The 114,710-nt window shown below is 59.3% G+C and carries 101 protein-coding genes and 2 pseudogenes (1 of these 103 running past the window's edge); 37 read left to right on the top strand and 66 right to left on the bottom strand.

The window, feature by feature from the left end; translation table 11 throughout:
- Window positions 1-845, top strand: the 3' portion of a protein-coding gene (locus tag CKW14_RS04075; protein ID WP_095124770.1) for a CsgG/HfaB family protein. It extends 16 nt beyond the left edge of the window; the window shows 845 of its 861 coding nt (coding positions 17-861); its start codon lies beyond the left edge, outside the window; it ends in the stop codon at window positions 843-845.
- A 1,119-nt stretch (window positions 846-1,964) separates the two neighbouring features.
- The gene (locus CKW14_RS04070; protein WP_095124769.1) at window positions 1,965-2,336 is read left to right on the top strand and encodes a DUF6124 family protein; all 372 of its coding nucleotides are present in this window, start codon (window positions 1,965-1,967) and stop codon (window positions 2,334-2,336) included.
- A gap of 173 nt (window positions 2,337-2,509) precedes the next feature.
- On the opposite strand, the gene CKW14_RS04065 is transcribed toward CKW14_RS04070, so the two are convergent.
- The 6 genes from CKW14_RS04065 to CKW14_RS04040 all read right to left on the bottom strand — a co-directional run bounded on the left by CKW14_RS04065 (window position 2,510) and on the right by CKW14_RS04040 (window position 8,893).
- Complete coding sequence (locus CKW14_RS04065) at window positions 2,510-2,794, bottom strand: type II toxin-antitoxin system RelE/ParE family toxin (RefSeq protein WP_016983362.1); 285 nt, start codon at window positions 2,792-2,794, stop codon at window positions 2,510-2,512.
- A complete protein-coding gene (locus CKW14_RS04060; protein ID WP_034152589.1) occupies window positions 2,784-2,990 on the bottom strand; it encodes a hypothetical protein in 207 nt (68 codons plus the stop codon). Before CKW14_RS04060 ends, CKW14_RS04065 begins: the two co-directional genes overlap by 11 nt.
- Window positions 2,991-3,266: 276 nt before the next feature.
- A complete protein-coding gene (locus tag CKW14_RS04055; RefSeq protein WP_095124768.1) occupies window positions 3,267-4,718 on the bottom strand; it encodes a curlin in 1,452 nt (483 codons plus the stop codon).
- Window positions 4,719-4,745: 27 nt separating this feature from the next.
- Window positions 4,746-5,210, bottom strand: a complete 465-nt coding sequence (locus CKW14_RS04050) for a curlin (RefSeq protein WP_095124767.1) — start codon at window positions 5,208-5,210, stop codon at window positions 4,746-4,748.
- A 72-nt stretch (window positions 5,211-5,282) separates the two neighbouring features.
- Complete coding sequence (locus CKW14_RS04045) at window positions 5,283-7,511, bottom strand: Ig-like domain-containing protein (RefSeq protein ID WP_095124766.1); 2,229 nt, start codon at window positions 7,509-7,511, stop codon at window positions 5,283-5,285.
- Window positions 7,512-7,546: 35 nt separating this feature from the next.
- Window positions 7,547-8,893, bottom strand: coding sequence for a hypothetical protein (locus CKW14_RS04040; protein WP_095124765.1), 1,347 nt, complete (start codon window positions 8,891-8,893; stop codon window positions 7,547-7,549).
- A gap of 549 nt (window positions 8,894-9,442) precedes the next feature.
- Here CKW14_RS04040 and CKW14_RS04035 point away from each other — a divergent pair.
- The 5 genes from CKW14_RS04035 to CKW14_RS04015 all read left to right on the top strand — a co-directional run bounded on the left by CKW14_RS04035 (window position 9,443) and on the right by CKW14_RS04015 (window position 18,073).
- Window positions 9,443-10,891, top strand: a complete 1,449-nt coding sequence (locus CKW14_RS04035) for a sensor histidine kinase (protein WP_095124764.1) — start codon at window positions 9,443-9,445, stop codon at window positions 10,889-10,891.
- 278 nt (window positions 10,892-11,169) lie between these two features.
- Window positions 11,170-13,977, top strand: coding sequence for a multicopper oxidase domain-containing protein (locus CKW14_RS04030; protein WP_095124763.1), 2,808 nt, complete (start codon window positions 11,170-11,172; stop codon window positions 13,975-13,977).
- Window positions 13,974-15,077 (top strand): SCO family protein, encoded by a 1,104-nt coding sequence (locus CKW14_RS04025; protein WP_095124762.1) that lies wholly within the window; start codon window positions 13,974-13,976, stop codon window positions 15,075-15,077. Before CKW14_RS04030 ends, CKW14_RS04025 begins: the two co-directional genes overlap by 4 nt.
- A 94-nt stretch (window positions 15,078-15,171) precedes the next feature.
- Entirely contained in the window at window positions 15,172-16,662 is a 1,491-nt protein-coding gene (locus tag CKW14_RS04020; protein WP_095124761.1) for a HAMP domain-containing sensor histidine kinase, read from the top strand.
- Complete coding sequence (locus tag CKW14_RS04015) at window positions 16,631-18,073, top strand: sigma-54 dependent transcriptional regulator (RefSeq protein ID WP_095124760.1); 1,443 nt, start codon at window positions 16,631-16,633, stop codon at window positions 18,071-18,073. The genes CKW14_RS04020 and CKW14_RS04015 overlap by 32 nt, the downstream gene beginning before the upstream one ends.
- 145 nt (window positions 18,074-18,218) lie before the next feature.
- Here CKW14_RS04015 and CKW14_RS04010 read toward each other — a convergent pair whose 3' ends face one another.
- Window positions 18,219-18,566 (bottom strand): hypothetical protein, encoded by a 348-nt coding sequence (locus CKW14_RS04010; protein WP_095124759.1) that lies wholly within the window; start codon window positions 18,564-18,566, stop codon window positions 18,219-18,221.
- A gap of 258 nt (window positions 18,567-18,824) precedes the next feature.
- On the opposite strand from CKW14_RS04010, the gene CKW14_RS04005 reads away from it, so the two are divergent.
- On the top strand, window positions 18,825-19,622 hold the full coding sequence (locus CKW14_RS04005) for a class I SAM-dependent methyltransferase (RefSeq protein WP_095124758.1): 798 nt from the start codon (window positions 18,825-18,827) through the stop codon (window positions 19,620-19,622).
- 125 nt (window positions 19,623-19,747) lie between these two features.
- Here CKW14_RS04005 and CKW14_RS04000 read toward each other — a convergent pair whose 3' ends face one another.
- The 16 genes from CKW14_RS04000 to CKW14_RS03925 form a co-directional block, all read right to left on the bottom strand.
- Window positions 19,748-20,440 carry an N-acetyltransferase gene (locus tag CKW14_RS04000; protein WP_095124757.1) on the bottom strand — a complete coding sequence of 231 codons (693 nt, stop codon included), beginning with the start codon at window positions 20,438-20,440 and terminating at the stop codon, window positions 19,748-19,750.
- A complete protein-coding gene (locus CKW14_RS03995) occupies window positions 20,437-21,627 on the bottom strand; it encodes a GNAT family N-acetyltransferase (protein ID WP_095124756.1) in 1,191 nt (396 codons plus the stop codon). Before CKW14_RS03995 ends, CKW14_RS04000 begins: the two co-directional genes overlap by 4 nt.
- Before the next feature lie 4 nt (window positions 21,628-21,631).
- Window positions 21,632-22,321, bottom strand: a complete 690-nt coding sequence (locus tag CKW14_RS03990; protein ID WP_095124755.1) for a GNAT family N-acetyltransferase — start codon at window positions 22,319-22,321, stop codon at window positions 21,632-21,634.
- Between the two features lie 68 nt (window positions 22,322-22,389).
- Window positions 22,390-24,309 (bottom strand): hypothetical protein, encoded by a 1,920-nt coding sequence (locus CKW14_RS03985; RefSeq protein WP_095124754.1) that lies wholly within the window; start codon window positions 24,307-24,309, stop codon window positions 22,390-22,392.
- The gene (locus CKW14_RS03980; RefSeq protein WP_095124753.1) at window positions 24,306-25,613 is read right to left on the bottom strand and encodes a lipopolysaccharide biosynthesis protein; all 1,308 of its coding nucleotides are present in this window, start codon (window positions 25,611-25,613) and stop codon (window positions 24,306-24,308) included. Before CKW14_RS03980 ends, CKW14_RS03985 begins: the two co-directional genes overlap by 4 nt.
- Complete coding sequence (locus tag CKW14_RS03975; protein WP_095047548.1) at window positions 25,610-26,611, bottom strand: polysaccharide deacetylase family protein; 1,002 nt, start codon at window positions 26,609-26,611, stop codon at window positions 25,610-25,612. The genes CKW14_RS03980 and CKW14_RS03975 overlap by 4 nt, the downstream gene beginning before the upstream one ends.
- A gap of 13 nt (window positions 26,612-26,624) precedes the next feature.
- Entirely contained in the window at window positions 26,625-27,761 is a 1,137-nt protein-coding gene (locus CKW14_RS03970; protein WP_064392926.1) for a glycosyltransferase, read from the bottom strand.
- On the bottom strand, window positions 27,754-28,722 hold the full coding sequence (locus CKW14_RS03965) for a glycosyltransferase (protein ID WP_095124752.1): 969 nt from the start codon (window positions 28,720-28,722) through the stop codon (window positions 27,754-27,756). The genes CKW14_RS03970 and CKW14_RS03965 overlap by 8 nt, the downstream gene beginning before the upstream one ends.
- Entirely contained in the window at window positions 28,719-30,086 is a 1,368-nt protein-coding gene (locus CKW14_RS03960) for an O-antigen ligase (RefSeq protein WP_095124751.1), read from the bottom strand. The genes CKW14_RS03965 and CKW14_RS03960 overlap by 4 nt, the downstream gene beginning before the upstream one ends.
- A complete protein-coding gene (locus tag CKW14_RS03955; RefSeq protein ID WP_095124750.1) occupies window positions 30,083-31,174 on the bottom strand; it encodes a glycosyltransferase family 4 protein in 1,092 nt (363 codons plus the stop codon). Before CKW14_RS03955 ends, CKW14_RS03960 begins: the two co-directional genes overlap by 4 nt.
- Window positions 31,171-32,760: a Wzz/FepE/Etk N-terminal domain-containing protein gene (locus CKW14_RS03950; protein ID WP_095047543.1), complete on the bottom strand. Its 1,590-nt coding sequence runs from the start codon at window positions 32,758-32,760 to the stop codon at window positions 31,171-31,173. The genes CKW14_RS03955 and CKW14_RS03950 overlap by 4 nt, the downstream gene beginning before the upstream one ends.
- A gap of 16 nt (window positions 32,761-32,776) precedes the next feature.
- Window positions 32,777-33,799, bottom strand: a complete 1,023-nt coding sequence (locus CKW14_RS03945; RefSeq protein ID WP_038369600.1) for a polysaccharide biosynthesis/export family protein — start codon at window positions 33,797-33,799, stop codon at window positions 32,777-32,779.
- A 21-nt stretch (window positions 33,800-33,820) separates the two neighbouring features.
- A complete protein-coding gene (locus CKW14_RS03940) occupies window positions 33,821-34,468 on the bottom strand; it encodes a CpsD/CapB family tyrosine-protein kinase (RefSeq protein WP_095124749.1) in 648 nt (215 codons plus the stop codon).
- The gene (locus tag CKW14_RS03935) at window positions 34,468-35,214 is read right to left on the bottom strand and encodes a sugar transferase (protein WP_095124748.1); all 747 of its coding nucleotides are present in this window, start codon (window positions 35,212-35,214) and stop codon (window positions 34,468-34,470) included. Before CKW14_RS03935 ends, CKW14_RS03940 begins: the two co-directional genes overlap by 1 nt.
- Window positions 35,215-35,232: 18 nt before the next feature.
- The gene (locus CKW14_RS03930; protein WP_095047541.1) at window positions 35,233-36,270 is read right to left on the bottom strand and encodes an NAD-dependent epimerase; all 1,038 of its coding nucleotides are present in this window, start codon (window positions 36,268-36,270) and stop codon (window positions 35,233-35,235) included.
- Window positions 36,267-37,619 carry a UDP-glucose/GDP-mannose dehydrogenase family protein gene (locus CKW14_RS03925; RefSeq protein ID WP_095124747.1) on the bottom strand — a complete coding sequence of 451 codons (1,353 nt, stop codon included), beginning with the start codon at window positions 37,617-37,619 and terminating at the stop codon, window positions 36,267-36,269. The genes CKW14_RS03930 and CKW14_RS03925 overlap by 4 nt, the downstream gene beginning before the upstream one ends.
- Before the next feature lie 387 nt (window positions 37,620-38,006).
- On the opposite strand from CKW14_RS03925, the gene CKW14_RS03920 reads away from it, so the two are divergent.
- The 7 genes from CKW14_RS03920 (at window position 38,007) to CKW14_RS03890 (ending at window position 45,354) form a co-directional block, all read left to right on the top strand.
- Complete coding sequence (locus tag CKW14_RS03920; RefSeq protein ID WP_095124746.1) at window positions 38,007-39,704, top strand: sulfatase-like hydrolase/transferase; 1,698 nt, start codon at window positions 38,007-38,009, stop codon at window positions 39,702-39,704.
- Window positions 39,705-39,903: 199 nt separating this feature from the next.
- Window positions 39,904-40,557, top strand: coding sequence for an ABC transporter ATP-binding protein (locus CKW14_RS03915; protein WP_095047538.1), 654 nt, complete (start codon window positions 39,904-39,906; stop codon window positions 40,555-40,557).
- Window positions 40,554-43,025 (top strand): FtsX-like permease family protein, encoded by a 2,472-nt coding sequence (locus CKW14_RS03910; protein ID WP_095124745.1) that lies wholly within the window; start codon window positions 40,554-40,556, stop codon window positions 43,023-43,025. The genes CKW14_RS03915 and CKW14_RS03910 overlap by 4 nt, the downstream gene beginning before the upstream one ends.
- On the top strand, window positions 43,015-44,082 hold the full coding sequence (locus CKW14_RS03905) for a lipocalin-like domain-containing protein (protein WP_095124744.1): 1,068 nt from the start codon (window positions 43,015-43,017) through the stop codon (window positions 44,080-44,082). The genes CKW14_RS03910 and CKW14_RS03905 overlap by 11 nt, the downstream gene beginning before the upstream one ends.
- A 166-nt stretch (window positions 44,083-44,248) precedes the next feature.
- Complete coding sequence (locus CKW14_RS03900; protein WP_095047535.1) at window positions 44,249-44,491, top strand: hypothetical protein; 243 nt, start codon at window positions 44,249-44,251, stop codon at window positions 44,489-44,491.
- 10 nt (window positions 44,492-44,501) lie between these two features.
- Window positions 44,502-44,684, top strand: a complete 183-nt coding sequence (locus CKW14_RS03895; RefSeq protein WP_034152556.1) for a hypothetical protein — start codon at window positions 44,502-44,504, stop codon at window positions 44,682-44,684.
- Between the two features lie 85 nt (window positions 44,685-44,769).
- On the top strand, window positions 44,770-45,354 hold the full coding sequence (locus tag CKW14_RS03890) for a hypothetical protein (RefSeq protein ID WP_095047534.1): 585 nt from the start codon (window positions 44,770-44,772) through the stop codon (window positions 45,352-45,354).
- Between the two features lie 340 nt (window positions 45,355-45,694).
- Here the strand turns inward: CKW14_RS03890 and CKW14_RS03885 are convergent, their stop codons facing one another.
- The gene (locus CKW14_RS03885; RefSeq protein WP_095124743.1) at window positions 45,695-46,498 is read right to left on the bottom strand and encodes a glycosyltransferase family 2 protein; all 804 of its coding nucleotides are present in this window, start codon (window positions 46,496-46,498) and stop codon (window positions 45,695-45,697) included.
- A 224-nt stretch (window positions 46,499-46,722) separates the two neighbouring features.
- Here CKW14_RS03885 and CKW14_RS03880 point away from each other — a divergent pair, with 224 nt between their 5' ends.
- Window positions 46,723-47,535 (top strand): VanW family protein, encoded by an 813-nt coding sequence (locus CKW14_RS03880; RefSeq protein ID WP_095124742.1) that lies wholly within the window; start codon window positions 46,723-46,725, stop codon window positions 47,533-47,535.
- Window positions 47,536-47,546: 11 nt separating this feature from the next.
- A complete protein-coding gene (locus CKW14_RS03875) occupies window positions 47,547-48,641 on the top strand; it encodes an SUMF1/EgtB/PvdO family nonheme iron enzyme (RefSeq protein ID WP_256587179.1) in 1,095 nt (364 codons plus the stop codon).
- Window positions 48,642-48,858: 217 nt separating this feature from the next.
- On the opposite strand, the gene CKW14_RS30370 is transcribed toward CKW14_RS03875, so the two are convergent.
- From CKW14_RS30370 to CKW14_RS03810, 14 genes are all read right to left on the bottom strand, one after another.
- A complete protein-coding gene (locus CKW14_RS30370; RefSeq protein ID WP_371857725.1) occupies window positions 48,859-49,410 on the bottom strand; it encodes a tetratricopeptide repeat protein in 552 nt (183 codons plus the stop codon).
- The gene (locus CKW14_RS30365; protein ID WP_371857724.1) at window positions 49,407-49,760 is read right to left on the bottom strand and encodes a hypothetical protein; all 354 of its coding nucleotides are present in this window, start codon (window positions 49,758-49,760) and stop codon (window positions 49,407-49,409) included. Before CKW14_RS30365 ends, CKW14_RS30370 begins: the two co-directional genes overlap by 4 nt.
- A 172-nt stretch (window positions 49,761-49,932) precedes the next feature.
- Window positions 49,933-50,910 carry a tetratricopeptide repeat protein gene (locus CKW14_RS03865; RefSeq protein WP_095124741.1) on the bottom strand — a complete coding sequence of 326 codons (978 nt, stop codon included), beginning with the start codon at window positions 50,908-50,910 and terminating at the stop codon, window positions 49,933-49,935.
- Window positions 50,911-50,927: 17 nt separating this feature from the next.
- Window positions 50,928-51,899 (bottom strand): tetratricopeptide repeat protein, encoded by a 972-nt coding sequence (locus tag CKW14_RS03860; RefSeq protein ID WP_095124740.1) that lies wholly within the window; start codon window positions 51,897-51,899, stop codon window positions 50,928-50,930.
- Window positions 51,892-54,900: a hypothetical protein gene (locus tag CKW14_RS03855; RefSeq protein ID WP_095124739.1), complete on the bottom strand. Its 3,009-nt coding sequence runs from the start codon at window positions 54,898-54,900 to the stop codon at window positions 51,892-51,894. The genes CKW14_RS03860 and CKW14_RS03855 overlap by 8 nt, the downstream gene beginning before the upstream one ends.
- A 1-nt stretch (window position 54,901) precedes the next feature.
- Window positions 54,902-55,735, bottom strand: coding sequence for a DUF4123 domain-containing protein (locus CKW14_RS03850; RefSeq protein ID WP_095124738.1), 834 nt, complete (start codon window positions 55,733-55,735; stop codon window positions 54,902-54,904).
- Window positions 55,720-57,798 (bottom strand): type VI secretion system tip protein TssI/VgrG, encoded by a 2,079-nt coding sequence (gene tssI / locus CKW14_RS03845; protein ID WP_371857723.1) that lies wholly within the window; start codon window positions 57,796-57,798, stop codon window positions 55,720-55,722. The genes CKW14_RS03850 and tssI overlap by 16 nt, the downstream gene beginning before the upstream one ends.
- A 130-nt stretch (window positions 57,799-57,928) precedes the next feature.
- Complete coding sequence (locus CKW14_RS03840) at window positions 57,929-58,444, bottom strand: Hcp family type VI secretion system effector (RefSeq protein ID WP_007919523.1); 516 nt, start codon at window positions 58,442-58,444, stop codon at window positions 57,929-57,931.
- Between the two features lie 431 nt (window positions 58,445-58,875).
- Complete coding sequence (locus CKW14_RS03835) at window positions 58,876-60,255, bottom strand: VOC family protein (protein WP_095124737.1); 1,380 nt, start codon at window positions 60,253-60,255, stop codon at window positions 58,876-58,878.
- Window positions 60,256-60,343: 88 nt separating this feature from the next.
- Window positions 60,344-61,564 carry a glycolate oxidase subunit GlcF gene (glcF, locus tag CKW14_RS03830; protein WP_095124736.1) on the bottom strand — a complete coding sequence of 407 codons (1,221 nt, stop codon included), beginning with the start codon at window positions 61,562-61,564 and terminating at the stop codon, window positions 60,344-60,346.
- Between the two features lie 2 nt (window positions 61,565-61,566).
- Window positions 61,567-62,616 (bottom strand): glycolate oxidase subunit GlcE, encoded by a 1,050-nt coding sequence (glcE, locus tag CKW14_RS03825; RefSeq protein WP_095047524.1) that lies wholly within the window; start codon window positions 62,614-62,616, stop codon window positions 61,567-61,569.
- Window positions 62,616-64,115 (bottom strand): glycolate oxidase subunit GlcD, encoded by a 1,500-nt coding sequence (gene glcD / locus CKW14_RS03820; RefSeq protein ID WP_095124735.1) that lies wholly within the window; start codon window positions 64,113-64,115, stop codon window positions 62,616-62,618. Before glcD ends, glcE begins: the two co-directional genes overlap by 1 nt.
- Before the next feature lie 136 nt (window positions 64,116-64,251).
- Window positions 64,252-65,178 carry an alpha/beta fold hydrolase gene (locus tag CKW14_RS03815; RefSeq protein ID WP_095047522.1) on the bottom strand — a complete coding sequence of 309 codons (927 nt, stop codon included), beginning with the start codon at window positions 65,176-65,178 and terminating at the stop codon, window positions 64,252-64,254.
- 21 nt (window positions 65,179-65,199) lie between these two features.
- On the bottom strand, window positions 65,200-66,654 hold the full coding sequence (locus CKW14_RS03810) for an NAD(P)/FAD-dependent oxidoreductase (RefSeq protein WP_095124734.1): 1,455 nt from the start codon (window positions 66,652-66,654) through the stop codon (window positions 65,200-65,202).
- 177 nt (window positions 66,655-66,831) lie between these two features.
- Here CKW14_RS03810 and CKW14_RS03805 point away from each other — a divergent pair, with 177 nt between their 5' ends.
- The 3 genes from CKW14_RS03805 to CKW14_RS03795 all read left to right on the top strand — a co-directional run bounded on the left by CKW14_RS03805 (window position 66,832) and on the right by CKW14_RS03795 (window position 69,965).
- Window positions 66,832-67,905 carry a diguanylate cyclase gene (locus CKW14_RS03805; protein ID WP_095124733.1) on the top strand — a complete coding sequence of 358 codons (1,074 nt, stop codon included), beginning with the start codon at window positions 66,832-66,834 and terminating at the stop codon, window positions 67,903-67,905.
- Window positions 67,906-68,112: 207 nt separating this feature from the next.
- Window positions 68,113-69,351, top strand: coding sequence for a M20/M25/M40 family metallo-hydrolase (locus CKW14_RS03800; protein ID WP_095124732.1), 1,239 nt, complete (start codon window positions 68,113-68,115; stop codon window positions 69,349-69,351).
- A 425-nt stretch (window positions 69,352-69,776) separates the two neighbouring features.
- On the top strand, window positions 69,777-69,965 hold the full coding sequence (locus CKW14_RS03795) for a hypothetical protein (protein ID WP_256587185.1): 189 nt from the start codon (window positions 69,777-69,779) through the stop codon (window positions 69,963-69,965).
- 132 nt (window positions 69,966-70,097) lie between these two features.
- On the opposite strand, the gene CKW14_RS03790 is transcribed toward CKW14_RS03795, so the two are convergent.
- The 8 genes from CKW14_RS03790 to CKW14_RS03755 form a co-directional block, all read right to left on the bottom strand.
- Window positions 70,098-70,967, bottom strand: a complete 870-nt coding sequence (locus CKW14_RS03790) for an oxaloacetate decarboxylase (protein WP_007919546.1) — start codon at window positions 70,965-70,967, stop codon at window positions 70,098-70,100.
- 167 nt (window positions 70,968-71,134) lie between these two features.
- Window positions 71,135-72,169: an arginine N-succinyltransferase gene (astA, locus tag CKW14_RS03785; protein ID WP_095047516.1), complete on the bottom strand. Its 1,035-nt coding sequence runs from the start codon at window positions 72,167-72,169 to the stop codon at window positions 71,135-71,137.
- A gap of 61 nt (window positions 72,170-72,230) precedes the next feature.
- On the bottom strand, window positions 72,231-73,247 hold the full coding sequence (locus CKW14_RS03780) for an arginine N-succinyltransferase (protein WP_095047515.1): 1,017 nt from the start codon (window positions 73,245-73,247) through the stop codon (window positions 72,231-72,233).
- A 118-nt stretch (window positions 73,248-73,365) separates the two neighbouring features.
- Window positions 73,366-74,715: an APC family permease gene (locus CKW14_RS03775; protein WP_077572161.1), complete on the bottom strand. Its 1,350-nt coding sequence runs from the start codon at window positions 74,713-74,715 to the stop codon at window positions 73,366-73,368.
- An 81-nt stretch (window positions 74,716-74,796) separates the two neighbouring features.
- Window positions 74,797-75,549 carry an N-formylglutamate amidohydrolase gene (locus CKW14_RS03770; protein WP_095124730.1) on the bottom strand — a complete coding sequence of 251 codons (753 nt, stop codon included), beginning with the start codon at window positions 75,547-75,549 and terminating at the stop codon, window positions 74,797-74,799.
- The gene (locus tag CKW14_RS03765) at window positions 75,533-76,864 is read right to left on the bottom strand and encodes a glutamine synthetase (protein WP_095124729.1); all 1,332 of its coding nucleotides are present in this window, start codon (window positions 76,862-76,864) and stop codon (window positions 75,533-75,535) included. The genes CKW14_RS03770 and CKW14_RS03765 overlap by 17 nt, the downstream gene beginning before the upstream one ends.
- Complete coding sequence (locus CKW14_RS03760; RefSeq protein WP_095047512.1) at window positions 76,861-77,505, bottom strand: isochorismatase family cysteine hydrolase; 645 nt, start codon at window positions 77,503-77,505, stop codon at window positions 76,861-76,863. The genes CKW14_RS03765 and CKW14_RS03760 overlap by 4 nt, the downstream gene beginning before the upstream one ends.
- Window positions 77,506-77,507: 2 nt before the next feature.
- Window positions 77,508-78,362: a MurR/RpiR family transcriptional regulator gene (locus CKW14_RS03755; RefSeq protein ID WP_093439023.1), complete on the bottom strand. Its 855-nt coding sequence runs from the start codon at window positions 78,360-78,362 to the stop codon at window positions 77,508-77,510.
- A gap of 331 nt (window positions 78,363-78,693) precedes the next feature.
- On the opposite strand from CKW14_RS03755, the gene CKW14_RS03750 reads away from it, so the two are divergent.
- Both CKW14_RS03750 and cobF read left to right on the top strand, forming a co-directional pair.
- Entirely contained in the window at window positions 78,694-79,248 is a 555-nt protein-coding gene (locus CKW14_RS03750) for a histidine phosphatase family protein (RefSeq protein WP_095124728.1), read from the top strand.
- The gene (gene cobF / locus CKW14_RS03745) at window positions 79,248-80,003 is read left to right on the top strand and encodes a precorrin-6A synthase (deacetylating) (protein ID WP_095124727.1); all 756 of its coding nucleotides are present in this window, start codon (window positions 79,248-79,250) and stop codon (window positions 80,001-80,003) included. Before CKW14_RS03750 ends, cobF begins: the two co-directional genes overlap by 1 nt.
- A gap of 232 nt (window positions 80,004-80,235) precedes the next feature.
- On the opposite strand, the gene CKW14_RS03740 is transcribed toward cobF, so the two are convergent.
- The 3 genes from CKW14_RS03740 to CKW14_RS03730 are packed head-to-tail and all read right to left on the bottom strand — an operon-like array spanning window position 80,236 to window position 82,817.
- Complete coding sequence (locus CKW14_RS03740) at window positions 80,236-81,417, bottom strand: acetyl-CoA C-acetyltransferase (RefSeq protein ID WP_095047509.1); 1,182 nt, start codon at window positions 81,415-81,417, stop codon at window positions 80,236-80,238.
- Between the two features lie 11 nt (window positions 81,418-81,428).
- Window positions 81,429-82,094 carry a CoA transferase subunit B gene (locus CKW14_RS03735; protein WP_093439005.1) on the bottom strand — a complete coding sequence of 222 codons (666 nt, stop codon included), beginning with the start codon at window positions 82,092-82,094 and terminating at the stop codon, window positions 81,429-81,431.
- 24 nt (window positions 82,095-82,118) lie between these two features.
- Window positions 82,119-82,817, bottom strand: a complete 699-nt coding sequence (locus CKW14_RS03730) for a CoA transferase subunit A (protein WP_016983257.1) — start codon at window positions 82,815-82,817, stop codon at window positions 82,119-82,121.
- Between the two features lie 292 nt (window positions 82,818-83,109).
- Here CKW14_RS03730 and CKW14_RS03725 point away from each other — a divergent pair, with 292 nt between their 5' ends.
- Complete coding sequence (locus CKW14_RS03725; protein ID WP_095124726.1) at window positions 83,110-83,997, top strand: LysR family transcriptional regulator; 888 nt, start codon at window positions 83,110-83,112, stop codon at window positions 83,995-83,997.
- Window positions 83,998-84,198: 201 nt separating this feature from the next.
- On the opposite strand, the gene CKW14_RS03720 is transcribed toward CKW14_RS03725, so the two are convergent.
- Complete coding sequence (locus CKW14_RS03720; RefSeq protein ID WP_095124725.1) at window positions 84,199-85,041, bottom strand: NAD-dependent protein deacetylase; 843 nt, start codon at window positions 85,039-85,041, stop codon at window positions 84,199-84,201.
- Between the two features lie 91 nt (window positions 85,042-85,132).
- Entirely contained in the window at window positions 85,133-86,179 is a 1,047-nt protein-coding gene (locus CKW14_RS03715) for a class I SAM-dependent methyltransferase (protein ID WP_095124983.1), read from the bottom strand.
- 413 nt (window positions 86,180-86,592) lie between these two features.
- On the opposite strand from CKW14_RS03715, the gene CKW14_RS03710 reads away from it, so the two are divergent.
- Together CKW14_RS03710 and CKW14_RS03705 are read left to right on the top strand one after the other, a co-directional pair.
- Window positions 86,593-87,432 carry a DUF692 domain-containing protein gene (locus CKW14_RS03710; RefSeq protein ID WP_095047506.1) on the top strand — a complete coding sequence of 280 codons (840 nt, stop codon included), beginning with the start codon at window positions 86,593-86,595 and terminating at the stop codon, window positions 87,430-87,432.
- Window positions 87,425-88,177 (top strand): DUF2063 domain-containing protein, encoded by a 753-nt coding sequence (locus CKW14_RS03705; RefSeq protein WP_095124724.1) that lies wholly within the window; start codon window positions 87,425-87,427, stop codon window positions 88,175-88,177. The genes CKW14_RS03710 and CKW14_RS03705 overlap by 8 nt, the downstream gene beginning before the upstream one ends.
- Before the next feature lies 1 nt (window position 88,178).
- Here CKW14_RS03705 and CKW14_RS03700 read toward each other — a convergent pair whose 3' ends face one another.
- From CKW14_RS03700 to CKW14_RS03685, 4 genes are all read right to left on the bottom strand, one after another.
- Window positions 88,179-89,207 carry an NAD(P)/FAD-dependent oxidoreductase gene (locus tag CKW14_RS03700; RefSeq protein ID WP_095124723.1) on the bottom strand — a complete coding sequence of 343 codons (1,029 nt, stop codon included), beginning with the start codon at window positions 89,205-89,207 and terminating at the stop codon, window positions 88,179-88,181.
- Window positions 89,194-91,374, bottom strand: a complete 2,181-nt coding sequence (locus tag CKW14_RS03695; protein WP_095124722.1) for a hypothetical protein — start codon at window positions 91,372-91,374, stop codon at window positions 89,194-89,196. The genes CKW14_RS03700 and CKW14_RS03695 overlap by 14 nt, the downstream gene beginning before the upstream one ends.
- A gap of 241 nt (window positions 91,375-91,615) precedes the next feature.
- A complete protein-coding gene (locus tag CKW14_RS03690) occupies window positions 91,616-92,923 on the bottom strand; it encodes a HAMP domain-containing sensor histidine kinase (protein WP_095047502.1) in 1,308 nt (435 codons plus the stop codon).
- Window positions 92,920-93,660, bottom strand: coding sequence for a response regulator (locus CKW14_RS03685; RefSeq protein WP_007919579.1), 741 nt, complete (start codon window positions 93,658-93,660; stop codon window positions 92,920-92,922). The genes CKW14_RS03690 and CKW14_RS03685 overlap by 4 nt, the downstream gene beginning before the upstream one ends.
- 296 nt (window positions 93,661-93,956) lie before the next feature.
- Between CKW14_RS03685 and CKW14_RS03680 the strand changes: the two genes are divergently transcribed.
- The 3 genes from CKW14_RS03680 to CKW14_RS03670 are packed head-to-tail and all read left to right on the top strand — an operon-like array spanning window position 93,957 to window position 95,770.
- On the top strand, window positions 93,957-94,220 hold the full coding sequence (locus CKW14_RS03680; protein WP_095047501.1) for a DUF2790 domain-containing protein: 264 nt from the start codon (window positions 93,957-93,959) through the stop codon (window positions 94,218-94,220).
- Between the two features lie 46 nt (window positions 94,221-94,266).
- A complete protein-coding gene (locus CKW14_RS03675; RefSeq protein WP_095124721.1) occupies window positions 94,267-94,521 on the top strand; it encodes a hypothetical protein in 255 nt (84 codons plus the stop codon).
- 37 nt (window positions 94,522-94,558) lie between these two features.
- Window positions 94,559-95,770 (top strand): cytochrome c biogenesis protein DipZ, encoded by a 1,212-nt coding sequence (locus CKW14_RS03670; RefSeq protein WP_095124720.1) that lies wholly within the window; start codon window positions 94,559-94,561, stop codon window positions 95,768-95,770.
- A gap of 16 nt (window positions 95,771-95,786) precedes the next feature.
- On the opposite strand, the gene CKW14_RS03665 is transcribed toward CKW14_RS03670, so the two are convergent.
- The gene (locus tag CKW14_RS03665) at window positions 95,787-96,248 is read right to left on the bottom strand and encodes a GNAT family N-acetyltransferase (protein WP_095047498.1); all 462 of its coding nucleotides are present in this window, start codon (window positions 96,246-96,248) and stop codon (window positions 95,787-95,789) included.
- A gap of 225 nt (window positions 96,249-96,473) precedes the next feature.
- Here CKW14_RS03665 and CKW14_RS03660 point away from each other — a divergent pair, with 225 nt between their 5' ends.
- Together CKW14_RS03660 and CKW14_RS03655 are read left to right on the top strand one after the other, a co-directional pair.
- Window positions 96,474-96,746: a DUF4242 domain-containing protein gene (locus CKW14_RS03660; protein WP_095047497.1), complete on the top strand. Its 273-nt coding sequence runs from the start codon at window positions 96,474-96,476 to the stop codon at window positions 96,744-96,746.
- 33 nt (window positions 96,747-96,779) lie between these two features.
- The gene (locus CKW14_RS03655) at window positions 96,780-97,592 is read left to right on the top strand and encodes a class I SAM-dependent methyltransferase (RefSeq protein WP_095047496.1); all 813 of its coding nucleotides are present in this window, start codon (window positions 96,780-96,782) and stop codon (window positions 97,590-97,592) included.
- A gap of 148 nt (window positions 97,593-97,740) precedes the next feature.
- On the opposite strand, the gene pcsA is transcribed toward CKW14_RS03655, so the two are convergent.
- Window positions 97,741-98,463: a phosphatidylcholine synthase gene (pcsA, locus tag CKW14_RS03650; protein WP_095124719.1), complete on the bottom strand. Its 723-nt coding sequence runs from the start codon at window positions 98,461-98,463 to the stop codon at window positions 97,741-97,743.
- A 259-nt stretch (window positions 98,464-98,722) separates the two neighbouring features.
- Here pcsA and CKW14_RS03645 point away from each other — a divergent pair, with 259 nt between their 5' ends.
- The 4 genes from CKW14_RS03645 to ligD all read left to right on the top strand — a co-directional run bounded on the left by CKW14_RS03645 (window position 98,723) and on the right by ligD (window position 104,606).
- A complete protein-coding gene (locus tag CKW14_RS03645) occupies window positions 98,723-99,493 on the top strand; it encodes a tellurite resistance TerB family protein (RefSeq protein WP_095124718.1) in 771 nt (256 codons plus the stop codon).
- 162 nt (window positions 99,494-99,655) lie between these two features.
- Window positions 99,656-101,032, top strand: a complete 1,377-nt coding sequence (locus CKW14_RS03640) for an iron-containing redox enzyme family protein (RefSeq protein ID WP_095124717.1) — start codon at window positions 99,656-99,658, stop codon at window positions 101,030-101,032.
- A gap of 11 nt (window positions 101,033-101,043) precedes the next feature.
- Entirely contained in the window at window positions 101,044-101,997 is a 954-nt protein-coding gene (locus tag CKW14_RS03635; protein ID WP_095047493.1) for a class I SAM-dependent methyltransferase, read from the top strand.
- A 17-nt stretch (window positions 101,998-102,014) separates the two neighbouring features.
- Window positions 102,015-104,606, top strand: a complete 2,592-nt coding sequence (gene ligD / locus CKW14_RS03630) for a DNA ligase D (protein WP_095124716.1) — start codon at window positions 102,015-102,017, stop codon at window positions 104,604-104,606.
- On the opposite strand, the gene CKW14_RS03625 is transcribed toward ligD, so the two are convergent.
- The 3 genes from CKW14_RS03625 to sodC form a co-directional block, all read right to left on the bottom strand.
- A complete protein-coding gene (locus CKW14_RS03625) occupies window positions 104,607-105,008 on the bottom strand; it encodes a hypothetical protein (RefSeq protein ID WP_176471250.1) in 402 nt (133 codons plus the stop codon).
- Window positions 105,009-105,088: 80 nt separating this feature from the next.
- Window positions 105,089-105,403 carry a DUF2388 domain-containing protein gene (locus tag CKW14_RS03620; protein WP_095047491.1) on the bottom strand — a complete coding sequence of 105 codons (315 nt, stop codon included), beginning with the start codon at window positions 105,401-105,403 and terminating at the stop codon, window positions 105,089-105,091.
- Between the two features lie 160 nt (window positions 105,404-105,563).
- Window positions 105,564-106,085, bottom strand: a complete 522-nt coding sequence (gene sodC / locus CKW14_RS03615) for a superoxide dismutase family protein (RefSeq protein ID WP_095124714.1) — start codon at window positions 106,083-106,085, stop codon at window positions 105,564-105,566.
- Between the two features lie 226 nt (window positions 106,086-106,311).
- Here sodC and CKW14_RS30360 point away from each other — a divergent pair.
- A pseudogene (locus tag CKW14_RS30360) lies at window positions 106,312-107,085 on the top strand (MCP four helix bundle domain-containing protein); the annotation flags it as partial.
- Complete coding sequence (locus tag CKW14_RS30355) at window positions 107,080-107,943, top strand: methyl-accepting chemotaxis protein (protein ID WP_371857731.1); 864 nt, start codon at window positions 107,080-107,082, stop codon at window positions 107,941-107,943. The pseudogene CKW14_RS30360 and the gene CKW14_RS30355, both read left to right, overlap by 6 nt.
- A gap of 60 nt (window positions 107,944-108,003) precedes the next feature.
- On the opposite strand, the gene CKW14_RS03605 is transcribed toward CKW14_RS30355, so the two are convergent.
- The 3 genes from CKW14_RS03605 to CKW14_RS03595 all read right to left on the bottom strand — a co-directional run bounded on the left by CKW14_RS03605 (window position 108,004) and on the right by CKW14_RS03595 (window position 110,324).
- On the bottom strand, window positions 108,004-108,501 hold the full coding sequence (locus CKW14_RS03605) for a hypothetical protein (RefSeq protein WP_095047488.1): 498 nt from the start codon (window positions 108,499-108,501) through the stop codon (window positions 108,004-108,006).
- Window positions 108,498-109,733, bottom strand: coding sequence for an AAA family ATPase (locus tag CKW14_RS03600; protein WP_095124713.1), 1,236 nt, complete (start codon window positions 109,731-109,733; stop codon window positions 108,498-108,500). The genes CKW14_RS03605 and CKW14_RS03600 overlap by 4 nt, the downstream gene beginning before the upstream one ends.
- Window positions 109,734-109,892: 159 nt before the next feature.
- Window positions 109,893-110,324, bottom strand: a complete 432-nt coding sequence (locus tag CKW14_RS03595; RefSeq protein WP_038369331.1) for a nuclear transport factor 2 family protein — start codon at window positions 110,322-110,324, stop codon at window positions 109,893-109,895.
- Between the two features lie 522 nt (window positions 110,325-110,846).
- Between CKW14_RS03595 and mqo the strand changes: the two genes are divergently transcribed.
- Entirely contained in the window at window positions 110,847-112,493 is a 1,647-nt protein-coding gene (gene mqo, locus CKW14_RS03590) for a malate dehydrogenase (quinone) (protein WP_095047486.1), read from the top strand.
- 164 nt (window positions 112,494-112,657) lie between these two features.
- Here the strand turns inward: mqo and CKW14_RS03585 are convergent, their stop codons facing one another.
- The 3 genes and pseudogenes from CKW14_RS03585 to CKW14_RS03570 form a co-directional block, all read right to left on the bottom strand.
- Window positions 112,658-113,089: a nuclear transport factor 2 family protein gene (locus CKW14_RS03585; protein ID WP_095047485.1), complete on the bottom strand. Its 432-nt coding sequence runs from the start codon at window positions 113,087-113,089 to the stop codon at window positions 112,658-112,660.
- A gap of 363 nt (window positions 113,090-113,452) precedes the next feature.
- Complete coding sequence (locus CKW14_RS03575) at window positions 113,453-114,031, bottom strand: DUF4123 domain-containing protein (protein ID WP_095047484.1); 579 nt, start codon at window positions 114,029-114,031, stop codon at window positions 113,453-113,455.
- Window positions 114,028-114,710 (bottom strand): annotated as a pseudogene (locus CKW14_RS03570) (hypothetical protein); the annotation flags it as partial. The pseudogene CKW14_RS03570 and the gene CKW14_RS03575, both read right to left, overlap by 4 nt.

Here is a 114,710-nt window from a genome sequence, read left to right as displayed (position 1 = left end):
CGTTAGGGCTGCTGTTGGCGACATTACAAGGGTGCAGTCTGCGTGAGCCGATGTCGGCCGAGCAGGACACCGAAACCCCGACCCTGACTCCAAGGGCTTCGACTTATTACGACTTGCTGAAGATGCCGCGACCCAAGGGGCGGTTGATGGCGGTGGTGTACGGCTTCCGTGACCAGACCGGGCAGTACAAGCCGACCCCGGCGAGTTCGTTTTCCACCAGCGTGACCCAGGGCGCGGCGTCGATGTTGATGGATGCGATGCAGGCCAGTGGCTGGTTTGTGGTGCTTGAGCGGGAAGGGCTGCAGAACCTGTTGACCGAGCGCAAGATTATTCGCGCGTCGCAGAAGAAGCCGAATACGCCGGTGAATATTCAGGGTGAGCTGCCGCCGTTGCAGGCGGCGAACATGATGCTCGAGGGCGGGATCATCGCTTATGACACCAATGTGCGTAGCGGTGGGGAAGGGGCGCGGTATCTGGGGATTGATTTGCAGCGTGAGTATCGGGTGGATCAGGTGACTGTGAATTTGCGGGCGGTGGATGTGCGCAGTGGGCAGGTGTTGGCGAATGTGATGACCAGCAAGACGATTTATTCGGTGGCGCGCAGTGCGGGGATTTTCAAGTTTATCGAGTTTAAAAAGTTGCTTGAGGCTGAGGTTGGGTATACGACGAATGAGCCGGCGCAGTTGTGTGTGTTGTCGGCGATTGAGGCGGCGGTGGGGCATATGGTGGCGCAGGGAATTGAGCGGCGGTTGTGGCAGGTGGCGGGGGACGCTTCTGTGCCTTCGCAGGATGATGTGTTGAATCGGTATTTGAGCCAGAACAAGGTGGATCCGGAGGCGGAGTGAACGTGGCGGCCTTCGGGCCGACCAGGTTCTTGCAGATGTACCCAGTTCCCACTGTGGGAGCGAGCCTGCTCGCGAAGGCTTTTTGTCAGGCGGCGGGGTTCTTTTTGACTGAGTACATATCCGTTTCTGCGGTAACGGCTGCTTAGGATTCCGCCCTTACGGCGGGTCACCTTTTCCAAACGCCGAAAAGGTAACCCAAAAGGCTTGCTCCTGCGTGCGGCCCGCTCGCTAAAGCTCGGGGTTCCTTCGCTCCGGGATCGATCCGGGCGCAGCGCCTACGGTTTGCTTCGCTGCACCTCCTCTCGCTGTGTTTGGCTGCGCCAAACGGTCGCTGCGCTCCCACGCCCGGATCAATCCCTCCACTCAGCCTTCCGACGTCGCCCGTGGATCAAGATCAAAAGCAGGCGAGCTGACACTCGGCCTATTGAGTGGTGAGGAGCACAGCGTGCTCGGCTTTTGATCTTCGTAGGCGCTGAGCATGCTCGCGAAGGCGGCCTTACAGCCGACCAATCTCTTGCTGACAGAGCGCGATTCAATTGTAGGAGTGAGCCTGCTCGCGATAGCTATCTCTCAGACTCAGTTGCCATTGCGGATGTACCCAAATCCTTGTGGGAGCTGGCTTGCCAGCGATGGCGATCTACGAGCCGACCAATTCCCGTCGGTTGCACACATTCACTGTAGGAGCTGCCGAAGGCTGCGATCTTTTGACTCTGATTTTTTAAGATGAATATCAAAATCAAGATCAAAAGATCGCAGCCTTCGGCAGCTCCTACACATGCGTATTTCAATTCGGGATGTTTAAAGGATGTTTCGATTTTGCGGAACCTTCCCACGAGGTTTTCAGGTTGTCCGTCGGACGTCCGGTCTCTAGCCTGTGTTCGTCGCTGCCAATTCAGCGACCGGGCATGGAAACCCGAAGACACGAGAGAGCAGATACGCCTTTCATAACGTATGCTTGCGCACTTTCATTGTGTGCACTCTGTTATGGCGGTTGTGCGCGGGAGACATTCGTGTCTGCCGGGTTGCTCTCTCCCGGATTTCCAGCCTGCGTACAGCTGCCACCCATTTTTCCTGGAAGTCGAATGGGCCAGCTGCAACTATCAATGAGAGAGAATCACCATGAAAAAACCAACACCCAACCCCCCAGAATCAGACACCAACACCACATCCCCCTACGCCTCAGTCGACAGCAAAAAACTCCACGAAGCCGCCGACCGCGCCCTCGATTTCTACCTCAACCCCACCGCCCACATCATGTCCAGCGCCAACGAGCCGGAACCCATGTACTTCGCCAACCCCAGGTACAACACCGAATCCCTGCTCGCCAACGCCAGCGAAACCCTCGGCTCGGCCAGCGAAATGCTGATCAACTTCGCCGCCTCCCTGGAAACCTCTCAGCGCAAAACCGCACTGGGCATCGCTCAAGTCGTCATGCTGGGCGAACTGGCGGTGAATCAAGCGCTGGATCACGTCGAGTTGAAGGATGGCTAATTAGATCGTTCCCACGCGCAGCAAAGGAATGCAGCCCTTGACGCTCTGCGTCAAATTCGCAATTTGGAACGCGGAGCGTCCCGAGAGGCATTCCCACGCAGAGCTTGGAACGATCAAAAAAACCGTACCTCCACGGGAAGCACGGTTTCTTGTGTTGAGACGAGGAAGCGATTTTAACCGGGGTCGCGTCGAGGGTACTCCTGACGCGCATGCAAGATGCTCACAATCTCAATTTGGTCCGCCACTTGATAAACGACGAGATAGTTCGGGCTTACCACAATCTCTCGAGTGCCGGGAGAGCGGCCTTTGCGATACAGGTGTGGATGCCAACAAAGCGCAGATGTAGTTTTTACGACGGACTTGTGAAGTGCAGTCGCCGCTACAAAATTTCGCTCGCCAATGTACTTCAGGATTTTCGAGAGTTCGACCCGAGCCTTGGGTCGCCACTTAATCTGCATCAGCGCTTTTGCGCATTGATTCCATCAAGGCGTTGATTTCCTCCATCACTTGCTCATGGGGAATACTCGGGCGCGGATCATCGAGAGAGGCCTGTACTTCGGCCCGAAACCAACGGTCATAACTTGCAGCCTGTTCCTCGGGATCAAGATCCGAAACAACCGGGCACAGTGGGTCGATCAAGGACGGGTCGATCATAGAACCTCCGGGTTTGGTGCCTCGAAGTCTATTCGTTAACGGTATCGCTGTCGTCGCTGTCTGGATGAATTGCATGTAGGCCAAGCTCCATGAGGATCAAGTTGTCCCGGCAAATCCTAGAGCCTGCACTTCCGACGGCCAACCGCCAGAACTTGTCAGAAAACTCTCCGAATTTCTAAAAACGTTCCGTTTTCCGTAGGACGCAACTCAAACGTCAGCGCAAAAAAAACCGCGACCCCCGTCACCAGAGAATCGCGGCCCATCAACACCCAACCCCTACTGCTGCAACACCGTCGCCTGGTTAGCCGAGCCGAACTGCTGAATATTCGCCGTCTGCGTAACCCCGCTCTGATCGACATTGGCAATGTTCCCCGTCCCGCCCTGGGTCACATACGCCACGTTCATCGTATCCGCTTGTTTCACGGTGATCATGTTGTCACTGCCATACAGCTGCGCGGTATACGCCTGGTTCCCTGACCCCGACTGATCGAAATCAGCGCTGTTGCCCGTGCCATTCGAAGAACCCTGCACCAGGTTGCCCGTGCCGCGTTGATCCGAGATCAAAATGTTGTCACTACCGTTCTGATCAAAATACAGCTCGTTATACGACTCAGCCTGACTGACCGTGGTCTTGTTGCCAGTCCCGGTCTGATGCGTGGTCATGACTTGCCCGACGCCATCCTGAGTGAAGCTGGCGATGTTGCCATTGCCCGCCTGAGTAACTGTCGCGCGTTGGCCGCTGCCGAACTGGCCGCCGGATTGCGGGCCTTTCCAGTTGCTGGCGTAGACCTTGTTGTCATTGCCCACGGAGGTGGCGTTGAGCACGTGGCTGTCGCCGTTCTGGTAGGTGAAGTGCACGTTGCCGTTACCCACCTGATACAGCGCCAGTGTCGAGTTGACCGATTCGAACTGGTCGGCGTAGATCGCGTTGCTGTTGCCGACCTGGGTGACGGCGGCGGTGTTATTTTCGCCGAAGCTTTGGTCGACCACGGTTTCGTTGCTGTCGCCGTACTGGTTGACGGTGGCTTGGCTGGCCAGTTGCGCGTCCTGCCAGATTTCAGTGCCGTTGAGGTTGCCGAACTGGTTGATGGTGATGTTGCCGCCAGTGCCGTTGCGCTGGTCGCCGTAGGCGTAGTTGCCTTCGCCGGCCTGGTTGATGCCGATCTGGCCGCCGTTGTGCAGCACTTGTTCGGCGGTGCCGTAGTTGGCGGTGCCGTATTGGGTAATCACCGAACTGTTGCCGGTGCCTTCATAGAGTTGTTCGATGTTGGCTTCGTTACTGTCGCCGAACTGGAAGGTTTTGCCTTCGCTGCCGTTCTGCGAGTCCTGATAGATGAACGAGAAGTTGCCGGTGCCTTGCTGCTGTTGCAGCGCGTTGTTCGGTGAGCCGAAGCCCAGCGACTGGCTGGCGTGGGCGGTGTTGAAGGCGCCGACTTGTTGCTGGGTGATGGTGGCGTTGTCTTCGTAAAGCTGTTCGGCGTAAGCGGCGTTGTAGTCGCCGATCGCGTCCTGGGTGATCACGCTGGTGGCGTGGTCTTGCACAGCGGCGGCGTCGTTGCCTTGGCCCAGTTGGGTCTGGGTGGTGGTGCTGAATGGGGCCTGGGTCTGTTTCACGTCGGCGATGTTGGCGGTACCGACCTGGCTTTGGTTGGACAGGCTGTCGTCGGCCATCGCCTGGGCACTGATCATGACCAGGAGGGCGGCGGTGAGGGGCGTCAGTTTGAACATGATGAACTCTCCGATGATTGGCAGTGCTTAGCGATATTGCTTGACCGAAACGCTCATGCCGTTGCCCGACTGGGTCACGGCGCTTTGCAGCCCCGCGCCGGCCTGCTCGATGCTGGCGTCGTTGTTGTTGCCGTTTTGCGAAATCTGCGCGCGGTTGTGGCTGCCGTTTTGCGTGATTGAGGCGGCATTGCCGGAACCGTTCTGGTTGATCAGCGCCATCAGGTCGCTGCCCTGTTGCAGGATGTACGCCTCCTGATTACTGCCCGATTGCACGATCTGCCCGAGCAGCGACTGACCGTTCTGTTGCAGCAGGGCGAAGTTGGCCTGGCCGAGCTGGTCGATCAGGGCTTGCTGACCCACCGGTGGGGGCAGTTCGCCGAGGTCGCTGCTGGTCGGGGCCAGGTCGTCGTTTTCCATCAGGTCGTCGGCACGCACGCCTGCACTGCTGCACAGCAGGAGCAGGCAAAGCAGGGCGGCGGTCGGCGTGTTCATGGCTCACATCCTGTCAGGCGTTAACCGATTTGAAGTCGGCCCCAGCCACCCGAAAGTGGCTGGGGTGTTGGCTTACAGCGTGGTCACCGAGACCGTGCGCACGGTGCCCTGGGACGAGCGGATCGTCGCGGTCGGGTTGGCCGATGGCACCACCGTCGTGTTGTTCAGCGTCAGCCGCCAGCGACCGGTGACCGGTACGGTGGTGGTGCCGAGGGTGACCAGGCCGGAAGGGGTGGTGACCTGCACGGTGATGGTGTTGCCGGTGGTCACTGACGAGGTGCCGGTGAAGTCCCAGTTGAAGCGCCCGCCGGAGCGTGCCTGCACCGTAGACGCGGTGACGGCGAACGTTTCTGCCGCTGGCCGTGGCGACACTTGCACCGTGACTGTGGCCGGCGTCGACAGGGCACCGAAGGCGTCCCGGGCGATGTAGGTGAAGGTCGTGGTGAACGCCGTGGTCACGGTGGCCGGTGGGGTGTAGGTGATCACCGTGCCGTTGCTGCTAACCGTGCCGCGTCCGGCGGCCGGTTGGGTCAGGCTGTTGACGGCCAGCGGCACGTTGCCTTCCGGATCGGTGTCGTTGGCCAGCACGTTGATCGGGATCGCTACGCCCAGAGTGGCGACGCTGTCGGCGACGGCAGTCGGTGCCTGGTTTGGCGCGACGGTAATTGTCACGGTTGCCGGGTTGGCCGACGCCAGGCCTTTGGCGTCCTGCGCTTTGTAGGTGAAGGTGGTGGTCAGTGGCGCGTTGACCACCGCTGGCGGGGTGTAGACCACTGAAGTGGTGCCGTTGAGCGCGACGGTGCCTTGGCCTGCGGCCGGTTGAGTCAACGCGGTGATGCCCAGTGGGTTGTTGCCATCGGGATCGCTGTCGTTGGTCAACAGACTGAGGGTGATCGGCACGCCGAAGCTGGTGCTGCCGCTGTCGGCGTTGGTGATCGGCGCCTGGTTTTCACCCGTGTCCGGCGCGCTGCCGACCACGACGACCGCTTCGGTGTCACCACCGCCAGCGGCAGATTTCACCGTCACGGTGGCCGGTGGCTGAGTCAGGTCGGCGACGGTGATGCGCTGCAGGGTGCCGGTCTTCGACAGACGTCCGTAGCCTTGGGCAACCATGTCGGGGATCGCCACTTCATCGCTCGAAGTAGCCTCGATCAGCAAGCTATGGTTGGCCCAGTTGTAACGGGCAGTCTGCACTTTCACCACGTCGGTGAGCTTGGCCGACACGGCCGTCGGACGCGTGGTGCCGGCGGGGTTGGTGGCGGTCACGACGACTACCGGAGGTACCGCGCCAGTGCCCAATCGGTGGCCGAAGAACAGACCATTGTTGTCACCCAACAGACTGGTCTGGCACGGCGTTGGCGGTGGGCCAGGCAGCAGCGCAACGGTTTCACGGAAGCACAGGGTCGAGCTGTTACTGGCCTTGGCAAACACTTCGGCACGCACGCCGGCGGCGGTGCGGCGATAAGTGGCGCGGTCGATTTCCACCTGCGTCTGCTGACGGTTGTCGAGCACTTTGCCGGACAGGCTGAACACGCTTGACTGGATCGTCCCGGCCGGCCCGGTGATGCGCAGGAAGTTGGTGTTGAACGGGCTGCCGGTCACCGCTTCGTTGAGGTTCGGGTCACCGACGAAAGTTTCCGTGGCGCCTGTATCGGGGTTCACTTCGGTGTACGGGCCGTTGACGCTGCGCAGGAACGGTCCGATGGCGCCATTGACGGCACCGGTGAAATTGCCCGGTGCGCCGATGCCGATGTCGCGGGTGATGTTGATCGCGCGGCGCCCGGGTGCGGTGACATTGACCGTCTCGACGCCATACGGGTGAGTGATGGTGTAGGTGCCGGCAACGGGTACGTTCACCCGGATGCGAATCCGCGCGAAGCTTTGTTGATCACCATCGGCCGGATTTTCCGAGGCGAATGCCGCTTCGATCCCGGCGACATAGGCGTCCACACCATAACCGGCAGCGTTGTCGGCAATCGTGGTTTCGGCCAGGAACCAGAAGGCTTCCGGCGGCCAGTTGTCCGGGAAGATCATCGGCTGGGCGTCGTCGTAGATACCCGGCTCGGCCAGCAGAATGCACATGTAGGCCGGCGGCGTGGTCGCGGCAACGCGCGAACTGGCAGCACGCGACTGGCACAGTTCCATCGACAGCAGATTGTTGTCCTGATACCACATCGGGAATTTCCCGGTGGCGAAGGTGTAGGGGCCGGGGTCGACGGCGGCGAGTTGCGCATAGGCACTGCCGGTCAGCGAGAGAGCGAGCCCGAGCGCGTTGAGCGCAAAGCGTGGCCACTTGTTCATGATGCCTCCTGATGCGGATCTGGGCATGTGAGCGTTCATTGCACGATGACCACTTCTTCGGTATCGCTGCCGCCGTTGGACGACGTCACCCGAACCTTGGCCGGTGGGATCGGCGAGATCCCGGTGGCCAGGGTTTTCACTGCGCCGTCGCCGCCCAGCGCACCGATGGCGGCGCCGCTGCCGGAGGTGGCGGTGAGCACCGGCGGCGAGGTTTCGTCACTGGTCGAGGCGACCACGGTCAGTTGTCCGGAGCTGAGGCTGTATTGCGCGCTCTGGATCACCACCAGATCGGTGAGGGTCATGGGCAGGGTGGTCGGCGTGCTGCTGGCGATGGCCAGGTGGTTGTCGGCGGTCACTTGCAAAGTGGTTGGCAAGGTCGGGTTGACCGAGGACTGCGCGTACCAGCTGCCGGTGCTGTTGGCTTCGGTCATGTTCAGCACCGGGGTGCTGCTGGTCACGGCGACAGTGCCCGGCGCGGGCGGCGCGAGAACGAACACGTCTTGTTGGGCGACCGGCGCGCTGGTTCCCGCTTTACGCGAGTAGGTGCTGCGCTGGGTGATCATTGGCGTTGGCCGGACCACCGTCGACAACTTGCCGGAGACGGCGAACACGTTCGTCCGCAGATCGAGGCCGTTAGGGCCTTCGATGCGCACGTAGTTGGTGTTGAACGGGCTGCCGGTGACAGCCTCGTTGAGGTTCGGGTCGCCGACGAATTGTTCGGCGGCACCGGTCAGCGGGTTGGTCTCGGTGTACGGGCCGTTGACACTGCGCAGGAACGGCCCGATGTCACCCTTGAGCGCGCCGTCGTAGGTTTTCGGCGTGCCGATACCGATGTCGCGGGTCATGTTTATTGCGCGCCGCCCGGGGGTGTCGATGTTGAACACATCGACGCCATACGGGTGGGTGATGACGTAGGTGCCGGCGGTGGGCACGTCGACGCGAATGCGGATCCGGGCGAAGCTGACTTGATCGCCCTCGACCGGCTCTTCAGCGGCGAATGCGGCTTCGATGGCGCTGACGTAGCCCAGATCAATCCCCCGTGCGGCGTCGACGAGGGCCGTTTCGCCGGTGAACCAGAACGCTTCGTCGGGAAAGTTTGTCGGGAAGACAATCGGTTGCGCGTCATCGAACACGCCGGGGGTCGGTAGCAGCGAGCACATGTACGACGGCGCGCCGGGGGCGCTGGGTACTCGGGAGCTGAGCGCTTTGGACAGGCACAGATCCAGGGTGCGACCGTGGGAGTCCTGATACCAACTGGCGAAACCGCCGTTGGCCGGCGTGTACGGGCCCGGATCAACAGCAAACAAAGCGGCCTGGGCAATGCCCTGGGCCAATGCGCTCACGACCAGGACAGTCGCGGTTTTGGACAGTAAAGGGTGCATGAGTTAATCCCTCTATCAAAGTACCTGCCCCTTGGGGATGGGTCAGTTGCACAGGGCCTGTACACCTTCCATGCCAAGGTGCGGTGAATGGGCGGCAGAGGGCCGGATTAGAGGGGTTTGCAGGTGTGAGGTTGGGGTTTTTGGCCAGCGGGGAAAGGGCGTCATTCCCCAGAATCGGGGACGGTGGGGATGACATTGAACGTCTGTCAGATGAAGAACCTGTGGGAGCGAGCCTGCTCGCGAATGCGGATGTCCTGTGACGAAAATGTCGACTGACCCACCGCCTTCGCGAGCAAGCTCGCTCCCACAAGTTTCTTCGGTGAACACAAAACCGGTGAGCGAACCAGGCCACTGTGGGAGCGAGCCTGCTCGCGAAAGCGGACTTCCTGTGACGAAAATGTCGACTGACCTGCCGCCTTCGCGAGCAGGCTCGCTCCCACAGGGATTTGTGGAGGTTTGGGCGGCCTTATCGGGGCGATATCCCCGCAACCGGGCAAACCCCCACCCGTGGGCTATAACCCTATAGGGACGTATAGAGAAGTCGCCGCCATGAACATGCAGTCGAAATCGCTTCCGGTCGAGGAGGGCAATCTGCGCTTGGGCTCGCGCAAGCAGTCGTTCAACCTGCTGCGCTGGTTTTCGCTGATCAGCATGGCGGTGATTGGTACCGTGGCCATCGCGCTTGGCGCGGTGTCGACGCGTTTTGTCATTGATGAAAGCGTGCAGCGCGATGCGTTGCTCACCGCCCAGTTCATACAGGCCATCGCCTCGGCCGAGGTACGTCACGTTTCCATTCCCAATATCCGCACGATGGGTGAATTGCTCGACCCGCGTCAGGACACGAACTTTCCCGACGTCAGTCCGCAAGCCCGGGCCGATGCTCGGGGCGAGTTTCTCGATCACATCGAACACTTGCCGGATGTGATTCTGGCCAATATTTATGCGCCCGACCGCCAGGTGATCTGGTCAACCAACCCGGTGCTGATCGGTACCAGCATTCATGCCGACGAGGACCTCGATCGTGCCTTCAACGAAAAGATTCCGGTATCCGCCAGCTACCACGACGTCGACAAGGCCCGCGAAGAACAGAAATTCATCACGCCACCGGACTACATCTTCATCGAGAACTACATTCCGCTGTTTGACGCCGAGGGCAAGAACGTCACAGCAATGGTCGAAATCTACAAGGAGCCCAAGGATCTGATCGCACGCATGGAGCGCGGATTGGTTCTGATCTGGCTGGCCACCGCACTGGGTGGCGGGCTGATTTATCTGGGCCTGTACTGGATCGTGCGGCGCGCGGCGATTCTGCTCGCGGCCCAGCAAAAACAACTGATCGCCAACGAAACCTTTGTCGCCCTGGGCGAGATGTCTTCCGCCGTGGCGCACAGTCTGCGCAATCCGCTGGCGACCATCCGTTCCAGCGCTGAACTGGCGCTGGAGTTCGACGCCGGCCCGGCGCAGAAGAACATCAACGACATCATCGGCCAGGTCGATCGCATGTCGAAATGGGTGCGCGAGCTGCTGCAATCGCTGCGACCGCTCAACGATGACCCGGAACCGGTGAATCTGGTGGCAGCGCTGCACGAAAGCCTTGTCGCGTTTGAACAGCAGATCGCCAGAGCCGGCGTGCAGGTGGTGTTTCATCCGCAGCACACACCCATGGTGCTCAGCCAGCCTGTGCAACTGACACAGATCCTCAACAGCCTGCTGGCCAATGCACTGGAGGCGATGGACAAGGGCGGCACGCTGACCGTCAGCCTGGAACCGAGCGAAGACCGTGGCGTGTGCGTGGTGCTCAGCGACACGGGTAAAGGCATGAATGAGGAACAACGCACCATGGCCTTCCGGCCGTTTTTCACCACCAAGTCTGGCGGCCTCGGAGTCGGTCTGGTCCTGGTCAAGCGCATCATGGAGCGCTTCGGCGGCGGCGTGACCCTCGACAGCCGCGAAGGCGAGGGCACCACCGTGCGGTTGGCCTTCCAACTCGTCCCCTGATTCACACATTCCCCCTGTAGGAGCTGCCGAAGGCTGCGATCTGTTGATCTTGATCTTAGAAACCAAGATCAAAAGATCGCAGCCTTCGGCAGCTCCTACATGAGGTTTGCATTACCTCAAAATATTTATGAACCTCCCCCATCAGTGGGTGTCAAGCCCCGGTCACCGGGGAGTGGGGAAACTCACAGCATCCTCAACTCCCTGTAACAACTGGAAATAATTTCTTGGCGCACTAGTTGCAAAACACCATCACCCCTTCCTTGATGAGGCGGCTGGTGATGGACAGAACAACGCGTGACGCAAGCAACACCTTTTTGCTGACGCCCTTGAGCGTCTTTCTGATGTTGACCCTCGGCAGCATGGCCGGCGTCCGCGCCAGCCCCATCGATGACGAGCGACAGCCAGAAGTCTCCGATCCCTCGGCGTACTACGACGAACCGGCCGACCGCGCCGGCGCGCTCAATAACATCCTGACCCTGCCCGAGGCCAACGAAGATTCCTTCGACTTGCCCGACGGCGTCAAAGGCAGCCGCGACTCGACCCGCACGGAAAACATTCTGCCGCCGACGGTGCAGACCAGTTTCAACTACCCCACCAACGGCAAGCCGAGCCCGCTCTATGGCGCGCAACCGTTCACCCAGCAGTTGACCTTGTTCGAAGAGTTCGGCCCGGAAAAACTCGACCCAACCACCCCGGCCGCGCCGCTGCCGTTTCCACCAGCGGCGATCGGCCCGGCACCGGCTCAGGACCCGAACAACGTCGCCCGCAGCGCGCCACCCGGCAATGCGCTTGATGCGTTCCTGCGCCAACCGGGGCTAACGCCGTTCCCCAGCCAGTTCGCCAACGTGGTCGACCGCAACCCGTGGCAGGCGCAGATCGAGGTGTACCTCAACCGGCACATCGGCTCGTCCGCCGAAGGTCGGCCACCCGGAAAAGGCTGGGCGCATCAGCGCTGGAACGAGTTCTACCCGCAAGTCGCCTACAAAACCGCGCAGACCGGTGCACGTCTCAATGGTGGCCTGCGTGACAGCGTGCAAATGCACCATTACGCCGTCGGTGAGTTCGGCCCCGGCGGCCTGTATCACAACGTCGCTGGCGTGCCGCTGACCGATGGCACCGCCAAGGGTGTCGACCCGCGTTTCCACCCGGCGATGCCGGCGCAAAACCACAACTCGGTGTGGACCTTCGACGGTACGTTGCCGCCAAAACTGTTGATGGTGCGCTACGGCCAACCGGTGATGATGCGCCACTACAACGGCTTGCCGATCGACCCGTCGGCCAACCGTGGATTCGGTTTGCATACGATCAGCACCCACGAGCACAACGGTCACGCGCCGGCAGAAAGCGACGGCTATGCCAACGCGTTCTTCTTCCCTGGGCAGTTCTATGACTATCGCTGGCCGATCCAGCTGGCCGGTTACGACAGCATCAACACCAAGGCCGAAGACCCGCGCGCGGCGTTCCCCTGCGCACCGGGCGAAACCCTGTGGGTCAACGATCTCGCACCGGCGAAGAAGACCTGCGACAACGGCACCATCAAGATCCGCGGCGATTGGCGCGAGACCATGAGCACCCACTGGTTCCACGATCACATGCTCGATTTCACCGCGCAGAATGTCTACAAGGGCAACGCGGCGATGATGAACTACTACAGCGCCCTAGATCGCGGCAACGAGTCAGTGAATGACGGCGTCAACCTGCGGCTGCCCAGCGGCAGCACCTTGCCATGGGGCAACCGTGACTACGACGTCAACCTGGTGTTTGCCGACAAGGCGTGGGATCAGGAAGGGCAGTTGTGGTTCAACCCGTTCAACACCGATGGCTTCCTCGGTGACCAGCTACTGGTCAACTGGCAGTGGAAACCGACCCTCGACGTGCGCGCACGCAGCTATCGCTTCCGCATTCTCAACGGCTCGGTGTCGCGCTACTTCAAACTGGCGCTGGTGCGGGAAATCAAAGGCACCAGCGGCGAGTTCCAAGGGCCGAAAAACTCCGGTGTGTCGTACAGCCGTGTGCCGTTCCACATGATCGCCAACGACGGCAACATCATGGAGCACAGCGTACCGTTCGACGGCAGCATGGATCTCGACGCCGATGGCGATAAACAAAACCACAACGCGATCCTGCCGACCCAAGGCATCGCCGAGCGCTTCGACATCATCGTCAACTTCTCGAAAAACGGCATCAAACCGGGGGACAAGCTGTTTTTCGTCAACCTGCAGGCCCACGACGACGGCAAGGGACCCAAAGATGTCATTCCATTGGGCGACATCCTGTCGGAGAAATACCTGGCGGTGATCAAGCAGACCAGCAAGGGCCCGCAATGGGACAAGGGCGATCCGGCGGTGGGCAAGGTCTTGCAGCTCAACGTCAAGGCTTACACCGGCCAGGATCTGGCGATGAACCCGGCAGCCTACGAACCGGCGAAACCGGGCAAGGCTGAAGGGCTGGTGATGATCCCGCTGAAGATCCACCGCGACAACGCGGCCGATAAAGCCGTGCTGGCCAAGGCCCGCCACCGCACTTTCACCTTCGGCCGCTCCGACGGCACCGATGAAGCGCCGTGGACGGTCAAGACTGACGGCGGCTTCGGCTTCCACATGGATCCACGCCGCCTGAACGCTTCGACCCAGTTGTCCAGCGGCCCGACCGATGCCGGTGTCACCGGCTTCGGCACCCTGGAAGTGTGGAACATCAAGGCTGGCGGCAAGGGCTGGAGCCATCCGGTGCATGTGCACTTCGAAGAGGGGATCATCCTCAGTCGCGGCGGCAAGGCCCCGCCAGAGTGGGAAAAATGGGCACGCAAAGACGTCTACCGCATCGGCTCCGAAGCCGATGGTCTGGACAGCGTCGAGATGGCGATCAACTTCCGCGAGTTTGCCGGGACGTATATGGAGCACTGTCACAACACCCAGCATGAAGACAACTCGATGCTGCTGCGTTGGGACCTGGAGAAACCCGGGCAACTGCAACTGATGCCAACCCCACTGCCAAGCTGGGACGGTGTGCGCTACGTCAACTCGGCCGCGCTGCCTACCTTCCGCAACGGTGACGGTATGGGCCCACAAGTGGTGGTCAAGCCATGAACCGCCGCCACGGCGACGGCCAACCGCTGCATACCCCGCGCTCCCGGGCGCTGGGTATGCACCTGGTGCTGATGCTGGTGGCCTGCGTGCTCGGCAGCCGTGTGCTGCTGGCACACCAGGCTAGCGTCGGCGACTCGCCGGCAGCGACTGAATCCGCCACCCCGTGGGGTGGCGACTACTTCCCCAACACCTTGCTGACCGATCAGGATGGTCGGCAGGTGCATTTTTTCGATGACCTGATCAAAGACAAAGTGGTGGTGATCAATTTCATCTTCACGTCCTGCAGCGACTCCTGCCCACTGGAAACCGCACGGTTGCGCCAAGTGCAGAAACTGCTGGGGGATCGGGTCGGGCAAGACATTTTCTTTTACTCGATCAGCATCGACCCGCTCAGCGATACGCCCGAAGTGCTCAAGGCTTATTCGCAACGCTTCAAGGTCGGCCCCGGCTGGAAGTTTCTCACCGGCGAATTCGAAGACGTCACCGACCTGCGCAAGAAACTCGGGCTGTTCATCGAAGGCGTCGACAACGGTCGCAGCAAGGATCACAACCTCAGCCTGATCGTCGGTAACCAGAGTACCGGGCGCTGGATGAAAGCCTCGCCGTTCGAAAACCCGTGGATCCTCGCCGATCAACTGGCCAACACCCTGCAGAACTGGAAACAGCCGAGCATTGAAGAAAGCTACGCCAACGCCCCGGACATTCGTCCGCCGAGCAATGGCGAAGAACTGTTCCGCACCCGTTGCGCCTCGTGCCACAGCCTCGGCCCGCAGGACGGTCAGGGCATCGGCATACGCAGCATCGGCCCGGATCTGATTGGGGTAGCGCGTAATCGAGATCCGAAATGGCTGAACCGCTGGATTCGCGAACCGGATCGCCTACTCGCGGAAAAAGACCCGATTGCCCTGCAACTGTACGAACAGTTCGAGCGAATTCCGATGCCCAACCTGCGCCTCGACGAGCCGTCCGCGCAGTCGATCATCGACTTTCTCAGCGATGAAACAGAGCGTCAGCAACCGTCCACTGCGGCCATGACCGACGGTGCTTTGACGCCAGTAAAACCGGGCGATCCAGCCGCGACGGTGAGTCAGATGCGGTAGCGGCGAAATAGCATCATTGAACCGTGTGTCGCGGTCAGAGCCACCTACACTGATGGCTGTAAGCAGCGCGATATAAAACTCCAGGGCCACTCCCATGCAGCGACTGGAAGCACAAAAAACCTCTGCACCGAACGCATCGGTCGCATGCAAGGGCTGGCGCGAGCAGTTCAATTTGCTGCGCTGGTTCTCGCTCGCGAGTTTTTTCATCATCGCCGCCGTGGCGTTGGGGCTGGGTTATATCTCCACACGCTTCGTGGTCACCGAAAGTGTCGAGCGCGATGCGCTGCTGACCGCGCAATTCGTTGAGGCCATTGGCGCGGCGGAAATGCGTCACGCCAAAATCAATCCGAACCGGACGATGGGCGAAATGCTCGACCCGCGCCAGGACAACCACTATCCCGATGTTGATCCGGCGTTACAGGCTTCGGCACGCACCGAGTTTCTCGATCACGTCGAACACTTGCCGGACATTTTGCTCGCAACCGTTTATGCGCTGGATCGCACGGTGATCTGGTCGACCAACGCTGAGCTTATCGGTGTGCACATCAAGGATGACGATGAGCTCGACGAATCATTCGAGATGAAAGTGCCGGTGTCTTCCAGCTACCACAAGATCGACGATGAGAAACCCGAGCAGCAAATGTTGCGCGAACCGAAATACCTGTTCATCGAGAACTACATCCCGATGTTCAACGCCGACAAAAGCAAAGTCGTCGCCATGGTTGAGGTCTACAAGGAGCCGGCGGATCTGGTCGATCGCATCGACCGTGGGTTCGCCTCGATCTGGGCGGCGACTTGCTTCGGCGGTGCGGCGATCTTTCTAGCCTTGTTCTGGATCGTCCGCCGTGCGGCGAAACTGCTGCAGAGCCAGCAGCAACAGTTGATCAGCAACGAAACCTTCGTCGCCCTCGGCGAGATGTCCTCGGCGGTGGCGCACAGCCTGCGCAATCCACTGGCGACCATTCGTTCCAGCGCCGAACTGGCCCAGGAAGTCGCCAGCCCCGGTGCGCAACGCAATATTGGCGACATCATCAGTCAGGTCGATCGCATGTCACGCTGGGTACGTGAGTTGCTGGTGTCGCTGCGGCCGATGAATGACGACGGCGAGGCGGTGGATCTGGTCATGGCGGTCGAAGACACCGTTGGCGCCTTCGAAGCATTGATCAAACGCTGCAATGTCGAAGTGCGATTCAGTCCGCAGAATTGCGCGCCGGTCGTCAGTCAAAAGGTGCTGCTCACGCAAATACTCAATAGCCTGTTTGCCAATGCCCTGGAAGCCATGCCCAAGGGCGGTGTGCTCAGCGTCGAGTTCGAATCGCCGCAGCCGGACAGCGTGCGCATGACCCTGAGCGACACCGGTAAGGGCATGAGCGCGCAGCAGCAACTGTTGGTGTTCAAACCGTTTTTTACCACCAAGCAGGGCGGCCTCGGGGTTGGCCTGGCGTTGGTCAAAAGAATCATGGAGCGTTTTCAGGGCTCGGTCGTTTTGACCAGCAAAGAGCAGGAGGGAACCCGCGTCAGTCTCAACTTCAAAGTGGCATCGGGAGGGGAATATGGAACACAGCATTCTGCTGGTCGAGGATGACGAACTGCTGGCCGAGAATATTCAGACCTACCTGGAGCGCAAGGACTTCGAGGTGACGGTCTGCCATTCGGCCGAAGACGCGCTGGGGCAACTGGAAACCTTCATGCCCGACATCGTACTGACCGACAACTCGCTGCCGGGCATGAGCGGCCACGACCTGATCCAGAAGCTGCGCATCAGCGCGCCGGATCTGAAAGTGATCATGATGACCGGCTACGGCAACGTCGAAGATGCCGTGGTGGCAATGAAGGAGGGCGCCTTTCATTACGTAACCAAACCGGTCGCGCTGACGGAGCTCAAACTGCTGCTCGACAAGGCCCTGGCCACCGAACGGATGGAGCGCACGCTGTCGTTCTATCAGGAGCGCGAGGCGCAGAAGTCTGGGGTGCAGGCGCTGATTGGCGACTCGGCGCCGATGCAGTATTTGAAGAACACCATCGGCCAGTTGCTCGATGCCGAGCGGCGCATGGCTAACACCGATCTGCCCCCGGTTTTGGTGGAGGGTGAGACCGGTACCGGCAAGGAATTGGTGGCGCGGGCGCTGCACTTCGACGGCCCGCGCAGCAAAGGTCCGTTTATTGAATTCAACTGTGCGTCGATTCCGTCGAACCTGGTGGAATCGGAACTGTTCGGCCATGAGAAAGGTGCGTTTACCGATGCCAAGGATCGCCGGGTCGGGCTGGTGGAAGCGGCGGATGGCGGCACGCTGTTTCTTGATGAGATTGGTGAGATGGACCTGCTTTTGCAGGCGAAGATTTTGAAGTTGCTGGAGGATCGCACTATTCGCCGGGTTGGCTCGGTGAAGGAGCGCAAGGTCAACCTGCGGGTGATCAGCGCGACCAATTGCAACCTTGAGCAGATGGTTCAACAGGGCAAATTCCGCCGTGATCTGTTCTTCCGTCTGCGGATCATTTCGATCAAGGTGCCGCGTCTGTATGCACGGGGCGATGACATTCTGTTGCTGGCGCGGCACTTCCTCGCCAGTCACGGCAAACGCTACGGCAAACCGAACCTGCATTTCAGCCAGCAGGCCGAGGAGTTGCTGCTCAGTTACACCTGGCCGGGCAATGTGCGCGAGTTGCGCAACATGCTCGAGCAGACCGTGTTGCTGGCGCCGAGCGACACAATTGCTGCGCATCAATTGAACGTGTGCATGAGCCTTTGTGACGAGTTGCCGCCGCAGCATCAGCATCAACACCACGAACCTGTGTCGCCTTACGAACCGCGCCCGGAGAGCAATATGGAGTCGATGAACCTGCCGGAAGTCGAGCGTGACATGGTGCGCAAGATGCTCGACAAGACCGACTGGAACGTCACCAAATCCGCGCGCCTGCTGGGCCTGAGCCGCGACATGCTGCGCTACCGCATCGAAAAACTCGGCCTCGCCCGGCCGGATAAACGGCAGTGGTAGCCCCACCGCAAATCCCCTGTAGGAGTGAGCCTGCTCGCGATAGCGGTGTGTCAGTCGACCTTTTTATTACTGACACACCGCTATCGCGAGCAGGCTCACTCCTACACGGGATCGGTGGTGCCGCAGATGTTGTGAGCAACCCGGATCAATGCTGCTGCCGACTCAAACACTCCAGCACACAACCCGGATCCAACACCTCGTCATTCACATAAATCCCACGCTCGGCATCGTACGTGCGGATAAACACCCGCACCGTCGCATCCGCCACGGTCGGCAACTGCGAATCGGAGAATTCATGGTCACCCGGAAGCACCACAAAATCCTGCGGCGCCGTATCGTCGTAAGGCTTGGGCGGTGTGGAACTCAGTGAATACGGAGCAGGGTGGGCGAAGGGCTGGTTGGGCCCGTAATAATTGAAATTGCTGTCCAGCGCTTGCGCCTGAGTGGCAGCAAGCAGACAGCCGGTCAACAACAGCCGAGCGAGCATATGCATGGCGGCACCTGCGAGTGCGGTTTTCCCCAAGGCTATTAACTATAGCTGCCCACGCCCCCAACGCTCGATCCACATCGGATCCCTGTAGGAGCTGCCGCAGGCTGCGATCTTTTGATCTTGACCTTTAAAAACAAGATCAAAAGATCGCAGCCTGCGGCAGCTCCTACACGGAGTGGCTTACAAGTTTGCAACAACCGCAATTGCCGGGCTGATCTAGACTCGGATCCGCTCAATCACGAGCATCGTCCGGAGTGCGCCATGGAAGTGCCCAACAATAAAACCGCCATCGAAAGCAATCGACAGGCGTGGAACGATTCCGCCCGCCATCATCAGGATTCGCCTGATTGGCAGGCCTTGCTCGGCGAGGTTGCGCAGGCGGATTTCTCTTGTCTTGATGAGACCTTGAGCGGGTTGCTGGAAGTCGACGGTAAAGATGTCATTCAACTGGGCTGCAACAACGGCCGTGAGAGTCTCTCCCTGTTTGCGCTCGGTGCCAGAAGCGTGGTCGGTGTCGATCAGTCGGCGGCGTTTCTCGATCAGGCGCGTGAGCTGAACAAGCGTTCACCGCACAACGCCGAGTTCATCGAAAGCGATATCCATCATTTGCCAGCGTCATTGCTGAATCGCTTCGACGTCGCGCTGATCACCATCGGCGTTCTCAACTGGATGCCGGACATTGGCGAGTTCTTCCGCCACGTCGCCTCGACCCTGAAACCGGGTGGCAAACTGGTGATCTACGAAACCCATCCGTTTCTGGAGATGGTCGATCCCGACGCAGAGGATCCGTATCGCCTCGCCAGTTCCTACTTCCGCGCCGAGCCGTTTGTGCAGGAAGAACCGATTGTCTATGTCGGCAAAGTCGAGCAGCAGTCGGCAAAGTCGTATTGGTTTGTGCATACGCTGGGGGCGATTTTCAGCGGTGCCATCGGAGCAGGGCTGAATATTGCGCACTTCAAGGAATACCCGCATTCGAATCGGGAAGAGGTGTATGACCAGTATCTGAATCGAGAGGCGCAGATGCCGATGTGCTTTACCCTCGTCGCCACCAAGGCCTGATTGATCGGTGCGGCTGCCGGCCTCATCGCGAGCAGGCTCGCTCCTACATTTGAAATGCATACCCGTGTAGGAGTGAGCCTGCTCGCGATGGCGGCATCAACGCCGCCACAAATATCCAGACTGAATCAAGCCTGCGCCGCCGCCGTCACTACCGGTCTTTCCGGCTTGCGCAGCGCCTCCAGTCTTGAATCGCTGTAGTTTGATTCGCGGAAGAAACGCCAGTGCCCGAACAGGTCGTAAACATGCGTGATATGCCCTTGCTCCTGATAGCCCAGGCGAATATGCATCTTCAGGGCCTGTACATTGGCGTTGTCGCAGATATCCACGACTTTTTTAAAGCCACGGGCAGACATGACTTGCCATAGTGCGGTCTGTGCATCGACGGTCAAGCTACTGCCGAAATACTGCCGGGTAATTTCGGCACCGAACTGAAAGTATTCACCGGGCTTGACCGGGAACGTGCAGCGGTAGAAGTGGCGGTCGTAATAGTCGCGAGTACTGGCCCAGACAAACCCGACGGTGTGACCGTCCTGGTCCAGGTGCATATGCCCCGTATGCCCTTCAGCGGCCAACTCGGCCATGGTCTCCACGCGGTCACCAAAGTACTTGCTGAATGCCTTGGCGTTGTCCTCGGTGATGTCGACTCTGCGCAAACCTTCACAGGGACGCAGTTTGTTCGGGGCAATCGGCGTGACCAGGTCGCGCTCCATCCACAGCAATTCACGGTGAGCGAACACGTAACGTTTCCACAGCGCGCCAAGGGTGCGGCGCAGGCCTTTTTGTTTGATGCGCAGAAGCAGATTTTCGATGACGCTCATGATGCCCTCCGAGGCGCTAGCCCAGGTGTGTTGGATGGTGTTGCCGGTTGAGTTTCGGATGTGTTCGCCGCCGTTGAGTTGCCGGCACGCTGGGCGCGCCATTTTTGCAGGGTCGGTTTGACGCGGTGCCAAAGGCGTAGCCCCAGGCCCAGCAGCAAACCGCTCGGGCGCCACGAGTAGAAACTCCAGCGCCAGTGTTCCAGTTGCCCGGTCATGCGTTCGTGCAGTTGATGGCTGGAGTTTTCCAGGCTGACCCGCGACGCATCGATCCAGCGCCAGTGCTCATCCAGCCCCCAGCGAATCCATTCCTCCAGCAACACCCGGCCGCTACCGAGGTCGGCGTATTGCGGCAAAAACGCCAGGTTGTAATCGTAGAGGCGGCCCTGTTCGAGCAGGCCGAGGCGATAGCTGATGCAGCGGCCGTTCAGCTCCAGCGTCACGACCCGCACCAGGCCTTGAGCGGCGAGGGCGGTGAAAGCGCTTTGCATCCACTGACGACTGCGTTCGGTGGCGAAAATCCCGACGCCCTCGTCACCTTTCCAACTGACCGACTCGACTTCCTGCAGCGCGTCTAAAATCCTAGGCATCGACAGCGCATCGGGGGTGAGTCGCCGCACTTGCGCACCGCATGCGGCAATCCGTTTGCGCGCCCGACGCAGCTTGTAGCGCGGGTCGCCGGAGATCTCCTGATGATCGGCTTCGTTGATCAGATGCACCGGCACTCGGCAACTCAGGCGTCGTTCAGCCGTGGAACTGCGCGCCATCCATTCGGTGAGCGCACTTTCTTCACCGGCAGGTTCCGACAGTTCGTTGAGTTGCAGCAGCGCGTGGGGCAAATGCTTACGGATCAGCACCAGTGCCTTGTGCATGTCTTCGCTGCCGAGCAACGACAGCAAGGCCAGGCGATCGGCCATTGGATAACCCAAGTGATGCAAAACGCGAAACGGTACGCCAGCGAAGCGTTCGCGGCTGGCCACCAGTGGCAGGCACAGCAGCAATTGCTCGGCTTCCCAGCCGAGCAGAATATGCAGGTGCTGATCCTCGCCCAAGGCCTGCTCTGTTGCGCACAACCAGCCAAGGTTGTTGAACGGCGTGTGGTCGGCCACGCGCAGGCGCAGTGCTTCGTAGGCCGTCGCCGGGAAGTCGGCAGCGCACAGGGACGTGCGCCATTCGAATCGCATCACCATGGGTTCAGGCCGCCGTTGCTGTGACAGGTGGACGGGAAGTTTTACCCAGCGCCGCCAGACGCGAGCCGCTGTAGCGGGTTTCGCGATAGAAGCGCCAGCGGCCGAACAGCGTGTAGATATTCATGATCCGCTGTTGTTCGGTATAGCCCATGCGCAGGTGCAGCTTGAGCGCCGGGACATTGCTCGAGTCACAGACATCGACCACTTTGCGGCAGCCTTGGGCGGCCATGGCTTTCCACAGACGCAGTTGCAGATCTACCGACAATTCGGTGCCCCAGTAGGCACGGGTCAGTTCGCCGCCGAACTCGAAAAACTCGCCGGGTTTAACCGGGAACCGGCAACGGTAGTAATGCCGATCGAAATAGTCGCGCGGCGTGCCCCAGATAAACGCCACGGCATCGCCTTTGTCGTCGACATGCATATGCCCGGTGTGACCGTCACTGGCCAGTTCGGCCATGACGCCGACGCGGTTGCCGAAGTGGCGGGCAAAGGCGCTGACGTTGTTTGCGGTGATCTTCAGCATGCGCAGTGGCGGGTAGGGTTTGAGGCTGTGCGGCGGCACGGGGCTGACCAGATCGCGCTCCATCCACAGCAGTTCCTGATGGGCAAAAATGTACATTCTGCGGATCTTCGCCAAGGTCGCTCGCAGGCCTTTACGACGGATATGTCCGCTGAGTCTTCGCAAAACATCCATGGTCTCTTCTCCTGTTGAGGATCCCACGCACAGCAAGAGGCTCGCGGGACAGAACATCGAAGGGCAGTTCATGAAGCGCTCCAGTTCAGGGTAAACAGGGTTTGACCCGGCAATTCAAAACGCACGCGCCCGTTTTCACAGACAAACGGTGCGTCGTGGCTGCGATTGTCAGCGCCGAAGAAACGCAGGGCGCTTTGGTTCAGCGGGCACCGGGCGCCGCTCAGATCAACCTGTTGCAGGCGCGTGCCTTTGTTCACCCCGAGCAGTGCGCGCTGCTTGTCGCCGGCCATCCCCAGAACATCCACCTCAAAAGCGTCGTTATCCAGTTGCAGGACTTGCGGCAGCCAATGCCGGGCGATGAATTGCTGGGCAAGGCCCACCGGTTTCAACTCGAAGCGACCATCGTCATGGATGCGCACCATGCCTTTGCCGTAGGGTGGTTCGTCGGCGGCCTGAAACCAGTTGAGCATGCTCAGCAGGCCGTCCTGAGAGGCGTTGATGACCACCGACGCCCACCACAGCGCGGTGTAATGGGTTTCCTGATCGTAGGGGCTCAGGGCTGAGCCACTGGACAGATTGGTCTGATCCAGCAGCAACGCTTTGCGTGGCTGACCTTTAGCGTCCAGCCCCACCACCTCTGCTGCGCGACGCACGCTGTCGCGGTAGACCCGGGTCGCCAGCAAGTCGCGAACCATCCATTCATGCCAGGCCAATGCATCGACTTGATCGGCGGATTCACTGAGTAGACGCCGCGCCCAATCGATGCCGCGCTTGTCCGCTGCGTTGCGGGTGAACGGCCCGTTGATAAAACGTGAGCTGGCGGGCATGGCGATGCGCACGCCGGCCTTGGCATTCGCCGGATCGCTGCGCACCTGGCGGGCCATACTGACAAAAATCGCTCGATAATCTTCGTAGCTCGAATAGTTCAGGTTCGGTTCGTCGGCGAAGCCGATGTAATGTGTACCTTGACCACCCAGCGCACGAGTGCCGGCGAGCCAGGCCTCAAGGCCGTTGTTGCTCTGCACGTCGGCACGCAGATCGGCCCGACGCCCGGTGCCAGCGAGCAGGGTGATGTCCTGGCGGATGCCGAAGCGAGTCTGATAGAGCTGACGAACCGGGTCTTCGAAACGGGCATTTTTCGCAGTAACGTCAACATAGCTGTAATAACTCGCTGCACTCGGTTTCAAGGCATCCAGTGCGGCATAACTGGCTGCGGGCGGCATGAGATTGGGCAGGGCAATGCCTAGATCCGGGGTGCGACCGAGGACCTTATCGTGCAGGGTCAGGCGTACCTGGCCCGGCTCTTCACGCAAGGGTTGAAGCTGCTGCGGATTTTGCGCAAACAGATTGGCCGTGCCATCGAGCCAGAATGCCGCTTTGCCGCTGCCCTGCAGGCGCAAGCGCCAGACCTGGGGTTGGTCGCTGACCGGCAAGGCCACTTGATCGAATTGCCAATAGGCGCGGTAAGGTTTGAGGGCCAACGACAGTTGTTGGCCATCGTCCATACGCTGGGCTTGCAGCGCGTTGACCCCGCCATGATATTTGCCGTTCAGCACCGCGTGTTCCCCCGGTGCTACTTTGAAAAACAGCTCATCGCCATTGCCGGTCTCGACACTGAAATGCACCTTGGCCGGACTGAACAGCGCCACTGTTTTATCGTCATGCTCGACGCGATAACTGCGGAAGCTGTAGCCGGGAATTTCCAGGCGATAACTGGCAGCCCCGGGCAGCAACGGCCAGCTCTGCGAACCGCGAGTTTCGCTGGCTTTGATCAGTCGTTCGCCCTGCAGCTTGCCCTGACCGTCGAGCAGATAAATATGCTCTTCATTGGCCTCGGCCTGCCACGCCGGAACCCAGCGCACGGTGACCGAGTCCGGTCGATCGGTTTGCAGGTACAAACTGCCGTCTCGCAGGTCACCCCACTGCATCGGCGCAGCGAAGGCATTCAGCGTCAGGCCGAGTCCGCACAGCAGGGCCAGGCGTTTCATGCGGTCTTCCGACGTTGCAGCATCAACCACATCGGGGTGATGTCGCTGGGCAGGATGATCAAGGTTTGCCAGAACGGCACGTTGCTCAAGTGGCAATAAAGCACCAGCATCGCCACCGTCACCGCCAGATAAGCGATTGATGAAGCCGCCGCTGCACCGACAATGCCGAAGGCAGGAATCAACAGCAGATTAAGTGCAAGGTTGAGCAGCGCGCCGATGCCCATCAGCAACGACACCGTGCCGGGGCGATCCTTGCCAATCAGATCCAGGCGCAGAATGCTTGCATAGCACAGGCCCAGCAGACCGGGCAGCAACGCGAGCAGCGCCGGATACGCCGGTTGATACGCCGCGCCGAACAGCGTGACGATCAACCATTCGCCGATCACTGCCATGGTCAGGCAGGCGCCGAGCATCACCGTGGCGGTCAGGCGCAGCGCCAGCGGCGTGACCTTGTCCATGCCTTTGTCCTGTTGCAGCAGTCGCTTCATCAGCGGTGTGGTGACCGCCTCCGGAACGATCAGCAACAATTCGGCGGCGGCGCTGGCCATGGCGTAGTGGCCGAGCGCGGTACTGCCCAGCAGGGCGCCGATAAACAAGTAGTCGGAGCGCAGAATGATCTGTTGAAAGAGCAGGTCCGGATGGCTGCGCGCACTGAATCGCAGCAGCTCGTTCTGGCTCGCACGGTCCCATTGCAGTTGCAGCGGTTGTGCGCGTTTGAGCCACATCCAGCCGACCAGCACCACCAGGCTGATGCCGGCCAGCCAACTGATCAGCGCGGCTTCGAGTGCTGCCTCCTTCCACATCCAGAACAGCGCAACAAACAACAGCAGCGGTGCCAGGGATTCGATCAGCCGCAGAACATTGAATGCAACCACGCCGCCCGATGCGTTGTGCAAGGTCAGCAAACCGCTTTTAAGTACGGTCAACGGCACCGCCAGCAGCAACAGCCACGCCAGCAGACCGAGCTGCATCGTCACATCGAGTTCGCTGCCGAACTCACGGGCCAGCGCGACCACCAGCAAGGTCAGCAGCCCGGCCAGAAGACAGCCGAACACCAACACCTGAGTGAGCAACAAGCCCATCGGCCGCTGATTGGCCGCTTGATAACCGACTGCCGAATTCAAGCCGCCACTGGTGGCCGCGCTGATCAGATCCGGCAGGGTGCTGAGCAGGGCGAACAAACCGCGTTCACTCGGGCCGAGAATCCGCGCCAGCAACACATTGCGCAGCAGGCGCAAGGCAATCATTGCCAGTTTGGTGCCCATGCTCAGCGCCAGATGCTTGAGGTAGCTACTGCGACTCATGGCCGTGCCCCGCGATAAATGCGCCACGACAACAACGCCGGATTGCACGCGATGCGCTGACTGACGCCGAAGCGCGGCAGGTTCAGCGGGTCGCCTTCGCCGCGATAAATGCCGGTGCCGGTGCCGAGGGCGAACGGATAGTCGTGATTGGCGATCTGCTCGCGCACGCGTTCATCGTTGTCGCCGTTGGGGTAGCAATACACCGGCAGTGGGCGGTTGCAGCCGTTGTACAAGGCATCACGGCTGCGCCTGATTTCTTCGTTCAGGCGCTGATCATCAAGGCCGGTGAGGATGGCGTGGCTGGCACCGTGCGGGCCAAAGCGCACCAGACCGGAAGCCTCCAGCGCGCGCACTTGATGCCAGTCCAGCGCTTGCGGCTGTGATTCGGCTGGGCACTCATCGGTGAGTTTTTCCAGTTCCTGCGGGTCAAGCGTCTTCAACCCTTGGAGGAAATGCAGCAGCGCCAGGCTGCGGCGGTCGATATCGATGTCATCGAGCATTACCGGCAATGGGTGATGCATGAACTGCAGGCACTCGATCAAGTGCATCCGCGCTTTTTCACCGTGGCTGCCCCACAGGGTTTCGCCAAGGCTTTCCCACCAGAAACGCTGACGGCTGCCGATGAAATCGGTGGAGAGGAAAATGCTCGCCGGTACCTGATGTTTCTGCAGCAGCGGGAAGGCGTTGACGGCGTTGTCGCGCCAGCCGTCATCAAAGGTCAGCGCCACCCGTGGGCGCTCGCTGCGCAGCGAATTGGGCTGGAGGATTTCCATCAGCGGCACGCAATCGAAATGCCGACGCAGCCACAGCAGTAAATACTCGAAGGCCTTGGGCCCGACGCACAGTTCATTGCGGTGCGGGAGGTTGGCGGCCCGGTCGTTGGCCAGTACCCGGTGCAGCATCAGAATGACCCCGGCACCGTGCAACTGGTTGCGGCCCACTGACGAGTTGAGATAAAGCCAGCCGCTGGTGCGTTTTAGCAGTTGTTTGATCGCCATGGCATGAGTCCTCTCAACGATTCTGGTCAGGATTCCACTGTGCGTAACGTTGCCCGCGCAGGAACTGCCACAGACCGACGCTCATGCCGGCCAGCGTCACCAGCAGGAACGCCGCGAGGCGGAACGGCTTCGGCAAACGGTGTTGCGAATCCAGCAGGCCGGCGATGGCCACCGCGTAACCGAGCAATTGCGCAACCAGGCTCAGGCGATAGAAACCGTGCTCGTTCCACAGCCAGAAATTGCTCAGCAGCAGCGGCAGCAAGAGAATCGGCGCGAGACGGCGGATCAGTTTGTGGCTGATCAAGGCAATGGAATAAAGACCGTACTTGAACGGGTTCAGCAGGGCGCTGCGTTGCGCCAGGCTTTGCAGGCCACCGACGGTAACGCGCTGGCGGCGGCGCCATTGCTTGCCCGCTTCGTCGACGCCCTGGTCGATCACTTGCGCCTGGGGTACGTAAACGATGCGTTTGTGCGCGACCGGCGCGCAGGTACTGATGAAGAAGTCGTCGTTGACCTCGGCCGGTACGTTCTGGAACAGCTCGCGGCGCAAGGCGAGCAGGGCGCCGTCGGCGGAGACCATGCAGCCGGTGCGATTCTCGACCCGGCGCAACCAGCCTTCGTAGTGCCGATAGAGGCTGTCGCCAATACTCAGGCCGCCACCGGTGACCGGGATCACCATGTGCCCGGCGCAGGCACCGACCTGCGGATCGCTCAACGGCGCGAGCAAATGGCCGAGGGTGTCGCGCGACCATTGGTTGTCGGCGTCGGTGAACACCAGAATGTCGCCACTGCTCACGGCGACGCCGGCATTCAGTGTGGCGGCTTTGCCCTGGCGCGGCAGGTCGAGGACGGTGATGCGCGGATCGATCACTTTGTGCGCGCAGGCCACGGTGTCATCGCTGGAACCGTCGCTGGCGAGAATGATCTGCAGCGTGGCGGGCTGATAATCCTGGGCCAGCAGGGTGCGCAACTTGTGCTCGATGTGCCGCGCCTCGTTGTGCGCGGCGATGACGATGCTGACGTTCAGCGGCGGTGCCGGCGCGTGCCGCCAGGCCGGGAACAGCGGCGCCAGCAAGGTCAGCAGCAGCGGATAGCCGATGTAGGCGTACGCCGGCAGCAGCAGGCACAGGCAAAAAATGAATTCAGCCACGGGCGGGCCTCCTGGCGTTCCAATGACACAGACCGAGAATCAATGCCGCGCTGGCCAGGTGCAGGCGCACCCAGTGCAGACCCCAGAGTTGCAAGGTCAGGTTGACGTTATGGTGGCGAATGCTTTGCCGCACGCTGAGCAACAGACTCGGCAGCAGGCCCAGCAACAACAGCATCAGTGCTGGCTGCGTGTAGCCAGTCAACAACGCCAGAATCGCCAGCGCATCGAGCAACCACACCAGCAATGACAGCAACGGAAAACGCAGCAGACGCAGGCTCATGCCGTGGGCGCGCAGTAATTGCAGGTGGCTGCCCTGACGCCACAGCTCCTTGCCGATCCATTCGCGCCAGGTCATTTCATAGCCCCAATGCAGGGCGACGCTGGTATTGACCGACAGCAAGCGAGCACCGTGCCTACCCAGACGCAGGGTGTATTCCTTGTCCTCACCGGTGCGCAGGGCTTCGTTGAAACCGCCGACGTTTTCGAACCACTGCCTGCGCATCAGCAGGTTCGCACTGGGTAGCCATTGCACGGTGCGAGCAGCGCGGCTCGACGGACGCAAAGAGCGACGCTGCCACGCGGCGGCATACCATGGCGCGGCGGCAGGGGTGTGCAGGTCCAGGCCGAAGACGTCGCCCTGGGCATCCGCAGCCAGGGCGAACATCTGCTTCAGCCAGTCTTCGGGCATTTCGATATCGGCATCAATGAACGCCAGCCATTCACCGTTGGCAACCGTTGCGCCACGATTGCGCAAGGCGCCGATCAGCAGGCCGGGCAGCACCAGCACCTGTGCACCGAATGCGCGGGCGATCTGTGGCCCGTCATCAGTGGAACCGTTGTCGACGACGATCAGTTCACAGTCGATGTCGGCGGCGTTCGCGGCTTTGCGAGCGGCCAGGAGGGTGCGGCCGATGTGCCGTGCCTCGTTGTACATCGGAATGACAATGCTGATTCGGCTCATGCTCTGGCCTCCGTCAGCGGCGCTTGCTCGGCTTTCAGGCGCAGCACCCAGGTCAGCGCAAGCATGATCCACAGGTATTTGAGGTTCGGCGCGCTGAGAAACATCAGAAACAATGTCAACGACAGAAAACTCATTCCCAGATGGGTCATCAGGTCGGCGTGCTGCCATTCGCGCCGTTGCAGCCATTCGCGTCGTGCGCGGATCAGGTTGTAGAAACCCTGCACGAGCATGCCGACAAACAGCAGGCCGGCGGGAATCCCCAATTCGCTGAAAATCTCCAGGTAAGTGTTATGCGCCCTGCGATACAGGTCGCCGATCTTGCGGTTGGCCGAGAATGCCTTGGCATAACCGGTGGTCGCATAGTGCAACGGGAAGGTCCCGGGGCCCGAGCCGAGCAGCGGATGCTCGCGGATGATCTGGCTGCCGACGACAATGTACGAGGCGCGACGGCCGAGGGATTCATCCTGAGCCTTGGCCCCGGCGCTCAAGATACTCAGCGACTGGATGCGCGCCAGGTAACCGGCAGGCATCGCATATATCGCCAATGGCAGCACGATGGCGGCGCCGAGCATGGCGAATCCGAAATGCCGCGGACGGATACGGTTGAGGTGCTGGCGGTAATGCCAGACCCCGATCGCCAGACTCAAGGCCAGTACCACCAGGCCTGAGCGCGACTCCGTTTTGGTCATGCCGCCGAGCAGCAAAAGGCAGCAGCCCGCCCAGAACAAGCGGTGTAGCAGGTTCGGGCCGCGAATCACCAGCAGTAGGCCCAGCGGCACGGCGAAGGCGATGAGCAGAGCAAAGGCATTCGGGTCATCGAGCAGGCCGGCGGCGCGGCCCTTGTCCTGGAATCGGCTGGAAAACATCGCCATCGCGCAGGTGGCGCTGACGCTAAGCGTGACCAGCCGGGCGAACAGATCGAGGTTCAGCTCGCGGCCGATCAACAAAGTGATCACGAACAGAATCAGGCCCACGCTCAGTTCACGCAGATGACTCTGTGACATGCCCATGTTGTCGGTGGCGAGCAGGCTCAGCAGGTACAGCGCCATGAAACCGATCAGGTAGCGCCACAGATTGCTGCGCAGGCGCTGCGATGGAATCTGGTGCAATACCAGTTGCAACGCCAGGATCAGCGCCAGCGAAGCACCGAGGAATTTGCTCCCGGAAAACGCGCTGTCCTTGAAGAATCCTTCAAACGGCACCAGCGTGGCAATGCCCAGCAGGCCCCACGACGGTTTGCGGTACAGCACCGTGAAACCCAGCAGCCCCAGCACTGCCCCCGGCGCCAGATACGGATAAGGACTGACCAGCAAAGCCATGCAGACCAGTGCCAGCAGGCTGACGATCGAGAGCGGGAAAATCATGCGCGTGCCTCCCGTGCCGTGTGGATGTACAGCTGCGACCAGCGTTCAGCCAAAGCCTTGAGGTCGTAGCGCTCCTGTTGTGTGCGTCTGGCGTTGTCGCGTAGTTGTGCGGCCAGCTTCGGTTCGGCCAGCAACGTGTCGAGCTGACGGGTGAGGGCGGCGGTATCGGTCGGTGCGGCGAGCAGGCCGTTGTGGCGGTCCTGCAAGACATCGGGAATGCCACCGACCGCGAACGCCACCACCGGCACACCGGCCTGCATCGCTTCGAGCAGAATCATCGGCGTACCCTCGGTGCGCGAGCTGATCACCAGCGCATCGAGTTGCTGCCACCAGCCTTGCATTGCCGTCTGATAGCCCGGCAAGCGAATCCGCTGTTGCAAACCGGCAGCGTCGATACGCGCCTGCAAGGCCTCATGTTCCGGACCGTCACCGAGCATCACGGCGTCCAGTTGCGGATGCTGGTGACACAAAGCAATCAGCGCATCGAGAAACAGATCGGGGCCTTTCTCGCTGCTCAACCGACCGACGTAACCGACCAGCCAGCGTTGTCGTTCCAGCGCCGGCGGCATCGCTGGCGCCGCTGGCAAACCGTTGGGAATCACCTGCAACTTCTCGGCACGAACGCCAGCCCCGCGGTGCAGCACAGCGATGCTTTGCGCGACGCAGACCACCCGCCTCACCGAGGCAGTGCGGCACAGATGCAGGCTTAGCCAGGTGTAGAGCTTCTGCTTGCGACTGCGCGGGGTGAAACCGTGCTGAGTGATCACCAGCGGAAGGCGCAACACAGTGGCGCCGACCCAGCCGAACAGCAGCCCTTTGAAGTTGTGCGTGTTGAGCAATGGCTTGTCACCCCGGCGCTGATGCAAGAGCCGCAGCAGTCCGCCGAGCCCGGCACAGCCGCGAGCGTCCACCCCGGCCTGGCGAAAACGCTCGATCAGCTCTGGTGGCGCGTCGAGGAACAACACTTGATGCTGTCCCGGCGTCGCCAGGCAATGATCCAGCAACATCCGCTCGGCTCCGTAGAAGCCGCCGCTGCTGAGCAAATGAATGATCGGCAGGGCGACGCACGGGGTGGACGCCGCGTTCAATTGCGCACCCAGTGAACCAGGCTCGGCACGGTCCAGTTCTTGTGCGGATTGCCCGGCTGCGACGTTTCTTCGTTGAGCACCAACAGCACCGGCAGGCCCAGTTCATGACTGATTTGCGCCGGATGCTTGAAGCGGTGATCGAAGAACTCACGTACATAGACGAAGGCAATGGCCAGCAGCAGACCGGTGAGCAGACCAAACGGAATGATCAACATCGGTTTGGGAAACGCCGCCTCGGTCGGTTCATACGGCGGGCTCAAGACACGGGCGTTGGACAAGTCGTTGTCCAGCGCGCGCGTCGTGCTGCTTTCGGCAAAGCGTTGCGCATAAGTTGAAAACGCTGCGTGCAATGCGCCGATCTCGGTGTCCATCTGGCGCAGCTTGCTTTGGGTTTGCTGCAATTGATGGATGCGATTCTTGAACTCGGCAATGCGCGCGGTTTTCTGCTCGATGACTTGGCTGACCACCGACAGATCGATCGTGCGTTCCTGGATGCGGTTGTTGACCACTTTGAGGAACTGCTGGCGTGTGCGGGCAATCTGCTCGCGGGCCAGCAACATCGGTTCGCTGCTGGGCTGAAATATCGCCAGGTCGTTCATATAGCGGCTGACCTGAGTGGTCAGCGCCTCGCCCATCTGCCGGATCTCGCGATCTTCGAACGCGATGTTGTCCACCGTCGTCGTGAAGGTGAACGGAAAGGTGTAGTCATTGAGTTTGTTGGTGTTGGCGGTGGCCAGGCTGGTTTTCAGGTAATCGAGCCAGCGCTGGCTTTGCAGCAAGCGATCGCGATACAGGTTAAGTGCCTGCTCTTCGGTGTTGATCGCGTTGAGGCGAAAGGTGATTTCCTCTTTCGGATCGGACGAACCGACGCTTTCCAGCAGGCTCAGCCGCTCGCCTTCCAGACCATCGAGGCGGACCTGATACTGATGCTTCTTGGTCTCGTAGAACGAGTGCGGCAGCTCGATCGATTGCAACGCCTGACGATCGACCAGATAGTTTCGCAACAGCGTGGCAACGAACGTCGTGCCTTGGGCGGGGTCAGGAAAGCTGTAGACGATCGAGATGACATTGGAACCCGGCAGGGTTTCGATCTTCAGATTGTCAATGGCTTCCTGGGTCAAGCCATCCAGTGCCGTGTCGCGCACCGGATCGGTTTCCATACCCAATGCATCACGCAGCGGATTGATCACGTATTCGCGCAGCGGCGTGCTGACGTAACGCTTGAACGGTTCGGCCAGTTTGCTGAGCATCCCCGGCGGCGGGTTGTACTGACCCTGATCGCGCAGTTCGCTGATGGTCTGACGAATCAGCGCCGGCGAACGGAGGATATTGCTTTCGGTCTCCATGTCCGCCAGCGATGGCGGAATGAAGGTGGCGCTGTCCTGGGTCAGCGAGGTGGTCGCATCGCCCTGAGACAGCTTTTTCGACTGCACGATCACCTGCGCGGTGATATCGAAGCTCTGTTTGAGCAACAGCGGCAGCAACAGCGCGATCACTGCAAAGATCAGGAAGATGCGCTTCACCAGTTGCTTGTTGGCGAAGAAAATCCTGAAGAACTCGTGCAGGTAATTTTCTTTTGGGTTCATGTCGTTCACCTGAGAGTCAGTTGTCACTGCCTTTGTTGTCGACGCGGTAGCCGAAGCTGAACCCCACGCCCTGGAACAGCACCACATCGGCCAGTTGGCGGGCGAGTTCGCCGGCGCTGGCCAGTTTGGTTTTCGGTACGTAGAGCATGTCGTCCGGTTGCAGGTAGGCGATCTGTGGCGCATCGCCCGACAGTGCTTTCTCGACGTCGTAGTTCATGGCCTGCACCTGATTGCCGTTGCGCCGCATGATCACTACCGAATCCAGGCGTGCCTTGACGTTGGTACCTCGGGCAAGAGTCAGGGCTTCAAGTACCGACACCGGCCGGCGGATCGGGTACGAGCCCGGTTGAGCGACTTCGCCGAGCACGTAGATCTCGTTGCCGGCGGTGGATTTGAGCAGCACATCCACAGTCATCCGTCCTGGCAGTTGCGCGTACTTGCTGTTGAGGAAGGTTTCCAGTTGATTGACGGTCATGCCTTGCAGCGGCACAGCGCCGATTTCCGGAAAACTCGCATAGCCATCGGTACCCACGGTGATTTCACGGCTCATGCCGGTGGCCGGGTGGTTCAGCGCGCTTTTAAGGTTTTGCTCATTGCTCAGCGGGCTCAGAATCTGCACCGAGAGCTGATTGCGGTTGGGCTGGAACAACTGTTTGCGTTGATAGGCGCGCTGGATTTCCTGCCGCGCCTCGTCGCTGGTCAACCCGGCGATTTTCACCGAGGTGTTGGCGCCCGGCAGTTCGATGGTGCCGTCAGGCAGCACCAGTTGCGTGCCGTTGAGCTGACTGGCGGCGGTGAAGTTCAGGCCGATCTGGTCACCCGACTGCACGCGGTAAGCGTCCGAGCCGCTGGTACTGATGTGGAAAATCACATCCAGCACGTCTTTCGGGCGCAGGGTCTGCTCGACCCTCGGCATGTCGGTGGCTTGCGCATTGGCCGGTGTGGCGGTGAGGATATTCACCGGCATGTTGCGGGTGTCGGAATTGCTGGAGCAGCCTGCAAGCGGCAGCAACAGCAGGACAAGCATTTTGGCGTTCATGGCGTCATCCTTTGCGTTCGCTTACAGGTTTTTGTAAAGCCATTTGGGCATGTAGTACTTGCGCCGGTTGAACACGCTACCGACCACTTTTGCTCCGGCCTGAGTCAGGCGTTGCACGGCGGCTTGCGCGACTTCCCAGCGGGTGTCTTCGGCGCGTACGACAAGCACCACGCCATCGACCTGAGTGCTGATGACCAGCGTGTCGGCGTCGGAGTACACCGCGTCGCCATCGATCACCACAAAGCGGTACTGGCTGCCCAATTGATCAAGCAACGGGCTCAGACGCTCGGCGGTCAAGTGCTCCAGGGTGCGGATCGGCCGGCCGTTGGGCAGCACGTGGAACGGCAGGCTCGAGACCTGCACCACGCAGTCCTGCAACAGCGGCGGTTTGTCGGGGTTGAACAGCAAGTCGCGCAGGCCGCGCTCCTTGCTCAGGTTCAACTGCTGGGTGAGATTGCTCGCCGACTGACTGGCATCGACCAGCAGCACTTGGCCGCTGCTCATTTGCGCCAGTTGGCTGGCCAGCGCCAGCGCACTGGTGGTGGTGCCTGAGCCGGGGTTGGCGGCGGTCAGGAACAGGATCCGCAGATCGAGATCCAGCACGGTCGAGGTCAGGTTCGATTCGCTGGGGTTGGCGATGTTCAGGCTTTTGTTGGTTGAACCGTCCATTAGCTTGCTCCGTGGCCGCTGAATACTTTGAAGGGGGTTTTCAACAGAATCTTCAGATCAAGCAGAAGGCTCTGCTCGGCGATGTAGCTGAGGTCCAACTCAACGCGCTGGTCGAAGTCGATATTGCTGCGTCCGGAGATCTGCCACAGGCCGGTCATGCCGGGGTAGATCGCCAGACGCGCGAGGTGATTGTCCTTGTAGCGGTAAGCGTTGAACGAGGTCGGGCGAGGGCCGACCAGGCGCATGTCGCCGGTCACTACATTGATCAGGTTGGGCAGCTCATCAAGACTGGTGCGCCGCAGGAAACCGCCGATGCGGGTGATGCGCGGATCGTGGTCGATTTTGAAATCGATGGCGTCGGCACCGTGCTTGTTGAGGTGACGCAACGACTCTTTCAATTCTTCGGCGTTGGCGACCATGGTGCGGAATTTGTACATGCCGAATTTGCGACCGCGGTAGCCGGTGCGCTTTTGTACGAACATCACCGGGCCTTTGCTGGAGTATTTGATGGCCAGTGCCAGGCCCAGCAACAGTGGTGAAATCAGTACCAGAATGACTAGCGCACCGAGGCAGGCGACCACGCGATTGGTGCGTGACAGTTGCCATGGCCGACCGCCGTCGCGGCCCGTGAACCAGCCGCGACCCTGGCGATGAATCGCCGCGTCGAGACGCATTCGGTGCTCGGGATCCACGCGCTTGTCGCGGCGCATTTCTAGGATCGGTACACCTTTCTCATGTCCAGTCATGGAGTCCTCCACATGAATTCAGCCGCGAACGGCGCGTGGGCGATAGGCAGTGGGGTAGTAGTCGCGGAACCAGGCGATAAAGCGTCCGAGTCCCTCATCCAGCTCTATCCGGGGCTGAAATCCGGTGGCCTGGGCCAGATCGCTGGCCTCGGCGCAGGTGTTGAGTACGTCACCCGGTTGCAGTGGCAGCAGCTCGACAATGGCTTTCTGGCCAAGGTGTTTTTCCAGCAGCGCCAGGTAGGTTTTCAGCTCGACCGGGTGCTGTCCGCCGATGTTGAACAGGCGCCACGGCGCCATGCTGCTGGCCGGGTCGGGCTGCTCGCGATCCCACTGCGGGTTGACCTGCGGTGGCTGATCGATAAGGCGGGTGATGCTCTCGATGATGTCGTCGATGTAGGTGAAGTCGCGCTGGTGCTCGCCGTAGTTGAACAGCTTCAGCGGTGTGCCTTCGCTGATCGCCCGGGCGAACTGGATCGGCGACATGTCCGGCCGACCCCATGGCCCGTACACGGTGAAAAAGCGCAGGCCGGTGCAGGGAATGCCGAACAGGTGGCTGTAACTGTGCGCCATCAGCTCGTTGGCTTTCTTGGTTGCGGCGTACAGCGACAGCGGGTGATTGACGCCGTCTTTCACGGAGTAGGGCGTGTGCTGATTGGCGCCGTAAACCGAGCTCGATGACGCGTAGATCAGGTGTTCGACCGGGTGATGCCGGCAGCTCTCGAGAATATTGAGGAAACCGTTGAGGTTGCTGTCCAGATACGCCTTGGGATTGTCCAGCGAGTAACGCACCCCGGCTTGCGCGGCGAGGTGAATCACCACTTGCGGACGTTCGCGGACAAACAGCGCTGCGATGGCCGAGGCATCGGCCAGGTCAACCGTAGCGAGCTGGAAATCGCCGGCCTGCTCGCGCACCCACTGCACGCGGTCGTGCTTGAATTGCGGGTTGTAGTAGGCGTTGAAGTTGTCCAGACCGACCACTGAATGCCCGTCGCGCAGCAGCCGCAGCACGCAATGGGCACCAATGAAACCGGCCGCACCGGTGACCAGCACCTTCATGGCCGTAGTCCTTCAGGCGCAATGTGGCGCAGGCCGATGCCGCTGTAATGCAAACCAGCGGCGGCGACTTGTTCCGGGTTGTACAGGTTGCGGCCGTCGATGATCACCCTCGAACGGAGCTTTTCGGCGAGCAACTCGAAATCGACCACGCGGAAGTTTTTCCACTCGGTGCAGATCACCAGTGCGTCGGCGTCTTCCAGGGTGTCGTCGCGGGTGGCGCACAGGTGCAGATCGTTGCGGTAGCCGTAGAGGCGCCGGCATTCGGACATCGCTTCCGGGTCGTAGGCCTGCACGCTGGCTCCCTCGGCCCACAGCGCATCCATCAGATAGCGGCTCGGGGCTTCGCGCATGTCATCGGTGTTGGGTTTGAACGCCAAGCCCCAGATCGCGATGGACTTACCGGCCAGGCCTTGCGGGAATTGCGCTTTCAGTTTGCTGAAGAGGATGTGCCGCTGCAGGTCGTTGACGTCGGTGACGCTGCGCAGCAGTTTCAGCGGCATGCCGTTGTGTTCGGCGGTGTGCAGCAGCGCGCGCAGGTCTTTGGGAAAGCACGAGCCACCGAAGCCGCAGCCCGGATAGATGAAGTGGTAACCGATGCGTGGATCCGAGCCTATGCCTTTGCGCACTGCTTCGATGTCGGCACCGAGCAGTTCGGTGAGGTTGGCCAGCTCGTTCATGAAACTGATGCGCGTGGCGAGCATGGCGTTGGCGGCGTACTTGGTCAGCTCGGCGCTGCGGTTGTCCATGAACATCAGTTTTTCGTGGTTGCGGCAGAACGGCGCGTACAGCTCGCTCATTTGCTCGCGGGCCGCGTCATCGCGGGTGCCGACGATGATCCGGTCCGGGCGCATGCAGTCGGCGAGGGCGCTGCCTTCCTTGAGGAATTCCGGGTTGGACACCACCCGCACTTGCAGATCAGTCTTGCCGCGACGCAGCAATTCGCTGTTGGCGGTGGCCAGCACCTGATCGGCGGTGCCGACCGGCACCGTGGATTTGATGATCAGCGTGCGATCGGCCTCCATGTGCGAGGCGATTTGGCGGGCGACGTTGAGCACGTGGCTGAGATCGGCAGAGCCGTCCTCATCGGCGGGGGTGCCGACGGCGATGAAAATCAGCTCGGCATGCTCGACCGCGTCACTGGCCTGGGTACTGAACAACAGGCGGCCGGCCTTGATGTTTTCCTCAAGCGTGCTGGACAAACCTGGCTCACTAATGGGCGGCACTGCTTGTTGCAGTTGTTTAATTTTGTTTGGGTCAATGTCCACGCATAAAACGCGATGACCGACATCTGCAAGTGCGGCGGCTTGTATAAGTCCGACATAGCCAGTGCCAAATACGCTCACGTCCATCTGCGCACCTCAATAATACCAAAAGTTAACTACGGAATGAGATTGTTAAAGGGGTATAGCGCAGCGTTTGAAAAGCGTGTCAGCAAAATGACATGTTGCATCTGTATAACACTTGAGCATTTTTTGGCGATTGGCCATCAAGTCATTGCTGCGATTGAATTTGTTGCTTTTGTGCAGATTTGTTCAGATTTTAAATAAGCGATAAACGGTCTTAAGCCTTTAATTTAAAGGCTTGTAGCGTTTGAGTTGTGTCAGATTTGAGTCACCGTTTTTTTGACGCTTTCTACTGAAAACAGTCAATTCTTGCGCTTTGATGGCCGGGTGCTAGTGTCAGGTTCTGACTGACAAACCTTTGACTCCCTGCCGTTTTGCCCGATCGGTATCGCCATGTTCAGATATGCCAAAGAAATGTTCTTAATTGTTTATTTACTGATTTATTCCGAATATTACATTGATCGGTTAAATGCTATCGGCCTCAGTTTTTCTGTACTTCTTTTTGGCGCGATGTTTTTGGCGCTGACTTTAGCGTTATATCTAACGGCGTATATAAAACAGGCTCTCATTCGCCACGTTTTCGCATTGGCAATGTTTGTCTCGGCAGTGTTTTTCGATGTCTATACCCGGGTCACGGCGGATTACCTGACCTACAGCGGTTTCGTTTCATTGGTTTACTCCGGCGGTTTCATCCAGGAAGCGGCGTACCAGTACCGGGACGCGATCCTGCGTGGCGTGCTTAGCGGTTTGCTGTTGCTGTTCGCCATCGGTCTGAAACCCCGCCATAGCCTGGCGATTCCCAACGCCTTGCGTGTGGCGGCGCCGCTGTGTGGTGTGCTGCTGCTCAGTGCTGTGCTGTTTTTGCGTGCGGGTGAGGGCGCCCGGGGTTTGCCGATCATGTACACGCCGCTGGCCTACCTCAACCTGTTTGCCTACGAAGCGCTGCACAACACCGTCGGCCCGCGTGAACCGGTGACGCTGGCGCGCAACTCGCAAGCGGTCGGCCACGATATCGTGCTGATCATCGACGAAAGCATCTCCGGCAATTACCTGGACATCAACGCGCCGTTCGGCGTGCACAGTAACCTCAAGCAGGCGCACGCCGGCGTCGACATCTTCAATTACGGCTTCGCCGCGTCCATCGCCAATTGCAGCGCCGACACTAACGTGACCCTGCGTTACGGCGGCACCCGCGCCGACTACATGCGCATCAACACCACGTTGCCGTCGATCTGGCAGTACGCCAAGAAGGCTGGGCTGCGCACCGTGTACATCGACGCCCAGCGCACCGCCGGCAATCTGCAGAACCTGATGACCGATACCGAGAAGAAGGACATCGATCAGTTCGTGCAATTCGACCAGACCAGCGTGCGCGACCGCGACATGGCAGCAGCGGCGAAGCTGATCGAACTGCTCAACGACGACAAGCCGGAGCTGGTGGTGATCAACAAGGTCGGCGCGCATTTTCCGGTGCACGACAAATACCCGGATGCGTTCATGGCTTACCGCCCGACCTTGCCGCGCGGGCAGTTCACCGAAGTGGCCGATACCGGCGAGCGCAACGGCTTCAATGGCCAGCCGGATGACTGGGTGCTGTATCGCAATGCCTACAAGAACACCCTGTTGTGGAACGTCGGCGAGTTTTTCGCGCGGGTGTTCGCCCAAGGCAATCTGAACAATGCGCTGCTGATCTACACCTCTGATCATGGCCAGGATCTGCACGAGCGCGGTAATCCGGGGTTGAACACCCATTGCGGTGGTGATCCGGTGGAGGAGGAAGGGTTGGTGCCGCTGGTGGTGATTCAAGGCAGTGCTCTAAAGACGCTGGACTGGTCGGCACAACTGGCGGCGAACAAGGATCGTTCCAGCCACTACAACATTTTCCCGACGCTGTTGCAGTTGATGGGCTATGACCTGGCGGGGATCGAGGCTGTTTATGGCAAGCCACTGAGTGTCGCGACGGCGGATGAGTTCACCTTCAACTACCGCTTCAATGCGCGGTTGGGGGCCAAGCCTGAGTGGAAGCACATTGATCTGGGCAGCATTGTCACGCCGTCGCAGGCGCCGACGAGTGTGGCGGCTGGTCAGTAGACTTTGTGCTGGCAGGACTGGCCCCATCGCTGGCAAGCCAGCTCCCACAGTGTTTTAGGGTGAATTCAATATTTGTGAGCAACGTCATTCCCTGTGGGAGCTGGCTTGCCAGCGATGAGGCCATTGAGTTCACTGCAAGATTCAAGTCTGTCATCGCCATCCGCTATCCTTGCCCCACACTGACCGATCAGGTGGCGGCATGCTTCGTGTTGAAAACGTCTTCAAAAGCTATCTCACCCCGCAAGGCCCATTGCCGGTGCTGCAAGGCGTCGACCTGACGCTGGAATCCGGCAGCAGCCTGGCACTGATGGGCGAATCCGGCAGTGGCAAAAGCACCTTGCTGCACCTGGTGGCCGGCCTCGACAAAGTCGACAGCGGCAGCATTCGCAGCGGCGAGCATCGTCTTGAGGCGATGAACGAAGCGCAACTGGCGAACTGGCGGCGTAGCGAAATCGGCTTGGTGTTCCAGCAGTTCAACTTGATCGGCAGTTTGCGCGTCGAGGACAACCTGGCGTTTCAGGCACGCCTGGCCGGGCGCCACGAGCCGCGTTGGCAGGCGCATCTGGTGCAGCGTCTGGGCTTGGGCGATTTGCTTAAGCGTTATCCCGAGCAACTTTCCGGTGGTCAGCAGCAGCGGGTCGCGTTGGGCCGGGCGCTGGCCTCGCAGCCGAAATTGCTGTTGGCCGATGAGCCCACCGGCAGCCTCGACGAAGCCACCAGCGACGAAGTATTGCGGTTGTTGCTGGAATTGCTCGATGACACGCCAACCACTTTGTTGATGGTCACCCACAGCCCGCGAGTCGCGGCCCGATTGGCGCAGCGAGTGGTGTTGTCCAGCGGGCGGCTGACGTGATCGTTTTCCGACAAACCCTGCGTGCGCTGCTCAGCCATTGGCGGCGTCATCCAGTGCAGTTTTTCAGCGTGCTGACCGGCTTGTGGCTGGCGACCAGTCTGCTCACCGGCGTGGAGGCGCTGAACAGTCAGGCGCGCGACAGTTACGCGCGGGCCAGCCAATTGATCGGTGGCGAACCGCAGGCCAGTCTCAGTACGCCGAACGGGGCGACTTTTGCGCAGCAATGGTTCGTTGATCTGCGCCGAGCGGGCTGGCCGGTATCGCCGCTGTTGCAGGGGCGGTTGCTGCTCAAGGGCATTGAGAATCAGCGGCTGCAATTGATGGGTATCGAACCGGTGTCGTTGCCGGCCGATTCGGCGGTGGCCGGGCAGGCGTTGCCGATCGAGCGCGTTGTCGAGTTTTTCACGCCACCGGGCAGTACGTGGATTTCACCGGAAACCTTGCAGGCGCTGGATCTGCGTGAAGGCGACACGCCGCAAACGGCTAATGGTCTGCGATTGCCGCCGCTGCTCGCGCAAAAGGACATGGCGCCCGGCGTATTGCTGGTGGACATCGGCGTCGCGCAAACCCTGCTTGAACAACCCGGACAATTGTCGCGCCTGTTGCTGCCCAAGGATTTTCACGCCGAGTTGCCGGCCTCCTTCAAAGGTCTGTTGCAAATCAAAAGCAGCGGCGAGGAAAACAATCTGGCGCGGTTGACCGAGAGTTTTCACCTGAATCTCGATGCGTTAGGGTTTTTGTCATTCGTGGTGGGCTTGTTCATCGTCCACGCTGCGATTGGCCTGGCTCTTGAGCAACGACGCGGTCTGCTGCGTACGTTGCGCGCCTGCGGGGTCAGCGCGCGGATGTTGATCGTGTGCCTGATCGTCGAACTGGGAGTGCTGGCGCTGATCGGCGGATTGTTCGGTGTGATCAGCGGCTATTGGCTGGCGAGTGTCTTGCTGCCGGATGTCGCCGCCAGCCTGCGCGGTTTGTACGGCGCGGAAGTGGCGGGGCAGTTGCGCCTCAGTCCGTGGTGGTGGTTCAGCGGCATCGGTTTGAGCCTGCTCGGCGCTTTGCTCGCCGGGTCCAACAGTCTGCTGCGCGCCGCCCGTTTGCCGTTGTTGGCCGTAGCGGATCCGCAAGCCTGGCATCAGCAATATGCACGTTGGCTGCGTCGACAAGGCTGGCTGGCGGCAGTGCTCGGTTTGCTGGCCTTGGTGGCATTGATCTGGGGCGACAGTCTGGCCAGCGGTTTTGTCCTGATGGCCGGGTTGCTGATCGGCGCAGCGTTGGCTTTGCCAGTGTTGCTCAGCGCGCTGTTGAATCAGTTGCTCGGGCGCAGTCGCTCGGTGCTGGGGCAGTGGTTTCTTGCCGATTGCCGTCAGCAACTGCCGGCACTCAGTCTGGCGTTGATGGCGTTGCTCCTGGCGCTTGCCGCCAACATCGGCGCCGGCAGCATGACCGCCGGTTTTCGCCAGACTTTCAACGACTGGCTGGAACAACGTCTGAGCGCCGAGCTTTACATCAATCCGAGTAATCCGGCGCAGTCGCGGGAAATGTACAGCTGGCTAAAACAGCAGCCGAACATTGCGGCGATTCTGCCCAACTGGCAGGTCGCGGTGACGTTGCAGGGCTGGCCGGCGGAAGTGTTCGGCATCATCGATCACGCGTATTACCGCCAGCACTGGCCGTTGCTCGATGTCAGTGGCAGCGACCCGTGGGCGCATCTGGCCACGGATGATGCGGTGATGCTCAGTGAGCAAATCGCCCGGCGCCTGAAACTACACGTGGGTGAACACGTGGCGATTCCGACACCCAACGGCACTTGGTCGCCGCGCATCGTTGGCATCTACGCCGACTACGGCAATCCCAAGGGGCATTTGCTGGTCAGCATCCACCACCTGCTGCGCGGCTGGCCGCAACTGACGCCGAACCGCTTCAATTTGCGTATTGACCCGCAGAATATCCCGGGACTTTTAGCAGCATTGCAGACGCGTTTTCAACTCGATGACAGTCGCATCGTTGATCAGGCGCGGCTCAAGGGCTGGTCGGTGCAGGTCTTCGAACGGACCTTTGCGGCGACGGCGGCGTTGAACAGTTTGACCCTGGCGGTGGCGGGTGTGGCGCTGTTCATCAGCCTGCTGACGCAAAGCCAGAGTCGCCTAGGTCAACTCGCACCGCTGTGGGCGTTGGGCGTAACGCGGCGGCAATTGATGCTGCTCAATCTTGGTCAGACCTGGCTGTTGGCGGTGCTGACGCTGGTGTTAGCGTTGCCGTTGGGGATCGCGCTGGCATGGTGCCTGGATGCGGTGATTAACGTTCAGGCGTTTGGCTGGCGGTTGCCGTTGCGGGTGTTTCCGCTGCAATTGCTGCAATTGATGGGGCTGGCGTTGCTGGCGACGTTACTGGCCTCGGCGTGGCCACTGTACTCGCTGTACCGCACGCAACCGGCGGACCTGTTGAGGACGTTTGCCCATGAGGATTAACTTCGTTGTGCTGATGATTTTGTTGCTGCTCGGCGGTTGCGATCAATCGGCACCGGAGCAGAAGGGCTTCGCCGGGATGGGCAATCAGGCGATGGCGTTTACGCCGGTGGTGCCGGGGCGGGTGTTCAGTTTTCCGGCAGATCACGCTGCCCATGCGGGTTTTCGCATCGAGTGGTGGTACGTCACCGCCAATCTCAAGGATCAGCAGGGTAACGAATTCGGCGTGCAGTGGACGCTGTTTCGCAGTGCATTGAAACCAGTGGCGGAGCAGGCCGGGTGGGCTGATCAGACGATCTGGCTGGGGCATGCGGCGGTGACTTCGAGCACGGTGCATCACGCCGCCGAACGTTACGCCCGAGGCGGGGTGGGGCAGGCCGGTGTGCGGCTAACACCGTTCGAGGCGTGGATCGATGATTGGCGGTTCGCCAGTCAGGCGCAGGATCCCCTGAGCGACCTGCAACTCAGCGCTCGCGACAAGGATTTCGCCTATCAACTGCACCTCACCTCGAGTCGTCCGTTGGTGCTGCAGGGCGACAAGGGTTTCAGTCAGAAATCCGAAGAAGGTCAGGCGTCGTATTACTACAGTCAGCCGTTTTTTCAGGCTAGCGGCACATTGCAGATTGACGGCCAGAGCTACGCCGTCAGTGGCCCCGCGTGGCTCGATCGCGAATGGAGCAGCCAGCCGCTGACCGCCAATCAAACCGGTTGGGACTGGTTCTCTCTGCACCTGGACAGCGGCGAACACGTGATGCTTTACCGCATGCGTCAGAAGGACGGTGCGCCGTATCTCACCGGCACGTGGATCGCTGCTGACGGTCAGACGCAAACCCTGCGCAGTTCGCAGATCCAACTCACCCCGCAAGACACCGCAAAAGTCGCCGGCCGGGCGATGCCGGTGAAATGGTCGATCAGCATCCCCGACAAACACCTCGACATCACCCTCGACGCGCTCAACCCCAATGCCTGGATGAACCTGCGCATCCCGTACTGGGAAGGCCCGGTGCACATCAGCGGCAGCCATCCCGGCCAGGGCTATCTGGAAATGACCGGGTACTGAAAAGGTACCCACGAATCCCTGTAGGAGCTGCCGAAGGCTGCGATCTTTTGATGTTGGTTTTAAAAGCAACCTCAACAGATCGCAGCCTTCGGCAGCTCCTACAAAGGATCGGTTTGAACTTGGGTTGGGTGTTGTCCTCTACAGAAAAATCTGCCGAGGATTAGCCATGAGCGACGACCTGCACCCCCCAGACATGACCACCTGGCAGCGCCTTTTCGACGACCAGACCTACTGGCAGCAATCCCCCGACGCGCACTATTTTGACTTGCAACGCGTCGCCGACGACCTGCTCGGCCAAGGCGCCATCGACCTTGAGCAATGGCAGATCCTGCGCGCCAAAGCCGACGACCTGCACAAGGATTCACCCGCGATTAACGTCACCCGTGAACTCGACGACCCCGAAGCCTGAGGACAACCCCATGAAACCCATCACCCAAGGCGAACACCCCGACGAACCCCGTCCACCCGGCGAAACCGAACGCGACAACGACGCCCTGCGCCCCACCGACCCGAAACAGCGTGAAAACACTGGCAAAGGCACGCCCAGCGGCGAATCCACCGCGCAGGACACCGCAAAACAACAAACACCCGCCAAGCCCTGAACAGCGTCTATGCTCAGTGGCACGCCCGGCGTCGAAGCCGCTTCAACGCCGGGCGCTGCCATTCATCACAGGGAAAGTATTGATTATGAAGCTCGACGCACTGGCCAAGGCCATCACCCTCGCAACCGTACTGTCCGCCACCAGCTTCGGCGCTCTGGCTGCCGATATTCCGCTGTCTGCCACTGTTGAAGCCGATCAGGTCACCACCAAAGTGATCTCCGTCGATGCCGCCAACCATCAGGTTGTGCTCGAAGGGGCCGAAGGCAAGCCGGTTCACGTTCAGCTCAGTGACAAGGCGAAAAACCTCGCCAATCTGAAGGTGGGCGATCAGGTCAACATCCAGGTACAGCGTTCTGTCGCCGCTTACCTCGACACCGATGTGGATAAAGGTCTGCCTGGCACTACCGAACGTACCGGTGAGTTGCGTAAGGCTCCGGGCAGCGATAACCCCGGCGGCGAGGCGTATCGTCAGGTTCAGGTGCAGTTGAAAATCACCAAAATTGATTTGAAGACAAATCAGGTGACCCTGCAAAACCCGCAAGGTCAATCGAAAGTCCTCGACGTGAAACAGCCTGAAATTCAAGCCAAGCTGAAAGATCTGAAAGAAGGGCAGAGCGTTATTGTCACTTACACCGATATCTTAAAAGTGACCAGTCAACACGAAAGTTGAGTATTAGCTCTACAGGATGACTGTTCTTGTACAGGTTTATGTATGAGAACAATCATATAAAAAAGTCTGTCGGAAGTTTCCCGGTAAATATCGGTGGTACACACTTTTTAACTTTCTGGTACATAAATTTCATGTTTAAGCATGAGGACATATCTGCCAACTTCCATTAAAATCCCTCCCGTTCGCCCAGTGTCAGGGCTCTTTACCGGTGCATGGATTGCCAGGCCATTACACTGGGCGAACACCTCTTTGGAGAAGTTGTATACAATTTTCACAAACAAAAAGGGCGACTTTGAAGTCGCCCTTTTTGTTTGCCATGAATTAAGTCGAGGTCTGCCCCTCAGGCTTGTTGTCCTTGGAGGCGCTTCAACGTCGCTTGATACATTTTCGTCCTGCGGTGATTTTTGCCGTAGGTGCCTGCAGCGGCGACGGTTCCTGACTGGATGTGGTCCAGATAACTGAAAATCTTTCGCGGCGACAAAAACTTGATGCCATAGCCCAGGTTGCTCATTCGATCTTGCAGCGTATAACCCGGCACCTCTTCATCCATGCAGAAGTGCAGGCCCTGGGACTTCATCAAACGCGCATTCCACAATGTGCAGAAACTTTTCAGATGAGTTTCTTTGTAGGGTCTTGGCATTTTCGAGCGCAGGCCTAGACGCACTTTTGCTTTGCGAACATAGTGCTTGCAAAAGCGCGAAGTTAGTCGCCACGTATCACGCAAAACTCCCCGATTGAGTTGTTCGACACAACCGACTGCAGCCATGTCCGGGGTTTTCGTGCACTCGCGCATCATCATGGCAAACACTTCTTTGTCGTAGACAAAGGTGTCGGTGTGCAACAGAAACAGATAATCGGTGTCGACTTTTTCCAGCGCCAGATCCAGGGCCTTGCCATGCGCAATATGGCCGACTTCCTTGCCCGGCGAAGGCCGTTCGATCAAGTTGATCCAGTCGAGCGAGCGCAAGTAATCCAGACTGGCATCCGCCGAATCGTTATCGACCACCCACACCGGAATGCGTTGCTCCTGGACGTGCTCACGCAAAAGCTCGAGGCACATTCTGGTGATGTCCGGGGTTTTGTAATTTACCAAGACAAGGCTGAAATTCGACGATGGCTGGGTTGGTAAATCAAACGCTTTCATGTCGGAAGGACTCATCTGCGATTCAAGGGCATCAGGGTTTCGTGGCCGCGATCGTAGCGAGGCAACCTTAGGCGAACCTTAATTTGCGGATGTGACGGTAGATGTATGCCGAAGAGAGGCGGTTGGTCTTATGAAATGCATGGGGTGCTGCCGGTCATTACCGGATAAAATGCGCGCCCCTCTCACGGTTCAAGGAAGAAACGGCGCACGCCGTTGTGTCACGGATGAAACCACTTTCCCTCTACCACCCGGCCTTGTACTGGCTGCGCGTGTGGCAAAAAAGACTGTTCCGCCAGCTTGCCTGGCGCTGCTCTAGCAAACGCTACGCACGCCCCGTCGCCGCAGCCGAGCGCCTGCCATTTCGCTACCTCAAACACACCTCAAAACTCATCCGCAAACTCGGCGACTCCGACCTCGCCCTGCAACACAACAAAGTCATCAACCTCAAACTCGCCGTCGCCGCCATCGACAGCGTCATCATCGGCCCCGGCGAACACTTCTCCTTCTGCCGCCTCGTCGGCCGCCCGACGTTGAAGCGCGGCTACGTTGAAGGCATGGAACTGTCCTTCGGCGAGGCACGACGCGGGGTAGGCGGTGGCATTTGCCAACTGAGCAACCTGATTCACTGGATGGCCATTCATTCACCGCTGGTGGTGGTCGAACGCTCCAACCACAGCTTCGACCCGTTTCCGGATGAGGGGAGGGTGCTGCCGTTCGGGTCCGGGGCGGCGATTTTCTACAACTACGTTGATCTGGTGCTGCATAACCCGACGGATCGGCACTTTCAGCTGAAATTGAACGTCGGCGAGACACAACTCGAAGGGGAGTTGCTGTGTGATCGGGTGAGGGAATATCGCTACCACGTGTTCCAGGAGGCACACCGGTTTGTGCGAGAGGGCAGCAGGGTGTTTCGCGAGAACGAGATTTGGCGAGAGGTCAGGGAAAAGGGGCAGGTGGGGCAGTTGGTGGAAAGGGAGAGGCTTTATCGGAATCGGGTCGTGGTGAAGTATGCAGTGGCGGGCGAACTGGTTGAGTAGATGCATTGTGAATGCGGGGCTTCAGCTTTGATGACGTACTGTTGCTCTTCAGCTTTTCGCGGTTTTTATGCGGGTTAGCCGTTGCCTTTCGGGCACTTTATAAGGAATTTTTAGTGATACGTCCGTATGCGTTAGCCCTGGCAAGCACGATGCTTTTCACCGGATGCGGTGCAAAATCGGGTTCTTTACCCAGCAGTCAAAGTATGTCCCCTGAAAAGGTGGCCTCGATCGCGACGACAATCAAAACGAAATACCCTGACCTTTCCAGCGAACTTCGTGACAAAGTGCTGAATACGGTAGTGCAGTCAATCGACAATATGGTTTTTGTTGAAGGTGGCCAGTTTGATATGGGGGATTTTGGTTGGGCTTGTGAGTACGACGAAGAAAATGTTTGTACCTGGCCATGTGGGCAAAAAACGGACCAGCTTTGTAATATTAGCCGCAATGCAGATGACGATTTTGTACATACGGTTAAGTTGAGCTCTTATTATCTTTCAAAATTTCAGACGACCGTGCGTGATTTTGATGTTTTCTTTATGTCGCAAGGTATAGAAGTGTTTGATGCTAAACTTCGTGATAGAGAAAATTTAAAGAGTATGTATTCTCCTAGGCTTCCTGCGCCTACAAAAACATGGCAGGAAGCTAAGGATTATTGTCAGTGGATAGCAGGCATCAGCGGCTATGGTGTAGATCTTCCATCGGAGGCACAGTGGGAATTCGCGGCGAGAAATCGCGGGCAGCATATATTGTTTCCAACTAGTAGTGGGAGCTTGGATTTCGGTAAAAATTTTCCAATGGAAGGGGAGGGGGAAACATTCTTTGTTGATAGATTTTTTCCTAATCCGTTGGGCATATATAACCTTTCAGGCAATGCAACCGATTGGGTAAATGATTGGTACGACGATGAGTACTATCAGAATTCGCCGGTAGAAAATCCTGAAGGTCCAAAAAATGGTAAGCAGAAAGTAAAACGTGGTTCAAATTACCCCGAAGCCCCATTGTCAGCAGCGCCGGTTGTACGGCGCTGGCCGGAAAATCCAAACGAGGATGCTTACTATCCAGGTACAAGTTTCCGATGTGCGATTCAGTCGGACAAGCTGCTCTGAGGTTTTCAATGTGAAAAGGCACTACTCTAGGTGCCTTTTTAAGCTAGACCCTCAAAGTTGATGCTGGGATTTCTCAGGGGGATCTCAGGGACAGACCATGTTTAGAGTGCGTAAAGGTGAAAGGCATTCCGGGGCAAATTTCATCTAGAAAAAAGAAACCGTGTTCTACCCTGATTGCAGTTGATCGACGGTTGATATATTAAGGATGTTTGATTGTCTAGTACCCGTATATTGGATCGAAATAAGATAAAGGAGGGTGAGTTTTTTTCCATTCTTTCGAAAGCTCAATCCCTTCTGTTATTTCTACAGGATTCATTTTTTTAGCCAGATCCGGGAGCAGTCGCTTTGCATCTTCTGGTGCTGTTCCTGCCTCCAGTTTTGAAAGTAAAAGCGTCAAGCCGTATGCTTCAATCAGATTTTCTGGGTAGCCAAGTTCATTGGACGGATCTGAAATTTTGTATGCGTAGGTGCCAACTGCATCTATATTGCTGTGTTCCGCTGAGTTTTTCACCCAGTATGCGATCTCTTCTTTACTACCATTATGGTCGTATAAGTAATTCGCATAGAGGAACATACCTCTCGGGTTACCGCCTTCCGATGACGCTTTAAACCATTTGATAATCGCTTTTTCTCGACTACCTGGAATCAAAAACCACCCGGCACCGCTTTTGTAAGCGCTAGCCAGCATTTGTTGTGCGTAACTGTCACCTGCTTCGGCCGCTTTCTCAAGCCATGGCAGGCCCTGACCAGCCGTATACAGGACGGTCATTGCTTCTGTGTCGCCTTTTTTGCTCGTTCTTGAGCCGTTGTTAGTGAACGCTCTCGCCAGTCGACTCCATTTTTATCTGTGCAAGTTCCCATACTTCCGCACAAATCATTTTTGTTGCTTAAGCGGAGCATTGCATATAAAAAACCTTGCTCAGCTGAGGCCTCATACCATTTTTTTGCGTCTGGAGTGATATAGCGCTGACTGAGTCTAATAGCTTCGCCCAAATAATATTGTGCGTCACGATCCCCTGCCTCTGCGGCAATGTTCAGAAAGGGCTGGGAGTCGTACCAGTCACTCTGTTTGAAAAGAATAATTCCCGTTTCTCCGGCCTCTTTTTGCGCTGCTGTCATTCCGGCGTAAGCTGGGTTAGACAGTGCTAACGAGAACAATAAAAATAATATTTTTGATCATTGGTGGGATCTATAAAATTTTAATTTCTTGTTATGCAATTGTTGGTTCTACAAATGCCCAAGGGCTAGTTGCACTTATAGCGTTTGGCGGTGGCCCTGGGAATGAATTGGCTTAATATCCGTAAATTGGATCAAAGTAGGAAAGTGGGGGGTGTGTTTTTTCCCATTCCTTTGCGAATGAAATCCCCATTTCGATTTCTTCAGGTTTCATTTTTTCTGCAATCTCAGGGAGGCTGATCTTCGCTTCCCTTGGTGCTGCTCCCCCTCCTTGGAGCTGTGTTATCAAATACGTAAAGCCATAGGCTTTGACTAAATCGAGCGGAAAGTCGTAACTATTCGGAAGGTGGGCGATATTGAGGGCATAGCTTCCAAGTGCATCGATATGTCCTGCTTCAGCTGTTTTTTTAAGCCAGTGTCCTATCTCTTCCTTTTTCCCATTGTGCTCATATAGGTAGTTAGCATAAAGGTACATTCCAGGAGGATAGCCCCCTTCCGCAGACGCCTTAAACCAATTCTTGACTGCTTTCTCTCGACTGCCTGGGATCAGGAACGAACCCTGTCCACTTTGGTAGGCACTTGCTAGAAGTTGCTGGGCAAAGTTATCACCAAAGTCTGCAGCCTTTTCTAACCACTCCAAACCTTGTTTGGCTGTAAAGAGCGCAACCATTGCTTCGGTGTCGCCTCTCTCCGCGCGTTCGTGTGCAGTTTTTAAGGCCAAAGTTCTCCAGTCCTTAACATTTTTCTGCGTGCAGGTTTCGACTAAAGTGCATAGATCTTCTTGGTTGCTAAGACGCAGCATGGCATAGATGTGTCCTTTTTCGGCTGCGGCCTCGTACCATTTTACGGCGTCCTCTGTCATGTAACGGTTACTTAGGCGGATGGCCTCGCCTAAGTAATACTGAGCGTCTCGATCGCCTGCTTCGGCAGCGGTTTGTAAAAAAGTCCGCGAGGAAGTCCATGCACTTTGCTGGTAAAGCATAATGCCAGTTTCTTTCGCTGCCGCTTGATTTTCAATGACTTGGGCGTTGGAAATTGATGTGGTGGAAACCCACAAGGCGATGCTCAAGAAAATAGGGCGGAAAGCGGACACAGATAAACTTCCTTAGATCAATAGCCGTAAGCCGGAACAAAGTAGGAAAGTGGTGGGTGAGTCTTTTCCCAATCTTTGGCAAAACGGATCCCATCCTTGATTTCTTGAGGACTCATCTTTTCGGCAATTTCAGAAAGGCTTCTTCTAGCATCCTCAGGGGCTACGCCACCGCCCTGCAAATGGGAGATAAGGTAGGTGATTCCATAGGCTTCTACTAAGTCCAACGGAAATCCGTAACTGTCAGGGAGATGCGCTACAGTGAGGGCATATCCACCAGCGGCATCAATGTGACCTGACTCAGCGGCCTTTTTTAGCCAATATCCTACGTCTTCTTTGCTTGCTTTATTTTCATATAAAAAATTTGCGTAAAGGTACATACCCGGTGGGTAGCCGCTCTCCGCTGAAGCTTTGAACCATTTCTCAACGGCTTTTTCGCGGCTGCCAGGAATAAGGAACCAGCCTTCACCATCTTTGTACTTACCGGCAAGGACTTTTTGAGCAAATCCACTGCCTGCCGTCGCTGCTTTTTCCAACCATTGCAAACCTTGCTTGGCAGTAAATAAAACAATCATTGCCTCAGTATCGCCTTTCTTGGCGCGCTCATTTGCAACCTGTAGTGCATAATTCCGCCATTCTTCATTACTTTTACCTGAGCAACTCCCCATCTCTTTGCACAAATCATGCGAATTACTCAACCGAAGCATTGCATACAAATTTCCTTGCTTAGCTGCTGATTCGTACCATTTTTTTGCGTCTTCGGTGGTGTAGCGGTTGCTGAGGCGGATAGCCTCTCCCAAGTAATATTGCGCTGTACTGTCTCCCGCATCTGCCGCAATTTTCAGTAGCGGCTGAGAATCGTACCAATCACTTTGCTGATACAGGATAAGGCCTTTATTTTTTGCTACTTGTTGATCGGTCGTAAGTTCTGCAAAAGCTGAAGTGGATAGAAATATTGAATATAAAATAATGGCGTATAGTGTTTTAATCAATGTTTGGTCCTTTGTAGAAAGCCTTGACTTCTTGAATGGGTGCAAATGCAGGGCCGGTATATGTGCTCGAGTAAGTGCAGTGGCTATTCATTCTCGCCCCTAGAAGTTTAGCGTTTTCTGAGTATCGCTCCCGCATTCTGTTGTTGCCCGGGATGTGGCCTAAAACCCTTTCATTCATGAATAGATCGAGTTTTAACTTGTTTTTGCAGAACATAAGTCCTGCCTGCGGGGGACGAATCCCGTCACGATTCATGCAAATAATTGCTTCTTCAAATTGCAAATTCGCATTAGGTTTTTTTGAAATCCAACTGAGGCATCTTTCAATTGCTTGTTGTTGAATGAGGTATGCCTCGTCGTTGTTGTAGCGTTTACTGTCCTCATCATCTTCAGCAGAAAATGACTTAGGTGAAGTACTTAAAGCCATTAGTAATGGGCCTAGGGCCTGTGGGGTTAGGTTGTAAACCCAATCCTGCATTACTTTTTGGTTTTTATCCAAGATAAGTGTGTGAGCAATTTGTCCCCCACGTCCCCCCTCGGTCAGTGCATCAAATAACCCTTTAACAATCGCATACCCACGCACATAGGCAAACGCCACATCGATACCGGTGGCGCCGAGGAAGCTCAGTTTTTGCAGGTAGTCCAAGGCTTCGCCATCGACCCACTCAAGATCCTTGTATTGGTTCGCGGCCATTTCCTGTCGCACCAGTTCCGTCAAGGCCACGATGCTGTCGTAGCCGACTTCAAAGGTCAAATACCCTTTGACGCCTGCGCCCCAAACCAGCGCGCCCTTGATCGATAACAGCAGTAGGCCGTTTTGCATCCGCAGTTGCATGTCGCCGGTGTAGCCGGCGCCGATGGCCACGGCCACTTCAACTTCCAGTTTGGCCATAGGGCGCCACTGGTTGGCTGAAATGCGATTGGGCACGGGAGCAGGTGGGAGGACGCTTGGGGGAGGGCACCAGAACAGTTTGCCGGTGACTTTGCACCCCGCTTGAGCGCCGGCAAACACTTCGAACTTCGCCAGGTCGCCGGATTTCTCGGCAATGTCCACACCGACCAGGCTGGTGTAGCCGGTTTTCTGGTCCAGGGTCAGGTCGCGTGACAGCATGAGGCTTGCGCCAGCGAATCCCCAGGCCTTGGCTTCCAGATCCAGAGACAGTTTGCCGAAGTTGACGCTGCGCACGCTGCCGTCCTGGGCCTTGTATTTCGCGACCCAAGGATCGGCTTTTGCCCGTTTCGGGAATTCGACTTTGAGTAAGCTGACTTCCCCGCGCCACGCAGTTACATCCAGTGCTACTTCTACGTTGGCAATCTGAGGGGAACCACTTTTCAGCGTGGGGCCTTCCATTTTGACTTCGGACAGCAGGTTGGCACTTTCCGGGAGCAAGCATCGAACCAGTTGGGCCTGCGGGCTGTTGTCGAACAGCATGAGGTTGCGCAACTGTTTATCTTCGAAAACCATGGCTTTGAGGTTTTCGCCCCAACTTTTGCGTTTGGCTTCGGCTTTGATGCTTTCGACTCTGTAGCCTTTGGCTTCCAGTGCGGTGAAGAATTTTTCAGGCACGAAAAGTCCATGTTCATCGAACCATGGTCCCTTTTCATCGAACTGCAGCGCGCCTTCCTGTTCCAGCCAATCACTGAATATCCGGTCGTCGTCGGATTCTTTGGCAATCGACTTTGGCAAACTGGTCGCGAGTTCTTTGAGTTGACCCTCGAATGCGTTGCCGCTGACCTGCGCCAGATGTTTCAGGCTGATGTGGTTCAGGATCGTCGTCGACGATGCGCTGCTGAGCTCACGCAGTGGAATGTTTGTTTTGGCCAGTCGTTCGAGGGGTTTTGGCTTGTAGCTTTCCGCGTCCCAGAGAAACAGGCGGGGCGGCTTCAGTGCTCGAACGCGTGCTTCGGCGGTGTTCTGAATTCGCTCTGCCTCGTCATTCAGGTCGTACCACTGTTTCTGCAAGCTGACGAAGAGCACGCCGGGTGGCGCAGATTTTCCGCCAGTGGCCGAGACCCATTGGGAGTAACGTTCTTCGATCTTTTTCTCAAGCTCATCGCGTTTGGTGGTCAGCTCGATGAATGCCTGAAAATCCTCGGTACCGGCGTATTGGTCATCGGGACTCAGCGCAAACTCGGGAACTGCAATCCCGCACTCGGCAAGCTCGACGATGGCATTGATGTACTTGGACATCAGGTCTTTCAACGCCAAGATGTTGATTTGCACACCCTTGAGTTTCTTTTCGTCGATCTCGCCGGTTTCAATCAACTTTTTGTGAAGGGCCTTATATTCTTTCAGATGTTCCCAAGCCGAGGCGATCTTCTTGGTGCCTGGATCGAACATTTTGTAGCCGTGGGCTTTCGCCTTGTCGCGCTCTTTAATGTACGTATCGATGGCTTCACAGGCCTTTAACGCGCGCGGGGTATAGAAGACGCCGTTTTCTCGTTTGTACCCCAACGTTTTTGCTTTTTCGTCGGAAACTTTTTCGAGGGTTTCCATGTTTTTCTGGTTTTTCTCGATGCGTTGTCCAGCGTGGAACATCTCGCGCTCGGCGTGCATCGTGGCGTCGCTATCACCCTTGGCTTTTGCCGCCTCCCAATCCTTGCGGCACTGCGCCTTTTTGGCAGTATCTTCGGGGATTGCCGACTTCGACGCCAGGTAACTGCTATGTTGCTCGCCTTCGAGAAAGGCTTCCGGGCCCGGGGTGAGGAAGTAGTCCATCAAACCCGCGTCGGCGATGTTGCTCATGCGCGTGGCTTTATCAGCGTCGACGGTTTTCTGTTTGAGCAGGCTGACGCTTTCCTTGAGTTTCTCGGACGTGCGCTTGGGCAACAGCCAGAAACGGCGCTGACCGGTGACGTAGATGATGTCGTCATAGCTGCTGCTGCAGCCCGGCTTCTTGTCTTTGCAGAACGTTTCCGCGTCGGCAGCCTTTTTTGGTTGATCGGCCGGAATGACAACAGGTGGTTGTTCTGGCGCGGGTGTTTGTTCGGACGTACCTGTCATCTCAGACTTCCAGTCGTTGTACTTTCTCGAATGCCGGCATGTCGCTGCTCAGCACGTTCATGACGTCGGTGCGGGCCTGCAACGGACCTTGGTTCAGATTCGGCAGCAGGTGCTCAAGATGACGTCCTTCTTCAATGCCGTGATCCACCAGCAGTTGCAAATTATCGGCCACGTCAGACAATTGCGAATCCGATAAGCTCGCAGCGGACTCGGCGTTCCGCAGCCGAATCCAGTACCACCAGCGGATCTCATCGAACGCTATCAGCGTGTTGCTCTTTAGGTGCAGCGGATATTTTTGTTCGCCATTAGAGGCATCAACTTTTTCTGTTTGTTCCCAAACACGCCATTGTTGATCGTCGCTGTGGGCGGGCGGGGTGTAGACGCTGACCCAAGGGCCGAACAGTGCTCGGGCGGGTACCGTCAACGCCAGCGCGCTCCAGAATGCCGGGTCGTAGTAGCGCGCCAGCGAGTCACCATGAGACGGGTCGTTCATGCGCAGGAGGCGACGAGCATGCAAGAGCGCGGTCTCCGGCTTTTCACGCGAGGTCAGCAAAATTCCGGCGCGGTTGTCGCGGCATAGCTCAATGGCTTGGGCGGCGGCAGGACTTCCCGGTGTCAGTTGCAGCCAGATCGGACTGACATCATTCATTTCGGCAAACGGCGTGTCCTGAAACAGCTTTTCAACACCATTCAACCCGGACTGTTGGTAAAGCTTTTCCAGAGCCCGGGGCTGGCGAACGCTGTCGATGATGCCATACAGGGTGCGGTTTCCACTGCTACCCGATGGCGTCGTGGCCACGGGTTGTTCAAGGAAATGACTCAGCCATTCAGACATGGGCAAACCTCTCGCGAGCAAGCGCCATTGGCTTGCTTTCCACAGATCGGAACAAGGGGTAGGCCTTGAACGCTTTTTCTTACAAACGGATTGGTCATTGGCGGGACTAACACCTTGCCAGCCTTGTCAGCGTCAGCCTGTTTCACGACGCCCGGCAACAACGGCGCCGCACCGGTGCCGCTCCCCGGGCTTCCCCCGGAGTTCATATTGATCACCGGCCCGCTCATGGTCACGCCGCCGGCGTCGATCTTGATGAAGCTGCCGCCGCCGATCAGGGTCAGCTCACTACCGGCTTCCATCACCACTTTCATGCCGCTGCTGAGATGGATTTCCTGGCCGGCGTCGATGAACTGGCCGGTGCCGATCTTGATGTGTTGGTTCACGCCGACGGTGAGGTGGTCGTTGGCGCGGGTTTCGACTTTGCGGTCGGCGTAGACGGTGTGGTGTTCTTCGGCTTTGAATTCGCTGTAGCTGTTCTTTTCGACGGTGTCGTGGCGTTCGTTACCGACGCGGATTTTCTGGTCGTGCTCGATGTTTTCGTCCCAGTCGCGCTGGGCGTGCAGGTAGATCTGTTCCTGACCTTTTTTGTCTTCGATACGCAGTTCGTTGTAGCCGCCACCGCCCATGGAACTAAGGGTCTTGAAGGTGCTGCGGGTCTTGTTCGCCGGCAGTTCGTACGGGACGGTGTTTTCCTTGTGGTACAGGCAGCCGCTGATCAGCGGTTGATCGGGGTCGCCTTCAAGGAAGGTGACGAGCACTTCCATGCCGATGCGTGGGATGGCGATGCCGCCGTATTGCGCGCCAGCCCAGGCACTGGAGACGCGCAACCAGCAGCTGGTTTTGTCGTCGGCTTCGCCTTCGCGGTCCCAGTGGAACTGGACTTTGACGCGGCCGTATTCGTCGCAGTGGATCTCTTCACCTTTCGGGCCGGTGACCACAGCGCTCTGGCTGCCGAGGATGCGCGGTTTCGGGTGGCGCAGGGGCGGGCGGTTGGGCACGTCCCATGGGGTGGCCTGAAAGCGGTTGCGATAGCCCTGGTGGAAATCGTCTTTCAGCGCGGTGGTGTCGCTGGTTACCGACTCTTCGAGGACTTGCGGTTGCTTGCCTTCGTGGTGGACTTCGGTGAGCAGCCATAGGTCGTTCCATTTGGCTTTCGGATGCGCGGTCAGGGCGAGGAAGTGGCCGCTGACCAGCAATGGCTGATCGCTCTTGCCTTCAGCCAGTTTGAAATCGCTGCGATGGCGTTCGAGGGCGCGTTTGGCCAGGTGTTTGCCGCGCTCGCGGTCGATGAAACGACCTGGGTAATCGTAGTCTTCGAGGTCGGGCAGGGCGTCGCCACGGTTTTCGCTTTCGAGGGTAATACGCGGTTTTTCGAAATCGTAATCGCGGCGGGTGGTGCGGCTGGTGCGGGTTTCCAGGCGCAGGTCGAAGCGCTTGATCACCGGGTCACTGGCGACCATGCCGGAGTCTTGCTGATAGGCCACAGGCTTGAGTTTCGGGAACACCGTCTGGTCATCGCCGAACACCAGTTTGTGCGCCGTCGCCGTGTGCTCGAAGTGGTAGTGGATACCTTCTTCCTCGCACAGGCGCTGGATGAAATGCAGGTCCGATTCATCGTATTGCACGCAGTAGATGCGCTCGGGATAGATCGAACCGGTCTTGAATTCGTAGGCGTTGCTTTGAATGCCGTGCTCTTCGAGGACCATGCCGATGATTTTCGGCACCGTGAGGTTCTGGAAGATGCGCTGATTGACGCGGTGCGCCAGGTAGGACAATTGCGGGCGCAGGGTCACTGAGTAACGGGTCAGGCGTTTGCCGGAATCACCTTGCGCGGCGCGGTAGATCTGGCCATGGATGCCGCTGCCGTCGGGCGACAATTGCAGGAAGGCCGGTTTGTGCAGCAGGGTTTCGAGGTCCAGCGACGGCTGCTCACTGACCAGCTCCACCTCGAACACAAAAGGCTGGCTGATGGCTTCGCGACCTTGCAGGGTGAATACCTGAAAGTCAGCAGAAAGACCTTCGATGGTCAGGGCAAAGTGGGTTTCATTGGCCGGCGCGAACATCCCTTGTTCCTCGTGCTGTACAGCGGCGTACGTCGACGACCGCAAAGCGGCTCAACTTACGCGAAATTCTGGAGGGCGAAAACAACATCGACCAGCAGAGCTGGCCGATGCTTGTAACGATCAGCCGTAATTACACGACTGGAGCACGCCAGTCATCGGAACCCGAAGTACCGGATACTTCGTGGGTCCAGGTGATTTTGCGGTAGGTGAACTGCACTTCTTCCAGGTGGGTGAAGTGCGAATTGCCTGGATCCTGGCAGTTGTGCATTTTGTTGTTGATGGCGACGATGATCGCGTCTTCCAGTTTGGTGGTGTAGTAGTGCTCTTGGGTGCCTTGAGCAGAAGTACGGAACCACTGGATAACGATTTCGCTCATGCGCTCGCCGGAGGTCAGAGCGGCTTGCAGCAGAGGCGAAGCTTTGTCGTAGACCTTGGTGATCACAACTGGCTTGTGAACGCGCTGACCGGTTGGCTGACCGGATTGTGGGTCACGCGGGATGATCACGTCGTGGCTGAAAGCCTGAACCATAACCTGGTCTTCGTGGCCTTCCTGGTAGGTGTTGCCTACGGAGTCAGCGGTGAAAGCGCCTGCAGTGATCAGGCCTTGTTTTTCGCCGGTAACCGACATGTACGCTGGTGTTGCCATGGGGTGCTCTCCTTGCGGAATAATTTAAGGTGCCCGGGAGGCGAAATCGCCCGGTGGGTGCCTGACTGTTATCAAGGAGCGTGCCAACAATTGTGGCGACCATGCGGGCCGGGGTGTTTGTCTGATTTTTCAGGCGCTTGTGCGAAATAAAGCGCTCGCTCAAGGCAAAAGTGCGCAAGAAGTTGCGCAGTACTGCGCAACTTCTTGCGCACTTGGCTGCAGGCCTTGTGCGACGTGGCTCTCAGCGGTTTTATCAGGCTTTTTTGCAAAACAAGTGCGCAACTTCTTGCGCACAATGGCCAGGTGCCTTCATTTGGCTGGAGTGGCTGCTTCAAGACTTTCAGATCAAAAGATCGCAGCCTGCGGCAGCTCCTACCTTTGGCATGCATTTCCCCTGTAGGAGCTGCCGAAGGCTGCGATCTTTTGATTTTTCAACGCGCAAATCGGGACAGACACTCATCAATCGAACGCTGCTGCGTCGCCGCATACAACCCCAACTCATCAATGGTCGCGCGCTCCAGCGCCAGCTCAAAAGCCTGCCGATTGGAATGCTCGCCATAATGCGCCTGTGCCGCGTCGCCAAGGTTCGACTGAAAAATCCCCGCCGCACTCACCGGCAGGAAGTCTTCGTACACCAACGGTTCCGCTTTCACATAACCACCGCGCAACAAGTCCTCCAGAGACGACTGCCCAAGCCCTCCAGCAGCCTGCCCTTTTTCCGTGGCGAAATAACGAAAGTACGCCAACCCTTGTTCTCGCATACCCTCGACACTGTCAGGAAATTCGCCAAAGTGCTGAGCCATCAGCGCGTTGTAGCGTGCGGCATTGCCTTCGTTGGGGAAGTCACCGAGTTCATCGCGCGCGGCATTCAGCAAGCGGTCATACAGCGCCCGGCCTTTGGGCGTGAGTGCCGCGCCGCGCTGTTCGATCTCGCCGAAACGCGCGCTGTGACTGCCACGGGTTTGGTTCTGATCGGTGAAGGCGATCGGCTCGTCCAGCGCCTTGAAACTGGTCTGGCGCAGCAGGATCGGGCACTGCCGGCGCGGCGGACCTTCGATCACGGCTTTCGGGGTGATGCCATGGGCCGGCATCTGTTCCTGGACGCGGTCGATGTCCAGCGTGCGCGGGGTCAGGTGATTGATGTGCGGGCCTTTGAATGCGACCACATCGGCGATCAAGCGATGTTGGGCGCTCAAAGATTGATATTGCGCAGCGGTAACCGTAGCGCTGTGATGCCAGCGAAAGGTTTCCAGTGCCTGCAGGACGAATGCCTCGGCCTCGCTTTCATTCAGTCCGCCCGCGTTTTCAGCTTGCGCGATCAGGCGCAACGCCTCCGAGGTAAAGATCGAACGCTTGGCCAGCACTGATTCGGCAAAGGCACGCAGTTGCGCATCCTCAATCAACTCGAGGCGCAACAGCGACGTAAACACGCGAAACGGGCTGACTTGCAGCGCCTCTTCATGCACGGCGCGAAACGCTGTGGAATGCACCGGCACGCCCGCTGGGGTCAGGTCGTAATAACCCACCGGTTGCATGCCCATCACTGCAAACAGGCGGGCGAGGGTGGCCAGCTCCGTCGCGGTGCCGACACGAATGGCGCCATGGCGCTCCATGTCCAGCCGTTGGATTTCGCCGGTGCTGTCGAGCTGGCAGGCGATGTCCGGCTGACGTGCAAGCACCTCGCGGTTGGTTTGCTCGACCAATTGCATCAGCGCGCCGTACAGCGGCACTTCTTCGCGGTACATGTCGGACATCGCTTTGGAGAAGCGTTGGCGGATCAGGTCGGGGCTGACGAACGGCTGCACGGTCATGAAAAAAATTCCTGCCACGGTCACGGAATGGATGAGGGAAAAGATCGCAGCCTTCTTGCACGCGGGCAAACGAAGAATCCTACGAACTTCATTCTGCCAACGACTGATCCACCAGTTCGATCCAGTGCATCACCCGCGTGCGTCCGGCGCTGGCCAGATGGCTCTGACAGCCGACGTTGGAGGTGACGATCAGCTCGGGGCGGCCGCTTTCCAGCGCATTGAGGCGGTTGTCGCGCAGTTGCCGGGCCAGCACCGGTTGCGTCAACGAATACGTACCCGCCGAGCCGCAGCACAAATGGCCGTCGGGCACGGCGGTAAGATTGAAACCCAGGCGTGTCAGCACAGCTTCCACCGCGCCGCCCAGTTTCAACGCGTGCTGCAAAGTGCACGGGCAATGCACGGCAATCCGTCGCTCGCTCGCTGCGCAGACTTTTTCCAGCGTTTCCCGATCAAGTATCTGCACCAGATCCACCGTCCGCTCGCTGATTTCCCTGGCCTTGGCCGCATACACCGGATCGTCTTCCAGCAAATGCCCGTAATCCTTGATGAATGCGCCGCAACCGCTGGCGGTCTGCACAAGTGCTTCGGCACCGTTTTGCAGGTGTGGCCACCAGGCATCGATATTCTGCCGGGCGCGATCGAGGCCTTTGGCTTGCGCGTCGAGGTGATAGTCCAGCGCGCCGCAACACCCGGCCTCGGCCACCGGGGTGACACTGATGCCCAAACGATCCAGCACCCGCGCCGTGGCGTCATTGGTATTTGGCGACAACCCCGGTTGTACGCAGCCTTCAAGCAACAACACCCGCCGGGCATGCCGAGGGGCAGGGCGCGAGCCGTTAACCGGCAAGTGCTGCGGCAATTTGCTTTCAAGCAAGCGCGGCAACAGCGGCCGAAACGTCGTGCCCACCCGCAACAAGCCTTTGAACAATCCCGGATTAGGCGCCAATGCGCGCAAGCCCTCACGTAACAGGCGCTGCGCCGCCGGACGCGGCACCGCGTGATCGACCACCGCGCGGCCAATGTCGAGCAGGTTGTGATAGTCGACGCCGGACGGGCAGGTGGTTTCGCAGTTGCGGCACGACAGGCAGCGGTCCAGGTGCAGTTGCGTCTGCGCCGTCGCAGGTGCGCCTTCGAGCACTTGTTTGATCAGGTAGATGCGCCCGCGCGGGCCATCGAGTTCATCACCGAGCAACTGATAGGTCGGACAGGTCGCATTGCAAAAGCCACAATGCACGCAGGTGCGGAGGATTTTTTCCGCTTCGGCGGCACGGGGCAGTTGCAGTGACTGTTCGCTGAGGGTGGTTTGCATGGCTAGAACTCCGCGTACATGCGCCCGGGGTTGAACAGCCCTTGCGGGTCGAGTTGCGCCTTGAGTTGTCGGTGATAGCGCAGCAGTGTCCAGGCCAGCGGCTGGAACGGCGAAGAACTGGCGCCGTGGGTGAAACAGGTGGCATGGCCGCCGAGTTCCTGAGCGAGAATATGCATGTGCTCGACGTCGGATTTCAGCCAGCGTTGTGCACCGGCCCAGTCGATCAGTTGCTCGCCGGGCAGATCCAGTGGCCCGAGATTGTTCGGCAACGACAAGCGCCACAGCGGCAAACCTTCGTTGAAAAATGCAAGACGCTGCTCATTCAGATCCCGCCAGAACCCTGAATCCAACGGCTCACCACCGAGGCGTTGATGCGCCGCCGTCACCGAGCCTTCGCCGCCCTCAAGACGCAGATACAGGCTCTGGCCATCGTGGCACGCGGCGCTGATCGGCAACGGTTGCTGACCCCATTCGGCAAGCTTGGCCAGTGCCCGCGCGCATTCAATGTCGAGGCGAATGCTTAGGCACTGGCGCGGTTTCGGCAGGACTTTCAGCGACACTTCGGTGAGCACGCCGAGGCAGCCGTAACTGCCGGCCATCAACCGCGACAGGTCATAACCGGCGACGTTCTTCATCACTTCGCCGCCGAAGCGCAGGTGCTGACCGAGGCCGGTGATGACCCGCGTGCCGAGGACGAAATCGCGCACCGAGCCCGACCACGGCCGCCGAGGCCCGGATAAACCCGTGGCGATCATGCCGCCGACGGTGGCGCCCTCGCCGAACGCTGGCGGTTCGCACGGCAGCATTTGCCCGGCAGCGTCCAGCGCCGCCAGCAGCTCGGACAACGGCGTGCCGGCGCGCGCCGTAACCACCAGTTCGGTCGGCTCGTAACGGACGATGCCGCAATGGGCGCGGGTGTCGAGCACTTCACCGGCAACCTCGCGGCCGAGAAAGGCTTTGCTGTTGCCACCCTGAATTTTCAGCGGCGTGGCATTGGCCCGGGCCTCGTTGACCTGATCGAGCAGGGCGCTGGCGGCATCGACGTCGGCCATCAGAAACGCTCCAGTTCGGGGAACGGCAATTGTCCGGCGTGAATATGCATGGCGCCGAATTCGGCGCAGCGGTGCAGGGTCGGAATGTTCTTGCCGGGATTGAGCAGGCCTTGTGGGTCGAACGCGGCTTTTACTGCATGAAACAGGTTCAGTTCGTCACTGTTGAACTGCGCGCACATCTGGTTGATTTTCTCGCGGCCGACGCCGTGTTCGCCGGTGATGCTGCCGCCGACCTGCACGCACAGTTCGAGGATCTTGCCGCCCAAGGCTTCGGCGCGGTGCAGCTCGCCGGGTTGATTGGCGTCGAACAGAATCAGCGGGTGCATGTTGCCGTCGCCGGCATGGAATACGTTGGCCACGCGCAATCCGTATTCTTCGCTGAGGCGGGCGATGCCTTGCAAAACCCCGGGCAATTCGCGGCGCGGGATGGTGCCGTCCATGCAGTAATAGTCCGGTGACAAACGACCGATGGCCGGAAAGGCATTTTTGCGCCCGGCCCAGAAACGCACGCGCTCGGCTTCGTCGCGGGCCTGACGCACTTCGGTGGCGCCGGCCGCGGTCATGACCTCGCGCACCCGTTGGCAATCATCGTGGACATCGGCTTCGACACCATCGAGTTCGCACAGCAGAATCGCCTCGGCGTCGACCGGATAACCGGCGTGGATGAAATCTTCGGCGGCGCGAATGGCGAGGTTGTCCATCATCTCCAGGCCGCCGGGAATAATCCCCGCCGCGATGATTTCAGCGACCGCACGGCCGGCCTTTTCTACGGAATCGAAACTGGCCAGCAGGACTTTCGCGACCTGGGGTTTGGGCAGCAGTTTGACCGTGACTTCGGTGATGATCCCCAGCAAACCTTCGGAGCCGGTGAAGAGCGCGAGCAAATCGAAACCCGCTGAATCGAGGGCGTCCGAACCCAGGGTCAGGCGTTCGCCTTCGATGGTCAGCACTTCGATTTTCAGCAGGTTGTGCACGGTCAAACCGTACTTGAGACAATGCACGCCGCCGGCATTTTCGGCGACGTTGCCGCCGATCGAACAGGCGATCTGCGAGGATGGATCTGGCGCGTAATACAGGCCGAAAGGCGCCGCTGCCTGGGAGATCGCCAGATTGCGCACCCCCGGTTGAACCCGCGCGGTGCGCGCGGCCGGGTCGATGTGCAGGATATTATTGAAGCGCGCCATCACCAGCAGCAGGCCCTGTTCCAGCGGCAAGGCGCCGCCGGACAACCCGGTGCCGGCACCACGGGCAACCACCGGGACGTTTTTCTCATGGCAGAGTTTGAGCAGGGTTTGCACTTGCTCAATTCGTCGGGGCAGGGCGACCAGCATCGGCGTGGTGCGGTAGGCGGAGAGACCGTCGCATTCGTAGGGTTTGAGTTCTTCCTCGCGCCACAAAATGTCGAGATCTGGCAGCGTTTGCTGCAATGACTTGAGGAATTCGGCCTTGTTCACCTGCGGCAACGGGCCGTCGAAGCGTTCGTCATAAAGAATGTTCATCTCAAGCCCTTACCCTTGATCGTTCCCACGCTCTGCGTGGGAATGCAGCCCGTGACGCTCCGCGTCACTGGACGCGGAGCGTCCCTTGAGGCATTACCACGCAGAGCGTGGGAACGATCAGGGGAAGAGTGCATTGTCATCTTTGGCTTCCCAGAAACTCGCGATACAGGCGCGCAGTATTCCCCGGCTGTTCAACCATCGGCATGTGCCCGACGTGATCCCAGACATCCACACGCAAATTGGCGATGCCCTTGCTCCACACCGGCACGCTGCTGACGTCGATCAGCCGATCCTTGCGCCCCCAGAGCAACAGCGCCGGGCACTTGATGTCGGCCAGTTTCGGCTCCATCGGCGGGCTGGCGCGAAAATCGCGGAAAATCTCTTCCAGTTCATCGCGTTGTTGTTCGTAGCGCTGGGCGATGGCGTCCAGCACCAATTTGGGTACCCATGGCGGCGTGGCCATGGTCATCGCGTAGAACTGCTGGAACTCTTCCCGCGAATTGATCAGAAACGGGTTATGCCCGCGCGCCAGATGCCGCTCCATGTCGCTGGCCTCAGGCGCGGTGACGCCCGCCGGGTCGATCAATGCCACCGAGGCGATCCGGTCGGGATAAGTCGCCGCCAGCCACGCGGCGATGTAGCCGCCCATCGAGTTGCCGATTACGTGGACTTTCTCCACGCCGCAAACGTCGAGCAACTGGATCATGCGCTTGGCCTGCAACGGAATGTCGTAGCCGCCGCCCGCCTTGAAGCCGGTTTCACCATGGCCGGCGAGGTCCGGGATGATCACCCGATACTGGCGCACGAAGTGCCGGGAAAAGCGCAGCCACAGGTTCTTGTCGGCGCTGTAGCCATGCAGCATCAGAATCGCGCTGGCCGCTTCATACGGCCCGCCCTGCCAAGTCGAGACGGTCATCTCGGCAATCGGCACTTCGATCTTGTGCAATTTGTACAACTTGGCCTCGATGGCCATGTTCAGGTCGTACAGCCAATGACCAACCGCCGGATAACTCAACCAGCTCCAGGCCACGAAAACCGCGAGGGCGACAAACAGCAAAAGCATCGACGTATTCCTTTTACGTGTTCAGGACAGAATGTGGTCGGCCGGTTTCAGCGCTCGGGTCAAGCGGTGGTAGCTGAAACTGAAGCCGGGAAACATCGCGATCACATGACCGCTCTTGCTTTGATACCAACTGTGGCAGCCGCCGGACTTCCAGACCGTGCGCTCCATTTCCCGATGAATCATCTCAGTGTAGGTACGTTCCGCTTCGGGGCGCACTTCGATGCTGCGCAGACCCTTCGCCTGCACGGTGCGAATGCAGTCAAGGATGTAGTTCATCTGCGATTCGATGATGAACAGCGCCGAGGTGTGCCCAATGCCGGTGTTCGGGCCGGTGACGATAAACAGGTTGGGAAAGTCCGGCAGACTGGTGCCCAGATAGGCGCGCGGGTATTGCGCCCAGACATCTCTGAGTTGCACGGCGTTTTTTCCGCTGACCGGGTAGGAAATCACCCCGTCGGTGGCGTCGTACCCGGTCGACCAGATAATCAGATCAACATCGATGTGCTGGCCGTCCTCGGTGTCGATCCCGGTTTCGTCGATGGACGCAATGCCTTGCCCGCGCGTATGCAAGGCGACGTTGGAACGGTTCAGCGCCGGGTAATAGGTGCTGGACACCAGCACCCGTTTGCAGCCAATGGTGAAGTCCGGGGTGAGTTTTTCTCGCAGCGCCGGGTCTGGCACTTGGCGTTTGAGAAAGCGCAGGGCGTGCTGCTGGACCATGTGAATCGCCGCTTTCGAGTATTTGAACGCGATGACGCGGGTTTCGAATTGCCAGTAAATCAGCCAGCGCAACAGTTTGTAGGCGGGTTTGCGGCCAAGCAGCCAGCGTTGCAGCGGTCCGAACTGACGATCGGCGCGGGGCAGCACCCAGTGTGGCGTGCGCTGAAACACGTGCAATTGCTCGACCTGCGGCGCAATGGTCGGAATCACTTGCACCGCACTCGCGCCGCTGCCGACGATGGCCACGCGTTTAGCGCGGTAGTCGTAGCTGTGATCCCAGTTGTTCGTATGAAACGTCTTGCCTTGAAAGCGATCCTGGCCGGGAAAGTGTGGGATGACCGGTTGGCTCAATGGTCCGGTGGCATTGATCAGGAACTGCGCATAAAAGGTGCCTTTGCTGGCGGTGTGCACAGCCCAGCGTTTTTCCGTGTCGTCCCATTCGACGCGCTCGACATTGGCCTCCAGCTCAACGCGTTCGCGCAAACCGAATTCCTCGATGACATGTTCGGTGTAGCGCTGCAGTTCGGCCTGTCCGGCGAACATCTGCGACCAGCGGTACGGCGCGAACGACAGCGAATACAGCGGCGACGGCACGTCCACCGCCGCGCCGGGGTAGGTGTTCTGGCACCAGGTGCCGCCAAAGAAGTCCCGTCGCTCCAGCAGGCGAAAATCGTCGATCCCGGCCTTGAGCAGGTTGACCGCAGCACATTGACCGCCAAAACCGCTGCCGATGATCAACACGTGATAGGTGTGCATGGGTCTCCTTCTTATAGTTTTTTTTCCATTTTGCTCCTTTCATGTATAGCCAAATATTTGCACTGTGCGCGGCCCTGATGTCGCGCTATTCAGCCCGCTGGCCGGTGATGGCTATTTAACGTCGCCCTGTTAGACTTCCAGCACATCCGTCCTGCGGTGTGCGTGATCGAGGTCCTTATGGGAAATACCGGAGGAAAGGGACTTTCATTGGCCAGGAGGCTTTATACATCGCGCATCCTCGGGTTGATTCTGGGGCTTGTGTGCGTGAGCGTGGCGATGTATTCGCTCGATCCGCCGCTCTGGGTCTGGGCGTTGATGTTCTTCAATGGCTTGGTCTGGCCGCATCTGGCGTTTCAATGGGCGCGCCGCGCCCGGGTTCCTTACCACGCTGAACACCGCAATCTGTTGATCGACGCCTTTTTCGGCGGCTTTTGGCTTGCCGCCATGCATTTCAATCCGCTGCCCACGGCGACGACCATTTCGATGATGGCGATGAACAACGTCGCTATTGGTGGTTCACGCTTTCTATTGGCAGGCTCTGCGGCGCAGTTGCTCGGGGTCGGCGTCGGGCTGGTGGTGTTTGCTCCGGCATTCATTCCGCAAACCACACCTGCACAAATGTATGCCTGTTTCCCGCTTCTGCTGCTATACCCCTTGGCGCTGGGCTGGATCTGCTTTCGTCAGACCTACACGCTTGGCTTGCATAAACGCGAATTGCTCGCCTTGAGCCGCACCGACAGCCTGACCGGGTTGCTCAATCATGGCGCCTGGAAGGATCAACTGGAGATCGCTTTTCAGCGCTGCAAGCGGCAGAAGCAGGGTGCGGCGATTGCGCTGATCGACATCGATCACTTCAAGGCGATCAACGACACCTACGGCCATGTCGCGGGCGACATCGTGTTGCGCCAGTTGAGCAAGTTACTTAAACAAAACCTGCGGGCGACTGACGTTGCCGGGCGTTACGGCGGTGATGAGTTCTGCGTGATTTTGCCGGATCTGCCGCTGTTCAACGCCGCGCAGGCGATGGAAGCGTTGCGTGAGCGCTTCGCGATTCTGGGTTATGAGCAGAATCCGGCGTTGAAGGTCAGCTTGAGCATCGGCCTGGCGGCGTACGATCCGGCGCATGCCGACGCAACACGCTGGCTCAATGATGCCGATCAGGCGTTGTACGAGGCCAAGGCCAGCGGGCGTAACCGGGTGATCTGCAATTGCGATGACAAGTCCCGGCAGACGTTACTGGATTCGGTTTGATCCGCATCACCACAAATCCCCTGTAGGAGCTGCCGAAGGCTGCGATCTTTTGACTTTGTTTTTTCTAAATCAAAATCAAAAGATCGCAGCCTTCGGCAGCTCCTACACGTGTTCGGTGGTGGTCAGGGAGATGTCGCATTCGGTGTAGAGCCTCGCGCCGATGTCGGGTACGGTTAAATCCCCCCGACGCGAAACAAGGATCGCTTCATGACGTGCTCATTTTCTCGCTCCCTGCTGGCCGCTAGCCTCGGCCTGTCTCTCACTTTCTCCGCTGCCCACGCCTTTGCCGAACCGCACAAACAAGTGCTCGCTGATGCCGAGCAATACCAGCCAGAAGCGCTGAAATTGCTGGAACGGCTGGTCAATATCGACTCCGGTTCCGGCTATGAACCGGGCCTCAAGCAAGTCAGCGACATCGCCATCGATGAGTTGAAAAAACTCGGCGCCACCATCGAACTGGTGCCCAATACGCCGGAAAAATCCAACCATGTACTCGCAACGCTCAAGGGCACCGGCAAGGCGAAAATCCTCCTGATGGCGCATATGGACACGGTGTTCAAGGAAGGTTCGGCAGCCGAGCGGCCGTTCCACATCAAGGACGGCCGCGCTTACGGGCCGGGGGTGATGGATGACAAGGGCGGCATCGTCGCCGGGATCTATGCGCTGAAAGTCCTGAAAAACCTCGACTTCAAGGACTACGCGCAAATCACTTTCCTGCTCGACGCCAGCGAAGAAACCGGTTCGGACGTCGCCACCGACCTGATCAAGAAAACCGCCAAACAGCACGACGTGACCCTCAACCTTGAGCCGGGACGCCCGGCTGATGGCCTGGTGGTGTGGCGCAAGGGCAGCGCGACGGCGCTGGTCGAGGTCAAGGGTAAAGCCGCACACGCCGGCGTCGCCCCGGAACTGGGGCGCAACGCCGCGATGGAAGCGGCGCACCAGATTCTGCAACTGGGCAAACTCGGCGATGAAGCGAAGAAGACCACCATCAACTTCACCGTGCTCAAGGCCGGCGACCGCACCAACGTGATTCCCGATCAAGCCACGGCCAAGGCCGACGTGCGCGCGGCGGTGCCGGAGGAGTTTGACCGGATCGAGAAGGATCTGGCACGGGTGTCGCAGGACAAATTGATTGCTGAGACGGAAGTGAAGACTTCATTACAACGCGGCTTGCCACCGATGCCGCAAACGCCTGAGTCGGATCGCCTGATGGCCATGGCCCAGGGGATTTACGGCGAGATTGGCCGCAAGCTGACCGAGGAGGGCAGTGGTGGCGCGGCGGATGCGAGTTTGTCGGCCGGGGTCGGCACGCCGACGCTGGATGGTTTCGGGATTGTCGGCGGCAATATTCACACGCCGGAGGAATACGCCGAAGTGGCGAGCGTGGCGCCGCGGATTTATCTGTTGTCGCGGATGATTATGGAGTTGGCCAAGCCGCGGTGAAGGGGGGATCGTTCCCACGCTCTGCGTGGGAATGCCTCAACGGACGCTCCGCGTTCGGCTTTGTGTGGGACGCAGAGCGTCCTGGGCTGCATTCCCACGCGGAGCGTGGGAACGATCATTAAGCCGCGGTGAGGTGGTTTGCGGTGTGATGAGGTCGGCGGGGTGCCAGATAAATCGGCCCCTCACCCTAACCCTCTCCCAGAGGGAGAGGGGACTGACCGTGTTGTTTGTGGTCCATGTGACAACCAGCAGATCAAGTTGAATGCAAATTCGCATTCAACGGGTCTCTCACGTCGGCGTAGATCCAGAGCATCCCCCAATCAGTCCCCTCTCCCTCTGGGAGAGGGCTAGGGTGAGGGGCTTTTGTGGGAAAAGTGGAAGTCGCGAACGGCGTACAAAAACTACCGAAAAGTCCGACAGAAGCTCTGGTTGCGGTGGATGTGCGCGATCTGGCCGACACCTTTGCCAGCCTCAACCTCAAAGGCATTTCCGATTGTGATCTGACGCGGGTGACCAGCGCGGTGCATCTGTTGATGCGCGAGGGCTGTGCGATTCTGAATGTGATTCAGGCGCGGGCGGTGCAGCGGGAAGAGGCTTACAAGACGCCGGTTTAGCGGTGTAGCGGCAGGCCTCATCGCTGGCAAGCCAGCTCCCACAGGGTTTGGTGTTGAACCATCAATTGATGTCGAACCGCATAACCTGTGGGAGCCTGGCTTGCCAACGATGGCGTCAGCCCGGTCAACCCATCACTCCTTGACGCTCATGTATTCCTTGGCCCAGAGAATGTATTCCTCCGGCTGGGTATAGGTGTGCGTCAACTCGGTCGCGCTCAGGTCGGAGGCCTGGGTAAAGATCTGCCGCTGTTCACGCAAGCTGTCATACGTCGCTTTGATCGCCGCAAAGTAAGCACCATGGCCATCAATGGTCACGCGTACACCGAGTTCGGCCAGACGTTTGTCGTCGCGCAGCGCCGGGTTGCCGTAGGTCACCAGCATCAGCGGTACGGTCAGGTGTTCGGCGATTTGCTCAAGCTGATCGAAATCCTGAATGCCGACCATGCAGATGCCGTCAGCCCCGGCAGCCTGGTACTGGCGAGTGCGGCTGATGATTTCCTGGTTCGGCAAAATACCGGCGTTGGTACGGGCGATGATCGCCATTTCCGTATCAACCCGGGCTTCCAGCGCCGCGCGGATCTTGCCGACGCCTTCGGCAACGGTAATCAGGTCGGTGGATTTGCGGCCGAATTGTGCCGGCAGCAAGGTGTCTTCGATGGTCAGGGCGGCGACGCCGGCGCGTTCCAGTTCGACGATGGTGCGCATCACGTTGAGGGCGTTGCCGTAGCCGTGGTCGGCGTCGGCGATCACCGGTAATTGGGCGACGCGGCCGATGCGGGTGGCCTGTTCGGCGAACTCGCTGAGGGTGATCAGGGCAAAGTCCGGGGCACCGAGCACCTGCAACGAGGCCACGGAACCACCGAGGATGCCCACTTCAAAACCCAGGTCAGCAGCGATGCGCGCGGACATCGGATCGAACACCGACGCGGTGTGGTAGCAGGTGTCGGAGGCCAGCAGTTGACGGAAGTTACGGCGCAAATCTTGATGGGAAAGCCGGGTCATACGAGTTCCACCAATACAAAGGAATGGAAAGGCTTGAACAAAGGTGTCAACGCCGAAGAATGAAAAGGCTATCACGCGAATGGGTCAAGGATCATGACGAATTTGCAAGGGACAGGTTGTCGCTGACCCTTTTGCTGAAAGGATTTACCTTTTTGCGGTGGTGACCGTCAGGCCGCCACCGCCTGTTGCTGTTGATTGGGCAGCATCACCGCGCGTACCGAGTTGCCCGGTTGCAGTTGCAGGCGCTTGGCGGTGAGGCGGTCGATCACCAGGCTGCTGCCGACCCGGCGGGCGCGAGCGACGGTGATGCGGCAGTTCTCCAGACGCCGGTTGTGAATCAGCCACAGTGGCGCCTGTTCGTCCGGGCTGCCGAGGCTCAGGGCCAGCTCGACGCTCTCGCGCACGGTGCGGATATTGCGCACCGGCGCTTCGATCACCGGGCCGCCGTCGAAGATGTCGATGTAGCCTTTGTGGGTAAACCCTTCGGCCTGGAGGATCTTCAGCGCCGGTTCGGTATTCGGGTGTGCCTGGCCGATCGCTGCCTGGGCCTGTTCGGTGAGCAGGCAGGTGTACAGCGGCTGGCGCGGCATCAGTTCGGCGATGAACGATTTGTTGCCCAGCCCGGACAAGTGGTCGGCATGGCTGAAGTCCATTTGAAAGAAATGCCGACCCAGGCTGTCCCAGAACGGCGAACAACCGTGTTCATCGGCACTGCCGCGCAGTTCGGCAATCATCTTCTCGCCGAACAAGTGCGGGAACTCGGCAACGAACAGCAATCGCCCCAGTGACAACAAGCGGCCATTGCTGCCGTGGCGCTGGTCATGGCCGAGAAACAGCGAGCACAGCTCAGATTGGCCGGTGAGTTCGTTGTTGAGAAACAGTGTCGGGATCTGCCGTTGAATGCCCAGATCCGGCGCCGAACTCACCGTCAATCCGACCCGATAGTTGTACCACGGCTCACGCAGGCCGACCGCCCCGGCCAGAGCGCTGACGCCGACCACGCGCATGTCGTCGTCTTCGAGCACAAACAGATAGTCTGCGTCGGCTCGTTCCACTTGTTCGGCGAACGCCCGTTGCGCCCAACGGACCCGGTGGGACAGGCGATCTTCGTTGGCCGGCAGGGTGGTGAACCCCGGGCCGGCCTGTTGCACCAGCGCCATCAAGGCTGGCAGGTCGCTGACTTTGACCGGGCGGACAATCATGCTGTAACTCCTTCTGCGCGCCTGTTCGGGCACTGTCGTTGACTGCGCAACCGGGCGGGTTTCACAGGGCAATCAGCCGGATCGGGCTGCCATCGGTTACGTTCAGCGCCGCACACATTGCAGGGGTGAGGGACAACGGTTGATCGGTCTGGTAATCGAGTTCGGCCATGATCGACCGGAAGCCGTGCAGCGCGTCGTTGCTCAGCAGATAACGACCGCGGGCATCGATTTGGGGTTTTTGCTGAACTGTTGCCGTCTGGCTGCGGGCGATCGAACGAATGTTGCTGGTGCGCGCATACAGGGTCGGGCCGGCGTCGAACAGGTCGATGTAGCTGTTGGTTTCGAAACCCTCACGCTCAAGGATGTCGAACGCTTCCTGACCGTCCGGGTGAATACGACCGATACAGTCCTGCGCCGCTTGCGGCAGCATCGGCACGTAAATCGGGTATTGCGGCATCAGTTCGGCGAGAAACGTGCGGCTCTGCAGCCCGCACAGGCGTTCAGCTTCCGCGTAGGGCAGGTCGAAGAAGTGTTTGCCCAGCGCATCCCAGAACGGCGAATGACCTTGCTCGTCGCTGTAGCCGACCAGTTCAGTAATCACCGCTTCGGCAAAGCGCCGCGTGTGAGCGGCGATGAACAACAGGCGCGCACGGGACAACAATTCGGAGAACGGCGTACGCACCAGTTCGGCATTGATGTGAAAACCACGCAGCAATGTGTGGCCGCTGAGGTCATGGCACAGCGACAGCGCCGGCACGCCATGTTCAATGTTCAGTTCGCGGGATGCACTGGTGAAATGGCGGTTGCGCAGGCTGTAGAACGGCTCGTCGAAGCCCGCCGTCGCGAGAATCTCCGAGCAGCCGACCAGCCGTTGGCGGTCCAGGTCTTCCAGCACGAAGAAGTAGTTCTCCGGGCCTTGGGATGCCGCTTCGCTGTCAAACGAGGCGCAGGAGCCGGCGATTTTCTCGCGCAGGCGTTCGCTGTCGTCCGGCAGGGAAGTTACGCCCACCAGACTGTCGCGGGCCAATTGTTGTAGCTGGGGCAGGTCAGTCTGTTCGACTGGGCGTAAGACCAGCATGGATGTACTCCTGTATCAAAAGGTTCGGCGATGTCGCCAAACCTGACTATCACTGTCGGTGTCCACGCGATAAATCGGCGGTCGCCTGATTTGTTGTCAGACGCCGCTCTTTTTCTTGTCAGCCGTTGCTCGGGTCAGGCAGCGCGGTACTGGCGCCGAGTTTATTCAGGAAGAACAGATACACCAGGCCCAGGGCAATCCAGATCAGGCCGAGCTTCTGCGCATCGACGCCCATGTTGTACATGATGGCCGCGACGATGATGAAGCCGATGACCGGGCAGATCAGGTGACGCACCACTTGGCCGGACTTCTGCCGACGCCAGTAGTAGTTGATCACTGTCAGGTGCAGCAGCATGAAGCCGCTGAGCGCGCCGAAGTTGACCAGCGAGGTCAGGGTGTCGACCGAGTTGATGAACAGGTAGCAGATCACCAGCGACAGCACCGCCACCAGATAAATGCTCAGGTACGGCGTGTTGTGTTTCGGATGCACCTTGGCCAGCACTTTCGGCAGCTTGCCGTCGCGGGCCATGCCGAACAGCAGACGCGAGACTGCGGCTTGCGAAGTGATCGCCACGGCCACGCCCCAAGCCAATGCCGTCGCGACAGCGGTCAGGGTCGCCAGCCAACTGCCGGCGGCGATTTCGGCGATTTCATAGAACGCGGTGTCGGCGGATTTGAAACCCATGCCGGCCGCCAGATCGGTGGCAATCCAGGTTTGCGCAACGAAAATCACGCCCATGACCACCAGGGTGATCAGCGCGGCTTTGCCGACGCTCTTGCCCGGATCGCCTTTGATTTCTTCAGCGAGTGTCGAGATCGCATCGAAGCCAAGGAACGACAGCACCGCAATCGACACCGCCTGCATCAGCAGGGCGAAGTTGAAGGTTTCCGCGTGATACAGCGGCGCCAGGGTCAGCTCGCCGTTACCGCCACCGTTGTGCAGGGCATTCCAGGCGTAGAACAGGAAAATCCCCAGCACCACCAGTTGCGCGAGCAGGAAGATGATGTTCATCCGTGCCGTGAAGGTGATGCCGCGCAGGTTGACGAAGGTCGCGCTGACCAGGAACGCCAGAATAAAGCCGACTTTCGGGATGTCCGGGTACAAATGGTTGAGGGCCATCGCCGCGTAGACATAAAGCAGCGGCGGGATCAGCAGGTAATCGAGCAGCATCAGCCAGCCGGCGATAAAGCCTACATGCTGATTGAGGCCACGCTGCGCGTAGGAATAGACCGAACCGGCAATCGGAAAAGCCTTGGCCATGCTGCCGTAACTCAGCGCGGTGAACAGCATCGCCACCATGCCGATGATGTACGCCAGCGGCACCATCCCCGGTGCCTCGGCGTTGACGTAGCCATACACACCGAACGGGGCGATGGGGATCATGAAGATCATCCCGTATACCACCAGGTCGGTCAGCGTCAGGCTACGTTTCAACTCTTGCTTGTAGCCGAATTCTTCAATTTCCATGAAGCGCAACTCCTTGTCAGCCAGTCGGTCGTTTTAGTTGTTATCGATCCATCGTTTACAGCGTCAGCAGTCTTTCATTCATTACAGCAAAGGCGCGAGGTATCCGGCCCAGCGCGATACGGCTTCGGGGCTGCGCAGCAAATCGTTGCGCACCTCGATCAGCACCGAGTCGAGGCCACGGGCATCGCCGTGCACCGGCACGGTCATGTCGCCCAGCGGATCGATCTTGTAGGGCTGATTACCGGCCACTTTCAGCGGATGCTCGCCGAGGCCGTCGAGCAGGCGTTGCGCGTAGGCCTTGGCCTGACCGAACAGCACGCCGGCCTCCAGCGGTCGCGGCTGGCCGTAAAACACCGGGGTGAAACTGTGAATCCCCACCACACGCACCGCTTGGCCCTGTGCCACACGTTCGTCGATCAACGTTTGCAAGCGCGTGTGAAACGGTTTGAATAAGGTCTGGCGGCGGTACTCGCGGGTGGCTTCGTCCAGCTCGCGGTTACCCGGCACCTGATAGATTTCGCTCTGCGCCGGAATACTGTCCGGGGCGTGGCGGGGCCGGTTCAGATCGATCAGCAGGCGTGAGTAATTGGCGCTCAACAGGGTTGCGCCGAGCCTTTCCGATAACTGTTCGGCGAGTTGCAGCGCCCCAATGTCCCAGGCGATGTGTTCAGCGGCGGCAGCCTCGTCCAGGCCCAAATTGTTCAGGGCCTCGGGGATGTAGCGGTTGGCGTGTTCGCACACCAGAATCACAGGGTGCGTCGAGTCGGCGCGGCTCAGGTTGTAGGCCGGTCGGGTGTACAACCCCAGCTCGGCGGATTCAGTACAGGCGTGCATAGTGCTCACACAAGTCAGCGGGCGAGAGCTGTTCCGTCAGCGCCAGTTCCTCGGTTTTCAGGGCGTAGTAAGTGTCGAGCAGTGGCTTGGGCAGCCATGCAGTGAAGGTGCCACTGTTGCGCAGGCAATCCAGCGCCTGGGCCAGCGAGGCGGGCAGGGCGATGATGCCCCGGGCCTTGCGTTGCTCGTCATTGAGTGAATCGGGAATTTCGTTAGTGATGGCGTTCAGCGCCAGACGCTGTTCGATGCCCAGACGTCCGGCGATCAGCAGCGCGGCCATGGCCAGATGCGGCGAGGCGGTGGCGTCCATGGCGCGGAACTCAAGGTTGAACTGCTGGGCCACGGATTTGCCGCCGAGGCTCACGGTCGGGCAGATGCGCAGCGCCGCCTCGCGGTTCTGTTGACCCAGACAAGCGTAAGAGGCGCTCCAGTGATGCGGCTGCAAGCGCTCGTACGACACCGGCGTCGGCGCGGTGAAGGCACAGAGGGCCGGCAAGTAATGCAGGATCCCCGCCGCCCAATGCTGGCCAAGACTCGACAGACCGTTGCTGGTACCGGGGTCATAGAGCATTGGCTGGCCGGCCAGATCGAGCAGGCTGACGTGTAGATGCACGCCGTTGCACACCGCATCCGCCGCAGTTTTCGGCGCGAAGCTCAGGTCGAGGCCCATTTGCCGGGCGATCTCGCGGGTGATCTCGCGCACGTTGACGGCACGATCGGCCGCCGCTACGCCGAGCGTCGGACGGCAGGTGATTTCGTATTGATGCTTGCCGTATTCCGGCAGAAACATTTCCGGCTCGACACCGCCGGCGCGCAGGGCGCTGAGCAGCCAGCCACCGAACTCGGCACCTTGACGCTGGGCTTCGAGGGAGAACGCCAGATGCTCGGCAAAACCGGCGTGCAGGTTGAATTCATGTTCGAACGCGGCGTTGACCTGCAAGCCCAGTTCATCGCGATAACGTTCGATTTCATCACGCAACAACGTGCGCGGGCAGGCGCCCCACGGGCGGCCATCGGTTTCGCGAATATCGCCGTGGATAAAATCCAGCGCCGGCGCGTTAGCGTCCGGGCCGTTGCCAACGGTGACGCGGCTGCTCAGATCGGGAATCAACCGCAGATCGCCATAGGCGCCCCACGGATTGGTCGAAGCAATGATGTCCTGCGGCGTCAATGCGCTGTTGGCCGGCACCCAGCCGCAGCCGGCGGCTTGATAATGCTCCAGCTCATCAGTGGGAAACGAGCGGCCGCGGGTGATGCCGATCAGGTCTGTGGTGACCAGCGTGGTCATCGGCAGCGGCGTCAGGCGCGTGCTCATGGCTGCATCTCCTGCAGGCGGGCGAGCACGGTGTCGGTGTCGGTGATCCAGCAGTAACCCTTGATCGCATTCAGGCAGGCGTGATGGCGTTCGGCGCTGTAGGTGGCGCAGGCATCTTCCACCAGGGTGACCAGATAGCCACGATCGGCGGCGTCGCGCACGGCCATGTCGACGCACTGATCGGTGACGATGCCAGCGATGATCAAGTGACGGGTTTGCAGGTTGCGCAGCACGTAATCGATGTTGGTCGAGTTGAACACTCCGGACGAGGTCTTTGGCAGGACGATTTCGTTTTCCACCGGGCTCAGGTCTTCAATGATCCGCGCCTGCACGCTGCCTTTGGGCAGGTGCATGTCCGAGAGTTTGTGGTCGAGCGAGCGGTCACGGCCATCAGCCGTAAGGCTTTCGATAATGGTGTGCAGCACGTTCTGCCGCGCCTCGCGAAAGGCACTGAGCAAACGACGTTGGTTGGGCACCACCTGCATGTGTGCACGGGTCAGGAAATACTCGGCGTCAGGCCCGTTGAGGTGCGCGTCGAACTGCGGTTCGAGCCAGGCACGCTGCATGTCCACCAGCAACAGTGCGGTGTGATCGGTGACAAACGGCAAGTCTCGCGGCGAGCGGTGGGGAAGGCTGAACATCCTTATTTATCCTCCAGCAGGTGGGTGTTGAAGTCATTGCGCAGGGCATCGATGCCTTCCAGGCGATCGGCGAGGTTTTCGGTGCGCAAGGTCAGGCAGGCGATCAGTGCTTCGACCTGAGCCAGCGCTGGCACCATGGTGTCGAACGGCGAAGCCGATTCCACCGGCGCGCTGATGATCAGGTCGGCCAGTTCGCGCAGCGGCGAGGCATAGATGTCGGTGAACAACACCACGCGCGCGTTGTTGTTTTTTGCCGCGCTGGCGACTCGCAAGGCCTGGGTCTGGTAGCGGCGATAGTCGAACAGCAACACCACATCCTGGCGTTGCAGATCAAACAAGCGATCAGGCAGTTGCGCGTTGTCTTCCAGGGCAAAGCAACCGGGGCGCAGCAAGCGCAGGTGATTGAGCAGGTAGGTGGCCATCAGGCTGCTGAAGCGCCCGCCGAAGCAATACACCTGATGCCGGGCATCGAGCAGCCAGTCGGTGAGAATGCGCACGTCTTCGGGTTGGGTCAGCGATTGGGTTTCGACCAGCAGGCGATGGCTGTCGCCCAGATAGTGGCTCCAGGCGTCGTCCCTGTGTTGATGGGCGCGCGGTTGCAACAGCGTGCGCGGCGAGCGCAGGCGGTGATCCATGTCACTGAGCAGGGCATCCTGGAATTCGGCGTAACCACCGAAACCGAGTTTTTTCACCAGCCGCACAATGGTCGGATCGCTGACGCCGGCATGTTCGGCCAGACGCGCCATCGGCCCCAGACCGTTGCGTGGGTACTGATCAAGCAAGGCGCGAACGACTTTGCGCTCCGACGGCGTAAGATCCAGGCCGGGATCGGTGATCAGGTCTCTGAGAGGGGGCATCCGGGCTCCTGCTGGATGGGGGGGTGTCGAATTCGCTTCATAATCCGTTAAAACAGTATTTATGTAACTGGCGTTACATGTCTAGTGAATTTTTCCGCGTGTTGAAAAGGCCCCAAAATGGGGCGAGACGCCTGTGTAACAAGGGCCACACGGACTTCGACAGGGCTTGTAGTCCATCGCCCACGTTAGTGTCAGAGATTGCCGTATTTTTGCTTTTGTCCGCACATGCCGGGGCGATCCAACAACCCTGCAACCCTCGGTTTACGGCACAATTGCCGACACAACGGCTTTGCGCCGCTGATTTTCATGAAGGCCCACCGGAGCGATCCCTGTGCAGACCACTCGTTTGACATTGATTTGCCATGCGCGAACCGTCGCACAGAAATTGGCGTGTTTTCCTACGAATGAACCTGTTGAAAATAGCCCGCTGACACCGGGCGAATTGGCCGAGCGTTTCGACGCCGCGCGACGCTTGATTTGCGCGCCGGAGTTGCGCACGCGCCAGACAGCGGCATGGTTTGGCTCGGATGCGCAGATTGATGAGGCGCTGCGCGATTGTGACTGGGGACGCTGGCATGGCCAGTCGATCAAAGCCCTGCAAGCCTCGGAAGACGCCGCGCTGCACGCCTGGCTGGAAGATCCCCACGCCACTCCGCATGACGGTGAGTCAGTGGCGCAGTTGTGCCAGCGCGTGGCGACTTGGCTAGCTAACCTGCAAGGCACGTCGGGACATGTCGTGGCCGTGACGCATCCGTTTGTCATCCGCGCTGCACTGATCCACGTGCTGCGCGGTTCGGCGTTGCATGACATCGATGTCGAACCGTTGTCGCTGCTCGAACTGCGCTTCACCGGGCGCTGGCGCCTGTGTCTTAAAGGAGCTTTGTGATGAAACAACTGCTGGTGATCGGCATCGGTGCCGGCAATCCCGACTACATCACGATGCAGGCGGTGAAGGCGTTGAATCGGGTCGACGTGTTCTTTCTGATGGACAAAGGCCAGAGCAAGGACAAGCTGATCGACCTGCGTCGCGAGATTTGTGAGCGCTATATCGACAATCCTGACTACCGCTTCGTCGAGGCCCACAGTCCGGAGCGCGAACGCGGCGGTGTCGACTACGCCGCCAGTGTCGATGAGCTGAACCGCGCCAAGCAGCAGACCTTCGAACGCCTGATCAATGACCAATTGTCTGACGGTCAGTGTGGCGGGTTCCTGGTGTGGGGTGACCCGGCGCTGTACGACAGCACCGTGCGTATCCTCCAGACGATTCTGGCCTCGGGCGCGTGTGCCTTCGAGTTTGAGGTGATCCCCGGGATCACCAGCGTTCAGGCGTTGGCGGCGCAGCACAAGGTGCCGTTGAACACCATCGGTCGTTCCATCGAAATCACCACCGGGCGGCGTTTGGCGGCAGGGCAGGTGAGTGATGCGGACAGTCTGGTGGTGATGCTCGATGCTGAAGATTCGTATCACCGGGTGGCCGATCAGGATACCGAGATTTACTGGGGCGCCTACTTGGGCACACCGGACGAGATTTTGATCAGCGGCAGGCTGGCGGATGTTGCGGATGAGATCGAGCGGGTGCGCAAGGCGGCGCGGGCCGAGCATGGGTGGATCATGGATACGTATTTGTTGCGCAAGCCTTAGATTTTCGCTGGCCGGGCGGGCCTCTTCGCGAGCAGGTCGAATCGTCGCACCGTCGCTCCCACATTTTGAAATGCATTCCCTGTGGGAGCGAGCCTGCTCGCGAAGGCGCCGGAACACTCAACGCACATTTCCAACAGGCAAAAAAACACCCGGTGCAACGCAAGTCGCACCGGGTTTTTGTTGCCAGCAAGCGGCGGATGTCGTGGATCCGCCATTCACTGTTGAACTCTGGTTATGCGCGTTCCAGCGCCAGCGCCACACCCTGACCGCCACCGATGCACAGGGTCGCCAGACCCTTTTTCGCATCACGCTTGATCATTTCATGCAGCAGGGTCACCAGCACGCGGCAACCCGATGCACCGATCGGATGGCCCAACGCGATGGCGCCGCCGTTGACGTTGACCTTGTCCAGATCCCATTGCAGATCCTTGGCCACCGCCAGCGATTGCGCAGCGAAGGCTTCGTTGGCCTCAATGAGATCGAGCTGGCCGATGTTCCAGCCGGCCTTGTCGAGGCAGCGGCGGGTGGCCGAAACCGGGCCGATGCCCATGATTGCAGGATCAACACCTGCGTTGGCGTAGGCAGCGATTTTCGCCAGAACCGGCAGACCGAGGGCTTTGGCTTTCTCGGCGCTCATCAGGATGACCGCAGCGGCGCCGTCATTCAGCGACGAAGCGTTGCCGGCCGTGACGCTGCCGTCCTTTTTAAATGCCGGGCGCAGTTTCGCCAGGGATTCGGCAGTGGTGTCGCCACGCGGCTGTTCATCAACCTTGAAAGCAACCGGATCGCCTTTGCGCTGCGGGATCAGGATCGGCGTGATCTCATCGACAAAACGACCGGCCTCAATCGCGGCGGCGGCTTTCTGCTGCGAGGCTGCGGCGAAGGCGTCCTGCTGTTCGCGGCTGATCTCGTATTTGTCGACGAGGTTCTCGGCAGTGATGCCCATGTGGTAATCGTTGAACGCATCCCACAGGCCATCGCTGATCATGGTGTCGACGATTTGCGCATGGCCCATACGCAGACCGGTGCGTGCGCCCGGCATGACGTAGTTGGACAGGCTCATGTTTTCCTGGCCGCCGGCGATGATCACGTCAGCGTCGCCGCAACGGATCGCTTGCGCACCCAGATGCAGGGCTTTGAGGCCCGAACCGCAAACCTTGTTCAGGGTCATTGCTGGCACGGCATGGGGCAAGCCGGCCTTGATCGCGGCCTGACGCGCCGGGTTCTGGCCGGCGCCGGCGGTCAGCACCTGGCCCATGATCACTTCATCGACCTGCGCACCGTCCAGACCGGTTTGTTCGAGCAACTGGCGGATCACCGCCGCGCCCAGATCAACCGCGGACACGCTGGCCAGGGAGCCCTGGAAACTGCCGATCGCGGTGCGCGTGGCGGCAACAATTACGACGTCTTGCATTTTCGAATTCCTCACTGGGCAGCGAACTGCATTTCCGGTACGTGATCCGGGACGATCAGTTTACCAGCGGTTTTGGCGACGATTTCCTCGACGCTGACGCCAGGTGCGCGTTCCTTGAGGACAAAAGCGCCATTTTCGATTTCCAGATAGGCGAGGTCGGTCAACACGCGCTTGATGCACCCGGCGCCGGTCAGCGGCAGGCTGCACTTGGATAGCAGTTTCGACTCACCATCCTTGGAGGCGTGGGTCATGATCACGATGATATTGTCGGCGCCGGCCACCAGATCCATCGCACCGCCCATGCCCTTGACCAGTTTGCCGGGGATCATCCACGAGGCGATGTTGCCTTCGACGTCCACTTCGAACGCGCCGAGCACGGTCAGGTCGACATGACCGCCACGGATCATCGCGAACGATTCGGCGGAGTTGAAGATCGACGCGCCGATACGGGCAGTCACCGTTTGTTTGCCGGCGTTGATCATGTCGGCATCGATAGTGTCTTCGGTCGGGAACGGACCCATGCCGAGCAGGCCGTTTTCCGATTGCAGCATGACTTCCATGCCTTCGGGAATGTAGTTGGCGACCAGGGTCGGAATGCCGATGCCGAGGTTCACATAAAAGCCGTCCTGCATTTCGCGGGCGACGCGCTGAGCCATTTGTTCGCGGGTAAGTGCCATGGTTTTATTCTCCGTCAGCCTGAATTATTTGCGGATGGTGCGCTGTTCGATGCGTTTTTCGAACGTGCCGCAAATGACCCGATCGACGTAGATGCCCGGGGTGTGGATCTGCGAGGGGTCGAGTTCGCCGGGTTCGACGATTTCTTCGACTTCAACCACGGTGATCTTGCCGGCGGTAGCCGCCAGCGGGTTGAAGTTCTGCGCGGTGTGACGGTAGATGACGTTACCGAAATGGTCGGCTTTCCAGCCTTTGACAATGGCGAAGTCGCCGGTGATGGATTCTTCCATCAGGTACTTACGACCTTTGAATTCGCGTACTTCCTTGCCTTCGGCGACCGGGGTGCCGACGCCGGTGGCGGTGAAGAAGGCCGGAATGCCGGCGCCGCCTGCGCGCATCTTCTCGGCGAGGGTGCCTTGCGGGGTCAGGATGACTTCGATGTCGCCTTTGAGCAGTTGTTCTTCGAACAGCTTGTTTTCGCCGACGTAGGAGGCGATGACTTTGCTGATCTGACGATCGGTGAGCAGCACACCGAGGCCAAAACCGTCGACGCCGCAGTTGTTGGAAACGACGGTGAGGTCGCGGGTGCCTTTGCGTTTGATCTCGGCGATCAGGTTTTCCGGAATGCCGCACAGACCGAAGCCGCCGGCGATAACGGTCATGCCGTCCTCAAGCCCGGCCAGGGCTTCCTCGTAGGAACTCACGCGCTTGTCGAAACCTGCCATATGCACCTCTTTTATTATTTGCGGGCGGCTGGCTAGCCGAATGGTTGGAGTGTCTCGCTGGAGGATATATTTGTTAAGTTGATTTTTAAGGTTGATTAATAGATAAAACTCAATAATCGCGTTATGGCGTGCTGCTTTGATCGTTCCCACGCTCCGCGTGGTAATGCCTCTAGGGACGCTCCGCGTCCAGTGACGCGGAGCGTCACGGGCTGCGTTCCCACGCAGGAGCGTGGGAACGATCATCATGGCTCGCCGCTTAACGCTTGTAGCTTACAACTGGAGCGAAGCGAGTATGACCATCAAACAGATCCGCGCCTTCCTCGCTGTGGCACAGAGCCTGAGCTTCGCCGTGGCCTGCGAGCGTCTGCACCTGTCGCAATCAGCCTTGAGCCTGACCATCAAAGCGCTGGAAGAGGGCCTGGGCGGTCGCCTGTTCAGCCGTAACACACGCAATGTCGCGCTGACTGCGGAAGGTGAATCCTTGCTGCCGCTGGCGCGGCGGCTGATCGCCGACTGGGATAACGCCGAAGACGAAATGCGCCAACGCTTCAGCTTGCAGCGCGGGCGGGTGACGCTGGCGGCGATGCCGTCGTTTGCCGGCAACCTGCTGCCGCCGATCCTCAAGACGTTTCGTGCGCGCTACCCGAACGTCAACGTCACGGTCAATGACGTGATCAATGAGCAAGTGCTGGAAATGGTCCGTGACCGTCAGGTGGAACTGGGCGTGGCGTTCGAGCCGATGCAAAACACTTCGATGACGTTTACGCCGTTGTACGTGGATCGCTTCGTCGCGGTGGTGTCGAAGGATTCGCCACTGGCGCAGCGCGGCGAGATCGATTGGCAGACGTTATTGCAGGAGCCGTTCATCACCTTGCAGCGGCCTTCGACGGTGCGAGTGATGCTCGAAGAGCACCTGCAGGCGCGAGGCATGAAGTTGCCGGTGGAATTTGAAAGCCATCAACTGGCCACGGTCGGGCGGATGGTCGCCAGTGGTCTGGGCGTCAGTGCCGTGCCGGCGTTGTGCGCCGAGCAGATGCAGGAACTCGGCGCCCACTGCCTGACCCTGGATGACTCGGTGGAGCGGGCTATCGGCGTGCTGACTGAGCCGGGCAATGAACTGTCGGCGGCGGCGCAGGCGTTGTTCGATATTCTCAAGGCCGAAGATCTGGGGCGACTGTGAGATCTACCCTCTCACCCCAACCCTCTCCCCCAGAGGGGGCGAGGGGGAAGGGAGCTGATCGGGGGCATTTCAAAAGATGGGTTCGGCTCGAAATTTTCAGGTCGCAGTATTAAGTCCTGACAACTCGGTCAGTTCCCTCTCCCTTGGGAGAGGGCTAGGGTGAGGGGCTTGGGTCCGGAGTCGAGCACAAAGTGCAGCAACTCACCGATCCAGCACTTCAACCAACAACGGCAAAAGCTGTTCACACGACGCTTCAATCTTCAAATCCAGCAAGTCATCCGCGCGGGTCTTGCCCAGATTGATCGCAATCAACGGCTTGCCACGATCGGCAATCACCCGGCACAGGCGAAACGCCGAGTACGCCATCAACGAAGACCCCACCACCAACATCCCCGCTGCATTCTCTGCCGCCGCCATCGCCCTTGCCGCCGTGGGCTGCGCGACGTTCTCGCCGAAAAACACCACGTCCGGTTTCATCCGCTCGCCAGCGCAATGCGGGCAGCGCGGCACCTGAAAGCGCGCTTCGAAGGCCGGGTCGAGCAGGGTGTCGCCATCCGGCGCCTGGACTGCATCGACCCCGGCCAGATACGGGTTGTGCATTTCCATTAATTGTTGAATCGAATCGCGCTCACTGCGCTGGCCGCAGTCCAGGCAGAGGACGCGATGCAGGCTGCCGTGCAGTTCGATCACATCGTGACTGCCGGCTTGATCGTGCAGGGTATCGACGTTCTGGGTGATCAAGGCGTGGATCAGCCCATGGCGCTGCAATCCGGCCAACGCTTGGTGCGCGGCATTTGGCTGCGCCTGACGCACCCTCGGCCAACCCAGCATGGCCCGCGCCCAGTAGCGGCGGCGCGACTCGGGGGCGGCGAGGAACTCCTGGTACATCATCGGCTGCCGGCCACGGCGCACACCGTCGCTGTCGCGGTAATCCGGAATGCCCGACGGCGTGCTGATGCCGGCTCCGGTCAGCACGAGGAAATCGCCATCAGCCATCACCTCTTGCAGCGTATCGAGGTGTTCGCGGGTCGGGTTGTCGAGCATGGTCAGCGCTCCGAAGTGGGCAGTGCGCGCAGGTTAGCACCAACCTTGGTGGCGAGGGCGCAAGCTCCCACGCCACAGTTTTAAAAGCGGATTATTTACGTGCCTCCAGAATCAGGTTGAACGGCGTTTGCGTGGCCCGGCGGAACTGCTTGAAACCGGCCTCGGCGAATACTTTGCGCAGACGCACTTCCCCGGCCTGCGCCCCCAGGCCCAGGCCGACTTCCTGCGACAGCGAGTTGGGGGTGCAGATAAACGTCGAGGCTGCGTAGAACAGCCGTCCAACCGGGGTGATGTTGTCGTCCAGTGTGTCGTTGGCGAACGGCTCGACCAGCAACACCGTGCCATCGTCTTTCAGCGAGTTATAGGCGTGACGGGCGGCACCGACCGGATCGCCCATGTCGTGCAGGCAGTCGAAATAGCAGATCAGGTCGTAGTCGTCGCCGGGGTAGCTTTTCGCCGAACCCTGAAAGAACTTCGCCCGGCTGCTGACGCCACCTTCCTCGGCGCGCTGGGTGGCGACGGTGATCGAGGGCGCGTGATAGTCATAGCCGACGAAACGCGAGTTGGGAAACGCCTGGGCCATGATCACGGTCGAGGCGCCGTGACCGCAGCCGATATCGGCGACGTTCGCGCCTTGCTCAAGCTTGGCCACCACGCCGTCCAGTGCCGGCAGCCATTCGGCAATCAGGTGACCTTTGTAGCCGGGCCGGAAGAACCGCTCGGTACCGGTGAACATACACGGGTGGTGATCGCCCCAGGACAAAGCGCCGTTGCCGCGCATGGCTTTGACCAGCTTGTCCTTGTCGTGAAAAAACGACGCCACCACCCCGAGGCCGCCAGCGACGTAGACCGGCGAGTCTTCGACGGCCAGGGCCAGCGCTTGCTCTTCGGGTAAACGGAACTGGCCGTCGTGGTGTTCCATGTAGCCGGACGCCAGGTGGGCGCTGAGCCATTCACGAACCAGACGCGGGTTGCAGGTAGTTTTGGCGGCGAGGGCATCGGCACTGATCGCCTGACTGTCGGCCATTGCCCGGTACAGCCCGAGCTCTTCGCCGACGATGACATTGGCCAGCATCGCCGCGCCGCCCATGTCGTTGACCAGTTTGCCCATGAATTCGTTGAGCTTCGCCTCATCCATCATGTGTGCTCCTGAAACAGGATCACGGTCCGGCGGCGTCGAGGGTCGAGGCGTGCGCCACCGGGCGGTGGTCACGGAGTTGGGCAGGGCACGGCTGACGTCCTGCGTCCCCCTCGACTGGGTAATAAAGGAGTCTAGCCCCGGTCCGGGAGCGGCGCTGTATTTGTGAGCAACGAAAACCTGTACAAGCGAGCCTGCTCGCGAAGGCGGCATTTCAGGCAATTCTGGTATTGGCAGTGCTGACGCTTTCGCGAGCAGGCTCGCTCCCACAATATTGATCGGCAGAGAATCTGTATCACTGTGTATCGCCGTGATGGTGAGACACACAGGGCTGCAAATGCCCGGTCATCTGCACACAACCGCAATACATCCGGCGGCTCAAATGTGGCAAACCCACTGCTGAGGTACATCCCATGCATACGCCGCCCTCATCAATGCCACCCAGTGTTGGCCTCGGCCTGCGCCGTGGTCTGCTGAAAGACCTGCAGGCTGCCCGTGGCGGCGCCTTCGACTTTCTCGAAGTCGCCCCGGAAAACTGGATCGGAGTAGGCGGCGCGCACGGTGCGGCGTTACGTGAACTGGCCGAGCGCTATCCGTTGTCCTGTCACGGCTTGTCGCTGTCGCTGGGCGGGTCGGCGCCGCTGGATGTCGGATTCTTGCAGGAGGTCCGGGTGTTTCTCGACCATTACAACGTGCCGCTGTACAGCGAGCACCTGAGTTACTGCAGCGATGACGGGCATCTGTATGACTTGCTGCCGTTGCCGTTCACCGAAGAAGCGGTGCAGCACGTTGCCGCGCGGATCAGTCAGGCTCAGGACATTCTCGGCCGGCGCCTGGCCGTGGAAAACGTCTCCTACTATGCCGCCCCGCGCCAGGACATGGACGAGGTGAGCTTCACCAATGCCGTACTGCGCGAGGCCGATTGCGACCTGCTGCTGGACGTCAACAATGTCTATGTCAACGCGATCAACCACGGCTTCGATCCGCAAACCTTCCTCGCCGGTATCGAGCCGGACCGGGTGGTCGGGATGCATGTGGCGGGTCATTTCGATGAGTCCGATACGCTGAAAATCGACACCCATGGTGCCTCAGTCAAACCGGTCGTGTGGTCTCTGCTGGCGGAGGCTTACAGGCGGTTTGGCGCGCAGCCAACGCTGCTTGAGCGGGATTTCAATTTCCCGGCATTTTCCGAACTGGTCGCTGAGTTGCATACCATTCGCCAACTGCAAGCCGGAGGTCGCCCTCATGGATAACCTGATACTGCAACAACAGGCGCTGACCCGGTATTTGCGCGATCCTGAACATCAATCGCCACCGGCCGACATGAACGTGGCGCGGGTCAACGTTTATCGCGATCTGGTGTTCAACAACGTTTCGCAATTGTTGAGCGGCACGTTTCCGGTGTTGATCCGGATCATCGGGGAACAACGCTGGGGCCTGCTGGTACGAGGCTTTTTGCGCGAGTGGCGGGCGCAGACCCCAAAGTTTGGAGAGATTGCCGAAACGTTTCTCGACTATCTCGCGTCGCCACCGCAGGTGTTGCGCGATGGCGAGTGGCCGGCGTTTCTGCTGGAGCTGGCGCATTACGAATGGGTCGAGATGATCTTGCAGCAGTCCGATGCTCAGGCGCTGCCGCCAAGCGATCCGGCGCTGTTGCTGGAGCGTCCGCTGCAGATCTCGGCACTGGCCTGGCCATTGGCGTATGTGTGGCCGGTGCATGCACTTGATCCGAACCATCAGCCCGCCACACCGCCGGCGCATCCGACCCTGTTGCTGGTGCGGCGCACGGCAGACTGGAATGTGCAGTTTTCCGAGCTGAGCCCGCTGGCCTGGCGCCTGTTACAGCGCATTGAAGCGTTTCCTGACCTTGATGGCCGCCAGCAATTGCAAGATCTGGCAGTAGAAGCAGGGGTGGCCGACACCGAAACGTTCATAGACAGCGGATCGGCGTTGTTGCGGCAGTTTCACCAAGAGGGCGTGCTCGCCAGCGTCCTGTAAGTCATGCCGCAGGCAGCCACGACGGCGGGCAGGGATGCAGACGATAGAAGTCGCGCAGGTGCGCCACATCGCGTGCGAATCCAGCGTTCAGCCATTGGCGATATTGCGCCTGCGCCGCTGTTTGCAAGGCCGGTTGGCGCAGACCATCCGTTACGGCTTGCGCGGCTTGCATACCGCTCATCAACGCTTTGAGCACGCCGTGGGAGGACGCCGGGTCGAGCCGGTTGGCAGCATCGCCCACCAGAAAATAACCAGCACCGGTGACGGCCGGGGTGATGCGCCAGGTTACATCGGCGCCGCGTATCCGCCCTACGGCTGGCAATGCTTGCAGGGCCTCGGGAAGCCTCGTCGATCGCCTGTTGTTCTCGAACGTCAGGTGCGTCCAGTGCAGCAACTGCGGCTCAACCTGGGCGATCCAGGTCCATCCGTCAGGATCGGCCAGCAAGTGCGCGGTTGTTGCATAGGTTGCGCTGTGACCTTGCAAATAGCCGTAACGCGCCACCAGCGGCGGTGAACAGTGGCGAACCGGCAGACCGAGTTGGCGAGCGAGCCAGTCGCAAGCGCCACTGGCATCGATCAGGCAGGTCGCGTAAAGGCGTGCGCTGTCGGTCTCCACGCCGATCACCCGACTGGCCTGAGTCAGCACTCGCCGTGCCCGGCAGGGCTGACTGATCTCCACCCCCAACGTCGCCGCTTGCGCCAGTAACGTCGCGTCCAGTTGCGCCTGCTCCAAATGAAAGCCCTGCCAGGCGCCGCGATCATCGGCGCCAAAGGCATTGAAGCGCGGCACACCGTTCCAGTGCACCCAGTGGCCGTCAAAGCGCCGTGCCGCGCGGCCACATAGCTGCTCGGCGACCCCCAGTTGTCGTAGCAGCGGTTCGATGCCCGGATGCAGGCTTTCGCCGGGGCGAAACCGGGGGAACGCCTGCCGTTCGATCAAGGCCACGCGCAGCCCGTGACGGGCGCAACTGATTGCCGTTGCGCAGCCCGCAGGGCCGGCGCCGACGACCACAACATCAAAATGTTTCATGGGCGACCCGCCATGGCAGGGTGTCGCGTTTGATCAGGATTGCATCGGCGCTGAGCATCAAGATCACCAGCTCTTCGACTTCGACGTGGCGCAACCTGAAATCACTTGCAGGGATCTGCACGGCGCCGCGCTTGTACAGCAAAAAGCGCTGCACCCAGCCGTCGAGGAGTTGCCCGGCTTGCGCCTGCGCGCTGTCCAGTTCCGCGTTCGGCCGCTGCACGTCAACGAACGACAACAGTGGCCAGGCATTGCGCAGGGGTTTATCGCTGGCGGCGCCGAGCGCACGGTACACGCGATACATCGAGCGCACGCGCTGCTGATACACGGTTTGCGCCGTGTGGCCGGTCGTGCTCAGGGAGAACTGGCCATCGAGGGCCACCTGTGTGTAATCGGCATGGGCGTACGCGTGGTACTGGACGATCAGCCGATCGTCTTGAGTGATGAGTTGAGGGCCGCGCTGATTATCCCAGGCCAGGCCGCCCATGCCGATTTCTTCATCGGTCAGGGGAATGATGCTGTGCAGCGTCGAGCGCGGCTCAAATACCCGTGCCGAATCCGGTGCCACGCCGGGCCAGAAAGAACCTAGCGCTGCGCAGATCTTCGCATCCTCGGGAAACGGGCTGGCCATCTGATAGCCGGCGAGGACGTTGATCCACTCGTCGTCTGCCGTGCGCTGGCGAACCCAGCCGACCTCCCAGCCAGGCCCGAACACCCCGGCGGCGCCGTCGGGCAGTGAGGTCGGCCGCGATGACGGTGGTAGCGGGGCAGTGGATTGCACCGTGTCGGTTTGATCGGCGAGGGCAACGATGGCGCTCACCCCTCGGTCAGTCGGGGAGAACAGTTGATCCTGCAGATCGAGGTTGGCGCAGTAGCGTACGTTGGAGAGCGCTTCAAGTCGGGCGTGCCAGAGACCGGCACTTGGTAACGCTGGTTCGTCGCTGACCCAGTGCAACAGCTTGCGTTGACTGCATAACGGATAGAAGTCCGGGGGGCCGATCAGCGAATAGGCCGCGACGGCCGGCAAATGGTTTTCCAGCATCGGGCAGCGTGGCAACACCCAGCCATCGGCAGTGCCGTCCTGATAATGCAAGGCGCGATAACCGCCCTGACGCACCAACGCCTCGACACCTTCATACTCGTTCAGGTCTTCGATGCTGCCATCCGCTTCGACCCGGTGACGTCCATGCACCATGCCGCCGGTATTGGCCGGCAGCATAAAGGACAAGGGCTGCCCCTGATATTCGACGGGCGCCACCAGCCGGGCTCTGGCTTCAGGCACCAGCAGACCGGGGCCGAGATCTACAGTCGAGGCCCAATGCGCAAGATTTTCCGTGACGACGAAGGGTGGCTGGCTGATCTGCGGTTCCTGCCAACCGGTGCCGCTGTGGCGCAAATGGACATGCCGCAGTTTTTCGTTGATCTGGTGGTTGCCCAGCGTCACCGTCAGGTTCAGACCCTCCAGGCACTGCGAACCATTGAACAGCTTGTGCACGGGCACCCAGAAATCCAGTCCGGGGTCGAGGTCCATCTGAAAATCCATCGGCCCGAAGCGCTCGGCATCGCCCTTGAGTTGCACGGCAATGTAGGCGCTGTAGCGCACTGGCATCACCCGGATGCCGTGCGGATCATCGTCGACGAAGGGCAGGAAACTGCGCAGCGTTGCGTCATAACACGGGGGGGCGGTGCCGACGCGGGCGATTCCGGTACGCGAGAAGCACAGGTCGGCATGCCGGCCATGCACGGTGTCGGCGGCGCAGCGATATTCACTGGCAAACGCGACCACCGCCAACGGCGCGCCCCGGGCTTTGTGGCGCAGGCTGTCGAGCGTGGGCGGACTGACGCTGTAGACATAGTCGAGCACGGTCTCGATCTCGGCGGCAGTGGGGAACAGCTGTAATGTCTGGCCGTTTTCATCGCTGAGCACGTTTGGCGAGGCCAGCGCGTGATACAGCAGGCTGTGCGCCGGTGCGCCTGCCTCGATCGCCCGCCTGCCGGTCGTTGCGAAATCAGTAAATCCGGGTATTGACCGGTCGATTTTCAGGGGCTTGTGCAGTTCCGCCGCCAGCGGTTCAGCCAGCAAGTCCAGGCCGTGGGCGAGCATCAGTGAATGCCAGCCGCCAGGCGCCAGGCGCGTACACACGTGGGTAACGGATTCGAGCAGAGTCATGTTGCGCCTCGACAGGTTGGGCCAATTGTCATGGAACCGTAGCCCGGCGCTGACTTGCTACTGTCAGATCTGACAGTGGCGACCAATGGTGAACAGTGCGAAACGGGCAACACAACCATAAGCGCATCAGCCAAGGCGCACAGTCAGTGGATTCTGATGAAGTTGTAGGCATTGGCGCGGCGGTGTGCAGGCTACCGACCGGTATTGGTGCGTAGCGTTTAAACAGGCGCCGTTAAAGCGTTTATGGATGCAGCGGCAGCTTCAGTTCAGCGCACAGCCCGCCACCCTCGCGATTGCTCAACGTCAGCGAACCACCGAGCGCCATGGCCAGTTGCTGGGCGATCGCCAGTCCCAGCCCGGTGCCGCCGGTATCGCGATTGCGCGAGTTTTCCACGCGGTAGAACGGTTGCAGCACCTGCGCCAGTTCGGCGTCGGCGATGCCCGGGCCGCGGTCCATGACGGTGATCGCCAGGTTGCCTTTGTTGGCTTCGACCCAGACTTCGGCGGCGCCGGCGAATTTCAGTGCGTTGTCGGTCAGGTTCACCAGCACCCGGCGCAACGCATGAGGACGGGTGTCGATGACCGCCGCACTCTTGCCGACCAGTTGCACCTGCTTGCCCATGTCCTGATAGTCGAACACCAGGCTTTCGAGGAAGGAATCCATGTTGGTGCGGCGGCTTTCTTCGGTCGAACCATGGATGCTGCGCGCATACGCCACGCCTTCGCGCACCAGGTGTTCCATCTCGCTGAGGTCATTCCACAGTTTGTCTTTCTCGGTGCAATCGTCCATGAGTTCGGCGCGCAGTTTCATCCGCGTGATCGGGGTTTGCAGGTCATGGGAAATCGCCGCCAGCAGTTGCATGCGTTCCTTGAGATAAGCGGCAATGCGCGCCTGCATCGTGTTGAACGCCCGTGCTGCGTAGACCACTTCGTTCGGGCCGCTTTCGTCGAGGTTGATCGGGTGGGCGTTGGGGTCGAGTGTTTCCACCGCGTTAGCCAGCCGGGTCAGGGGGCGAACCGCAATGCGCACCGCCAGCCAGGTGCAGACGAGCATCAGCGCCAATTGGCCGAGCAGTACTACCGGCAACCAGGGTGACAACGGGACCATGGCGGGGCGCACGTCGATGGTCACCGGGCTGCCGTCGCTCAGGCGCAGATGACCCTGAAAGTGTTTCTTCGGCCCGGGAATATCGGTGAAGGTCAGCGGATAGCGTTCACCAATGGCTTCGGTGATCGAGGTGACCGCCACCGGCACATCACTGGCCTCGATCGGTGTGCCCGGTTCGCCTTCGCTCAACAGGTAGCCATAATTTTTTCGCGCCAGACGCTCGAGCCAGGCAGGGCGCTCTTCGGCAGGCAAGCGATCAAGGATCGCAATCGAGGTCGAGACGTCGGTTTCCAGATTGCCGAGCATGGTGTTCTTGGCGCTTTGGTAACGCTCGTAATACTGCGCACCGAACGACAGCGCCTGAGCGAGCAACAGGCCGATCAGGAAAATCAGCGACAGGCGCGAGGCGAGGGTGCGCGGCCAGTGCAGATTGACGCTCATGCCGGGGCCCCGAGAATCTCGACCGGCAGTGAGAACACGTAACCTTCGCTGCGCACGGTCTTTATGTAGGCCGGCTCGCGCGCATCATCCAGCAGGCGCTGACGCAAACGGCTAACCAGCAAGTCGATCGAGCGGTCAAACAGATCGGCATCACGACCCTGGGTCAGATTGAGCAGTTGGTCGCGGCTGAGCACCCGTTGTGGGTGATCGAGAAACACCCGCAGCAATCGATATTCGGCGCCGCTGAGGGCGACCATGGTGCCGTCCTTGTCGAGCAGGTGACGGGCCGAGGTGTCCAGTTGCCAACGACCGAAGGCCAGCAAGCGACCGGCCTCGGTGACCACCAGATTCGGCGGCAGCATGCGCGTGCGGCGCAGCACGGCGTTGATCCGCGCGAGCAATTCGCGGGCGGCGAATGGTTTGGTCAGGTAGTCGTCGGCGCCCATTTCGAGGCCGATGATGCGGTCGGTTTCATCGTTGCGCGCGGTCAGCATCAATACTGGCGTGGCCTTGTGTTTGCCCACCCGCAATTCGCGGCACAGCTGCAGGCCATCGTCGCCGGGCATCATGATGTCGAGCACGATCAGGTCGACGGTGTTGGCCTCGAGAAAGCTGCGCATCTGCCGGCCATCGGCGACCACCGTGGTGCGCAGGCCGTTTTTCTTCAGGTAGTTGCCCACCAGTTCACGGATCTCGCGGTCGTCGTCGACGATGAGAATGTGATCGACATGATCCATCGGTGCAAACCTCTATCAAAAGGGACTGCCGTGCAGTGTATCGAGCCTGCGGTGGCCCGCCTGCCTGCCTTTGTATTGCAGTGTATCTGCCGTGACTACGGATACACGGGGACGCAAAAACGCGATTTTTTCAGGGGTTTGTATCGCTGTGTATCCCCCGATGGCAAGGATACACAGCGATTGAAACGCGCCAGTTCCTGACACAGAGGCGATACCTCGCGAGCCTCAAATAGGCTCCATCGAGGCCCACACAGATCGCCTCGGCTCAAACCCCATTGAAGCCTTGAGGAAACGCCATGAACAACAACTCCGTAATCGCCGCCTGCCTGTTTGCCGCGCTGAACATCTGCACGCTCTCGGCCCGGGCCGAAGCCGCTGTTACCGCGCAAACCTACACCTACGGCACCCACCTGGATATCCAGAAAGTGATCTCGCTGAAACAGGACAACTCGGTGTCCTGCGGCATCGTCGAGGCGCGAATGACCTACCTCGATTCTGCAGGCAAAACCCGCGTACTCGATTACAGCAAATTTGCCGACGGCTGCAACAACGACAACTGAGTCATCAACGGCAACCAAGCCAACTCTTTATAGAAGGAACAACACCATGAACAACGTCGCGCGCTTTTTCACCGCCATCGCTTTCTCCCTGGCCGGCGTCGCCGCCCATGCCAACGCTGCGGTTGAACAGCATAGCTGCCACAGCAGCACCTGCTTCCAACTGACGCCGGGGGCCCAGCAGGGCAGCGACGGCGTGATTGCAGCGGACGGCTCCAGCCGCACGCCACAAGGGCAGATGTTCGCCGAGAACGGCGCCAGCCGTACGCCGCAGAGCCAATGGCTGGAAAGCCAGAGCGTCTGAACGGCTCGCCACAATCATTGATCAAGGGTGACTCACTATGTACCTCATCGCATTTCTCGGCGGTCTGCTGACCGTGCTCAGCCCCTGCATCCTGCCGGTGGTGCCGTTTCTGTTTGCCGGCGCCCAACGCAGTCGCGCTTCGATACTGTTGACCCTCGGCGGCATGGCCCTGACCTTCGCGCTGATCTCCAGCCTTGCCGTGGTCAGCAGCGAATGGGTGATCCAGGCCAGCAACAGTGGCCGTTACGTTGCGCTGATCGTGATGAGCGTGTTCGCCCTGTCGCTGATCTCGGCGCGCATCGGCGGCTGGCTGACACGCCCCTTCGTGATGCTCGGCAATCGTCTGGACCCGGACACCCGGAAAAAGGCCGGGCCGATGGGTTCGGTCATGCTCGGCGTGGCCACTGGACTGCTTTGGGCACCGTGCGCGGGACCGATTCTCGGGGTGATTCTCACCGGTGCCATGCTGCAAGGCGCCAACGCGCAGACCAGCCTGTTGCTGCTGGCCTACGGCGCCGGCAGTGCATTGTCGCTGGGCACGTTGATCTTCACCGGGCGCGGGTTGGTCAACCGTTTGAAACCGTCGATCCCGTTCACCGGTTGGTTGCGTCGTGGTGCCGGGGTTGCGGTACTGGCGACGACAGCGGTGATTGCCACCGGCTTCGATAAAACCTTGTTGGCCAACACCTCCTCCGAAGGCGTCGCCAGTGTCGAAAAACGCGTGTTGGAAAACGTGCCGAAAGTGGTCGACTACTTTGTCAGCAAAGTCCGCGCGGACTCGCCGATGGAGGAGGGCAAAGGCGCGATGCCGTCACTCGCTGGCGCCGTGCAATGGTTGAATTCGCCCGAGCTGAGCGCTGAAGCCCTGCGCGGCAAAGTGGTGCTTGTGGACTTTTGGACCTACGACTGCATCAACTGCCAGCACACCCTGCCGTACGTCAAGGACTGGGCGAAGAAGTACGAGAAGGACGGCCTCGTGGTGATCGGCGTGCACACCCCGGAATACGGCTACGAGCGGATCATCGAGAACGTCAAGGATCAGGTGAAAAAGCTCGGCATCACCTACCCGGTGGCCATCGACAACAACTACGCGATCTGGCGCAACTTCGACAACCAGTACTGGCCGGCGCATTACCTGATCGACGCCAAGGGGCAGGTGCGTTACAGCCACTTCGGCGAAGGTCGCTACGAGGCGCAGGAGCAGATGATCCAGCAGTTGCTGGAGGAGGCTAAGGCGCCTGCGGCGTGATCAGCAAACCACTGGCTCAGAGGTCGCGGACCATGAGCCATTGTTCATTGCCCCAGGCGCGAAAACGCTCCAGGACTTGCCAGCCGCGTTTGGCGTAGTAGTCCTGCTTGGTCTGCGTATGCAGATACAAACGCGCAAACCCGCACTCTTTCGCTTCCTGACAAATCCCTTCAACCAAGCGCTCCGCCAGCCCTTGCCCGCGCGCTTCAGGACTGACGAACACGCAGGCCAGCCAAGGTCCGAGATTGGGGCGCAAGGCGAGGTCATCGCGTGCTAGCGCCGCGCCGCCGACCAGATGTTCACCGTCCATGGCGATCAGGCAAGACCAGTCGCCATTGCCTTGGCCCTCGGCAAATTCACGCTGCCATTCAGCCAACGGTTGGTCGATGTATTCGTAGGGGAATTGCTGGTGGATCCATTGAGCATAACGGTCGCTATGGTGCATGTGATGCGCGAGCCAATCGAGTTTCAGTGACATCGGTAGAGTCCGTTCCAGAAGCGAGCGGGCATCAGAAACCAATCCTCGAACGTTGGCAATCTTCAAGGTGTTCCAGACGCTTTACAGATTTCCACCGCTCATCGGCAAACCCCCGGTTTTACGGGGTTGCCAGACGATTGGCAGGGACGCCGAGCGGTCTCGGCGCGATAGTGCTTGAGCAGGGTCACTGCCGGCCTTGCCCCATAACAAGAGCGCGAGGTTGCCATGCCGAAATTCGTGATTGAACGCGAGATTCCAGGGGCCGGGAAGCTGTCGGAAGCAGAACTCAAAGCTGTGTCGAAAACGTCCTGTGATGTCTTGCGCGAACTCGGTCCGCAAGTGCAGTGGCTGCAGAGTTATGTCACCGCTGACAAGATCTATTGCGTGTACATCGCGCCTGACGAAGAGCAGGTACGCGAACACGCCAGGCTTGGAGGATTTCCTGCCAACAGTGTGGCGCGAGTGATGACGGTCATCGATCCGACGACGGCCGAATGATCACCGACCCCACCCGCAGCGGAGTTCACTCTTATGAGTACCCCGATTGATTTGACTGCCTTGAAAGAACGCCAGAAAGTCGCCTGGGCCAGTGGCGACTACGCCGTGATTGGTACGACGTTACAAATCGTCGGCGAAAACCTTGCCGAAGCCTGTGACCTGCGTTGCGATGAAGAGGTGCTGGATGTCGCTGCCGGCAACGGTAATGCGACGCTGGCGGCGGCGCGCCGTGGCTGCCAGGTCACCTCGACCGACTACGTTGCAGCTTTGTTGGAGCGCGGCCAGGATCGGGCCCGAGCAGAGCATCTGGACGTGACGTTTCAGGTTGCCGATGCTGAGGCACTGCCGTTCGCCGATGAGAGTTACGACGCGGTGCTGTCGACCTTTGGTGTGATGTTCGCGCCGGATCAGGACACGGCTGCGGCCGAGCTGGGGCGGGTTTGTCGCCGTGGTGGGCGGATAGGTCTGGCCAACTGGACGCCGGAAGGTTTTGTTGGGCAGATGTTCAAGACGCTCAGCCGTCATCTGCCGCCGCCTGCCGGCGCCCAGCCGCCCTCGAATTGGGGCTCCGATGCCTGGCTGCACAAACATTTCGATGACCGTGATTTTCTGCTGCGTGTGACACGGCGCGATTTCAATTTTCGCTATCGCTCGGCCGCGCATTTTATTGATATTTTCCGCCATTGGTATGGGCCGGTGCATAAGGCCTTTGCGGCATTACCGCCGGAGAGCGGGCAGGCGCTGGAGAGTGATCTGGCGGATTTGCTAAATCGGTTGAATCGGGCGGGAGAGGGTTCGCTGGTGGTGCCGAGCGAGTATCTGGAGGTGGTGATCACCAAGCGCTGATTCACCCCCGACTTTCGAATCTATTGCGACCCCTGTAGGAGTGAGCCTGCTCGCGAAAGCGCTGTGTCATTCAACAAAAATGTTGTCTGACACTCCGTCTTCGCGAGCAGGCTCGCTCCCACAGGGGTAGGTATTTTGGTAGTTGAGCCTATTTCACCTGCGGCCGATCAAACCACTCCAGCGCCGTGCGCCAGATGCAGATCCCCAGAAAGTACGCCGACATCAGCAACCACAACCCCATCACCAACGGGTTGATCACCGGATGGTTGAGCACCAGCGACAGACTGCATAGCAGCCAGATCGCCGTCACTGCAATGTTGATCGGCATGAACCGGCGTACCCGAAACGGGTGCAGGAACTTCATCCGCGTCACGGTCAACAGCGCCAAACCGATAACCGTCAGAAAAGTGATCCACGGTCCCGGTCCGATGATGTACAGGCACAGGGCGACCACATTCCACGCCGCCGGAAACCCGACAAAGTAGTTGTCCTTGCTCTTCATATTGACGTTGCAGAAGCAGAACAACGACGACACCAGAATCAGCGACACGGTCAGCAGCAGGGTGTAATCCGGCAGCGGAATGTAGCGATAGATGAACAGCGCCGGAATGAACACATACGTCAGGTAATCGATCACCAGATCAAGGATCGAGCCATCGAAGCTTGGCAGCACCGACTGCACGTTGACCTTGCGCGCCAGTGCGCCGTCGAGGCCGTCGACAATCAGCGCCACGCCCAGCCACATCAGGCAATGGGTCGGCTGGTTTTCCAGCAGGGAGAGGGTGGCCAGGAAGGCTGTGACCACGCCAGTCGCGGTAAAACCATGGGCGCCCCATGCTTTGAGCCTGGCGATGTGTACGGTCGATATCACGGGGGCGTTCTCCAGAAAGTGAAGCAAGCCGGGTATCACCCTTGAGTCGCAGGGCGCCGGCAAACCGGGTCGGGGTTGCAGCTATCGACCGGTCTGGCCGGGATAAGGTTCACCACTGATCAATCTTAGCTGGCCGGCGAAAAAATACGCGGGCGAAATCCGTCAGGGCTTCGAGCGTCAGCCAAACGGTGCTGGCGCTATGGCTTAAGGGGTCTATCGTTGCCAGACGCAGTCACTGCCAATGCTTGAGGATAAAGTCATGAACACCAGCGATTTGCTCGAAAAACTGCTGCGAGGCCAGGCCTCGACCGGCCAACAATCTTCAGCGTCTGCCGGCGATGGTTTGGGTGGTTTGGGTGGGTTGCTGGGTGGAATGCTCGGTGGCGGCTCGGGCGCGGCCAGCGGCGGCGGATCTGCCGGTGGACTTGGCGGCTTGGGCGGCTTGCTCGGTGGTTTGCTCGGCGGCGGTGCCGGTGGTGGTCTTGGCGGCGCTTTGGGTGGGGCGCTGGGCGGCGCGGGCAGTACGCAAAGTCGTTCCGGCGGGACCAATTATGCGGCGCTGGCGTCGCTGGGCATGATGGCGTTCCAGGCGTATCAGGCGTGGCAACGCAGCCAGGCGAGTTCGGCACCGCAACAAACGCCGCAAACAGCTAACCTCCTGGCCGGCCCGGAGATTGAAGAACACAGCCACGCGGTGCTGCGCGCTTTGATCGCCGCTGCCAGGGCTGATGGGCGTATCGATGATGCCGAGAAACACCTGATCAGCAGCGAAATCGGCAAACACACCGATGATCCACAGTTACAGCAATGGCTTGACGATGAAGTTGCCAAGCCGCTGGATCCCGCCGAAGTGGCGCAGTCGGCGAACGGTGACCCAGCTGTTGCCGCCGAAATGTACCTGGCCAGCGTGATGCTGGTAGATGACCAGCAGGACGCCGAGCGTCGTTATCTGGATGAACTGGCAGCAGCCTTGCGGATCGACCCGGATTTGCAGGTGCATCTGGAGCAGCAGGCCAAAGGCCAGGCCTGATGTAACGGCAAAAAATCATAACCACCCGCAGCTCCGTCAAGGAGCTGCTTCGCCGTCCGTCCGGGCAATTTTCACGTCGATTGAATTTTTCGCAGGCGCCGCCTCTCTGCTGCTGTAGAGGCGTGTGGAACAGCGCCCTGCCAACCGACCGAGAATTTTGCCATGACTGTCCTGACACCTCTGCAAGCCGCGCCTGCCCAACCGCACCTGATGAACGCCGCTGGGAACATGCGGCAGGTCTATGAAGCGTTGTTGCGCAATGACGATTCCCAGGACCTTGCGCAGGCGTTTTTGCAGGAGCAACTGCAACACGCCGCGCAACTTACCGATTCGTTGCCTGAAGACCCGGCAACGTGGCACGCCTGGGTGGCCGAACATTGCGCCGATGTCGCCCGGCAATACGCCGACTATCTCCAGCAGCGCAAGGCCGGCGGGCCTCGGCAATTCTTCCGTGGCAAGGCGCAGGCGCTGTATTTCCTGCAAGCGGTGGCACCGACCAAACTGGTCGACGGCGCTTGGCTCTATGGTCTATTGCCGCGCTGGCAAGACCCGCGTTTCCAAGGGCTGCTGCGAACCTTTCTGGAAGAGCTGGGCGAAGGCAATCCGGCGCAGAACCACGTGGTGATTTACCAGAAATTGCTCGCCGAGCACGATCTGCAGGACAGCAGCGCCATCGACGATGAACGCTACCTGCAAGGCGCGATACAACTGGCCCTCGGTGTCTGTGGTGCTGACTATCTGCCCGAGGTGATCGGCTACAACCTCGGCTATGAACAACTGCCCTTGCACCTGTTGATCAGCAGTTACGAACTCAGTGAACTGGGGATCGATCCGTACTATTTCACCCTCCATGTGACCATCGACAACGCCAGCACCGGCCATGCGCAAAAAGCCGTGCAGGCGGCGCTTGACCTGCTGCCGCTTGAGGCCGATCGCGCTGAGTTTCTGCGCCGGGTAGCGCTGGGCTATCGGCTCAACGATCTGGGGCAGGGCAGCCGCGCAATCATTGAAGGCTTCGACCTTGAGCAGCAATTGCTGGCGATGCTCGAGCGCAAGTGCCCATTCGCCCAACACATGCATTCTGATTACTGCCGTTTCGAAGGGCAGACCGTCAATCAGTGGCTGGCTGCACCCGAGCAATTACCCGGTTTCCTCCAAGCGTTGCAGAACAAGGGCTGGATCAAGCGCCACGAAGACCCGCAGGCCAGCCGTTTTTGGCAACTGATCGCGGGCGACGGTGCGGCGATGTTTGGTGTGTTCAATGCCTACGAAAAACAACTGGTGCACGACTGGATCGCCGGCGATTGGACGCCGTCGGATAAAGCGAAACCCGTTCGGCGGCACAGTCAGACCGCAGCGCCCATCGAAGGGCTTGAACAGGACCCCGACGTACAGGCGCTCAACACCGCGCTGCAAGGTCAGGATGCCTCGGCGCAAATGGCGATTTTGATCCCCTGGCTCGCCCCGGCCCGCCATGCACACCCGGCCGGGCTGCTCGCCACCCGGCGTTTTATCGAACTCAAATCCCGTTTGCCTTAAGGACACCGCCGATGACTCAGGAAGAACAACTCTGCCCCAACGACCTCGTGCTGCTGCAATTGGGCCGGCGCTTGTTGGCAGACGGATATCGGTTCACCACGCCGACGCCGTTGACCCATCAACGGGTCAACCAGCGTGACGAAGGCCAGATGGCCGACTCTTTGCGTGATGTGTTCGGCTGGTCGCGTCCGTTCGCGCCGGGATTGTTATCCGCCGATGAACAGCGGCAACTGCAAGACGCACAGATCATTGATACCTACGAAGGTGAGCTGAAGAGTCGGGTGCGCTGGTCGAGCCTGGATGATTTGCTGTTCGTCCATTCGGCATTTCCCACCGAGGCCGCTGACGCGGTGTTTTTCGGCCCCGACACCTACCGTTTTGCGCAACTGATCCACGCCCACCTGCAGCAGAACTTCGCGCCGATTCATCGCGCGGTGGACATCGGCTGTGGCGCTGGCGTCGGTGCGATTCTGATCGGCCGCGCCCGTCGCGAGGCAGAGGTGCTGGCGCTGGACATCAACCCTGCGGCGTTGCGTCTGACTGCGATCAATGCGGCACTGGCGGAAGTCGCCAACGTTGAAGTGCGCGCCAGTGATCTGTTGCAGGGCGTCGACGGCGAGTTCGACCTGATCGTCGCCAACCCGCCGTACATGGCCGACCCGGCGGAACGCGCCTATCGCCACGGTGGCGGGACGCTGGGGGCAGGACTGTCACTGCGCATCGTCGAACAGGCCTTGAATCGATTGGCGCCTGGTGGCTCGCTGCTTCTCTACACCGGTGTGGCGATGGTCGATGGTCGTGATCCGTTTCTCGACACCGTGCTGCCGCGCCTCGATGAAAAACGCTTCGGCTGGACGTACCGCGAACTCGACCCGGATGTTTTTGGCGAAGAACTGCTCAACCCCGGCTATCAACGGGTCGACCGCATCGCAGTGGTGGCGCTGACCGTGACCCGAATGGGCTGAAACAAGGCAGGTGCACGATGAACAGGAACCTCGACGACTACAACCGCATGCGCGATTTTTCGGCGACCTCGGAACCGGCTGCCGTCAAGCGCTCGGGACGTAAAACCGCTGCCGAGCATGCTTTGCAGTTCTGCATCCAGAAGCACGACGCTTCACACCTGCATTACGACTTTCGCCTGGAACTCGATGGCGCCTTGAAAAGCTGGGCGGTGCCGAAAGGGCCGTCACTCGACCCCAAGGTCAAGCGGCTGGCGGTGCATGTCGAGGATCATCCGCTCGATTACGCGACATTTGAAGGCAGCATTCCCGAAGGGCATTACGGCGCCGGGGATGTGATCGTCTGGGATCGTGGCGTGTGGATTCCGCTGGAGGATCCGCACAAGGCCTACGAAAAGGGCAAACTCAAGTTCGAGCTGCAAGGCGAAAAGCTCGGCGGTGTCTGGAATCTGGTGCGCACGCACATGCCGGGCAAGAAGGAACAATGGTTTCTGATCAAGCATCAGGACGATGCCGCGCGGCCGCAGGATGATTACGACGTGCTGCTGGCCGAGCCGGACAGTGTCCTGAGCGAACGCACGATAGTGGGCAAACCCAAACTGGCCGCCGAGCAAAGCAAACCGCTGAAGAAACCTGCGGCGAAAACCCTCAAGCCCGCGAGCGGCAAGCTCACCGGCGCGCACAAGGCCAAATTGCCGACGCAACTCAAGCCGGAACTGGCCACGCTGGTCGACAGCGCGCCGGAAGGGCAGTGGAGCTACGAGATCAAGTTCGACGGCTACCGGATCATGGCGCGCATCGATCATGATCAGGTGCAACTGTTCACCCGCAACGGACATGACTGGACGCACAAGTTGCCGCAACAAGCCAAAGCAGTGGCCGCGCTGGGGCTGGAATCCGCATGGCTGGACGGTGAAATGGTCGTCGCCAACGAACAGGGTGTGCCGGACTTTCAGGCCCTGCAAAATGCTTTCGAAGCCGGACGCAGCGGCAACATTCTCTACTACTTGTTCGACCTGCCTTATCTCAACGGTGTCGACCTGCGTGAAGTGCCAGTTGAAGAGCGGCGCGCCGCGCTGGCCACGGTGCTCGGCAGTCATGAGCAACCCTTGTTGCGTTTCTCCGAAGCCTTCGACGAAACCCCGGACGCCCTGCTCAACAGCGCCTGCCAGATGCAGATGGAAGGCCTGATCGGCAAACGCCTTGGTTCGCCCTATGTGTCGCGGCGCAGCGGCGACTGGATCAAGCTCAAGTGCAAACACCGCCAGGAATTCGTGGTCGTCGGTTACACCGATCCGAAAGGTTCGCGCAGTGCCTTCGGCGCGTTGTTGCTGGGGCTGCATGACCGCGACAGCGGTGAATTGCGCTATGCCGGCAAGGTCGGCACCGGTTTCAACGAATCGACGTTGAAAAGCATTCTGGCCCAACTCAAGCCCTTGCAGGTGAAGAAGGCGGCGGTGGTCAATCCACCCAGCGGCTTCGAGGTCAAAGGCGTGCACTGGCTCAAGCCGAAACTGCTGGCGGAAGTCGCATTCGCCGAAATGACCAAGGACGGTTCGGTACGCCACGCCGTGTTCCATGGCTTGCGCGACGACAAACCGGCCAAGGGCATCACAGAGGAGCGAGCGAAACCGGTGAAGACTGCAGCGAAGAAACCAGCCACGAAAAAACCGCCGCAAAAAGCCCCGGCGAGCAATCCGGATACCGCGCCGTCACAGCTCGGACTGGCCAACGGCAAGGTGCGCATCACGCACCCGGATCGGGTGATCGACGCGGTCAGCGGCACCACCAAGATGCAGCTGGCCGAGTATTACGCCAGCGTCGCCGAATGGATCCTGCCGCAGCTCAAGGATCGCCCGGTGGCTCTGGTGCGCGCTCCAGACGGTATTGCCGGCGAGTTGTTCTTCCAGAAAAACGCCGAGCGCCTGGCAATACCCGGCATCACCACGCTGGACAAAGATCTCACCGGGCAACCGGTGATGCTGATCAATAACGCCGAAGCGCTGATCGGCGCGGTACAGATGAGCACCGTCGAACTGCACACCTGGAACGCCACCACGGTCGATCTGGACAAGCCCGATCGCTTCGTCCTCGACCTTGACCCGGATCCGGCGCTGCCGTGGAAAAGCATGGTCGAAGCGACGGCGCTGACATTGACCGTGCTTGATGAATTGGGGTTGAAAGCATTCCTGAAAACCAGTGGCGGCAAGGGGATTCATCTGGTGGTGCCGCTGACCCGCAAACTTGGCTGGGACGAGGTCAAGGACTTTAGCCACGCCATCGTCAGTCATATCGCCAAACTTTTGCCGGACCGTTTTTCGGCGGTGTCGGGGCCGAAGAATCGCGTCGGGCGGATCTTCATCGATTACCTGCGCAACGGTCTGGGCGCCACCACCATCTGCGCTTACGCCGCGCGCACCCGCGAAGGTCTGCCGGTGTCGGTGCCGCTGTTTCGCGAGGAAGTCGCCGAGATCAAGGGCGGCAATCAGTGGAATGTGCATAACGTTCACCAGCGACTGGTTGAAGTCGGTGACGAACCGTGGGCCGACATGAAGAAAACCCGGCAAAGCATTACCGTCGAGATGCGCAAACGCTTGGGGTTGAAAAAGTGATCAGGTGTCGCGCAGCAAGTCGTGGGCGTTGAGCAGTTCGAAAGCGATCTCCGGGCGATTTTCCAGTCCGCGGCGAATGGCCGCCGGAATCGCTGCGCGGGTCTTGCGGCACAGGCCCGGCAACTCGTCGATCTGAATTGCAATGCCGCGCATGGTGCGCACTTCGTTGAAACCGGGGGCGACGTCGACGCGAACGCCCAGTTGCTCGAACATGCGCTGTTGCAGGTGTTTGAGGTCATTCAGGTCTTTGAGCATTTCGAGGCGAGCGAGCAGGCGTTTTTCTTCCTCTCGGGTCAGACGCAGGATGCGCAAATCCGCGCCGGGCGTCTCCAGCAACGGATCGCGCCCGCAAATGCAGGCGCCGGGCGGGCAGGGTGAGCGCAAGGGCACAGAAGTCGTCATGGCCTCCATCATAGAGGCCGTCGGACAGTTTTGCCTATGCGCCGTCAGCGGCCATCCATCGGCTGCTTTATCCGTGACGGCTACTGATTCAAGCCTTCGTAATGCACCAGAATCGCGTTGGCCAGATCTTCATCACTGGCATTGAGGCCAGGATTTTCCTGGCGAGCCTGTTGCAGCACCGATTCAAGATAAACCCCACGAATGGCCCCGCCACTGGCGACAAATGCAGACAAGTCGTCACGGGCCGGAATCACCATTTTGTGATCCTTGAAGGTCGAGTACAGCGACGCGGAGACACCGGCCGAGGTGGCGACATCTCCGGCATCGACTTTGGCCAGAGCGGAACCAACGGGCAGGCATAGGAGTAAAGAAGAAACGAGCACTAACTTGCGCATGACGGTGTTCCTCCACAAGCGCGAAGCAAAAAGGGAAGGATTACATAATGTGAGAGGGGCGCGCGCGGCGGGAGTTCCGTGGCGCAGCAAAGTCTGCGTTATTGCAAAACAGACGCGGGCAACGCCATGGCGGGTTGCCCGTCTTTCACGCTGGAATGAGTCAGATCACCCCGCAGGCCATACGATCACCGCCACCGCCCAGTGGTTTGGGCATATCGGCGTGGTTGTCGCCGCCGGCGTGGATCATCAGGGCGTGGCCCTTGATCTCGGAAATCTTTTTCAGGCGCGGCGCCAATACCGGGTAGTTGGCGATGCCATCGGCAGTCACGTAAACCGCCGGAAGGTCTCCCAAATGACCATCAGCGTAGGGGCCGAGGTGCTTGCCGGTTTTCTGCGGATCGAAATGTCCGCCAGCGGCCAGCGCAGCACCTTTCACGCCATCCTTCATGCCGGCCTCGCAGCTGCCGTTTTCATGCACGTGGAAACCGTGCACGCCGGCCGGCAGAGATTTCAAGTCAGGCGTGAACAACAGGCCATACGCCGTTTCACTGATGGTGACCGAGCCGATCGCCTGCGGCGCGCCGTCAGCGCTGACCAGATTGATCGCGACTTTTTCCGTCGCCGCGTGTGCGGTACCGATGGCGAACGTGCTGAGCAGACCCAACCACAATGCGCGTTTCATAGCGTTTCCTTTTGCTGCATGAGAATTCAGAACGACGGACTCAATAGCCTGCCGGCATTAACCGGTGATGAAGGCGTTGGCCGTGCGCGTTGAAAAGTGAGACTTGCCGCGCAATCCGAAAGTTTTGCTGCCTTTGGCCAGCACGCCGACACCTGCTGACACGCTCTGGCGCGGCAGACCTGCGCAAATAGGCTTAACTGAAGGCTGACAAGCGTTTACGGGCGTGATGAGTGAGGAAAATCCGGTGTCGATCAAACTGCGTTTAGTGTTGCTGATTGTGACAAGTCTGCTGACAGCCTTGATCGTGAGTCTGGTCAGTTATGTCGGCAATCAGCGGATGGCCTCGGCGGTCAGCGATAACGCGGTCAGCATGAGCGCGCTGCGCAACCACATGGAAGCCGACATGATGCACGACGCCCTGCGCGCCGATGTCTACTCGGCGATGCTGGTCGGGCTGGGCAAAAGCACCAGCACGGCAAGCGAGGTACGCGAATCGATCAACGAGCATGCCGGGCATTTTCATGAAGTGCTCGAGGAAAACCTCAAATTGCCGATCAATCCGGCATTGCGCACGGCCCTGGAGCAGATCAAACCGAGCCTCGATACCTACATCAGCGCGGGCGAACGGATTGTCGGGCTGGCGCTGGACAACCCTGATGCGGCTCAACAGGAACTGGGCACCTTCAACACGGCGTTTGGTCAGCTTGAAGAGCAAATGGCCGCGTTAAGCGAGTTGATCGAGTCCAATACGCTGCAGACCAGCGCAGGCACCGAGTCAGCCATCCGCAGCGCCAACATCGCGCTCGGCGTGGTGTTGATCGCCAGTCTTGTGCTGCTCTTGATCCAGGGGCGCTGGGTCATTCTGAGCATCATGGCGCCGTTGAAGACCGCCAGTCGCATCGCCGAAAGCATCGCCCACGGCAACCTCAGCGAGCCGATCGCCGAGCCATCCGGCAAGGACGAAGCCAGTACTCTGATACGCACACTGGCAACCATGCAGCGCGACTTGCGCAACATGATCGATGTGGTGCGGCGCAATGCTCACGGCGTCAGTGGCATGAGCGAACAACTCAGCCACGGCTGCCATCAGGTCGCCGACAGCAGTCAGCAACAAAGCGTCGCTGCCGGCACCATGGCCGCTGCCGCCAGCCAGATGACCGCGAGCATCGAGGAAATCACCCGCCACGCCGAACGAGCCCTGAGCATGGCCAGTCAGGCCGAAACCCTGGCCAAGGAGGGCGGCGGTGTCATTCATCAAGTGGTCAGCGACATGGACGATATCGCCCGATCAGCACAACAGTCGGCGCAGGTGATCCGCACGCTGGATCAGGAATCCGAAGCCATTTTCAACATCATTCAGGTGATCAAGAGCATTGCCGACCAGACCAATCTGCTGGCGCTCAACGCCGCCATTGAAGCGGCTCGGGCCGGCGAGCAGGGAAGGGGGTTTGCGGTAGTGGCGGATGAAGTGCGTAGTCTGGCGGCACGCACCAGCGCTTCTACCCAGGAAATCGCCGCGATGGTCGCGCGCATTCAGCACAGCACCCGCGAGGCGGTCAGCAGCATGGAGGCGGGTGTCGCGCAGGTCGACAAGGGCATGGCGGTGACGGCGGATGTCGAGCGGGCCATCCGCGAAATTCTCGAGGCGACGTTGAGCACGACGCAACTGGTCAACGACATCACTCGCACGATTGGCGAGCAAAGCCAGGCCAGTAACGAGATCGCCCATCAGGTGGAAATGATTGCCGGGATGTCCGAAGGCAACAGCCGGGTGATCGGGCAAACGGCGAATACCACCGATGAGTTGTCGAGCCTGGCGGGGCAGTTGGCGCAGTCGGTGGATCGGTTTCGGTTGTGAAAGCGGGGGAATGACCCGAACCTGAGTTGAATGTCAGGCAAATAGGTAACAGGAATGCTTTCAGACGATAAGTACCGTCGTTTGTATGTCCAGTTTGAATTTATATGTTCTGAAGAAATGTTGTTTTTTATCTGTTTCAATGGTGACAAAGGGCTTTTTCTTGCGATTGCAAACGAACGCTTTTTTAGGACTGAAGTTATCCAGATACTCCTCACCATGCGTTGTCTGCAGAAATTGAATTGTCGACTCGAGCTGCTCAATCGCATGATTTTTCCATGCGCTACCGCCTCTTTCTTTCAACTCGACCAAGTAAAGCTGCTTATTTGTGGTCAGCATGCAGTCACATCGACCTCGCCCCGGTTCTTCAGTGTCACCAATCACGCATTTGTCGATGGCTGTGAAAAGGACCGCTTTACTATCCGGGTTTTTGACTGTGGCGATCCAGGTCTCTTCTGACTCTGGATCGGCGTAGGCGACAGGACGCGATGTGTTGTCGCACAGGCCAAACCGTTCTTGGTGGTAAGGGCCACTTTGACATTGAGCATTGAGGAAATTCACGCCTCCAATGCCTCCTCGATATCGAGAAGTTGATCGAACAAATCATTACCTTCACGAAGTGATTCGTTGAGGTAGTTATGGTCCGACGGAATGCCTCCCGACATGGGCAATTTTTCGATGCTTCCAGTTGTTTCATCGGCTTGATAAATCGCCAGTTCATTAGCGTCTACCAACGCGTGCAGGGGAATTACTTTGGCGAGGCTGGTTAGCAGGGCCTCTGCGCGCTTCTCCAATATACTGTCGTGCAGATGTTTGCCCTGCACAGCGATCGTCAGATAACTCACCACATAAGGGCTATGAGTTGTCAGTACCAGACGGTTGTTTTGCCCTTGGTTATTGAACTGAAGAAGGCTTTGCAGAACGCTCCATTGTGATCGTGGGTAAAGGTTCTGTTCGGGTTCTTCAACAATGTTTATAAAAGCAGTTTTGTTAAACCTGGCTGACAATGCAGAGAGAGCAATACGGCGTTGTTCCTCTGTCAGTGAGTCGATGGAAAAAATCTCCACAACCTCCTTTCTGAAACGCTCCAGCTCTTCGGTACTCATGGTTTCCTGCCGCTCTTCACTTCGCTCTTGAACGGTGTTGGCTAAGTAGTGGCTCACGAGATGTAGCGGTACAGCTGATTGAAAACCACTGGACGCATCAGCCAATCTCAGTTTGTAGTCTGATTCGCGGATGTTGAGTATGTCATTCAGTTTGTCGTATTCGAGTTCCGCCTGATTGATCGGTAGGCGTAGTGCCCCCTTCATATTGGCTTTCGCCGCGTCGAACTCAGTCAAAAACTCTTTCAGCGAATCAGAAGAAAGCTTCAATTCCCGGGGGTGCCGGACGTAGGCGATGAAATTGCGTTCTGCAGGCACATACATGATTTGAGGCAGGTGATATTTTCTGTCTTTCAATTCACTGACATGCAGCTGTCCGCGCAAATAATGGATTACGTAGGCTTCACCTTCGTATTCGATCTCAGTATCCGCAGAAAGATAATTTTCGAGCCTGTGATACATGAGGTAGGGCTTGATGAATTTATTTTTTCGTTCAAACCATTTTGCGTCGTAGTCGCCGCGCACCAGTGCCTTTTCAATCCACGAGAAGGTTGAATACAGTTTGGCCAATGTGCTCTTCCCCGAGCCCTGATTGCCCACAAATACGGTCACACGTTTGAACTCTATCCAGCCATTGTTCTTCACACCGTTACGGATAGGGCCAAAATGCTTGACGCGTAGTCGGGTCATTGATTACTCCATAGAGACGAGCTGATGCGGTATAGCGGTGCAGCATATCAGGGCGGGATGGAAACAGGAGTGGGAAATGCGACGACTCAGGTATAGCGCCAGTTTTTTGTGGGAAAGGACTCTGCCTCTACTCATTTCAGGCGGAGTCCTTTTTATCAATCAGAACTTGAACGCCTGCCGCCCCACCAACAACCACTTGCCGTCCTGCTTCTGCCAGATCTGAAAGTTTTCGATCTCGGTCGGCACCACCTCGGTTCCCTTCAACGCCTGCGCGGAAAAGTGGTGGCGGACCAGCGCGGTGTCGCCGGACAGGGTGATGGTCTGGTTCTGCATTTCCAGGGTCTTGAACGCGCTCTTGCCGGTTTCGATGTCGGCGATGAACTCCTTCTTGTCCTGGATCTTGCCGCTGGAATGGCCATAAGTCAGGTTGGGCGCGGTGAGCGCGTTCAGTTCGGCGATGTCCTTGTGCAGCATCGCCTGGGTCAGATGGTCCACCGCTTGGGCAACGTCTTTTTCCGCCGGGGCAGAGGCGGCCATCGCGTAACCGTTGAAGGCACAGAGAAAGCCGATCAGGAGTCGGGTCTTGGTCATTGAGGTTGTTTCCTTGTTGTTATGGGGTTGACGACTAATTTGTCAGTCGTCGTACAACGTAGCAGATAATGCTTGAGCAAGGCACTGCCCAAAAGTGCTCAATCTCTGGGCAACTACACTTGAATGCAGGATGGTTTGCGTCGACGCACTCATCAGAGGGTCATGTTCAGCGACTGGCGGCCGATAAGTCCCTGAGTGGAAAAAGACTCTCAAGTCGGGAACAGACGCGCGGGTTTGCCCTGACGTGATATTCTTCGCGCCAACTTGGTTTGACCTTATTCGGTTTGCCTGCCTTCGGGCGGGCCGACGGAATCCCTGTCGCTCAAGTAGCTGAGCCAATAATGATAAGAAGTCAGTTCAGAAGGGACATTAACTGAGGTCGATGCAGCATGTCGGCCTTGTGTGCCCACCCGTCAAAATTGAAGTGTGCCGGAATCTGCGACGCTAGCCTGAGCGTCATCAAAGCGGATCGCATACAGATAACAGCGGCGGGCGGAAGGCGTTTTATCATAGGTGCAACAGATGTTTAAGAAAGTGAACACAGCCCTGCTGGGTCTGGCTTTGGCGATGGGGATGACATCCGCCAATGCTGACGAAGCAAAGAAAGTCGACGTCCTGCTGATCGGCGGCGGCATCATGAGCACCACCCTCGGTGTGTGGATCAATGAGCTGGAGCCAAGCTGGTCGATGGAAATGGTCGAGCGCCTCGACGGCGTCGCCCTGGAAAGCTCCAACGGCTGGAACAACGCCGGTACCGGTCACTCGGCGCTCGCTGAGCTGAACTACACCCCGGAAGACGACAAAGGCAACGTGACGATCCCGAAAGCCGTCGAGATCAACGAAGCGTTCCAGGTCTCCCGTCAGTTCTGGGCCTGGCAGGTTCAGCAAGGCGTTCTGAAGAACCCTCGCTCGTTCATCAACACCACGCCGCACATGAGCTTCGTGTGGGGCGATGACAACATCAAGTTCCTGAAAAAGCGCTACGAAGCCCTGCAAGCGAGCCCGCTGTTCGCCGGCATGCAGTACTCCGAAGATCCGGCTGTGATCAAGAAGTGGGTCCCGCTGATGATGGAAGGGCGTGACCCGAACCAGAAAATCGCGGCCACCTGGAGCCCGCTGGGTACCGACATGAACTTCGGCGAAATCACCCGCCAGTTCGCGACGTACCTGCAGACCAAGCCTAACTTCGATCTGAAACTGTCGAGCGAAGTCCAGGACATCACCAAGAATGCCGACGGCACTTGGCGCGTCAGCTACAAAAACCTGAAAGACGGCACCAAAACCGAAACCGACGCCAAGTTCGTCTTCATCGGCGCGGGCGGCGGTGCACTGCACCTGCTGCAGAAGTCGGGTATTCCTGAAGCCAAGGAATACGCTGGCTTCCCGGTTGGTGGTTCGTTCCTGGTGACCGATAACCCGGCCATCGCTGAACAGCACCTGGCCAAGGCCTACGGTAAAGCATCGGTTGGCGCACCACCGATGTCCGTTCCGCACCTGGACACCCGTGTCCTGGACGGCAAGCGCGTCATCCTGTTTGGCCCGTTCGCGACCTTCAGCACCAAGTTCCTGAAGGAAGGCTCGTACCTGGACCTGCTGACCAGCACCACCACCCACAACATCTGGCCTATGACCAAGGTCGGCATCAAGGAATACCCGCTGGTCGAGTACCTGGCTGGCCAACTGATGCTGTCGGATGAAGACCGTCTGAACGCGCTGAAGGAATACTTCCCGAACGCCAAAGCCGAAGACTGGCGCCTGTGGCAAGCCGGCCAACGCGTGCAAATCATCAAGCGTGATGAAGCCGCTGGTGGCGTGCTGAAACTGGGCACCGAAATCGTTGCTGCACAAGACGGCTCCATCGCCGGCCTGTTGGGCGCATCGCCAGGCGCGTCGACCGCTGCACCGATCATGCTGAGCGTGCTGCAGAAAGTCTTCAAAGACAAAGTCGCGACCCCAGAGTGGCAAACCAAGCTGCACCAGATCGTTCCAAGCTACGGCACTCAGCTGAACAACGATCCAGCCAAAGTGGCTGCAGAGTGGGCTTACACCGCCAAGATCCTCGAACTGCCGACACCTCCAGTGATCGGTCAGGCTGCTGCCCCGGCCGCACCTGCAGCTGAAAAAGCTGAAGCTCCGAAGGAAAACGCTGCACGTGACATGGCGCTGTAACTAGACGCCAGACGCACAAAGCCCACTGAACCGGCGACGGTCAGTGGGCTTTTTTGTGGCAAAGCGTTTTGTAGGAGCTGTCGAGTGAAACGAGGCTGCGATCTTTTGATCTTGATCTTGCTTTTGAAAGATCAAGATCAACAGGTCGCAGCCTGCGGCAGCTCCTACATGGCTTTGGCGGACGCCAGATAAGCACCCAGTCGCCGCCCCATCTCTTCGCCCAAGGCCTGCAATCCACTGAGTGGCCGCACCATCACTTCAAACTCGACAATCTTCCCTCTTTCATCAAAGCGAATCATGTCGATACCTTTCAGCTCCTTCGAACCCACCTTGGCGCTGAACTCCAGAATCACATTCAGGCCATCGGCAGTCGCCAGTTCACGGTGATAGCGGAAATCCTCAAACACCTCGAATACGGTGTTGAGAATCATCGACACCACCGGTGCGCCCGGATAAGGCGTGTGGGCCATCGGCGAGCGGAACACGGCTTGCGGATCAAGCAGACCGGGCAGGGCGCTGAGGTTGCCGGTGCGGATCATTTCGTGCCACTGCTTCAGGGATTCGGCGACGCTGGGTTGCAGGTTCAGGTCAGTCATGTTCACTCCGGGATTTTTGTTGTTGTACTCGCGACGGCAATGACTCTAGTTCAATCGCTCGGAAAGTGAACCCTTGTGCGGCGATCTGAATGTCGGCCAATGGCTCAAGCGGATCAGATGCGCATCTGATCCGTATTTTTTCGCTGGATCTGCCTCTGTTACCGGTTCAGTCATCCGCTCAAAATAGCCCCACAGTTCGGTCACTCGCGACAAGCCTTCATCCCGAAGCATCCGGTGCACCGCAAGCTGAGCATTGAGGAGAGCAACATGAACAAGATGGCGATTTTCCTGGGTGGTTTTCTGGTTCTCACTATTTTGATCGGCTTGCTGGCAACGATTTCTCCAGTCTGAAGAACCGCAGACTCAGCCCAGCGCTTGCGCCGAGGGCCAGCCACTGACCCGCGCCGCCGGGCCGCCCGCAGGATCTGCCGGGTAAACAATCAATGACTGGCCAGTGCTGGTTTCGGCGATCAGCTTGCTCGCCGGGCCGAATATTGCAGCGCGCTCCGGGGGCGTGCAGGTCGGCAGGTAAACGCGCAGGACTCTGGGGTCGTAGAAGCGGAACACCAGCAGGTTGCCATCCGGGTCACTTACACGCAGCAACGTGCGAAAGTGGCCGCGTAATTCGTCCAGGGAAACCTGCGCAGGGGCGATGACGAAAATGCCCCAACTCTGTCCCCAACTGTCTTCCAATAATCGCCAGGTGTAGGCCTGCTGCGGATCCAGGTGCAGCAGATAAGGTGCGGCCGCCGACAGGCTAGGGGCGAGTTCGCCTGCGTACAGGCAGGAGAATTCAGCGCCGCTGGTCCGCACCAGCGGTTCGATGCGTGGGTCGCGGGCGCCGTCGAGCAAGGCGTAGACCTTGGCGGCGCCCGGGCGCGAACCCAGGGGCCAGAGTTCGGCGGTCAACCATTCGTTAAGGCTGGGACGAAACTGGCTCATTGGTTGCAGATCTGGCAGAAGGCCTTGCCGGTTTCTGAGGCGGTCACCAATGTTTGCGCCTGCATGTTTTGCTGTACGAGCCGGAAGTCTGCAGTGGTCGCCGATGTTGGTGCTGCAAGCGGTGCCGCTGTTGGTGGTGCATTGATGGGGGCTGCACTGAGGGTTTTGCCGGCCGTGTCGGCATCTGCGGGTGTCAATGCGATCGGCAGTTTGATTGCGATGCCGGTTCCTGATCCCGGAGATCCGCCGGAGTTGGTTTTCACTTGCGCACCGCTGATGGTCACGCCACCGACATCGACTTTGACAAAACTGCCGCCAGCCTTGGCGGTAAGTTCCATGCCTCCCTCGACTACCACTTTGTCACCGGCGTAATAGTGGATTTCGGACCCGGCTTCAACAAACAGTGCAGTGCCGACCTTCAAGTGCCGGGTGGCACCGACGGTCAAATGGTCATCGGCCCGCGCTTCGGTCTTGCGATCGAGACTGGTGATACGGTGTTCTTCAACTTTGAACTCGCTGAGGGCGTTGGCTTCAACGGTGTCGTGCCGTTCATTGCCGACGCGAATCTTCTGATCGTGTTCGATGTTCTCGTCCCAATCGCGTTGGGCGTGGATGTAGATCTGCTCGACGCCTTTCTTGTCTTCGATGCGGAATTCGTTGTAGCCCTTGCCGCCCGGTG

The organism is Pseudomonas sp. Irchel s3a12, assembly GCF_900187485.1.
GTDB classification, from domain to species: domain Bacteria; phylum Pseudomonadota; class Gammaproteobacteria; order Pseudomonadales; family Pseudomonadaceae; genus Aquipseudomonas; species Aquipseudomonas neuropathica.
The sequence above is the reverse complement of the archived record's forward strand: the minus strand, read 5'-3'. Positions and strand labels throughout refer to the sequence as shown.

Excerpts from the sequence above, each read along its gene's own strand:
- CKW14_RS04070 (WP_095124769.1), top strand. The coding sequence starts at position 1,965 with ATGAAAAAACCAACACCCAACCCCCCAGAATCAGACACCAACACCACA.
- CKW14_RS04065 (WP_016983362.1), bottom strand. The coding sequence starts at position 2,794 with ATGCAGATTAAGTGGCGACCCAAGGCTCGGGTCGAACTCTCGAAAATC.
- CKW14_RS04060 (WP_034152589.1), bottom strand. The coding sequence starts at position 2,990 with ATGATCGACCCGTCCTTGATCGACCCACTGTGCCCGGTTGTTTCGGAT.
- CKW14_RS04055 (WP_095124768.1), bottom strand. The coding sequence starts at position 4,718 with ATGTTCAAACTGACGCCCCTCACCGCCGCCCTCCTGGTCATGATCAGT.
- CKW14_RS04050 (WP_095124767.1), bottom strand. The coding sequence starts at position 5,210 with ATGAACACGCCGACCGCCGCCCTGCTTTGCCTGCTCCTGCTGTGCAGC.
- CKW14_RS04045 (WP_095124766.1), bottom strand. The coding sequence starts at position 7,511 with ATGAACAAGTGGCCACGCTTTGCGCTCAACGCGCTCGGGCTCGCTCTC.
- CKW14_RS04040 (WP_095124765.1), bottom strand. The coding sequence starts at position 8,893 with ATGCACCCTTTACTGTCCAAAACCGCGACTGTCCTGGTCGTGAGCGCA.
- CKW14_RS04035 (WP_095124764.1), top strand. The coding sequence starts at position 9,443 with ATGAACATGCAGTCGAAATCGCTTCCGGTCGAGGAGGGCAATCTGCGC.
- CKW14_RS04030 (WP_095124763.1), top strand. The coding sequence starts at position 11,170 with ATGGACAGAACAACGCGTGACGCAAGCAACACCTTTTTGCTGACGCCC.
- CKW14_RS04025 (WP_095124762.1), top strand. The coding sequence starts at position 13,974 with ATGAACCGCCGCCACGGCGACGGCCAACCGCTGCATACCCCGCGCTCC.
- CKW14_RS04020 (WP_095124761.1), top strand. The coding sequence starts at position 15,172 with ATGCAGCGACTGGAAGCACAAAAAACCTCTGCACCGAACGCATCGGTC.
- CKW14_RS04015 (WP_095124760.1), top strand. The coding sequence starts at position 16,631 with ATGGAACACAGCATTCTGCTGGTCGAGGATGACGAACTGCTGGCCGAG.
- CKW14_RS04010 (WP_095124759.1), bottom strand. The coding sequence starts at position 18,566 with ATGCATATGCTCGCTCGGCTGTTGTTGACCGGCTGTCTGCTTGCTGCC.
- CKW14_RS04005 (WP_095124758.1), top strand. The coding sequence starts at position 18,825 with ATGGAAGTGCCCAACAATAAAACCGCCATCGAAAGCAATCGACAGGCG.
- CKW14_RS04000 (WP_095124757.1), bottom strand. The coding sequence starts at position 20,440 with ATGAGCGTCATCGAAAATCTGCTTCTGCGCATCAAACAAAAAGGCCTG.
- CKW14_RS03995 (WP_095124756.1), bottom strand. The coding sequence starts at position 21,627 with ATGGTGATGCGATTCGAATGGCGCACGTCCCTGTGCGCTGCCGACTTC.
- CKW14_RS03990 (WP_095124755.1), bottom strand. The coding sequence starts at position 22,321 with ATGGATGTTTTGCGAAGACTCAGCGGACATATCCGTCGTAAAGGCCTG.
- CKW14_RS03985 (WP_095124754.1), bottom strand. The coding sequence starts at position 24,309 with ATGAAACGCCTGGCCCTGCTGTGCGGACTCGGCCTGACGCTGAATGCC.
- CKW14_RS03980 (WP_095124753.1), bottom strand. The coding sequence starts at position 25,613 with ATGAGTCGCAGTAGCTACCTCAAGCATCTGGCGCTGAGCATGGGCACC.
- CKW14_RS03975 (WP_095047548.1), bottom strand. The coding sequence starts at position 26,611 with ATGGCGATCAAACAACTGCTAAAACGCACCAGCGGCTGGCTTTATCTC.
- CKW14_RS03965 (WP_095124752.1), bottom strand. The coding sequence starts at position 28,722 with ATGAGCCGAATCAGCATTGTCATTCCGATGTACAACGAGGCACGGCAC.
- CKW14_RS03960 (WP_095124751.1), bottom strand. The coding sequence starts at position 30,086 with ATGATTTTCCCGCTCTCGATCGTCAGCCTGCTGGCACTGGTCTGCATG.
- CKW14_RS03950 (WP_095047543.1), bottom strand. The coding sequence starts at position 32,760 with ATGAACCCAAAAGAAAATTACCTGCACGAGTTCTTCAGGATTTTCTTC.
- CKW14_RS03945 (WP_038369600.1), bottom strand. The coding sequence starts at position 33,799 with ATGAACGCCAAAATGCTTGTCCTGCTGTTGCTGCCGCTTGCAGGCTGC.
- CKW14_RS03940 (WP_095124749.1), bottom strand. The coding sequence starts at position 34,468 with ATGGACGGTTCAACCAACAAAAGCCTGAACATCGCCAACCCCAGCGAA.
- CKW14_RS03935 (WP_095124748.1), bottom strand. The coding sequence starts at position 35,214 with ATGACTGGACATGAGAAAGGTGTACCGATCCTAGAAATGCGCCGCGAC.
- CKW14_RS03930 (WP_095047541.1), bottom strand. The coding sequence starts at position 36,270 with ATGAAGGTGCTGGTCACCGGTGCGGCCGGTTTCATTGGTGCCCATTGC.
- CKW14_RS03925 (WP_095124747.1), bottom strand. The coding sequence starts at position 37,619 with ATGGACGTGAGCGTATTTGGCACTGGCTATGTCGGACTTATACAAGCC.
- CKW14_RS03920 (WP_095124746.1), top strand. The coding sequence starts at position 38,007 with ATGTTCAGATATGCCAAAGAAATGTTCTTAATTGTTTATTTACTGATT.
- CKW14_RS03915 (WP_095047538.1), top strand. The coding sequence starts at position 39,904 with ATGCTTCGTGTTGAAAACGTCTTCAAAAGCTATCTCACCCCGCAAGGC.
- CKW14_RS03905 (WP_095124744.1), top strand. The coding sequence starts at position 43,015 with ATGAGGATTAACTTCGTTGTGCTGATGATTTTGTTGCTGCTCGGCGGT.
- CKW14_RS03900 (WP_095047535.1), top strand. The coding sequence starts at position 44,249 with ATGAGCGACGACCTGCACCCCCCAGACATGACCACCTGGCAGCGCCTT.
- CKW14_RS03895 (WP_034152556.1), top strand. The coding sequence starts at position 44,502 with ATGAAACCCATCACCCAAGGCGAACACCCCGACGAACCCCGTCCACCC.
- CKW14_RS03890 (WP_095047534.1), top strand. The coding sequence starts at position 44,770 with ATGAAGCTCGACGCACTGGCCAAGGCCATCACCCTCGCAACCGTACTG.
- CKW14_RS03885 (WP_095124743.1), bottom strand. The coding sequence starts at position 46,498 with ATGAAAGCGTTTGATTTACCAACCCAGCCATCGTCGAATTTCAGCCTT.
- CKW14_RS03880 (WP_095124742.1), top strand. The coding sequence starts at position 46,723 with ATGAAACCACTTTCCCTCTACCACCCGGCCTTGTACTGGCTGCGCGTG.
- CKW14_RS03875 (WP_256587179.1), top strand. The coding sequence starts at position 47,547 with ATGCGGGGCTTCAGCTTTGATGACGTACTGTTGCTCTTCAGCTTTTCG.
- CKW14_RS30370 (WP_371857725.1), bottom strand. The coding sequence starts at position 49,410 with ATGACCGTCCTGTATACGGCTGGTCAGGGCCTGCCATGGCTTGAGAAA.
- CKW14_RS30365 (WP_371857724.1), bottom strand. The coding sequence starts at position 49,760 with ATGACAGCAGCGCAAAAAGAGGCCGGAGAAACGGGAATTATTCTTTTC.
- CKW14_RS03855 (WP_095124739.1), bottom strand. The coding sequence starts at position 54,900 with ATGACAGGTACGTCCGAACAAACACCCGCGCCAGAACAACCACCTGTT.
- CKW14_RS03850 (WP_095124738.1), bottom strand. The coding sequence starts at position 55,735 with ATGTCTGAATGGCTGAGTCATTTCCTTGAACAACCCGTGGCCACGACG.
- tssI (WP_371857723.1), bottom strand. The coding sequence starts at position 57,798 with ATGTTCGCGCCGGCCAATGAAACCCACTTTGCCCTGACCATCGAAGGT.
- CKW14_RS03840 (WP_007919523.1), bottom strand. The coding sequence starts at position 58,444 with ATGGCAACACCAGCGTACATGTCGGTTACCGGCGAAAAACAAGGCCTG.
- CKW14_RS03835 (WP_095124737.1), bottom strand. The coding sequence starts at position 60,255 with ATGACCGTGCAGCCGTTCGTCAGCCCCGACCTGATCCGCCAACGCTTC.
- glcF (WP_095124736.1), bottom strand. The coding sequence starts at position 61,564 with ATGCAAACCACCCTCAGCGAACAGTCACTGCAACTGCCCCGTGCCGCC.
- glcE (WP_095047524.1), bottom strand. The coding sequence starts at position 62,616 with ATGGCCGACGTCGATGCCGCCAGCGCCCTGCTCGATCAGGTCAACGAG.
- glcD (WP_095124735.1), bottom strand. The coding sequence starts at position 64,115 with ATGAACATTCTTTATGACGAACGCTTCGACGGCCCGTTGCCGCAGGTG.
- CKW14_RS03815 (WP_095047522.1), bottom strand. The coding sequence starts at position 65,178 with ATGCTTTTGCTGTTTGTCGCCCTCGCGGTTTTCGTGGCCTGGAGCTGG.
- CKW14_RS03810 (WP_095124734.1), bottom strand. The coding sequence starts at position 66,654 with ATGCACACCTATCACGTGTTGATCATCGGCAGCGGTTTTGGCGGTCAA.
- CKW14_RS03805 (WP_095124733.1), top strand. The coding sequence starts at position 66,832 with ATGGGAAATACCGGAGGAAAGGGACTTTCATTGGCCAGGAGGCTTTAT.
- CKW14_RS03800 (WP_095124732.1), top strand. The coding sequence starts at position 68,113 with ATGACGTGCTCATTTTCTCGCTCCCTGCTGGCCGCTAGCCTCGGCCTG.
- CKW14_RS03790 (WP_007919546.1), bottom strand. The coding sequence starts at position 70,967 with ATGACCCGGCTTTCCCATCAAGATTTGCGCCGTAACTTCCGTCAACTG.
- astA (WP_095047516.1), bottom strand. The coding sequence starts at position 72,169 with ATGATTGTCCGCCCGGTCAAAGTCAGCGACCTGCCAGCCTTGATGGCG.
- CKW14_RS03780 (WP_095047515.1), bottom strand. The coding sequence starts at position 73,247 with ATGCTGGTCTTACGCCCAGTCGAACAGACTGACCTGCCCCAGCTACAA.
- CKW14_RS03775 (WP_077572161.1), bottom strand. The coding sequence starts at position 74,715 with ATGGAAATTGAAGAATTCGGCTACAAGCAAGAGTTGAAACGTAGCCTG.
- CKW14_RS03770 (WP_095124730.1), bottom strand. The coding sequence starts at position 75,549 with ATGCACGCCTGTACTGAATCCGCCGAGCTGGGGTTGTACACCCGACCG.
- CKW14_RS03765 (WP_095124729.1), bottom strand. The coding sequence starts at position 76,864 with ATGAGCACGCGCCTGACGCCGCTGCCGATGACCACGCTGGTCACCACA.
- CKW14_RS03760 (WP_095047512.1), bottom strand. The coding sequence starts at position 77,505 with ATGTTCAGCCTTCCCCACCGCTCGCCGCGAGACTTGCCGTTTGTCACC.
- CKW14_RS03755 (WP_093439023.1), bottom strand. The coding sequence starts at position 78,362 with ATGCCCCCTCTCAGAGACCTGATCACCGATCCCGGCCTGGATCTTACG.
- cobF (WP_095124727.1), top strand. The coding sequence starts at position 79,248 with ATGAAACAACTGCTGGTGATCGGCATCGGTGCCGGCAATCCCGACTAC.
- CKW14_RS03740 (WP_095047509.1), bottom strand. The coding sequence starts at position 81,417 with ATGCAAGACGTCGTAATTGTTGCCGCCACGCGCACCGCGATCGGCAGT.
- CKW14_RS03735 (WP_093439005.1), bottom strand. The coding sequence starts at position 82,094 with ATGGCACTTACCCGCGAACAAATGGCTCAGCGCGTCGCCCGCGAAATG.
- CKW14_RS03730 (WP_016983257.1), bottom strand. The coding sequence starts at position 82,817 with ATGGCAGGTTTCGACAAGCGCGTGAGTTCCTACGAGGAAGCCCTGGCC.
- CKW14_RS03725 (WP_095124726.1), top strand. The coding sequence starts at position 83,110 with ATGACCATCAAACAGATCCGCGCCTTCCTCGCTGTGGCACAGAGCCTG.
- CKW14_RS03720 (WP_095124725.1), bottom strand. The coding sequence starts at position 85,041 with ATGCTCGACAACCCGACCCGCGAACACCTCGATACGCTGCAAGAGGTG.
- CKW14_RS03715 (WP_095124983.1), bottom strand. The coding sequence starts at position 86,179 with ATGGATGAGGCGAAGCTCAACGAATTCATGGGCAAACTGGTCAACGAC.
- CKW14_RS03710 (WP_095047506.1), top strand. The coding sequence starts at position 86,593 with ATGCATACGCCGCCCTCATCAATGCCACCCAGTGTTGGCCTCGGCCTG.
- CKW14_RS03705 (WP_095124724.1), top strand. The coding sequence starts at position 87,425 with ATGGATAACCTGATACTGCAACAACAGGCGCTGACCCGGTATTTGCGC.
- CKW14_RS03700 (WP_095124723.1), bottom strand. The coding sequence starts at position 89,207 with ATGAAACATTTTGATGTTGTGGTCGTCGGCGCCGGCCCTGCGGGCTGC.
- CKW14_RS03695 (WP_095124722.1), bottom strand. The coding sequence starts at position 91,374 with ATGACTCTGCTCGAATCCGTTACCCACGTGTGTACGCGCCTGGCGCCT.
- CKW14_RS03690 (WP_095047502.1), bottom strand. The coding sequence starts at position 92,923 with ATGAGCGTCAATCTGCACTGGCCGCGCACCCTCGCCTCGCGCCTGTCG.
- CKW14_RS03685 (WP_007919579.1), bottom strand. The coding sequence starts at position 93,660 with ATGGATCATGTCGATCACATTCTCATCGTCGACGACGACCGCGAGATC.
- CKW14_RS03680 (WP_095047501.1), top strand. The coding sequence starts at position 93,957 with ATGAACAACAACTCCGTAATCGCCGCCTGCCTGTTTGCCGCGCTGAAC.
- CKW14_RS03675 (WP_095124721.1), top strand. The coding sequence starts at position 94,267 with ATGAACAACGTCGCGCGCTTTTTCACCGCCATCGCTTTCTCCCTGGCC.
- CKW14_RS03670 (WP_095124720.1), top strand. The coding sequence starts at position 94,559 with ATGTACCTCATCGCATTTCTCGGCGGTCTGCTGACCGTGCTCAGCCCC.
- CKW14_RS03665 (WP_095047498.1), bottom strand. The coding sequence starts at position 96,248 with ATGTCACTGAAACTCGATTGGCTCGCGCATCACATGCACCATAGCGAC.
- CKW14_RS03660 (WP_095047497.1), top strand. The coding sequence starts at position 96,474 with ATGCCGAAATTCGTGATTGAACGCGAGATTCCAGGGGCCGGGAAGCTG.
- CKW14_RS03655 (WP_095047496.1), top strand. The coding sequence starts at position 96,780 with ATGAGTACCCCGATTGATTTGACTGCCTTGAAAGAACGCCAGAAAGTC.
- CKW14_RS03645 (WP_095124718.1), top strand. The coding sequence starts at position 98,723 with ATGAACACCAGCGATTTGCTCGAAAAACTGCTGCGAGGCCAGGCCTCG.
- CKW14_RS03640 (WP_095124717.1), top strand. The coding sequence starts at position 99,656 with ATGACTGTCCTGACACCTCTGCAAGCCGCGCCTGCCCAACCGCACCTG.
- CKW14_RS03635 (WP_095047493.1), top strand. The coding sequence starts at position 101,044 with ATGACTCAGGAAGAACAACTCTGCCCCAACGACCTCGTGCTGCTGCAA.
- ligD (WP_095124716.1), top strand. The coding sequence starts at position 102,015 with ATGAACAGGAACCTCGACGACTACAACCGCATGCGCGATTTTTCGGCG.
- CKW14_RS03625 (WP_176471250.1), bottom strand. The coding sequence starts at position 105,008 with ATGACGACTTCTGTGCCCTTGCGCTCACCCTGCCCGCCCGGCGCCTGC.
- CKW14_RS03620 (WP_095047491.1), bottom strand. The coding sequence starts at position 105,403 with ATGCGCAAGTTAGTGCTCGTTTCTTCTTTACTCCTATGCCTGCCCGTT.
- sodC (WP_095124714.1), bottom strand. The coding sequence starts at position 106,085 with ATGAAACGCGCATTGTGGTTGGGTCTGCTCAGCACGTTCGCCATCGGT.
- CKW14_RS30355 (WP_371857731.1), top strand. The coding sequence starts at position 107,080 with ATGCAGCGCGACTTGCGCAACATGATCGATGTGGTGCGGCGCAATGCT.
- CKW14_RS03600 (WP_095124713.1), bottom strand. The coding sequence starts at position 109,733 with ATGACCCGACTACGCGTCAAGCATTTTGGCCCTATCCGTAACGGTGTG.
- CKW14_RS03595 (WP_038369331.1), bottom strand. The coding sequence starts at position 110,324 with ATGACCAAGACCCGACTCCTGATCGGCTTTCTCTGTGCCTTCAACGGT.
- mqo (WP_095047486.1), top strand. The coding sequence starts at position 110,847 with ATGTTTAAGAAAGTGAACACAGCCCTGCTGGGTCTGGCTTTGGCGATG.
- CKW14_RS03585 (WP_095047485.1), bottom strand. The coding sequence starts at position 113,089 with ATGACTGACCTGAACCTGCAACCCAGCGTCGCCGAATCCCTGAAGCAG.
- CKW14_RS03575 (WP_095047484.1), bottom strand. The coding sequence starts at position 114,031 with ATGAGCCAGTTTCGTCCCAGCCTTAACGAATGGTTGACCGCCGAACTC.